83 protein-coding genes, 4 tRNA genes and 1 pseudogene are annotated in these 83,504 nt (G+C 33.8%); 59 read left to right on the forward strand and 29 right to left on the reverse strand.

What is annotated here, in order from left to right:
* Window positions 1–86: 86 nt before the first annotated feature.
* The 13 genes and pseudogenes from MK119_RS15010 to MK119_RS15070 all read left to right on the forward strand — a co-directional run bounded on the left by MK119_RS15010 (window position 87) and on the right by MK119_RS15070 (window position 13,235).
* A tRNA-Gly gene (locus MK119_RS15010) sits at window positions 87–159 on the forward strand.
* Window positions 160–172: 13 nt separating this feature from the next.
* Window positions 173–244 (forward strand) — tRNA-Thr (locus MK119_RS15015).
* Window positions 245–303: 59 nt separating this feature from the next.
* Entirely contained in the window at window positions 304–1,488 is a 1,185-nt protein-coding gene (gene tuf / locus MK119_RS15020; RefSeq protein WP_290680255.1) for an elongation factor Tu, read from the forward strand.
* Between the two features lie 67 nt (window positions 1,489–1,555).
* A tRNA-Trp gene (locus MK119_RS15025) sits at window positions 1,556–1,628 on the forward strand.
* Between the two features lie 16 nt (window positions 1,629–1,644).
* Window positions 1,645–1,848 (forward strand): preprotein translocase subunit SecE, encoded by a 204-nt coding sequence (gene secE / locus MK119_RS15030; protein WP_290680257.1) that lies wholly within the window; start codon window positions 1,645–1,647, stop codon window positions 1,846–1,848.
* A 23-nt stretch (window positions 1,849–1,871) separates the two neighbouring features.
* A complete protein-coding gene (gene nusG / locus MK119_RS15035) occupies window positions 1,872–2,423 on the forward strand; it encodes a transcription termination/antitermination protein NusG (RefSeq protein ID WP_290680259.1) in 552 nt (183 codons plus the stop codon).
* A 74-nt stretch (window positions 2,424–2,497) separates the two neighbouring features.
* Complete coding sequence (rplK, locus tag MK119_RS15040) at window positions 2,498–2,935, forward strand: 50S ribosomal protein L11 (protein ID WP_046746307.1); 438 nt, start codon at window positions 2,498–2,500, stop codon at window positions 2,933–2,935.
* Between the two features lie 13 nt (window positions 2,936–2,948).
* Window positions 2,949–3,638: a 50S ribosomal protein L1 gene (gene rplA / locus MK119_RS15045; RefSeq protein ID WP_290680263.1), complete on the forward strand. Its 690-nt coding sequence runs from the start codon at window positions 2,949–2,951 to the stop codon at window positions 3,636–3,638.
* Between the two features lie 23 nt (window positions 3,639–3,661).
* Entirely contained in the window at window positions 3,662–4,183 is a 522-nt protein-coding gene (gene rplJ, locus MK119_RS15050) for a 50S ribosomal protein L10 (RefSeq protein WP_290680265.1), read from the forward strand.
* A 64-nt stretch (window positions 4,184–4,247) separates the two neighbouring features.
* The gene (gene rplL / locus MK119_RS15055; protein ID WP_290680266.1) at window positions 4,248–4,622 is read left to right on the forward strand and encodes a 50S ribosomal protein L7/L12; all 375 of its coding nucleotides are present in this window, start codon (window positions 4,248–4,250) and stop codon (window positions 4,620–4,622) included.
* 125 nt (window positions 4,623–4,747) lie between these two features.
* Window positions 4,748–8,557: a DNA-directed RNA polymerase subunit beta gene (gene rpoB, locus MK119_RS15060; RefSeq protein ID WP_290680268.1), complete on the forward strand. Its 3,810-nt coding sequence runs from the start codon at window positions 4,748–4,750 to the stop codon at window positions 8,555–8,557.
* A gap of 68 nt (window positions 8,558–8,625) precedes the next feature.
* Window positions 8,626–12,923, forward strand: a pseudogene (gene rpoC, locus MK119_RS15065) (DNA-directed RNA polymerase subunit beta').
* Window positions 12,924–12,926: 3 nt separating this feature from the next.
* On the forward strand, window positions 12,927–13,235 hold the full coding sequence (locus MK119_RS15070; RefSeq protein ID WP_290680270.1) for a DUF3467 domain-containing protein: 309 nt from the start codon (window positions 12,927–12,929) through the stop codon (window positions 13,233–13,235).
* A 222-nt stretch (window positions 13,236–13,457) separates the two neighbouring features.
* On the opposite strand, the gene MK119_RS15075 is transcribed toward MK119_RS15070, so the two are convergent.
* A complete protein-coding gene (locus tag MK119_RS15075; protein ID WP_290680272.1) occupies window positions 13,458–15,044 on the reverse strand; it encodes a peptide chain release factor 3 in 1,587 nt (528 codons plus the stop codon).
* Between the two features lie 284 nt (window positions 15,045–15,328).
* Between MK119_RS15075 and MK119_RS15080 the strand changes: the two genes are divergently transcribed.
* The 11 genes from MK119_RS15080 (at window position 15,329) to MK119_RS15130 (ending at window position 29,835) form a co-directional block, all read left to right on the forward strand.
* Window positions 15,329–15,778: a hypothetical protein gene (locus tag MK119_RS15080; protein ID WP_290680274.1), complete on the forward strand. Its 450-nt coding sequence runs from the start codon at window positions 15,329–15,331 to the stop codon at window positions 15,776–15,778.
* A gap of 112 nt (window positions 15,779–15,890) precedes the next feature.
* Window positions 15,891–23,000: a gliding motility-associated C-terminal domain-containing protein gene (locus MK119_RS15085; RefSeq protein ID WP_290680277.1), complete on the forward strand. Its 7,110-nt coding sequence runs from the start codon at window positions 15,891–15,893 to the stop codon at window positions 22,998–23,000.
* 72 nt (window positions 23,001–23,072) lie between these two features.
* Window positions 23,073–24,008 (forward strand): type IX secretion system membrane protein PorP/SprF, encoded by a 936-nt coding sequence (locus MK119_RS15090; protein ID WP_290680279.1) that lies wholly within the window; start codon window positions 23,073–23,075, stop codon window positions 24,006–24,008.
* Window positions 24,009–24,016: 8 nt separating this feature from the next.
* Window positions 24,017–25,966 (forward strand): OmpA family protein, encoded by a 1,950-nt coding sequence (locus MK119_RS15095; RefSeq protein ID WP_366512823.1) that lies wholly within the window; start codon window positions 24,017–24,019, stop codon window positions 25,964–25,966.
* Between the two features lie 124 nt (window positions 25,967–26,090).
* Window positions 26,091–26,324 (forward strand): hypothetical protein, encoded by a 234-nt coding sequence (locus MK119_RS15100; protein ID WP_290680281.1) that lies wholly within the window; start codon window positions 26,091–26,093, stop codon window positions 26,322–26,324.
* A gap of 466 nt (window positions 26,325–26,790) precedes the next feature.
* On the forward strand, window positions 26,791–27,024 hold the full coding sequence (locus MK119_RS15105) for a DoxX family protein (RefSeq protein WP_290680283.1): 234 nt from the start codon (window positions 26,791–26,793) through the stop codon (window positions 27,022–27,024).
* Between the two features lies 1 nt (window position 27,025).
* Window positions 27,026–27,208: a hypothetical protein gene (locus MK119_RS15110; protein ID WP_290680285.1), complete on the forward strand. Its 183-nt coding sequence runs from the start codon at window positions 27,026–27,028 to the stop codon at window positions 27,206–27,208.
* Between the two features lie 107 nt (window positions 27,209–27,315).
* Entirely contained in the window at window positions 27,316–27,429 is a 114-nt protein-coding gene (locus MK119_RS15115; RefSeq protein ID WP_290680287.1) for a tautomerase family protein, read from the forward strand.
* Window positions 27,430–27,921: 492 nt separating this feature from the next.
* The gene (gene idi, locus MK119_RS15120; protein WP_290680289.1) at window positions 27,922–28,446 is read left to right on the forward strand and encodes an isopentenyl-diphosphate Delta-isomerase; all 525 of its coding nucleotides are present in this window, start codon (window positions 27,922–27,924) and stop codon (window positions 28,444–28,446) included.
* A complete protein-coding gene (locus MK119_RS15125; RefSeq protein ID WP_290680291.1) occupies window positions 28,443–28,853 on the forward strand; it encodes a 6-carboxytetrahydropterin synthase in 411 nt (136 codons plus the stop codon). The genes idi and MK119_RS15125 overlap by 4 nt, the downstream gene beginning before the upstream one ends.
* Before the next feature lie 7 nt (window positions 28,854–28,860).
* A complete protein-coding gene (locus tag MK119_RS15130) occupies window positions 28,861–29,835 on the forward strand; it encodes a type I phosphomannose isomerase catalytic subunit (protein ID WP_290680293.1) in 975 nt (324 codons plus the stop codon).
* A 227-nt stretch (window positions 29,836–30,062) separates the two neighbouring features.
* On the opposite strand, the gene MK119_RS15135 is transcribed toward MK119_RS15130, so the two are convergent.
* The gene (locus MK119_RS15135) at window positions 30,063–30,437 is read right to left on the reverse strand and encodes a hypothetical protein (protein WP_290680295.1); all 375 of its coding nucleotides are present in this window, start codon (window positions 30,435–30,437) and stop codon (window positions 30,063–30,065) included.
* A gap of 457 nt (window positions 30,438–30,894) precedes the next feature.
* Here MK119_RS15135 and MK119_RS15140 point away from each other — a divergent pair, with 457 nt between their 5' ends.
* Window positions 30,895–31,161, forward strand: a complete 267-nt coding sequence (locus tag MK119_RS15140; protein WP_290680297.1) for a hypothetical protein — start codon at window positions 30,895–30,897, stop codon at window positions 31,159–31,161.
* A 57-nt stretch (window positions 31,162–31,218) separates the two neighbouring features.
* A tRNA-Thr gene (locus MK119_RS15145) sits at window positions 31,219–31,292 on the forward strand.
* 74 nt (window positions 31,293–31,366) lie between these two features.
* On the opposite strand, the gene MK119_RS15150 is transcribed toward MK119_RS15145, so the two are convergent.
* Window positions 31,367–33,157, reverse strand: coding sequence for a M56 family metallopeptidase (locus tag MK119_RS15150; protein WP_290680299.1), 1,791 nt, complete (start codon window positions 33,155–33,157; stop codon window positions 31,367–31,369).
* Complete coding sequence (locus tag MK119_RS15155; protein WP_290680301.1) at window positions 33,150–33,524, reverse strand: BlaI/MecI/CopY family transcriptional regulator; 375 nt, start codon at window positions 33,522–33,524, stop codon at window positions 33,150–33,152. Before MK119_RS15155 ends, MK119_RS15150 begins: the two co-directional genes overlap by 8 nt.
* Before the next feature lie 242 nt (window positions 33,525–33,766).
* Here MK119_RS15155 and MK119_RS15160 point away from each other — a divergent pair, with 242 nt between their 5' ends.
* The 5 genes from MK119_RS15160 (at window position 33,767) to MK119_RS15180 (ending at window position 37,856) form a co-directional block, all read left to right on the forward strand.
* The gene (locus tag MK119_RS15160; protein ID WP_290680303.1) at window positions 33,767–35,017 is read left to right on the forward strand and encodes a hypothetical protein; all 1,251 of its coding nucleotides are present in this window, start codon (window positions 33,767–33,769) and stop codon (window positions 35,015–35,017) included.
* 6 nt (window positions 35,018–35,023) lie between these two features.
* Window positions 35,024–36,259: a DEAD/DEAH box helicase gene (locus MK119_RS15165; protein WP_290680305.1), complete on the forward strand. Its 1,236-nt coding sequence runs from the start codon at window positions 35,024–35,026 to the stop codon at window positions 36,257–36,259.
* A 23-nt stretch (window positions 36,260–36,282) separates the two neighbouring features.
* Window positions 36,283–36,573, forward strand: a complete 291-nt coding sequence (locus tag MK119_RS15170; protein WP_290680307.1) for a hypothetical protein — start codon at window positions 36,283–36,285, stop codon at window positions 36,571–36,573.
* Complete coding sequence (locus MK119_RS15175; RefSeq protein WP_290680309.1) at window positions 36,563–37,432, forward strand: phosphodiester glycosidase family protein; 870 nt, start codon at window positions 36,563–36,565, stop codon at window positions 37,430–37,432. Before MK119_RS15170 ends, MK119_RS15175 begins: the two co-directional genes overlap by 11 nt.
* Window positions 37,433–37,502: 70 nt before the next feature.
* Window positions 37,503–37,856 (forward strand): hypothetical protein, encoded by a 354-nt coding sequence (locus MK119_RS15180; protein WP_290680311.1) that lies wholly within the window; start codon window positions 37,503–37,505, stop codon window positions 37,854–37,856.
* A gap of 59 nt (window positions 37,857–37,915) precedes the next feature.
* Here the strand turns inward: MK119_RS15180 and MK119_RS15185 are convergent, their stop codons facing one another.
* The gene (locus MK119_RS15185) at window positions 37,916–38,944 is read right to left on the reverse strand and encodes a hypothetical protein (protein WP_290680313.1); all 1,029 of its coding nucleotides are present in this window, start codon (window positions 38,942–38,944) and stop codon (window positions 37,916–37,918) included.
* 165 nt (window positions 38,945–39,109) lie between these two features.
* On the opposite strand from MK119_RS15185, the gene MK119_RS15190 reads away from it, so the two are divergent.
* The 4 genes from MK119_RS15190 (at window position 39,110) to MK119_RS15205 (ending at window position 41,170) form a co-directional block, all read left to right on the forward strand.
* On the forward strand, window positions 39,110–39,658 hold the full coding sequence (locus MK119_RS15190) for a hypothetical protein (RefSeq protein WP_290680315.1): 549 nt from the start codon (window positions 39,110–39,112) through the stop codon (window positions 39,656–39,658).
* A 92-nt stretch (window positions 39,659–39,750) separates the two neighbouring features.
* On the forward strand, window positions 39,751–40,473 hold the full coding sequence (locus MK119_RS15195; protein ID WP_290680317.1) for a hypothetical protein: 723 nt from the start codon (window positions 39,751–39,753) through the stop codon (window positions 40,471–40,473).
* On the forward strand, window positions 40,461–40,610 hold the full coding sequence (locus MK119_RS15200) for a hypothetical protein (RefSeq protein WP_290680319.1): 150 nt from the start codon (window positions 40,461–40,463) through the stop codon (window positions 40,608–40,610). Before MK119_RS15195 ends, MK119_RS15200 begins: the two co-directional genes overlap by 13 nt.
* Window positions 40,611–40,627: 17 nt before the next feature.
* A complete protein-coding gene (locus MK119_RS15205) occupies window positions 40,628–41,170 on the forward strand; it encodes a hypothetical protein (protein WP_290680321.1) in 543 nt (180 codons plus the stop codon).
* Window positions 41,171–41,254: 84 nt separating this feature from the next.
* Here the strand turns inward: MK119_RS15205 and MK119_RS15210 are convergent, their stop codons facing one another.
* The 10 genes from MK119_RS15210 to MK119_RS15250 form a co-directional block, all read right to left on the reverse strand.
* Window positions 41,255–41,971, reverse strand: coding sequence for a DUF4369 domain-containing protein (locus MK119_RS15210; RefSeq protein ID WP_290680323.1), 717 nt, complete (start codon window positions 41,969–41,971; stop codon window positions 41,255–41,257).
* A gap of 33 nt (window positions 41,972–42,004) precedes the next feature.
* Window positions 42,005–43,219, reverse strand: a complete 1,215-nt coding sequence (locus tag MK119_RS15215; RefSeq protein ID WP_290680409.1) for a DUF819 family protein — start codon at window positions 43,217–43,219, stop codon at window positions 42,005–42,007.
* A 719-nt stretch (window positions 43,220–43,938) separates the two neighbouring features.
* Window positions 43,939–44,136: a hypothetical protein gene (locus MK119_RS15220; protein ID WP_290680325.1), complete on the reverse strand. Its 198-nt coding sequence runs from the start codon at window positions 44,134–44,136 to the stop codon at window positions 43,939–43,941.
* 129 nt (window positions 44,137–44,265) lie between these two features.
* Complete coding sequence (locus MK119_RS15225; RefSeq protein ID WP_290680327.1) at window positions 44,266–44,451, reverse strand: Arc family DNA-binding protein; 186 nt, start codon at window positions 44,449–44,451, stop codon at window positions 44,266–44,268.
* Between the two features lie 5 nt (window positions 44,452–44,456).
* Window positions 44,457–44,975: a DUF1648 domain-containing protein gene (locus tag MK119_RS15230; protein ID WP_290680328.1), complete on the reverse strand. Its 519-nt coding sequence runs from the start codon at window positions 44,973–44,975 to the stop codon at window positions 44,457–44,459.
* Window positions 44,976–45,017: 42 nt separating this feature from the next.
* Window positions 45,018–45,134: a DUF4177 domain-containing protein gene (locus MK119_RS24340; RefSeq protein WP_366512824.1), complete on the reverse strand. Its 117-nt coding sequence runs from the start codon at window positions 45,132–45,134 to the stop codon at window positions 45,018–45,020.
* A gap of 57 nt (window positions 45,135–45,191) precedes the next feature.
* Entirely contained in the window at window positions 45,192–45,356 is a 165-nt protein-coding gene (locus tag MK119_RS15235) for a hypothetical protein (protein WP_290680330.1), read from the reverse strand.
* Window positions 45,357–45,376: 20 nt separating this feature from the next.
* Window positions 45,377–46,237, reverse strand: coding sequence for an SPFH domain-containing protein (locus MK119_RS15240; protein WP_290680332.1), 861 nt, complete (start codon window positions 46,235–46,237; stop codon window positions 45,377–45,379).
* A gap of 277 nt (window positions 46,238–46,514) precedes the next feature.
* Complete coding sequence (locus MK119_RS15245; protein WP_366512825.1) at window positions 46,515–46,988, reverse strand: alpha-ketoglutarate-dependent dioxygenase AlkB; 474 nt, start codon at window positions 46,986–46,988, stop codon at window positions 46,515–46,517.
* A 117-nt stretch (window positions 46,989–47,105) separates the two neighbouring features.
* Entirely contained in the window at window positions 47,106–48,254 is a 1,149-nt protein-coding gene (locus MK119_RS15250) for a hypothetical protein (RefSeq protein ID WP_290680333.1), read from the reverse strand.
* Window positions 48,255–48,341: 87 nt separating this feature from the next.
* Here MK119_RS15250 and MK119_RS15255 point away from each other — a divergent pair, with 87 nt between their 5' ends.
* A complete protein-coding gene (locus MK119_RS15255; protein WP_290680335.1) occupies window positions 48,342–49,016 on the forward strand; it encodes a M15 family metallopeptidase in 675 nt (224 codons plus the stop codon).
* A gap of 529 nt (window positions 49,017–49,545) precedes the next feature.
* The gene (locus MK119_RS15260) at window positions 49,546–49,749 is read left to right on the forward strand and encodes a hypothetical protein (RefSeq protein ID WP_290680337.1); all 204 of its coding nucleotides are present in this window, start codon (window positions 49,546–49,548) and stop codon (window positions 49,747–49,749) included.
* A 67-nt stretch (window positions 49,750–49,816) separates the two neighbouring features.
* Here MK119_RS15260 and MK119_RS15265 read toward each other — a convergent pair whose 3' ends face one another.
* Entirely contained in the window at window positions 49,817–50,704 is an 888-nt protein-coding gene (locus MK119_RS15265; protein ID WP_290680339.1) for an RluA family pseudouridine synthase, read from the reverse strand.
* A gap of 112 nt (window positions 50,705–50,816) precedes the next feature.
* Between MK119_RS15265 and MK119_RS15270 the strand changes: the two genes are divergently transcribed.
* Entirely contained in the window at window positions 50,817–51,068 is a 252-nt protein-coding gene (locus MK119_RS15270; protein ID WP_290680341.1) for a hypothetical protein, read from the forward strand.
* A gap of 269 nt (window positions 51,069–51,337) precedes the next feature.
* The gene (locus MK119_RS15275) at window positions 51,338–51,712 is read left to right on the forward strand and encodes a hypothetical protein (protein WP_290680343.1); all 375 of its coding nucleotides are present in this window, start codon (window positions 51,338–51,340) and stop codon (window positions 51,710–51,712) included.
* Between the two features lie 160 nt (window positions 51,713–51,872).
* Here MK119_RS15275 and MK119_RS15280 read toward each other — a convergent pair whose 3' ends face one another.
* The 3 genes from MK119_RS15280 to MK119_RS15290 all read right to left on the reverse strand — a co-directional run bounded on the left by MK119_RS15280 (window position 51,873) and on the right by MK119_RS15290 (window position 58,136).
* The gene (locus tag MK119_RS15280) at window positions 51,873–53,528 is read right to left on the reverse strand and encodes a serine hydrolase (protein ID WP_290680345.1); all 1,656 of its coding nucleotides are present in this window, start codon (window positions 53,526–53,528) and stop codon (window positions 51,873–51,875) included.
* 120 nt (window positions 53,529–53,648) lie between these two features.
* Window positions 53,649–55,526, reverse strand: a complete 1,878-nt coding sequence (gene htpG, locus MK119_RS15285) for a molecular chaperone HtpG (protein WP_290680347.1) — start codon at window positions 55,524–55,526, stop codon at window positions 53,649–53,651.
* Between the two features lie 174 nt (window positions 55,527–55,700).
* Window positions 55,701–58,136: a prolyl oligopeptidase family serine peptidase gene (locus tag MK119_RS15290; protein ID WP_290680349.1), complete on the reverse strand. Its 2,436-nt coding sequence runs from the start codon at window positions 58,134–58,136 to the stop codon at window positions 55,701–55,703.
* 353 nt (window positions 58,137–58,489) lie between these two features.
* Between MK119_RS15290 and MK119_RS15295 the strand changes: the two genes are divergently transcribed.
* Complete coding sequence (locus tag MK119_RS15295) at window positions 58,490–59,506, forward strand: beta-ketoacyl-ACP synthase III (RefSeq protein WP_290680351.1); 1,017 nt, start codon at window positions 58,490–58,492, stop codon at window positions 59,504–59,506.
* Between the two features lie 393 nt (window positions 59,507–59,899).
* On the opposite strand, the gene MK119_RS15300 is transcribed toward MK119_RS15295, so the two are convergent.
* Entirely contained in the window at window positions 59,900–62,368 is a 2,469-nt protein-coding gene (locus tag MK119_RS15300) for a TonB-dependent receptor (protein ID WP_290680353.1), read from the reverse strand.
* Window positions 62,369–62,574: 206 nt separating this feature from the next.
* On the opposite strand from MK119_RS15300, the gene MK119_RS15305 reads away from it, so the two are divergent.
* Complete coding sequence (locus MK119_RS15305) at window positions 62,575–62,931, forward strand: CoA-binding protein (protein ID WP_290680355.1); 357 nt, start codon at window positions 62,575–62,577, stop codon at window positions 62,929–62,931.
* Here MK119_RS15305 and MK119_RS15310 read toward each other — a convergent pair.
* Entirely contained in the window at window positions 62,902–64,545 is a 1,644-nt protein-coding gene (locus MK119_RS15310) for a sodium:solute symporter (RefSeq protein WP_290680357.1), read from the reverse strand. The genes MK119_RS15305 and MK119_RS15310 overlap by 30 nt on opposite strands.
* Before the next feature lie 493 nt (window positions 64,546–65,038).
* On the opposite strand from MK119_RS15310, the gene MK119_RS15315 reads away from it, so the two are divergent.
* Both MK119_RS15315 and MK119_RS15320 read left to right on the forward strand, forming a co-directional pair.
* Window positions 65,039–65,203, forward strand: a complete 165-nt coding sequence (locus tag MK119_RS15315; protein WP_290680359.1) for a hypothetical protein — start codon at window positions 65,039–65,041, stop codon at window positions 65,201–65,203.
* A gap of 78 nt (window positions 65,204–65,281) precedes the next feature.
* A complete protein-coding gene (locus MK119_RS15320) occupies window positions 65,282–65,620 on the forward strand; it encodes a hypothetical protein (RefSeq protein WP_290680361.1) in 339 nt (112 codons plus the stop codon).
* 61 nt (window positions 65,621–65,681) lie between these two features.
* On the opposite strand, the gene MK119_RS15325 is transcribed toward MK119_RS15320, so the two are convergent.
* A complete protein-coding gene (locus MK119_RS15325) occupies window positions 65,682–66,023 on the reverse strand; it encodes a hypothetical protein (RefSeq protein WP_290680362.1) in 342 nt (113 codons plus the stop codon).
* Window positions 66,024–66,127: 104 nt separating this feature from the next.
* Between MK119_RS15325 and recR the strand changes: the two genes are divergently transcribed.
* The 3 genes from recR to MK119_RS15340 all read left to right on the forward strand — a co-directional run bounded on the left by recR (window position 66,128) and on the right by MK119_RS15340 (window position 69,348).
* Window positions 66,128–66,748 (forward strand): recombination mediator RecR, encoded by a 621-nt coding sequence (recR, locus tag MK119_RS15330; RefSeq protein WP_290680364.1) that lies wholly within the window; start codon window positions 66,128–66,130, stop codon window positions 66,746–66,748.
* A 14-nt stretch (window positions 66,749–66,762) separates the two neighbouring features.
* Window positions 66,763–67,896: a glycosyltransferase family 2 protein gene (locus MK119_RS15335; protein WP_290680367.1), complete on the forward strand. Its 1,134-nt coding sequence runs from the start codon at window positions 66,763–66,765 to the stop codon at window positions 67,894–67,896.
* A 117-nt stretch (window positions 67,897–68,013) separates the two neighbouring features.
* Window positions 68,014–69,348 carry a dihydrolipoamide acetyltransferase family protein gene (locus MK119_RS15340; RefSeq protein WP_290680369.1) on the forward strand — a complete coding sequence of 445 codons (1,335 nt, stop codon included), beginning with the start codon at window positions 68,014–68,016 and terminating at the stop codon, window positions 69,346–69,348.
* 64 nt (window positions 69,349–69,412) lie between these two features.
* Here MK119_RS15340 and MK119_RS15345 read toward each other — a convergent pair whose 3' ends face one another.
* The 3 genes from MK119_RS15345 to MK119_RS15355 all read right to left on the reverse strand — a co-directional run bounded on the left by MK119_RS15345 (window position 69,413) and on the right by MK119_RS15355 (window position 71,334).
* Window positions 69,413–69,991 (reverse strand): hypothetical protein, encoded by a 579-nt coding sequence (locus MK119_RS15345; protein ID WP_290680371.1) that lies wholly within the window; start codon window positions 69,989–69,991, stop codon window positions 69,413–69,415.
* 69 nt (window positions 69,992–70,060) lie between these two features.
* Window positions 70,061–70,648 carry a Crp/Fnr family transcriptional regulator gene (locus tag MK119_RS15350; protein WP_290680373.1) on the reverse strand — a complete coding sequence of 196 codons (588 nt, stop codon included), beginning with the start codon at window positions 70,646–70,648 and terminating at the stop codon, window positions 70,061–70,063.
* Window positions 70,649–70,677: 29 nt separating this feature from the next.
* Window positions 70,678–71,334: a hypothetical protein gene (locus tag MK119_RS15355; protein WP_290680375.1), complete on the reverse strand. Its 657-nt coding sequence runs from the start codon at window positions 71,332–71,334 to the stop codon at window positions 70,678–70,680.
* 90 nt (window positions 71,335–71,424) lie between these two features.
* Here MK119_RS15355 and MK119_RS15360 point away from each other — a divergent pair, with 90 nt between their 5' ends.
* From MK119_RS15360 to MK119_RS24345, 11 genes are all read left to right on the forward strand, one after another.
* Window positions 71,425–72,198 carry a 3'-5' exonuclease gene (locus MK119_RS15360; RefSeq protein ID WP_290680377.1) on the forward strand — a complete coding sequence of 258 codons (774 nt, stop codon included), beginning with the start codon at window positions 71,425–71,427 and terminating at the stop codon, window positions 72,196–72,198.
* Window positions 72,199–72,486: 288 nt separating this feature from the next.
* Window positions 72,487–73,077 carry a hypothetical protein gene (locus tag MK119_RS15365; protein WP_290680379.1) on the forward strand — a complete coding sequence of 197 codons (591 nt, stop codon included), beginning with the start codon at window positions 72,487–72,489 and terminating at the stop codon, window positions 73,075–73,077.
* Window positions 73,078–73,216: 139 nt separating this feature from the next.
* The gene (locus tag MK119_RS15370; protein ID WP_290680381.1) at window positions 73,217–73,828 is read left to right on the forward strand and encodes a fumarylacetoacetate hydrolase family protein; all 612 of its coding nucleotides are present in this window, start codon (window positions 73,217–73,219) and stop codon (window positions 73,826–73,828) included.
* 3 nt (window positions 73,829–73,831) lie between these two features.
* On the forward strand, window positions 73,832–74,173 hold the full coding sequence (locus tag MK119_RS15375; protein WP_290680383.1) for an Hpt domain-containing protein: 342 nt from the start codon (window positions 73,832–73,834) through the stop codon (window positions 74,171–74,173).
* Window positions 74,174–74,176: 3 nt separating this feature from the next.
* Complete coding sequence (locus MK119_RS15380) at window positions 74,177–75,433, forward strand: competence/damage-inducible protein A (protein WP_290680385.1); 1,257 nt, start codon at window positions 74,177–74,179, stop codon at window positions 75,431–75,433.
* A gap of 70 nt (window positions 75,434–75,503) precedes the next feature.
* Window positions 75,504–75,740, forward strand: coding sequence for a 50S ribosomal protein L28 (gene rpmB / locus MK119_RS15385; RefSeq protein ID WP_046745877.1), 237 nt, complete (start codon window positions 75,504–75,506; stop codon window positions 75,738–75,740).
* Between the two features lie 27 nt (window positions 75,741–75,767).
* On the forward strand, window positions 75,768–75,950 hold the full coding sequence (gene rpmG, locus MK119_RS15390; RefSeq protein WP_007094744.1) for a 50S ribosomal protein L33: 183 nt from the start codon (window positions 75,768–75,770) through the stop codon (window positions 75,948–75,950).
* 6 nt (window positions 75,951–75,956) lie between these two features.
* Window positions 75,957–76,106, forward strand: a complete 150-nt coding sequence (locus MK119_RS15395) for a DUF4295 domain-containing protein (RefSeq protein ID WP_290680390.1) — start codon at window positions 75,957–75,959, stop codon at window positions 76,104–76,106.
* Between the two features lie 228 nt (window positions 76,107–76,334).
* On the forward strand, window positions 76,335–77,291 hold the full coding sequence (ftsY, locus tag MK119_RS15400) for a signal recognition particle-docking protein FtsY (RefSeq protein ID WP_290680392.1): 957 nt from the start codon (window positions 76,335–76,337) through the stop codon (window positions 77,289–77,291).
* Between the two features lie 145 nt (window positions 77,292–77,436).
* On the forward strand, window positions 77,437–77,796 hold the full coding sequence (locus tag MK119_RS15405) for a hypothetical protein (RefSeq protein WP_290680393.1): 360 nt from the start codon (window positions 77,437–77,439) through the stop codon (window positions 77,794–77,796).
* A gap of 11 nt (window positions 77,797–77,807) precedes the next feature.
* Window positions 77,808–77,903 (forward strand): DinB family protein, encoded by a 96-nt coding sequence (locus tag MK119_RS24345; RefSeq protein ID WP_366512826.1) that lies wholly within the window; start codon window positions 77,808–77,810, stop codon window positions 77,901–77,903.
* A 105-nt stretch (window positions 77,904–78,008) separates the two neighbouring features.
* Here MK119_RS24345 and MK119_RS15410 read toward each other — a convergent pair whose 3' ends face one another.
* Window positions 78,009–79,349: a fibronectin type III domain-containing protein gene (locus MK119_RS15410; protein ID WP_290680395.1), complete on the reverse strand. Its 1,341-nt coding sequence runs from the start codon at window positions 79,347–79,349 to the stop codon at window positions 78,009–78,011.
* A 132-nt stretch (window positions 79,350–79,481) separates the two neighbouring features.
* Here MK119_RS15410 and MK119_RS15415 point away from each other — a divergent pair, with 132 nt between their 5' ends.
* Window positions 79,482–81,113 carry an amidase family protein gene (locus MK119_RS15415; protein WP_290680397.1) on the forward strand — a complete coding sequence of 544 codons (1,632 nt, stop codon included), beginning with the start codon at window positions 79,482–79,484 and terminating at the stop codon, window positions 81,111–81,113.
* Between the two features lie 59 nt (window positions 81,114–81,172).
* Here the strand turns inward: MK119_RS15415 and MK119_RS15420 are convergent, their stop codons facing one another.
* The gene (locus MK119_RS15420) at window positions 81,173–81,295 is read right to left on the reverse strand and encodes a hypothetical protein (RefSeq protein WP_290680399.1); all 123 of its coding nucleotides are present in this window, start codon (window positions 81,293–81,295) and stop codon (window positions 81,173–81,175) included.
* A 203-nt stretch (window positions 81,296–81,498) separates the two neighbouring features.
* A complete protein-coding gene (locus MK119_RS15425) occupies window positions 81,499–82,074 on the reverse strand; it encodes an alpha/beta hydrolase (RefSeq protein WP_290680401.1) in 576 nt (191 codons plus the stop codon).
* A gap of 327 nt (window positions 82,075–82,401) precedes the next feature.
* Here MK119_RS15425 and MK119_RS15430 point away from each other — a divergent pair, with 327 nt between their 5' ends.
* Complete coding sequence (locus MK119_RS15430; RefSeq protein ID WP_290680403.1) at window positions 82,402–82,614, forward strand: hypothetical protein; 213 nt, start codon at window positions 82,402–82,404, stop codon at window positions 82,612–82,614.
* A gap of 113 nt (window positions 82,615–82,727) precedes the next feature.
* Here the strand turns inward: MK119_RS15430 and MK119_RS15435 are convergent, their stop codons facing one another.
* Window positions 82,728–82,937: a hypothetical protein gene (locus MK119_RS15435; protein ID WP_290680405.1), complete on the reverse strand. Its 210-nt coding sequence runs from the start codon at window positions 82,935–82,937 to the stop codon at window positions 82,728–82,730.
* Between the last annotated feature and the right edge of the window lie 567 nt (window positions 82,938–83,504).

The raw sequence follows: 83,504 nt of genomic DNA on the forward strand, positions 1-83,504 counted from the left end.
TACTCAAGCGGCCAACGAGGACAGACTGTAAATCTGTTGGTTTTTACCTTCGCAGGTTCGAATCCTGCTCTCCCCACTAAATAAAAGCGAGAGTAGCTCAGTTGGTAGAGCGTCAGCCTTCCAAGCTGAATGTCGCCGGTTCGAACCCGGTCTCTCGCTCTATATATTTCTTGCCGATGTAGCTCAGGGGTAGAGTGTTTCCTTGGTAAGGAAGAGGTCACGGGTTCAAATCCCGTCATTGGCTCATAGAATGTATATAAATTGAACACTAATATATAACTAAGATTAAAAAATTATTAAATCATGGCAAAGGAAACTTTTGATCGTTCCAAACCGCACTTAAATATTGGTACTATTGGACACGTAGATCACGGTAAAACTACTTTAACAGCTGCTATTACTAAAGTATTAGCTGATGCTGGTCTTTCTGAAGCAAGAGATTTCGATACTATCGATAATGCTCCTGAAGAAAAAGAAAGAGGTATTACTATTAATACTTCTCACGTAGAATACCAAACTGCAAATCGTCACTATGCACACGTTGACTGTCCAGGTCACGCCGATTACGTAAAGAACATGGTAACTGGAGCTGCTCAAATGGATGGAGCTATCTTAGTAGTTGCTGCTACAGATGGACCAATGCCACAAACTCGTGAGCACATCCTATTAGGACGTCAGGTTGGAGTTCCAAGAATTGTAGTATTCTTGAACAAATGTGATATGGTAGATGATGAGGAATTATTAGAGCTTGTTGATATGGAGGTAAGAGATTTACTTTCTTTCTATAAGTATGATGGTGATAATGGACCAGTTATCCAAGGATCTGCTTTAGGAGCTTTAAATGGTGAGAAGCAATGGGTTGATACAGTATTAGAATTAATGGAAGCTGTTGATAACTGGATTGAGTTACCAAAAAGAGATGTTGATAAGGATTTCTTAATGCCAAATGAAGATCTATTCTCTATTACAGGTCGTCGTACTGTTGCAACAGGTCGTATTGAAACTGGTGTAGCTAACACAGGTGATGAAGTTGATATCATTGGTATGGGTGCTGAGAAGTTAAAGTCAACTATTACAGGAGTTGAGATGTTCCGTAAGATCTTAGATAGAGGAGAAGCGGGAGATAACGTAGGTATCTTATTAAGAGGTATTGATAAAACTGAAATCAAAAGAGGTATGGTAATCTGTAAGCCTGGTTCTGTAACTCCACATAGTAAGTTTAAAGCTGAGGTGTATGTATTGAAGAAAGAGGAAGGTGGGCGTCACACTCCATTCCACAATAACTACCGTCCTCAGTTTTACGTACGTACAACTGACGTAACAGGAACTATTAACTTACCTGAAGGTGTTGAGATGGTAATGCCAGGCGATAACTTGACAATTACTGTTGACTTAATCAACGCAATTGCAATGAACGTTGGATTACGTTTTGCAATCCGTGAAGGTGGTAGAACTGTTGGTGCAGGTCAGGTAACTGAAATCTTATAATTTAAGAAGCAATAATTAATAAATATAGAGGGTGTCCCGTTCTTTTCGGGACGCCTTTTTATAGAATACGGGTTTAGCTCAGTTGGTAGAGCACTGGTCTCCAAAACCAGGTGTCGGGAGTTCGAGCCTCTCAACCCGTGCTAATAAAATCGCAATATGGCTGGTATAGTAAATTACGTAAAAGAATCTTTCGAAGAATTAAGAACAAATGTTACATGGACGCCTTGGGCTGAAGCGCAACGCTTAACAATTGTAGTAGCTGTTTTTTCTATAATTTTCTCATTAGCTATTTGGGGAGTTGATACTGTCTTTGCAAAGGTGTTAGGTTTTGTATATGATCTAGTGTTAGGAAATGTTTAATCACCTCAAAAACAAAGTTAGTTATGGCGGATTCTAATGTAAAGAAGTGGTATGTTGTGAGAGCTGTCAGTGGGCAGGAGAACAAGGTTAAAACGTATATCGAAAGTGAAATCGTTAGACTTGGTTTGGAAGATTATGTTGAGGAAGTTTTAGTTCCAACGGAAAAAGTAATTCAAATCCGTAATGGAAAAAAAATAAATAAAGAAAGAGTGTACTTTCCAGGGTACATAATGGTGAAAGCTAATTTGGCTGGTGAAGTATCTCACGTAATAAAATCAGTTACAAATGTAATAGGTTTTTTAGGAGAAGTAAAAGGAGGAGATCCTGTTCCTTTAAGGCAATCAGAGGTGAATAGAATGTTAGGGAAGGTAGATGAATTAGCAGTGAAAACAGATAATGTTGCTATTCCATTCACGCTAGGAGAAACAGTTAAAGTAATTGATGGCCCTTTCAATGGGTTTAATGGAACAGTTGAGAAGGTCAACGAAGAAAAACGTAAGTTAGAAGTAATGGTTAAAATTTTTGGAAGAAAAACACCATTAGAGTTAAGTTACATGCAAGTAGAGAAAATATAATTGTTACATGTTATATATAAGTAACACTTTTTAGCTTCCAAACAAAAAAGTGTTGCGAAATCAAAAACAAGAAAATGGCAAAAGAATTAAGTAAAGTAGTAAAGCTACAAGTTAGGGGAGGTGCAGCGAATCCGTCGCCACCGGTTGGACCCGCTTTAGGTGCTGCCGGAGTTAATATCATGGAGTTCTGTAAGCAGTTTAATGCTAGAACGCAAGATAAACAAGGTAAGGTAGTTCCAGTTGTTATTTCTGTATACAAAGATAAATCATTTGACTTTGTAGTGAAAACAGCGCCAGCGGCAGTTCAGCTTATGGAAGCGGCAAAGATTAAAAAAGGATCAGGTGAGCCTAACCGAAAGAAAGTAGCAAGCGTTACTTGGGAACAAGTAAAAGCAATTGCTGAAGACAAAATGCAAGATTTGAATGCATTTACAGTTGAGTCAGCTATGAGTATGGTTGCAGGTACTGCAAGATCAATGGGATTAACAGTATCAGGTGATAAACCTTTTTAAATCGTAAGAACAAATGGCACGAGTAACAAAGAAGCATAAAGAGGCTTTGGCTAAAGTAGATAGAAATAAATTATATTCTATTGCAGAGGCATCAAGCTTAGTAAAAGAAATCACAAATGTAAAATTTGACGCGTCTGTTGATATTGCTGTACGATTAGGTGTTGATCCACGTAAAGCAAATCAAATGGTTCGTGGTGTGGTAACATTACCTCACGGAACAGGTAAGGATGTAAAAGTTTTAGCATTAGTAACTCCAGACAAGGAAGCAGAAGCTACAGAAGCAGGAGCTGACTTTGTTGGATTAGATGAGTTCCTTCAAAAAATTAAAGGAGGATGGACAGATGTTGATGTAATCATCACTATGCCAAGTGTAATGGGTAAGTTAGGGCCTTTAGGTAGAATTTTAGGGCCAAGAGGATTAATGCCAAACCCAAAAACTGGTACTGTAACTATGGATGTTGCAAAAGCTGTAAGAGAAGTGAAAGCTGGTAAAATTGACTTCAAAGTTGATAAAACTGGAATCGTTCATGCAGCAATTGGTAAAGCATCATTCTCTCCTGAAAAATTAGAAGGGAACGCAGCTGAATTATTACAAACATTAATCAAATTAAAGCCAACTGCGGCAAAAGGTACATACATTAAAAGTATTTATATGTCTAGTACTATGAGCCCAAGTGTAGCTGTTGATCCAAAAACAGTTTAATTGGTAGTTAAAAAGATTTTATCATGACTAAAGAAGAAAAATCAGTAGTAATAGAAGAATTAACTGCACAGTTAGCTGAAAATACAAATATTTACTTAACAGATATCTCTGGTTTAAATGCTGATGCAACTTCAGCTTTACGTAGAGCTTGTTTTAAAGGTAATATTAAACTTGCAGTAATCAAGAATACATTGCTTGCTAAAGCAATGGAAGCTTCTGATAAAGACTTTGGAGAACTTCCTGAAGTATTAAAAGGAAACACTTCATTGATGTTATCAGAAACGGGAAATGCTCCTGCGAAATTAATCAAAGAGTTCAGAAAAAAGCAAAAAGCTGATAAGCCACTTTTAAAAGGTGCTTTCATTGAATCTGCGGTTTACGTTGGAGACGATCAATTAGATGTATTAGTTGATATCAAATCTAGAGAAGAGCTTATTGGAGAAATTGTTGGATTATTACAGTCTCCTGCTAAGAATGTTGTTTCTGCTCTTCAGTCTGGAGGAGGAAAATTAGCTGGTATCTTAAAAACATTATCTGAAAGATAATTCAAAAAGTACGCACTTAACAAAACAAATATTTAACAAAAACATTATTTTAAAACGATAGAAAATGGCAGATTTAAAAGAATTCGCAGAACAATTAGTTAACTTAACAGTAAAAGAAGTTAACGAATTAGCAGATATATTAAAAGAAGAGTACGGTATTGAGCCTGCTGCAGCTGCTGCTGTAGTTCAAGCTGGACCTACTGCTGACGCCGGTGGAGAAGATGAGAAGACTGAATTTGACGTAATCTTAAAAGCTCCAGGAGGATCTAAATTAGCAGTAGTTAAATTAGTAAAAGAATTAACTGGTTTAGGTCTTAAAGACGCTAAAGGTGTAGTTGATTCAGCACCAGCTCCAATCAAAGAAGGAGTATCTAAAGATGAGGCTGAAGGTCTTAAAGCAGCTTTAGAAGAAGCAGGAGCAGAGGTTGAGCTTAAGTAAGCTTACCAAGCTATAAAAACTTGGTTTAGGTCTTTGGGATAGTCCCCTAAGACCTAAACCCTTTTGTGCATATAAGCGTGAATACGTTTTATTTTATTTTATTTTAATCATAATATTGTCCATTGATGTTCATAAATCAGACTGAAAGATTAAATTTCGCCTCGGCAAAACACACACCGGAATATCCAGATTTCTTAGATATTCAAATCAAATCATTCCAAGATTTCTTCCAATTAGAAACGAAATCTGAAGAGCGTGGCGAAGAAGGATTATACAACACCTTCCAAGAAAACTTTCCAATTACAGACACGCGTAATCAATTCGTATTAGAATTCCTTGATTACTTCGTCGACCCACCACGATACAATATTCAAGAATGTATCGAAAGAGGATTAACGTATAGTGTCCCGTTAAAAGCACGTTTAAAATTATACTGTACAGATCCAGAGCATGAAGACTTTGAAACAATAGTACAAGATGTATATTTAGGTACAATTCCTTACATGACTCCAAGTGGAACTTTCTGTATTAATGGAGCTGAACGTGTAGTAGTTTCACAGTTACACCGTTCGCCAGGAGTCTTTTTTGGACAATCTTTCCATGCAAATGGAACTAAGCTTTATTCTGCCAGAGTAATTCCTTTCAAAGGTTCTTGGATAGAATTTGCAACAGATATCAATAGCGTGATGTACGCATATATTGATAGAAAGAAAAAATTACCTGTAACTACATTATTTAGAGCTATCGGTTTTGAAAGTGATAAAGATATTCTAGAAATATTTGATCTTGCTGAAGAAGTGAAAGTTTCTAAAAGTGGACTTAAAAAAGTTCTTGGACGTAAGTTAGCTGCGCGTGTATTAAACACATGGCATGAAGACTTCGTAGATGAGGATACAGGAGAAGTAGTATCAATCGAGCGTAACGAAATTGTATTAGATCGTGATACTATCTTAGAAAAAGAACACATAGAAGAAATCGTAGAAGCTGGTGTAAAAATGATTCTTTTACACAAAGAAGAAAATCAAGCTGGTGATTATGCGATTATCCATAATACATTACAAAAAGACCCTACAAACTCTGAAAAAGAAGCTGTAGAGCATATTTATCGTCAACTTCGTAATGCAGAACCGCCAGATGAGGAAACTGCACGTGGTATTATTGATAAATTATTCTTCTCTGACCAACGTTACAACCTTGGTGGAGTAGGTCGTTACCGTATGAACAAAAAGTTAGGATTGAATATCGATATGGATAAGCAAGTCTTAACAAAAGAAGATATCATCACCATCATCAAGTACTTAATTGAGTTGATTAACTCGAAAGCAGAAATTGATGATATTGATCACTTATCTAACAGACGTGTTCGTACAGTAGGAGAGCAATTAGCACAACAATTCGGAGTTGGTCTTGCACGTATGGCAAGAACAATCCGTGAGCGTATGAACGTTAGAGATAATGAAGTATTTACACCAATCGATTTGATCAATGCAAAGACTTTATCATCTGTAATTAATTCATTCTTCGGAACGAATCAGTTGTCGCAATTCATGGATCAAACGAATCCATTAGCTGAGATTACACACAAGCGTCGTTTATCGGCTTTAGGACCTGGAGGACTTTCACGAGAAAGAGCAGGTTTCGAGGTTCGTGACGTTCACTATACACATTATGGGCGTTTATGTCCAATTGAAACACCAGAAGGACCAAACATTGGATTAATTTCATCTCTTGGGGTATTTGCGAAAGTAAACTCTATGGGATTCTTAGAAACTCCATATCGTAAGGTTGAAGATGGTAAAGTAGATATTAACAAATTCTCGTACTTAAGTGCTGAGGAAGAAGAAGGAATGAAAATTGCTCAAGCAAACATTCCACTTACAGAAGATGGAACAATTAGTGTAGATAAAGTTATTGCTCGTGAAGAAGGAGATTTCCCAGTGGTTTCTCCATCTGAAATTCAATATACAGACGTTGCACCAAACCAGATTGCTTCTATCTCCGCATCGTTAATTCCATTCTTGGAGCATGATGATGCAAACCGTGCCTTGATGGGATCAAACATGATGCGTCAAGCAGTACCTTTATTACGTCCACAATCTCCAATCGTAGGAACAGGATTAGAACGTCAAGTTGCTTCTGATTCAAGAGTATTAGTAAATGCTGAAGGCGATGGATTGGTAGAATATGTAGATGCTAATAAAATTACAATCAAGTACGATCGTACGGATGAAGAAAGATTGGTGAGTTTTGATGGAGATTCAAAAACATATAACTTAATCAAATTCCGTAAAACAAACCAAAGTACATCTATCAACTTAAAGCCAATTGTAAGAAGAGGTGACAGAGTTAAAAAAGGACAAGTACTTTGTGAAGGATACGCAACACAAAAAGGAGAATTGGCACTTGGACGTAACATGAAAGTTGCCTTCATGCCTTGGAAAGGATATAACTTTGAGGATGCGATTGTGATTTCTGAAAGAGTTGTTCGTGAAGATGTATTTACCTCTATTCACATTGATGAATACTCAATGGATGTAAGAGATACAAAATTAGGAGCTGAAGAATTAACTAACGACATTCCAAATGTTTCTGAAGAGGCTACAAAAGACTTGGATGAAAACGGAATGATTAGAATTGGAGCCGAGGTAAAACCTGGTGATATTCTTATTGGTAAAATTACGCCAAAAGGAGAATCAGATCCTACTCCAGAAGAAAAATTATTACGTGCAATCTTTGGTGATAAAGCAGGTGATGTAAAAGATGCTTCGTTAAAAGCCTCACCATCTTTACATGGAGTTGTAATTAATAAAAAATTATTCTCAAGAGCAATCAAAGACAAGCGTAAGAGAGCTAAAGATAAAGAAGAAATCGCAACTTTAGAATTGGAATATGCTTCTAAATTTGAAGAGTTGAGAGGAATCTTAATCGATAAGTTATTTACAATTGTAAATGGAAAAACTTCGCAAGGAGTTCAAAATGATCTTGGAGAAGAAGTATTGCCAAAAGGAAAGAAGTTCACGCTAAAAATGTTAAATGCTGTTGAAGATTATGCACACTTAACAGGAGGAACTTGGACTACGGATGATGATACAAACAGAGCTGTTGCAGATTTAGTACACAACTATAAAATCAAACTTAATGACCTTCAAGGAGCATTAAGAAGAGATAAATTTACAATCTCAGTTGGAGATGAATTACCAGCGGGAATCTTAAAACTTGCTAAAGTTTACATCGCTAAAAAGCGTAAACTAAAAGTAGGAGATAAGATGGCAGGTCGTCACGGTAACAAAGGTATCGTTGCACGTATCGTCCGTCAAGAAGATATGCCATTCTTAGAAGATGGAACGCCAGTTGATATTGTATTGAATCCATTAGGTGTACCATCTCGTATGAATATCGGTCAGATTTATGAAACGGTATTAGGATGGGCAGGAGAAAAACTAGATCGTAAGTATGCAACGCCAATCTTTGATGGTGCTTCTTTAGAGCAGATCAATGAAATTACTGATGAAGCAGGAATTCCAAGATTTGGACACACATATCTTTATGATGGTGGAACAGGAGAGCGTTTTGATCAGCCAGCTACAGTAGGTATTATCTACATGCTGAAACTTGGTCACATGGTAGATGATAAGATGCACGCACGTTCAATTGGACCATACTCGTTAATTACGCAACAGCCATTAGGTGGTAAAGCACAATTTGGAGGTCAGCGTTTTGGAGAAATGGAAGTTTGGGCACTAGAAGCATATGGAGCATCTAGTACACTTAGAGAAATACTGACTGTAAAATCTGATGATGTTATTGGTAGAGCTAAAACATACGAAGCAATCGTAAAAGGAGAGCCAATGCCAGAACCAGGATTACCAGAATCATTCAATGTATTAATGCATGAATTGAAAGGTCTTGGATTAGACATCAGATTAGAAGAATAAATTAAATTGCCGTGCGGTCTATGATGGCACGGCTAAGAATTACACATAATTCATTATCAACCATTAGTATGGCAAGAAATAAAGATAAGAATACTGTAAAGAGATTTAATAAAATCTCAATAGGGTTAGCCTCTCCAGAGTCTATTTTAGCAGCTTCTAAAGGAGAAGTGCTAAAGCCTGAAACAATTAACTATCGTACACACAAACCAGAGCGTGACGGATTATTCTGTGAGCGTATTTTTGGTCCTGTAAAGGATTACGAATGTGCTTGTGGTAAATACAAGAGAATTCGATACAAAGGAATCGTTTGTGATAGATGTGGTGTTGAAGTAACAGAAAAGAAAGTACGTAGAGACAGAGTTGGTCATATCAACTTAGTAGTGCCAGTAGCACACATTTGGTATTTCCGTTCTTTACCAAACAAAATAGGTTACCTTTTAGGATTACCATCTAAGAAATTAGATATGATTATTTACTACGAACGTTATGTAGTAATTCAACCAGGTGATGCTAAAAATGAAGCTGGAGAACCAGTTCAAAAAATGGATTTCTTAACGGAAGAAGAATACTTAAATATTCTTGAATCTCTCCCACAAGAAAACTTATACTTAGACGATACTGACCCTAATAAGTTTATCGCTAAGATGGGTGCTGAGTGTTTAATTGAGCTATTATCAAGAATTGATTTAGATGAATTATCATTCCAACTAAGACACAAAGCAAATAACGAAACATCTAAACAACGTAAAACGGAAGCGTTAAAGCGTTTACAAGTTGTTGAATCTTTACGTGATGCGAACAAAAATCGTGAAAACCGCCCTGAGTGGATGATCATGAAAGTAATTCCTGTAATTCCGCCAGAATTACGTCCGTTAGTACCGTTAGATGGTGGTCGTTTTGCTACGTCTGACTTAAATGATTTATACCGTAGAGTAATCATCAGAAACAATCGTTTAAAAAGATTAATGGAGATCAAAGCTCCTGAAGTAATCTTACGTAACGAGAAGCGTATGCTTCAAGAATCTGTAGATTCATTATTCGATAACACGCGTAAATCATCAGCAGTAAAAACAGATTCTAACAGACCATTAAAATCATTATCTGATTCTCTAAAAGGTAAGCAAGGGCGTTTCCGTCAAAACTTACTTGGAAAACGTGTGGATTATTCTGCTCGTTCGGTAATTGTTGTAGGTCCAGAATTAAAATTATACGAATGTGGATTGCCAAAGAACATGGCAGCAGAATTATACAAGCCTTTTGTAATTCGTAAGTTAATTGAAAGAGGTATTGTAAAAACTGTAAAATCTGCGAAGAAGATTATTGATAAAAAAGAGCCTGTAGTATGGGATATCTTAGATAATGTAATTAAAGGACATCCTGTATTACTAAATCGTGCTCCTACGCTTCACAGATTAGGTATTCAAGCATTCCAGCCTAAACTTATCGAAGGAAAAGCGATTCAGTTACACCCATTAGCGTGTACTGCCTTTAACGCCGATTTCGATGGTGACCAGATGGCGGTGCATTTACCGTTAGGGCCAGAAGCAATCTTAGAAGCACAATTGTTAATGTTAGCTTCTCAAAACATTCTGAACCCAGCAAATGGTTCGCCAATTACAGTACCTTCTCAGGATATGGTATTAGGTTTATACTATATGACGAAGTTGCGTAAATCGACTCCAGAAAAGAAAATTGTTGGAGAAGGTTTAACATTCTACTCTGCAGAGGAAGTAGTAATGGCTTACAATGAGAAAAAAGTAGAACTAAACGCTTCTATCAAAATTAGAGCAAACGACTTTAATGAAGCAGGAGAGTTAGTTCCGCAAATTATAGAAACAACTGTTGGGCGTGTACTTTTCAACGAAAAAGTGCCACCACAAGCAGGATTTATCAATGAAGTATTAACGAAAAAATCGTTGCGTAGTATCATTGGAGGAATCTTGAAAGTGACAGATATTCCAACAACATCTGCTTTCTTAGATGATATTAAAAGTCTTGGATATGGATTTGCCTTTAGAGGTGGATTATCATTCAGTTTAGGAGATATTATTATTCCAGAAGAAAAGCAATCGTTGATTGACCAAGCTAATGGAAAAGTTGATGGAATTACCATGAACTATAACATGGGATTAATTACCAATAACGAACGTTATAATCAGGTAATTGATATCTGGACAACTACAAACGCAAGCTTGACAGAATTATCGATGAAGCATATTAGTGAAGATCAACAAGGATTTAACTCTGTGTACATGATGCTTGATTCTGGAGCCCGTGGTTCGAAAGAGCAGATTCGTCAGTTAACAGGTATGCGTGGATTAATGGCAAAGCCGAAAAAATCGACTGCAGGTGGTGGAGAAATTATTGAGAACCCGATTCTTTCTAACTTTAAAGAAGGATTATCGATCTTAGAATACTTTATCTCTACGCACGGTGCTCGTAAAGGTTTGGCCGATACCGCATTAAAAACAGCCGATGCAGGATACTTAACCCGTCGTTTAGTAGACGTTTCTCAAGATGTTATTGTTAATATTGACGATTGTGAAACATTAAGAGGTGTTGAAGTAACAGCATTAAAGAAGAATGAAGATGTAGTAGAGCAGTTAAAAGAACGTATCTTAGGTAGAGTTTCTTTACACGATGTATACAATCCATTAACAGAAGAAATTTTAGTAGCTGCAGGACAAGAAATCTCAGAAGAAATTGCGCAAGCATTGAAGATTCACCAGTAGAATCGGTTGAAGTACGTTCGCCATTAACTTGTGAAGCTCCAAAAGGAATTTGTGCTAAATGTTACGGACGTAACCTTTCTACAAACAAAATGGTTCAAATCGGAGAAGCTGTTGGAGTTGTTGCTGCACAGTCAATTGGTGAGCCAGGTACGCAGTTAACGCTTCGTACATTCCACATGGGAGGTGTTGCTTCTAGTATTTCTGATGAAAATACACTAAATGCAAAATTTGCTGGTGTAGCAGAAATTGAAGAATTGAAAACAGTACATGGAGAAAATGCAGAAGGTAAAATGTCTGAAATCGTAATTTCTCGTACTTCTGAAATTAAAGTAATTGATCCTAAAACAGGAATTACCTTAAGTACAAATAATATTCCTTATGGTTCATCTATCTTTGTAAAAGATGGTGATAAAATTGCGAAAAATCAAGCAATCTGTCAATGGGATCCATATAACGGTGTGATCATCTCTGAATTTGCAGGAAAGATTCAGTACGAAAATATCGAGCAAGGTGTTACATACCAAGTAGAGATTGATGAGCAAACTGGATTCCAAGAAAAAGTAATTTCTGAATCAAGAAATAAAAAATTAATTCCAACCCTTCAAATTTTAAATAATAAAGGAGAAGTACAACGTTCATACAACTTACCAGTAGGTTCTCACTTAATGGTAGACGATAATGAAAAGATTAAAGTTGGTAAAATTTTAGTGAAAATACCTCGTAAGTCTGCAAAATCTGGAGATATTACAGGAGGTTTGCCACGTGTAACAGAATTGTTTGAAGCACGTAATCCTTCTAATCCAGCGGTTGTATCTGAGATTGATGGTGTTGTTTCTTTCGGTAAAATAAAAAGAGGTAACCGTGAGATTATTGTAGAGTCTAAATTTGGTGATATTAGAAAGTATTTAGTAAAACTTTCAAACCAAATCTTAGTACAAGAGAACGATTATGTAAGAGCAGGTATGCCACTTTCTGATGGATCTATTACTCCAAACGACATCTTAAATATCAAAGGACCATCTGCAGTACAACAGTACTTAGTAAATGAGGTACAAGAAGTATATCGTTTACAAGGGGTAAAAATTAATGATAAGCACTTTGAGGTAATTGTTCGTCAAATGATGCGTAAAGTAAGAATTGGTGACCCAGGAGATACAATCTTCCTAGAAAACCAATTAATTCACAAGTCTGACTTTATTAGAGAGAACGACAATCTTTACGGTCAAAAAGTAGTAGAAGACGCAGGTGATTCAGAAAACTTTAAGCCAGGACAAATTGTTTCTCCAAGAGAATTGAGAGATGAGAATTCTGTATTAAGAAGAGCTGATAAGCAATTAGTATCTGCAAGAGATGTAGTTCCGGCAACGGCAACTCCAATCTTACAAGGTATTACAAGAGCTTCGTTACAAACGAAATCATTTATCTCAGCAGCATCGTTCCAGGAAACTACAAAAGTACTGAACGAAGCAGCAGTAAGTGGTAAGGTAGACTCATTAGAAGGATTAAAGGAAAATGTAATTGTTGGACATAAAATCCCAGCAGGAACAGGAATGCGTAAGTACGATGATATTATTGTAGGTTCAAAAGAAGAATACAATGAAATCATGGCTGCTAAACATGAAATAAACTTTTAATACATGAACGATAAAGCAAACGAAAAACAAATCAATATTGAGTTGGATGAAGAAACTGCAGAAGGAACCTATTCCAATCTTGCAATCATCAATCACTCAGCGACTGAGTTTGTAGTAGATTTTGTAAATATTATGCCAGGAAGACCAAAGGCAAAAGTAAAATCTAGAATTGTATTGACACCACAACATGCAAAACGATTAATGAAAGCATTAGGTGAAAATATACAACGTTTTGAAAAAGCTCATGGACAAATCAAAGAATTTGAACAAGCTCCAATTCCGATGAATTTCGGACCAACTGGAAAAGCTTAAAAGCAAAAACCTCAATTTTCGAATTGAGGTTTTTTTATTTATTCCAGTATATTTAAAATCTATAGATAGTATTATTAAAATAATATTTAATTATAGCTTCACTAAAGTTTGAATCCATAGTTTCTGTTTAATGAATAAAAAAAAGACATTAATATAATTTGACGTCTTTTCTATATACATTCGTTAAAAGTCTTTTAAATGATTATTTTAATCTTTTACGTATTAGAATTCACTCGTAAAGTGGAATTTAATTTTAGGATATTTTTGCTGAGTCATCTGCAGTGAAAAAGAAGAATCTGCCAAGAAAACAAGTTTATTCTCCTTGTCACGTGCTAAAAATTTCTGTTTTACACGTTTAAAATCTAAAAACTCAGGATCTTTTTCATCATCAATCTCTACCCAGCAAGCTTTGTGAACATTCAAATTTTCATACGAACATTTCGCTCCATATTCATGCTCCAATCTATATTGAATAACTTCATATTGCAGCGCTCCAACAGTTCCAATAACTTTTCTGCCGTTTAAATCTAAGGTAAATAATTGCGCAACTCCTTCATCCATCAACTGATTAATTCCTTTGTATAACTGCTTGGATTTCATTGGGTCAGCATTGTTGATGTATCTAAAATGCTCAGGTGAAAAGCTCGGTACACCTTTATAATTCAGTTTTTCTCCAGCAGTTAAAGTGTCTCCAATTTTGAAATTTCCTGTATCGTGCAATCCCACAATATCGCCAGGGAAAGATTCATCAACAATTTGCTTTTTCTCAGCAAAAAAAGCATTTGGACTTGAAAATTTTAGTTTTTTATCTAATCGTACATGTAAATAAGGTGTATTTCTTTTAAAAACTCCCGAAACAATTTTTATAAATGCAAGTCTATCTCTGTGTTTAGGATCCATATTAGCGTGAATCTTAAATACAAAACCTGAAAACTTATTCTCATCTGGCTCTACCAAACGGATATCAGACATTTTTGGGAGTGGACTTGGAGCAATATCTACAAAGCAATCTAGTAATTCTCGCACTCCAAAATTGTTCAAGGCAGAACCAAAAAAAACAGGTTGTAGCTCACTATTTAAATACGCTTCTCTATCAAAATCAGGGTACACTTCATACACCAATTCAAGCTCATCTCGGAGTGTTTCTGCGGCACTTTCGCCAATATAATTTTCTAATTCTGGATTGTTAACATCTTCAAATTGAATAGCTTCTGAGATGGTTTGCTTGTTTTCTCCTGAAAATAAATTGATATTCTTTTCCCAGATATTGTAAATTCCTTTAAAGTCATATCCCATTCCAATAGGAAAACTCAAAGGCGTAACACGCAAACCGAGTTTTTGCTCTACTTCATCAAGCAAATCAAAAGCATCTTTTCCTTCTCTATCCAACTTATTAATAAAAACAATAATTGGAATCTTGCGCATACGACAAACTTCTACCAATTTTTCTGTTTGTTCCTCTACACCTTTTGCAACATCAATAACAACAATTACACTGTCTACAGCACTTAAGGTACGGAAAGTATCTTCAGCAAAATCCTTGTGTCCAGGAGTATCTAGAATATTTATTTTCTTATTTTTATATATAAAAGCTAATACGGAAGTTGCCACAGAAATTCCTCTTTGGCGTTCAATTTCCATGAAGTCACTCGTAGCGCCTTTTTTGATTTTATTATTCTTTACGGCTCCAGCTTCTTGAATCGCCCCACCAAAGAGAAGTAACTTTTCAGTTAACGTAGTTTTTCCAGCATCTGGATGTGAAATAATACCAAAAGTTCTTCGCTTATTTATTTCTTGTTGTATGCTCATTTGAAGTGTTTAAAATAGGGTTCAAAAATATCATTTTTAAATCAAAAAAGTCCAAAAAATAACTGCATCTTTTGTAATCTTAATAGCTTTTTCTTACTAAAAATGAAGTGTTTGTGTTAAAAAAAATGCGTAAAACGATTGAACGAAAAAACCTTACATTTTAACGAAAATACAAATCCTTTAATACGTACTGCCACGTAAAAGTTATGTCAGTCAATATATTTGTTAAAATATGTTAAGGGAATTTTAAGCGGAATTCCTTTAGCTGCCTTAAACGTACTCGAATGAATAACATTACTATTAATGTGCTGTTGGGATTGCCAGTCTCAACTAGCACTTCTAACATATTATGTATTCCTAAAAAACTTTTCTTCATTTTTGTTTTGTGGTTTTGTATGCTGCAAACACAAGCTTCAAATGCACAAGAAATAACAGTTTTTGATGTACAAAACCTTAAAATAAATAAGGTGATTTTTGATGGAGTTATATTTTTTAAAAAGATAGTTTCTCATTTTACAAAAAACTTAGACAATTCTAAAAGACAATTCACGTCAACTAATACCAAAAAAACAACTTTCTATTACATCAGTAGTGGAAGGCTAACCTTTGATGTTAATATGGTTCCTAAACCTTATATAAATACTTCGATTTCATTAGTTCATAATGATAATGGGTTAGAAAACATAATAAATAAAACTAGAAAACAACCAAAATTTGATAAAACACAAGGTTAATCTTGTTGAGTATAAATACGGTACTAAAAGAAGAGGCAGCAAACTATAGTCCTTTTCTATTAGTTAGCTCAAAGATTAAGCTTGCATATCTACAAAATAAAGTTTCATGATTATGAAAAATATTACTTCTAAAGTATTGATGTTAATATTACCTGCTTTACTAGCAGTATTTAGTGTGAATGCTCAAATTTCAGGAACCACTAGAAATTATGAGGAGCGTTTTGCACAAAATATACGTGGTAATTTTACAATGATAGGTAATACTAATGTAGACTGTGCTTCAGGATGTCCTGGAACTCCAGTTACAAACAATGGTTTGCAAATGGGGTATTATGATGCAGATAGTGATGCTACCACTGTGAATTCTAGTAGGTCTAACCTATCTATCCCAGCAGGAGCTACTGTAGAATTTGCTGGATTGTATTGGGGAGGAGTCAATAGTTCTACATTTGCAGGTGCCACTGCTGCTCCAGCAGGTCTTAGCATGGATGAAGTAAAATTTAGAACGCCTAGTAGTGGTACATATAATACAGTAAACGCTATAGTACGAAACTTAGAAAGTACGCAATTCGCAGGGTGGAATACATTCATGGCTTTCGCAGATGTAACATCTTTGGTGCAAGCGGCAGGCTCTGGAGATTATTATGTGGCAGATATAGCTTTAATAACTGGGAATGCATTTACAGGGCCTCACGGAGGTTGGACTTTAGTGGTAGTGTATAGCTCAGATACTGAAATTGCTAGAAGAGTTAATGTATGGGATGGGTTTCGATTTTTTGGTTTTGGAGCAAATGATGTATTTACAGTTACAGGGTTAGATACGCCTGCTTCGGGAAGTTTTCAAACGCATGTAGGATATTTTGCTATGGATGGAGAACAAGACCAAACAGGAGATTTTGTTGATGTTAATGGAACTGCTCTGTCTAATGCGCTAAATCCATCAGATAATACATTGAATGGTTCTATTTCTGATTTTGGGGTAAGTATGTCAAATAGAGATCCAAACTTCAGTTATAGTTGGGCGCTAGATATTGATGTTTTTGATGCATCAGGAAGTGTTCCTAACGGGGCAACAACTGCAAATGTTAATCTAGGAAGTGCTAATGAAGGTATTTGGGGAGGAGTTTTTGTAATCTCAAATGAAATTTCTCAACCAATTGTGACGAAGACAATAGCACCAGAAGTAATTGGTGTAGGAGGAACTTCTACAGTAGAAATTTCTGTATTTAATCCTTCCGTTGGAGTTGCCTTAACGAATAATTCAATTGCAGATCAACTGCCTGCAGGGATGGTAGTGGCAAGCACGCCAAATGCTTCATCTTCATGTGGAGCAACTATTAATGCTGTTGCAGGAGCATCGTCGGTTTCAATGAGTGGATTTGATTTGGCTCCAGGTGCTTCGTGTACACTCTCGTTTGATGTTACATCAACAACCCTAGGGACCTATGTAAATGTCATACCTTCTGCGGTTGCAGATTTTTCAAATACTCAGGCTGTAGGCTTAGGTAATACAGATAGTGATAATTTGATAGTGATACTAGATAGTGATGGTGATGGAATAGATGACCTTACGGATCAAGATGACGATAATGATGGAATTTTAGATACACAAGAATTATGTGGTACAGATCCTATTGCGGTAAATCTAGATTCTGTGATACGAGTAGAAATAGACTTGGATCAGTTTTCCACAGAAGTAGGTTGGTCGTTATCGCTAAGAGGAACTACTATTGCTAGTCAACCTGCAGGTACGTATACTGCGGGTAATATAACTGTTTCTCAAGATGTAACAGTCACAGAAAATGGAAATTATTTCTTTTCAATAACAGATACGTTCGGAGATGGGATTCAAGGGAATTCATATCGTATTTTCATTGACGGTGTTTTAACAATAAATAGAACTTTTGGTTCGCCTACAGATACAACGACATTTTCACAATCGGATAATGTACTAGTAAATACAATAGTAACAAATCCATTTAGTTGTTTAACAGATGATCCTAGCGGAGACGCAGATAGCGATGGTATACTCAATCACCAAGATGCAGATTTTTGTACTTTAAACTTTATGGGCGTATGTGCAAGCTTAGATACAGATAGTGATGGAATAATAGATTCACTAGATCCAGATAGTGATGGTGATGGTTGTGCAGATGCATTAGAAGCAGGGCATACTGATGGTGATAATGACGGAGTTTTAGGAAACTCACCTGTAACCGTAGATCCAGCTAATGGTAGAGTAACTGGACAAGGCGGTTACACAGGTACAAATACAGCTGTAACAAATGCAGGTAATTCAGCGGCTTGTAACTTCTGTGTATTAGATTCAGCTTCAGTGACATCAGTTTTTTGTAATGATAACGGAACTCCGTTTGATAATTCAGATGATACTTTCACATTTTACATTAGCCCTACAGGAAACTTCCTAGGAACAACTTATAGTGTTTCAGGAGATATCACTAGGTCAGGTATTTCATATGATATCCCAGAACAATTTGGACCATTCCCGATTTCTGGAGGTGATATTGCATTTACTGTTACAGACAGCGCAGATGGGACATGTCAATTACTAGGTGTTACAGTTACACCACCAGCAGTTTGCTCAAGCACGACTTCTGTTGATACAGATGGTGATGGTGCTACAGATAATATTGATATAGATAATGATAATGACGGAATTATAGATGATAAAGAAAATGTATGTACGACTCGTGATATAACTTCAGGAACTTGGTCAGGAACTAATCCTTACACAAACACAGCAGGGACTAACGGAATTTCTTTTGGAAGTACAATTCCTTCTGGTGGAGTAATTACGTATGCTCCAAACGGGACTATGACTACAGATTCTTTTTTCTCCGATGCTATTGTAGAGGGATCCAATTCTTTAGAGTTTTCAGTTACTTGGGATGATTCATCCGAACCAGGAGAAGCAGCCGCAAATGATAGAGTTGCTGGGACAGTAACAATAACATATACGAATCCGGTATACAATCCTATAATTCATATAGATAGATTAGGAGGAAATACACAAGTAACTCCAGGGAATTATGTGTCAAATACTTCATTGTGGACACTTCAAAATGCGAATCTTACGATGGCGAAAATTTCTGGAAACACACAATTAATAGTAAATTCAAAACAATTCTATCGAGATCCTAGTAGAAGTTTAGGACCAGGATCACCTATTGTGCTTTCAGGAAATGCAGACCTTGCAGGCGGACTTGGTACAGCTGCAGGTAGTATCCAAATATACGGAGCAGTAACAACGTTAATATTCCAAGTAACAGGAGAAGGTTTAGATGGAAATGGAACAGATGTATTAGAAATGTCCTTTGATTCTTGTCCTGTTGTTGATACGGATGGTGATACAATACCTGATTATTTAGATACAGATAGTGATAATGATGGATGTCCAGATGCACTTGAAGGAGGAGATAATATTTTAGCTTCTGCTGTAGATGTAAATGATATGCTTGATGGTACAGTTGATCCAGCAACTGGAGTGCCTAATAATGTAAACACAACAACAGGTCAAACTGCAGGGAACTCACAAGATGCTTCTATGACAGATGGGCAATGTGATGATGATGGAGATCGAGTTTTAAATGTAAATGATATATGTAATGGTTTTGATGATGCAGTGGATAGCGATGGAGATTTAGTGCCGGATGGTTGTGATTTAGATGATGACAATGATGGTATATTAAATACTAATGAATTTTCTTCTTGCACTGTGTTTACTTATACTGGTTCAGACCAAGTCGTTACTATACCAGCAAATGCTATTGGGATGCAAGTAAAGGTATGGGGAGCTGGAGGAGGACATGAAATTGTCGGAACTGGTGGATATGCTGGTGTCGGAGGATATACCTATGCAAGGTTTGATAGTTCAGTAGTTATACCTGGAAATCAAATCTCAGTAGTTGTGGGAGCAGGAGGTAATTTCAATGGGAGACCAGACGAGTTTTCCCCCGCTGCAGTTTATGGCTTTGGTTCAATTTCAGGACATGATCAAGGAGGAGGTTTGTCAGGGGTCTTTATTGGAAATACAACCGTACTTGAAACTGATAATTCAAGAGCATTAATTATTGCAGGAGGAGGAGCTGGCTATGAAAATAGTGGAGGATTACCTGATGAAGGGGCACAAGGTAATAACGGAAATAGTCTTTCTTCTGGAGGCGAAGCTACAATGAGAGGTGCAAGTGATGACTTTCCAAGTTCTTCGTGTACACCGTTACCAACTACTGCTCATTTCTCAGGAGGAGGAGGAGGCTATGAAGGAGGAAATAGAACCCAAACTTTGGTAGCTAACTATTCAAGTGTTTATGGTACTTGTGATAATAATCGAGCCGCAGCCAATGGAGGAAGCGGATTTGTAAATCCTTCAGCAATAGTCTCTAGTATCCAATTTACAGCAGATGGTACAATAAATTTGCCTCCTAATGTTTCAGACCCAGATTACATAAGCGGTGTGGGAGTGGCAGGAACAAATTCTTCCAATGCTGGAGGAAATGGTTTGGTTATTATATGTTGGATAATAGATACAGATGGAGATACGATTCCAGATTATCTAGATGTTGATAGTGATAATGATGGATGTTATGATGCAATTGAAGGAGCTGGTAACTTTACTACTTCAGATTTAACATCAAGCAATAACTTAGCTGATAATGATGAAGGTACAGTAAATGCAACAACTGGAGTTCCGACTAATACGGGAAGTCCACAAGCAACAAATGAAAATGTAACAACTGCTACACAAGCAGCAATTACAACAGATCCTCTAACAACTCAAACAATATTTGAAGGAGAGAATGTTATATTCACAGCAGCAGCAAGTTCGCAATCAACAACTACATTTGCTTCTGGAACACCAAATTACACAGTTCTACCAGCCACAGATTCTTCAGTCAACATTATATACCAATGGCAAGAAAGTACGGACAATGGAGCAACTTGGTCAGATATTACAGTTGCAGGAACAAATCCAACTTATTCAGGATTTAATTCAAATACATTAACCTTAACAAATGTACCAAGTTCTTACAATGGATATGATTATCAATTAATCATTACACATAGCGAAAACTCATGTATACTTTTAGATTCACAAGATGCAAATCTAGTTGTGAATCCGTTAGTAGCAATGAGCGTAGGAGATGTAACGGTAGCAGAAGATGCAGGCAGCGCAAGTGTAGCGGTAAATATTGACAATCCATCTAGTGTAGATACAGTAGTGAGTATCACTACGGTAGATAACAGTGCAACCAATCCAGATGATTATACCACGACAACAGTCACAGCGACGATCCCAGCAGGTCAGACTACGGTAGATGTATCAATTCCAATTACTGATGACGTTTTAGATGAAGCAGACGAAAGTTTTACAGTAAACGGAACCGTAACAAGTGGGAACACAAGTAACACTGACCCAAGTGGAATAGTAACAATAACAGATAATGATATTTGTACTTCTGATCCAATGGCCGACTGTGATGGAGACGGAGTAACCAACGGAGACGTATTGAATCCACCAAACGGCGGAACACCAACAGATCCGAACGATCCATGTGATACTAATGTAGATGATATTTCTGTAACTCAATCAGGAGACTGGTTAGCAGCAGACTGTGATGGAGACGGAGTAACCAACGGAGACGAATTGAATCCACCAAACGGCGGAACACCAACAGATCCGAACGATCCATGTGATACTAATGTAGATGATATTTCTGTAACTCAATCAGGAGACTGGTTAGCAGCAGACTGTGATGGAGACGGAGTAACCAACGGAGACGAATTGAATCCACCAAACGGCGGAACACCAACAGATCCGAACGATCCATGTGATACTAATGTAGATGATATTTCAGTAACTCAATCAGGAGACTGGTTAGCAGCAGACTGTGATGGAGACGGAGTAACAAATGGAGATGAGTTAAATCCACCAAACGGCGGAACGCCAACCGATCCAAACGATTCATGTGATTCTAATGTAGACGATATCTCAGTAACACCTTCTGGCGATTACTTAGCAGCAGATTGTGATGGAGATGGAGTAACAAACGCAGACGAATTGAATCCACCAAACGGAGGAACACCAACAGATCCAAATGATCCATGTGACTTAAATGGAGATGATATCTCTGTAGCGCAAAGTACAGAATGGTTAGAAGGTGACTGTGATGGAGACGGAATACCAAATGAAGTAGAGGGAACTCAAGATACTGATGCAGATGGAATTGCTGATTTCTTAGATATCGATAGTGATGATGATGGAATTATTGATACAGTAGAAGCAGGAAACGATCCAACAATGCCAGTTGATACAGATGGAGATATGATTCCTGATTACTTAGATCAAGATAGTGATGACGATGGTATCTTAGATAACGTTGAAGGTCAAACTACAGATGGATATATTCCACCAAGTGGAAACGATGCAGATGGTAACGGACTAGATGATGCTTATGAAGATTCACCAGGATCAGGAGAAGGAATTGATCCAGTAAATACAGATGGAACTGATAATCCAGATTACACTGATACAGATAGTGATAACGACGGAGCACTAGACAGTGTAGAAGGTCATGATTATGATGGAGATGGAGTGCCAGATGTAGTACCATCAGGAGAAGATGTTGATAATGATGGTGTAGATGATGCTTATGACGGTGACTTAGGTGGATATGGAGATCCAAATGGAGCTTCAGTAGATGATCCAACAGATGATTTACCTGATACAGACGGAACAGAAGATCAAGATTATAGAGATACTGATGACGATGGTGACGGACTTCCAACATCTGATGAAAACCCTGATCCAAATGGAGATGGAGATAGCAGTGATGCTACAGATGCAAATGATAATGGTACGCCAGATTACCTTGAGCCAAACAATTCATCAACGTCAGAAGATGACTTGGAAATCTTCAATGCGGTGACGCCAAACGGAGATGGAGATAACGATGTGTTCACAATAAGAAACATTGAATTATTTCCAGACAACCAAGTACGTATCTATAACAGATGGGGAGTTCTAGTGTACGAGACAAAAGGATATGGTCAAAATGGAAACTATTTTACAGGTATATCAAACGGTCGAGTAACAATTCAGAAAAACAAACTATTACCAGTAGGAACATATTATTACGTTGTTGATTATGTAGCCAACGGTGTTAATAAGAGTAGAGCCGGTTATTTATACATACAACGATAAACAATACAAGCGTACATACTATTTCGGTAGTATGTACGCTATAACTAATAAACAAAAACATACCATACTATAATGAGAAATAAAATCATCATCATCATAGTCTTATTGAGCACTGTATTTTCAATAGAAAGTTACGGACAGCAGGACGCTCAGTATACGCAGTACATGTACAATACCATTAGTGTCAATCCAGCGTATGCCGGATCTAGAGGTGTCTTAAGTATTGCGGGATTACATCGTTCACAATGGGTAGGTTTAGAAGGTGCGCCACGAACGCAAACCTTAAACTTACATACGCCAATAGGAAGAAAAGGAAAAGTAGGACTCGGAGTCTCTATTGTAAATGATCAAATAGGACCAACTGATGAAACCTATTTTGACATCGATTTCTCATATACAATCAACACATCAGAAAACGGAAAACTTTCTTTCGGTGTAAAAGCAGGAGGACATTTATTAGATGTATGTTTTGATTGTTTAAATCAGTACAACCCGAATGATTTATTACTACAGAGTAATATTGATAATAAATTCTCTCCAAATGTCGGAGCTGGAATTTACTACAGAAACTCTGAAAAATGGTATGTTGGGCTATCAGCACCAAACTTATTAGAAACAAAACACTTTGACGAATCGTCATTATCAACCGCTAAAGAACGTATCAACTTTTACTTAATTGGTGGATATGTATTTGATATGAGTGATAGTGTAAAATTCAAGCCAGCAGTACTATTCAAAGCAGTATCTGGTGCGCCTTTACAGGCAGATTTGTCAGCGAACTTTCTAATCAATGAAAAAGTAACACTAGGAGCTGCTTACAGATGGAGTGCCGCTTTTAGTGGATTGGTTGGATTACAACTATCAGATAGTTTTATGGTCGGTTTTGCCTATGATCGTGAAACTACTGAATTAGGAAATACACAATTTAATGATGGTTCGTACGAAGTCTTCTTACGCTTTGAACTGTTTAATAACCGTGATAAAATTATCTCACCAAGATTCTTCTAAAACTAACTATGATGACACGAACAAAATATCTCATATATACTGTAATATCTTTATTCGTACTTGTTGGTTATGCACAAGAACGAAAACTAAACAAAGCAGACAAAAATTATGACAGCTACGCTTTCATCAATGCAATAGAAATCTATGAAGAAGTTGCAGAAGAGGGTCACAAATCAAAAGAACTTTTTGAAAAACTCGGGAATGCATATTATTTCAATGCCGATTTAGCAAATGCAGCAAAATGGTATGGCGAATTATTTAATCTTGGAGAAGAAGTAGCACCAGAATACTATTTCCGCTATGCGCAAGCCTTAAAAGCTGAAAAGCGCTATGCAGAATCGGATAAAAAAATGCAAGAATTTAATAAGCTTACAGGAAGCGATATTCGTGGAACAAAGTTTATGAATACACGTAACTATTTAGATCAGATAGCAGAACAATCAGGACGTTTTCGTATTACAAACTTAGGAGTAAACTCTCCATATTCTGACTTTGCACCATCGTTCTATTTAGAAAATAACTTAGTATTCTCTTCAGCAAGAGATACAGGTGTTGCAAAACGTTACAAACACAAATGGAATGCACGTCCATTCTTAGATTTATATGGTGCAGAAGTTGCTGATAATGGAAGTTTGTCAAACGTTGACAAATTCTCAAGTAAACTCAATACAAAATATCACGAGTCTACTACAGTATTTACCAAAGACGGAAACACCATGTATTTTACACGTAACAACTATTACAAAGGAAAATACAAAAAGGACAGAAAAGGAATTAACAAACTAAAAATATTCAGAGCAACGCGTGAAGGTGATCGTTGGACAAACATTGAAGAATTACCATTCAACAGTGATTTATTCTCAGTAGCACATCCCGCACTAAGCGTAGACGAGAAAAAACTCTACTTTGCTTCAGACATGCCAGGTTCGGTAGGACAATCAGATTTATATGTGGTAGACATTAATGACGATGGTACATTTGGAGAGCCAAAAAACTTAGGAAAAGGCATCAACACTGAAGCTCGTGAAAACTTCCCGTTTGTAAGTCAAGACAATGAATTATACTTTTCATCAGACGGTCATGTAGGACTTGGTGGATTGGATATTTTTGTAATGCGTTTGGATGATGAAGATCAAGTAATATACAATGTAGGAGAACCTGTAAACAGCCCAGTTGACGATTTCTCTTTCATCATTAACACAAAAACTAAAAAAGGATACTTTGCCTCTAATCGTGATGGAGGACAAGGTGATGATGATATCTATTCATTCCTTGAAATAAAACCAATTCAATGGACCTGTGAGCAAGAAATTGCAGGAGTTGTGAAAGATAGTAAAACAAACGAAATTCTAGCAGGTTCACAAGTAATACTATTTGATAAAAACAATAAAGAATTAGAAAATACCTATAGTAATGAAGAAGGGAAGTTCCGATTCAAACAATTGCTAGAATGTGACGAAGTATACTTTGTAAGAGCTTCTAAGAAAGATTACACTTCTGGGGAAGTATTATTACCAAAACAAGAAGAAGCTAGCTTACGATCAACAGTAGTATTATTAGAAAAAGAAGAAATTCCGTTTGAAGTTGGAGACGATTTAGCAAAAATCCTAAACATTCCAATTATCTATTTTGATTTTGATAAATCGAATATTCGTCCTGATGCTGCTGCAGAATTAGAAAAAGTAGTAGTTGTAATGAAAAAATATCCAACACTTAAAATAGATGTGCGCTCGCATACCGATAGTCGTGGTACGGATTCGTACAACATGGCATTATCGCAACGAAGAAATAAATCAACGCGTGCGTACATAGCTTCTAGAGGAATTGACGAAAGTCGCCTTACAGGACAAGGATATGGAGAAACACGTCATGTAAACAAATGTAGTAATGGTGTAAAATGTAGCGAAGAGGAACACCAACTCAACAGACGAAGTGAATTTATAGTTGTGGAAAGATAAACTAACATACACAGTCATTCTTTAAAAGCATTCTAGCATAACGTTAGAGTGCTTTTTTTATGAATTCTGATTTTAATGGAGAAAGAAGTAGTTTCGATTGATACAAAATTAAAAAGCAGTTAAAATGATACATCCGTTGCGACAACATATTGAAGAAATCATCCCACTTACGGATGAAGAATTTGATCGTATATTGAGTCATTTTGAAACCGTAAAAAAACGCAAACACCAATATATTGTCCAAGAAGGAGAATATGTAAACAAAGAATACTGGATCATTAAAGGTTGCTTAAAAAGTTATTTTACAGCAGACAATGGAAAAGAACATATTCTTCAATTCGGAATGGAAAATTGTTAGATTACAGATTATGAAGCCTTTGTCAAACAAACCAAATCTAAAACCTCAATTGATTGCATAGAAGATAGCGAACTTTTATATATCACTCATGAAAACAGAGAAAAGCTAACTGCAGAAATGCACAAAATGGAACGTTTTTGGGCCAAAAAAAAGCAAGATTATTCGCATTGCACTTCAAAGCAGAGTCTTATCACTCCTTAAAAATTCTACCAAAGAACAATGTGGACTATTGCTAGAACAATATCCAAAACTCTTTCAACGAGTTCCTAAAAAAATGATTGCAGCGTATTTAGGTGTTTCCAGAGAAACTTTAAGTAGGTTAGATTTAATCATTCAAAACTTTGTTTCATATCAAAAAGCATCACATAAAAGTGATCTACATCACTTCAAAATAGTGATATAGCTCCTGAGAAACCAAATACTGGTAACTAAACTTTGTAGCATACTAATTTTAAAACAATGAAATATGAATGCACAAAAAAAAGAACAGTATCACAACATAGGATTGTTACTACTACGAATTACTATTGGAACACTCATTATATTCCACGGAATCGCAAACATGAGTTCCGATTATGCCTTTATCAAACAAGTATTGCAAGGATATCACATTCCAAGCTTTGTAGCCTATGGTGTTTTTTGTTGGGGAAATTATTGCTCCTATTTTGATCATCATAGGAGAAAAAGTCAGAGGCAATGATTTGATTATAGCTTTTAACTTTCTCGTAGCAATATTACTCGCGCACAGTTCAGGCATTTTTGCGCTCAATCAATATAGTGGCTGGGCAATAGAACTTCAGTTATTATACCTTTTTGGAGCAACAACACTGTTTTTTACAGGACCAGGAAACTATGCGCTGTCAACAGACTCAAAGTGGGATTAAACACATAACAATAAAAAAAACAAAATCATGCCATACGTAAATATCAAAATCACAGACGAACAAGTTACAAAACAGGAAAATTTCAGTTAACACAAGGAGTTACAAAATTGTTAGTAGATGTATTGACCAAAGATCCAAAAACTACACATATAACCATCGATGAAGTTTCACTTGAAAATTGGGGATATAATGGTGAACAAACATCTATAAATGAAAAATAGCAATGGTGTAAAATGTATAGAAGAAGAAAATCAATTCAAAAAATGAAGTGAGTTTATAATCACAGAAAATTGCAAAAGAGCGTATTTGTAAAGTTAAAAATATAAATACGCTCTTTTTTTTAATTTAATTTCCTGTATCACAAAGATCACTGTAGCAAATGCCTAAGCACGATTTAGCGATAGTTAAAGGTATCTTTTAACCGCCTGTTAGTTCATGAGACTTAAAATTTGAAACAGCTCATTTGTTTATTCGTGATGAATTCAAATGTTGTTTTTTCATAATAAAAGTTTTATAAATTAATTACGATAAACCTAGATCAAAACAATATTTTTTAAATCGTGCAAAGTGTAGTATTTCTTTAAAAAAAGTATAAGAAAAAAAATCATTTTGCTGTAAATTATGAGCTTTATGTTAATTTTAACTAAAAAATAGCAACGAAGTATCATATTCACAGAAAGCTATTTTGTAAATTTGTGATTGGACAAAAAAATATGGTAAAAGAAAACGTAATTCTAGTAAACGAAAATGATGAGCAAATTGGTTTGATGGAAAAAATCGAAGCGCACGAAAAAGCATTGCTACATAGAGCTTTCTCAGTATTCATTCTCAACAATAAAGGCGAGTTAATGTTGCAACAACGCGCCTTACATAAATATCATTCTCCTGGACTATGGACAAATACATGTTGTAGTCACCAACGTGAAGGTGAAAGTAACATTGCTGCAGGTAAACGAAGATTACAAGAAGAAATGGGATTTGTTACGGAACTTGCGGAAGCAGTTTCGTTCATATACAAAGCCGCTTTTGACAACGGATTAACCGAACATGAATACGATCATGTAATGATAGGAACTTACAATGAAGAACCTATCATCAATCCTGATGAAGTTGCCTCTTGGAAATGGATGGATGTGCAAGCAGTAAAAGATGATATTGCGGTAAACCCAGATACATATACAGCTTGGTTTAAAATCATATTTGAAAAATTTTACGAACACATAAAAGTTGATATATGAAAGTTACCGTAAGTAGAAGAGCACACTTTAACGCAGCACACCGATTGTATCGACCAGATTGGGACGATGTTAAAAACAACGAAGTCTTTGGTAAATGTAACAATCCAAACTATCACGGTCACAATTACGAATTAATTGTCAGTGTAAAAGGTCCGATAGATCCTGAAACGGGGTATGTGATGGATGTCAAAATTTTAAAAGACCTCATTCGCTCGGAAGTTGAAGATGCCTTTGATCATAAAAATCTGAACTTAGATGTTCCTGAGTTTAAAAACTTAAATCCTACAGCAGAAAATATTGTAGTGGTTATTTGGAATAAACTAAGAAAGCATATCAGTACTACATTAGAGTTAGAAGTAGTATTATATGAAACACCTAGAAATTTTGTAAAGTACACCGGAGAATAATAATAACATGATTTTACATCCTTTAAAATTCGAACCAATCTATAAAGAACGTATTTGGGGAGGCGACAAATTACGAACGCAACTCAACAAAAATGTTTCTGGGGAAGCCATTGGAGAAAGTTGGGAATTATCGGATGTAAAAGGAGAACCATCTATAGTAGCAGAAGGCGCTTTAAAAGGAAAAACACTTCAGGAATTAAGTGAAACATATAAATCAGCATTATTAGGAAAAAAAGTATACGATGCTTTCGGAACAAAATTTCCACTTCTCATCAAATATATAGATGCTAAAAGTGACTTATCTATTCAAGTACACCCAAACGATCAACTAGCAAAAGAACGTCACAATTCATTTGGAAAAACGGAAATGTGGTATGTAATGCAAGCTGACGAAGGCGCAAAATTAATGGTAGGTTTCAATCAAGAAGTGACCAAAGAACAATATCAAAAGCATTTAGATAACAATACGCTTACAGAAATTCTCAACTTTGAAGAAGTAAAAAAAGGCGATGTGTATTTTTTGCCTACAGGCAGAATTCATGCCATTGGTGGCGGAATTGTCTTAGCGGAAATTCAACAAACTTCAGATATTACCTATCGTATTTATGATTGGAATAGAGTAGATGCACAAGGAAACTCACGTGAATTGCACACAGCACTTGCCTTAGATGCTATTGATTACACATTACACGAAGAATATAAAACGGCATACAAAGAAGCGAACAACGAAGTAACTACTGTTGTAGATTGTCCCTACTTTACAACGAATCTCATTCCGTTTTCGGGTGAATTAGTTCTAAATCATGATGACAAGGATTCTTTTGTAATATACATGTGTGTAAAAGGAAACGTAACCTTTGAAACCAACATGTTCAAAGAAACGCTCAAATTCGGAGAAACATTACTACTGCCAGCAACGCTTAAGAATGTAAAAATAAGTACTGATGAAGCTTCTGAACTTTTAGAAGTATATGTGAAATAAACAATTTCAGATCGCCAAAAAAATAAATGATTTTAGAAAAAGTTACTTTCTTAGTTTATGATTCGTCATTACGAGGAAGTATGACGAAGTAATTTACTATAACCATTCACAAAACAGCATTTAAACCTGCAGATTGCTACAAAATCTAACAATCTACAAATCTGATCAATCTAACAAAGTCTAAACAAAAAAATCCCAAGCGATAAACAACTTGGGAATCTTATAATTCACGAAACTTTGCGTATAGGTCTTTCTAACAGTGGAAAGCCAAACAAAGCATTACAAATGACTTCTTCGGTCTTTGATTTCTTCTTTGGTTTGGTCACTATAATACGCACCATCAACTTTTTTGTGTCTTGTTGGATCAGTTGAGCCTGAATTGTCAAAGAGTCGTTTAAACGCGCGCTTTTGGTCATTTTAAACGCATAATCGACAATAGCAGGAACGTCGTGAATATAAAATTCTCTAATCGGATAGGTGGCTACTTTCTGAATCTTATCAAAAAGAATATGTGGATGTAAAAATCCATTGTGGTTTGTTACTTTCTTCGTAACTAAAAACTGAATATTTGTCTGTATTTTATTTTTTGCTAATGTGTTCATAATGTAAAATTTTAATGGTGTAACAAGAGTGGTATTGGTTCAATAGGCGTATAGGATGTATTAAAACCAAATAAGGGTTTCATAAATTGAATTGTCATTTCGATCATCTGGGTTACATTTTTTGCGAATTTCATACTAAAAGATTTTAAAAATTAAACAGTTTAAAAATATAAAAGGTGCTTTGTCAAAAGCACCTTTATAAGTTTATAATATAGATATTGAATTGTTAACTAGTACTTATGTCGATGCTTATCATAGATACGTTTTGAATTCGATACAGGAATATAAATCATAACGCACTTGGTCTGTGCATTGCGATTCATAAATTGGCGATATAAGTATACTAAAGCATTCATTGGTATAAAACTAGAAAATTAAAATTAAACCTACTAACATTTGTGATGTTTATAACAAATTATATACCATTTTAGTTTAAATTTGCAAAAAAATATACAACATGTCGAATAAAAGAGATTTAAAAAAGGACTTAAACTACGTTTTTGGAGATATCATTGACGCAGCTTTAATATGGCAAATGGCCAATCCAGATGCAGATGTAACAAAGAGTGAAGAAATCATTGATGAATCTATCAAAAGTTTTGACGAATTGATAGCGGAAGCAAACAAAAGAGGTGTTGAAAATGCAAAAGCACACTTCAAAGGAATTAGACAATCATTAGAGGCAAAAGCAACAGAATTGGTGACAAAAATTAATAGTCTTTAAAAAAATAAAAAAAAGGTTTGCAAAAAATAAAAAGCTTTTTATATTTGCAACCGCTTTGCCGATGTAGCTCAGCTGGCTAGAGCAGCTGATTTGTAATCAGCAGGTCGTGGGTTCGAGTCCCTCCATCGGCTCAAAGTAAAAAAGCTCCTTTCAAAAGGAGCTTTTTTTGTACCCAAAATCAAAATGTATTTGAGTGTATATGTTATTAGTTTTCAGCTATAAAAACAGCTTTATAAACTCCATTTGAAACCTTACTAATTTCAAATCTATTCAAATTTTTACGTTTTTTACCAAATAGTTCTTGAGCACGTACATCATATATTTTTTCAAAACCTTGAAATACTTCTGCAAGATTTGTTAGATAATTTTTAAATGTATCGTTATCATCAAACGTTAGACTTACCAAATACGAGATTGATTCTTCATCAATATGCTTTTTTATAAACTGATATACTTCTTCCTTATAATTTATTCCTGAACTACTTAAATTGAGCTGTAGGTATTCAATACCATTCAATGTTGCCACGTTACCTGTTATAGTTGCTTTATTCAAATCAACTTTTGGATACACAGAATCATCGCGAGAAGGATCTGCCCAATGAAATGGCGGAACTAAAAACGGTTGAATCATTTGTTTTCCAGAAGCGGTTTCTCCATAATAAATTACTTTTCTTCGATCCAATCTTCTTAGTTCAGTATGAAATTCTCTCACTTTCTTCATTTTCTGATTCCCATCTATTTTTAACCGTACTGGAAAATGTCGACCAGATAATGCTTTTTTAGGTATGGATGCAACTTCATTATTTTTAGAAGCTGTACTGTCCATGTTTGAATGTATGAACATATATTGATCTATCAATTCTTGTTTAAGTGCAGGCGCTATCTCACTAATTCCAGAAAGTTTTCCATCAATAGATACTTTGTCATCCGAAATAACAAATGTTGTTGTTGGAAATAAAGTACGCTTATCAATTATGTGTATAGGATTATCTTTATTGTTTAAATATTCTTTAAAAAGAACATCTTCTTGAAGGGATGCTTGTGTGTTAGTTTTTGAATTGCATTGTATCAATACTAAGCTAAATAGGATAGCGCAAGTGATAGTCAGTGCAGCTTTTAATTTCCCTGTAAGTCCTGATTTTTTATGTTTCATCATAATTATTCTCTTTTTTATAAATGATAAATTAAAATTGTTTACCAACCCGTGTGAGTTGTTGCTAACTAATTGTCTCAATAGTAAGGTCTGGTAATCAACTAAGGAATAACCTGCTTTAATTATTTTTTTATCTGCTATATATTCATGTATTGCTTTTAAAGAGTTAATAAGTATCCAAATCAATGGATTAAACCATAGAAATGCTGCTATAAATTGTATAAATAGTAAATCAAATGAATGTTTCTGTTCAATATGTGTTTTTTCATGCACAATAATCTGATCAAGTTCTAACGTATCTGTAATGCCTTCATAAACAAAAGCATGTTTTAAAAATGAAAATGGCGCAATAGGATAGGAAACCTTTACTACTTTTATCCCATTAATTTCTACTTGAGGATACTTCAAAATCATTTTCTGAAGCTTTCTAAAGTTCCAAAACAGTTTCGATAAACAGAATAAAACTCCAATGATATATATGCTCCATACAAACTTCAAAAAAATATATGTCCAATCAATAGTCGTTGATTCATGAACTTCAGAAGTTGTATCATGCGTAGAAATTGAAGTTTTAGAAGCTTTGTATTCCCATGTTTCCGCAGTTTCATAATAAGACGCTCTAAAGTTGCCAAACTCTTCAATAGAGTTGTCTATAACTGTAATATTCCCTTGGCTAAAATCAAAACTCATCAAAGGCAACAGTAGTGAAAAAACAACGATTCCAATAAGGAAAAACCGATTAAGGTTAAAGAACGTCTCTTTTTTCAACACAGCAATATAGAAAACATAAAATACGGCTAATATGACGCTAGATTCCAGTAAGTATATTATGAATTTACTCATCTTTCTTAGCTTTAAGTTCAGCTAACATTCTCATGGCTTCATCCAATTCCTTTTCATCCAGTTTTTTGCTTTCTGCAAAAAAGTTGACGACTTGAGAAAGTGAATTATTATAATAATCGGTCACTAATCGCTTCATTTGGCCTTTACTATATTCTTTTTTACTAATCAATGGATAGTATTGGTGCGAATTTCCATAAGCTTTATAACCTACGATCTCCTTTTGAACTAACACTCTAACAATCGTTGATACCGAATTGTAAAGAGGTTTAGGATCAGGATATTGTTCAATAATATCTTTGATAAAACCTTTTTTAATATCCCAGAGAATTTTCATTATTTTCTCTTCTACCTTAGTTAAAGTGACCATTACTATATGAGTTTTATTAATTAGCAGTACAAGTATACAACTTAAAATTAAGTTATAAAACTTATTTTTAAGTTAATTAACTTAATTATAAGTTAATCTATTTATTTTTAAGTTGAATTGAAGTTAGATTTACTTTAATAACAAAGCTTTGTACAAATAATAAACGCCTAAATTTTGTTATTTGAGGATATTCCAATAGATTTAGGAATAAATGACACTAACACGTCTCCTAAATTCAAAAGATGAAAAGAATCGCAATCGTTTTATTAGTTATTGTTTCCTACACACAAACAGTTACTGCCCAATTTAATTTAACTCCCGCACAACAATACTTCTTGAATGAATTACGAGATGCTTATGGCGGGCAACTGATGTTTGCAAATAATTACCAGAAAACCTCACAATTGTATAATGAACTAGCAAGATATTCAGGAATGAGTTTTCCAGTAGTGTTTAATCAAACATTTCGTTGGGGAGAAGCTCATTATGGAGGGTTAATCATCTTAGACTATTCTACAATTCACAAAAATAGAAATGTACTTGCTTTTGTATTTGCTCATGAGTGGGCACATCAAGCATTAGGTCATCAACCAAATTTATATAGACCCAACGGAAATAGATGGCGTGTGCGAATATCTAAAACTCAAGATGAAGATGAAGCAGATTATTATGCAGGACAATTTCTAGCTGCTTTAGGATATGATGTAGAAACAGTTGTAAATTATCTGAATGGAATTCCAAATTTACACAGTACAACACATTCTTCACCTCAAAAAAGAGCTCAAACAGTATTGAATGGTTATCATAGTGTACAAAGATCAACAAGTCAATTTGAAACATATAGATCATCAATTCCTACAGCTGGTAGTATCTCTAAACAAAAGCTACAATACAGAGATGTGTTTGTAGAAGATTTTAACAATAATGCAAATAATTGGAAAATAGGGAGAGATTATAAAAAATACAAACTCTCATCAGATGGAGAACCAAGTATACTCAATGTAACGTATGCAATATCAAATGGAAGATATGTCATTAAAAGTAATGGTGATTATGGACAAGGAGGAATTGGTTCGAAACAATTAAAATTTAATGCCAGAGAAGATTTTGAAATTTCTACAGTATTCTATTTATATTCAGGAGGGTTTGAATTACGATGGGATTCTTGTAATGGAGAACCAGATGAAGATGGTTCTTATGAACAATTTTCTAACTACGTTAGCATTGGTTCTGATGGAGAATATGAAATTGGACATCATAATAGAAATGTAGAGTTTGGAGGAATAGGAAAAGAAGGAAAATTTACATTTGGAACAAGAAATAGAGTATACTTGCAAATTATTTATGAAAATGGAGTCTGCGAGTACTATATCAACAAAAAACTGGTAGCAAAAATGAAAGCTGATGTTTGTGGAAATGGCGCAAGCTTATCCGTAGATTCCAAAGCAGATGTAGAAATTGATAATATAATGATACTACCAAAAAATAACTAAATACGTATGACCTTTAAAGAACTAAAATTAAACAAACCCATTGTCCGAGCATTATTTGAAAAAGGATATGAAGATCCAACTTTAGTTCAAGAACGTGCCATTCCAGTAATTTTAGAAAAGCAAGATATTATTGTTTCTGCTCAAACTGGAACAGGAAAAACAGCAGCGTATGCGTTGCCCATCTTACAATTGTTGTTTGACAAGCAGGATGCACCAAAAAAAGGAAAAAAAATACGTGCTTTAGTAGTATGTCCCACACGTGAATTGGCAATTCAAATTGAAGAAAACTTTAAAGCCTATAGTACCTACACAAACTTACGTACAGGAGTTGTTTTTGGAGGCGCTTCTATGGAACCTCAAAAAGATATGCTCAAAAAAGGCGTGGATATTTTAGTAGCTACGCCAGGACGATTGCTAGATTTACACAAGCAAGATCGTATCAATCTTGATTATGTAGAAACTTTGGTATTAGATGAAGCTGACTTAATGTTAGACATGGGATTCATAGATGATGTAAAAAAAATAGAGCGTTTGTGTCCTGATAAAAAGCAAATTTTATTGTTTTCAGCAACGATGCCCTACAAAGTAGAACACTTAGCAAACTCTATTTTAAGAGCACCAGAATATATTGAAGTAGCGCCAACATCTTCTGCAGCCAAAGGTGTGAATCAAGTGTTGTATTATGTGCCGAAACCAAAAAAAATAGAACTCTGTTTACACCTACTTCGAAACAATATCAAAGGAAGTGTTATCATATTTAGACGAACAAAATACGGCGTGGATAAGCTTGAAAAAACATTGCTTCGTAACAACTATAAAGTAGCAAGCATTCATGGAGATAAATCGCAAAGTCTACGACAACAAGCCTTAAACGATTTCAAAAATGGTGATGCTAATATCTTCATAGCAACCGATGTAGCTTCCAGAGGAATTGACATTAAAAATGTAGATACTGTCATCAATTTTGACATTCCAAATGTATCAGAAACCTATGTGCATAGAGTAGGAAGAACGGCAAGAGCTGGTGCGTCAGGAATGGCATTGTCTTTTTGTTCAGCAGATGAGAAAAACTATATTAAGGACATTCAACAATTGATTAATACAGCTATTCATGTAGAAGAAGAACATCCGTATCCACTCGATCCAAAAGCAAAACCACAAGTTCATAAAAAGAAAGGAAGTAAATATAAAAAAGGAAGAAAGTCTGAAGCTTCTAAAAAGAAGAAGAAACGCTGGTACTAAACGGTTGTAGATTTTAAGAACAAATGAACTTCATTAAAAAATATTGTATTTATCTTTCAGTTATCTTCTTTATTTCATGCTCTTTTGAGACTTCAGAACTTAAAAAAGGAATGTGGAAATATTGTGGAGGATATTATATTGGTGATTTTTTCAATACAACAAATATGTCTTTTATAAATGACACAATATATATCAACAGTATACCAAAAGCACTTATAATTGGAAAAGAAGAAAGCTTTTTGGGAGCTACTGTTCGAAAGGTAGTTATTAGGTCTTTAGCATCCAATGAAGAAGGAACATACTGTGGAAAATAAATATGTCACTTCGAGTTTTTTTCATAATGAAATAAAGAAAAAATCTATTGAGAGAAACGCTGAAAAGTATAGCCTCATTCTTTTTTATATCTTTTCAACGAATTATAATCTTAATCTACACTTGAAAATGCGATATCAAATTCTTCTTATAATTACAATAAGTTTTATTTCTTGTGAAAAAGAAGTTTCAGAAAAGAACTATGATACGGCCAGAATTCTTTCTTACGAAGTCAATCCAAAAAAGTCGAATTTACAATTCTGTTGGAAAAATGAACAGGGACAAATCTATGGAAATGCTAAAAATTTAAAAGCTCAACTACAAACAAAGGGACAAGAATTAATTTTCGCAATGAATGGTGGTATGTACAAAAAAGATCAATCGCCACAAGGTTTGTATGTTGAAAACGGGAGTATTATTACACCCATAGATGATAAGAAAGTAGGATACGGAAACTTTTACCTACAACCAAACGGTATTTTTTATATAACCAAAGATAATGTAGCTGCCATTTGCGTTACAGATGCTTTAAATGTTGCTAAGAGAAATATAAAATATGCCACTCAATCTGGACCAATGTTAGTGATTGATGGAAGACTGCATGCAAAACTTAACCAAGGTTCTAAAAACCTGAATATTCGTAATGGAGTAGGTGTATTACCGAATGGAAATTTGCTATTTGCCATGAGCAAGGAGAAAATTAACTTTTATGACTTTGCCACCTTTTTTAAGCAAAATGGATGCAAAAATGCTTTATATCTTGATGGATTTGTTTCAAAAACCTATCTGCCTGAAAAAAACTATGAACAACTAGATGGGAATTTTGGAGTGATGATAGTAATTGTTACATCTGAAGAGTGATTTTTTTAAAAGTTTCAAATATATCGTATCTTATAGTCAGAAAATATAATTGCAACTTAATCATTTACAGATGAAAAAATATGTATATCTTTTAGCTATGCTTTTTGCATTTCAATCGTATGCTCAAAAAGACAAAACAGTTTTTGAATTGAATCCTTCTCAAAGCATGTTAATGACTGGGAAAGGAATTGGGCAAGATGGTGCCATCAATCCGTATAAAGATGGAAATAGTATTGCTATGATAAAAAATCTTGGTGAAAATGAATTTTCAATTCGTGTACAACGTGATGGGAAAATTATAAAGCAAACAACACTCGCAGCAGGAAAAGCAACGAAAATAGCCTTAGCCAAGGGAAGTGAATTGTACTTTGATACAGAGCAAAAAGCAACTGTAAAGTTAGAATTCATGGATGGTTTGAATTAAAGAACTATATGTTGATATAAAAGAAAAGAGATGGAACTTTCCATCTCTTTTTTTATAGCTTACTTTTTGTCGTCAAAATGTTCCTTTAAGAAGTTTTCAATTTTACCAACTTCTATTTTTTCTAAATCTTGGGCTTCTTTCTTTAAGACTCCTTCCATTTCAGTACCCAAAGCATCGACAGCTTTAAAAGGAGTTCCATCAAAATAACGAGGTTTTGTTCCTGGTCCCGTAGGACTTCCATGATCAGCCTGAATAGATTTTCTCCAGCGTTCGGCATGTGTACGCCATTCTTCAGTATCTACTAAAGCGGGTTGCGTAAACCAAACATTCCAAGTCAAAGTATTTCCTTTCTTTAGCATATTTCCAGAAGCTGTATTAAAAGCAAACATGACCATTTCATTAAAGTCATCCACTATTTTATTCCCTGTTTTTTTAATGCCGCCAATTTCTACATCAATATGACCCACATTCCAAGCTTCTTCTTCATGCCTTGCAAATGGCGGGCTTTTAAAACGAGGTGTTTCTCCTTGGCTTACAGGAAATATTGGCTGATTTGGGTCTTGAAACTTATGTGTTTGTACTTTAATTGCTTTTGCCTTTGAAGTTGGGAAATCCAACCCTAAATCATTAAAAAGATCCCAAAGTTTCTTTACCCATTCTTTTTGTAATGAACTTGGACTAAACCAGATAGTACCTTCTACGGTCATATCAGCATAAAACGTTTTAGTGGTTTCATCAACCCAGCCACGTTGTCCAGTTACGGTAACCTCTACATTCATACAACCAAACGTTGGTGAACATGCTCCTTGCTGCGGACAAATAATAGAATATACACGTCCTTCATTGGTATAGCCAAGTCTGGAAATATAAGGTGAAAACATTTGAAAACATCGAGAAGCTTCATTTCCCAGAACGGTTTGCCAACTAAACTCTGGCCACTTGACACCTTGTTGTCGTTGTAATTTATCAATATTGTCCATATTGTCTAACATTGGTAAAGAAGACAAATCTGGATTAGGATAAGCAAATGCAGGATTCGACTGCGCAAATCCGCCAATCCATCCTGGAGGAATTTGGGTAGTACTCATGGTAATTAGTTTTTTTTGAATTTATAGATTCCTAAAGTACTTCTTTCAACTAGTAAGAAATAGCGTATAAGTACGGGGTTTACATAATTATTTTATACGTGTTTTTGATTCTTGATGAAAATTGGAATTTGTAAATTTATCCAAATAAGATCTCAAAAATATATTATGAAAATACTGTTAAAGCTATTATTTGTTATTTGTTTGGTAAGTTGCGTAAGTACAAAAAATGACATTGTGGTAAACCCAAGTTTGACCAAAAACTTAAAGATTGCAAAAAGTGATTTACAAATCATTACGCCAGATATAGAACTTAGTGAAAAGAAAAACAGTAAGTTTCTAAAACATCCTGCAAAAAGAGAAGAATTACGAAAATTAGTATTACAAACAATACAGTCAAAATTCCCTGATGCACCGTATGTTGAGGTGCCGTTTTTATATAAAGGTTCGTATACGATAAACAGTGTATTAGAAACAGAACTTAACTACAAAACAAAAAAAGCGCCAGCAGAAATTTTAACAACAGGTAAACGATATAGCATTTTAATAAGCACAAATTGTTATTTTGGAGATGTAGAAAGAGGTGTTATCAATCTCGTTTTGATCGATAATCAAAAGAAAACTCGCAAAACATTGGAGCATTATCGATATAAACACAGTCCACTAGAAACAGAGAAATTCAAGCGTAAAATTTTAAAAGTTTTAGATCAATTATAATCAAAAATTCATAGCAATTTGCATGATTTACTACACAGAATAAACTTTTATTTCAAATTTATCGTTAGATAGTAAGAACCAACCTTTCTGATATGAAGTGTAAAAGTGTAAAAGTTGTAGTATATACGATCGTATTACTTTTTTCGATCCAAACATTTGGGCAAGATCTACGTCCTGAAATCAAAAAAATAGCAAAATCAATGGCTAGTGGAGCGCAGTTGGAAGGGCGTTATATCGGAATAGGAGGAATGCCGTCGAACCAATATTCAAAGTATAAAAAGCTTAAAAAATTAGCCACAGAAAAAGAACTTTTAACATTGCTTCAACACGAAAGTAGTATTGTAAAAGGATATAGTGCATGGGCTTTGGTTGATAGAAAATATACTGATTTAGAATCAATCTTTAGTACATTTCTCAATACGTTAGAGACTGTACAAAGCCAAAGTGGTTGTGTTGTTTCGGAAGATTTGCTCGCTTGGGAATTGTATTCGAAAGTGCTTTATCCTTCAGGTAAAAAAATGCTAACTAATAAAGACAAGAAATATTATATAGAACAACTTCAAAAACTAGATCATATCATACTCAGAAAGAGAGCGTATTCTTCTTTATTGCGACTTGCGCTTAAAAATAATCAAGCGAATCCTGAGAATTATGACATTATAAAAACGCTTGCTTTAGAAGATAATCATGTAGAAGCATTGACTGAATTAGCTAAGTACAAAAATGAACAGGATATTGATGCTATTTTAGAAAGAGGAACAGATGCTTTTTATGCAATATCTTATTTTCCGAACCCGAAGTTTTGGAATTTTTAACACAATATAAAGCTACTGAGAACTCTTTGGAGTATTTTAGGGCAATCGCAGCATTTCAAAATGATGAAGCACTACAAACACTAACAAGCATCTATGAAGCATTGTTAAATGAAAAAGGAAAAGGTATTAAAATTTAGCCGAAGCTGTAATTGAGTTGTATTGTCCGAAATACAAAAAACTAACACTGCAAATCTTCGCAGATACTAGATTGATCAATTTTGACCATGCAAAAAAGCTATTAAAAATTGCGCCTAAAGAATCATTAACTTACTTTATAGATGGATTGTTAACTGACGGAGGGAATCATTTTTTAGAGGATTATCTTTCATATTCAAGCAAAGGTTCGGTCTTACCTTTACTTCTAAAAAATATAAAAAGATATCAACCAGAAAGAATACCTGAAATATGTGTTTACAATGTAACAAAAGCAGAATTTGTTCATTTAGTTATATTCATAGAAATTATTATTGAAGATCAAATTGTAGCAGCAAAACAACCCTTACTAAAAAGATTGAAAAAGAAAGCCTATCCTTTTGAGACGTTTCATTTAACAGAGGCATTACTTTCTTTTGAAGATAAATCGATGCACAAAGAAATTAAGGAAATACTATTAGCTTCTCGAGAAAGTTGGGATCGAGGAAATTGGTCAGCATCTTTTGATGAACTCTTTGAAAAGTATGGGATTTCCATTGAATGATGCATACATAAAAAAAACTCAACCTTTTAGAGTTGAGATTTTATATAAATTATTTTGAGTATAATCTGGATTCAACCATATAAATTACTTACTTTCTTCAGTTTTACGTTTCTCTACTAATTCCTTCAATTTTTTTCCATATTTAGAAGCCGCAATTTTTGGTGTTAATCGCTTGTAAATAGTATCTAAAAAGCGAGAATTGGCATCATAGGTTTCTGTTGTTGTAACGTATGGTGAAATTTCCTTATCACCATTCGTAATCGCATAATTCAGAATGTATTGCATACGACTTTTAGCATAACGTGCAATTTTATCATTGATTTCCGCCACGGTTTTCGTGTCTTCTTCTTTTTGCGCGTCCATTCCGTCGCGTAACAACATCAATTCTCTAGTGTTGTATTTGGTCATATATTCTTTAAAAGTCACCAAATCTTTATGATTTTTTGAACCGGTAACTCTTGCATCTTTTACAAATCTACGCAAGGTAGTATTGAATGTCATTTCACCTGGTTCTGCAAAAAACTCTACACGATCATTTAAGTCATTAAAATCTTTTTTGTTCAAATAGAAATACAATACTTCTGGTTCATCAATGGTCGTAGTAAAGCTAAAATTAGCATCACCATTTACCACAAGAGAATCTAACGTTACCAAGGTGGTATCTTGTATTTTTTGCAGAAATAACGTTCCTTCCTTTAAACCATCTATATTTCCAGAAATGGTTAAGTTTCCTTTTTTATCATTTCCACAAGCAATAAGCCCTAAAGTAACTAAGGCAAGCATACATTTTTTGAACATCATATTGAATTTTAACGAGCGCAAATATCTACAATTTTAGGCAACTTTAGAAGCCATTTCCATCAAAATTGTACACAAAATGGCACCGTAGGTTCCAACAACATATCCAAACACAGCTAATAATACACCAACCGATGTTAACGATGAATGAAAAGCAGAAGCTACAATAGGCGCAGAAGCTGCTCCACCAACGTTAGCCTGACTTCCTACAGCCAAGAAGAAATATGGTGCGCGAATCAATTTTGCAACCAAAATCAACAATCCTGCATGAATTGACATCCAAACCAATCCGACAGCAATTAAACCTGGATTTTTCCAAACTTCAGTCAAGTTCATTTTCATTCCGATAGAAGCGACTAGAATGTAAATAAAAATACTTCCAATTTTACTAGCACCAGCACCTTCATAATTTTTTGCCTTTGTATACGATAGCATGATTCCAAAAGCAGTTGCAATGGTAATCATCCAGAAGAAAGAAGAACCTAAGAATGACAGTGCTCCGTCATCATTTTTTACTATATCAAATTGATTTAAATAGTCAGTAATCATGCCTGCACCAAAGTGTGCTAATGAGACTCCACCAAATGCTAAGGCAAGAATAATCATCAATTCGGATAATGTTGGGTTTCTCTTTATTTTATTTGTAAACGAAGAAACTCGTTCTTTTAAATTTTCTATAGCAGAATTATCAGCTTTCAGTTTTGCATCTATTTTTTTTGATTTCCCAATTCCTAAAAGTAAAATCGCCATCCATAAATTGGCTACAACAATATCAACCAATACCATGGCGCCATATTTATCTTGACTATATTCAAAAATTTCTAACATGGCAGCTTGGTTGGCTCCACCACCAATCCAACTTCCCGCTAAGGTTGACAAACCACGCCAAACAGCATCTGGACCTACACCTCCAACTGTTTCTGGAGAAACAATAGAGATTAATAAAATAGCTAATGGCCCTCCAATAATAATTCCGATAGTTCCAGTAAAGAACATAATCAAGGCTTTTGGACCTAAGTTAAAAACACCTTTTAAGTCTATACTCAAAGTCATCAAAATCAATGCGGCTGGTAACAAGAAGCGACTAGCAATAAGATATGCATCAGAATAATGATCAGAAATGATTCCGAAAGAACTTAAAATAGCAGGTAATAAATAGCAAATTAGTAAGGCAGGAACGTATTTATAAAACTTTTTCCACTTTACATTTTTGCTTGCCTCGGTATAAAAAACAAAACCTAGTAATAACATTAAAATACCAAATACAATTTTGTCACTTGTAAAAAATGGTTTTGCATAAACGATTGTTGCCTTTATTTTTTGTTTGTCTTTTGGAATTGAAATAGCTTGATTTCCATCATAAAATGTAGCTTCTGTGACTAGAAAAATAAACTCTGAAAACCCTGCTTTTGGATTGCTTTGAAGATCAAATAAAGCTAATGGTTTTTCCGTACTAATTTTTTCAAATCCGCGATAAGAAATCACGGCTTCAGAATTTTTTATGTCAAATCTGAAATCACCACTCTTAAGAAAGTCTTTGTTGATGTTTTTAATATTTTCAATACTTGCGAGACTTGCAAAGGAATCAATGACTTTTATTTTAAGATCAAACCCTGTAAAAGCAAGAGAATCAATGGTAATTTTTGTATTGAAATTTTGTTGCGTAGTTTCTGCACTTCCTACTGTAAGTTGTTGCGAAAAAAGTGTAAATGAACTAAAAAGTAGAATGAAAGCAATGGCTTTTTTGAACATAATTGGATGGTTTATGCTGCAAAATACCAAAAAAAAGAAATTATAGATATAAAATGATGAATTTTAAATCATTCATTATATATAAAAACGTCAGATTGAGTAAAATTCTATTTAAAATTACTCGATCTGACGTTTGTGTCTAAGCCATCTAAAAGTCAACTGAACTCAATGTTGAAAGAGTTCAGAGGTCTAAAAAAGTAAACCTAGCAAAGTCAAAACTATCCTTTCAACCACGCATTACGCAATTGTACTTCTTTACTATTTTTAGGTAAATCTTTTACGGTAATTCCAGTACTTTTTGTTGTTGGTTGTGTAATATTTCCAGACAATGTTTTTGCTTTCTCATCACGCTTTACAGTCATTTTAATTGGATCGCCAACGTTCCAAGCCGCTGAAACATCCAGTAAATCATACACATTTTTAAGATTGTATTTTACGCCATTAATTTCATCAATAACATCTCAGTTTTGGAATCCTAAATCGGTCATAAAAGAATTTAAAAGCTCTCTTCAGCAAGAATAAAAAAAATAAACACGCTGAAAAAATTATTCAGGTGTTTGCTGTGAAGTATCATCTTTTTTTTTAGGAACTCTTTTAGCATTCTTCAAACTTTGCATCAGCATCCATTCTATTTGTCCATTGGTACTGCGAAATTCGTCAGCAGCCCATTTTTCAATAGCTTTCAACATCTCTTCATTGATTCGTAATGCAAAGGCTTTCTTTTTTGCCATAATACTTATTTTGACTTTGGATCTTTTTGATTTTTTAACATAAATACAATTAAAACAATAGGCATCACAACGGAATATGCAATAATTATATACATAAGCGCTGACTCTAGAAAAAAGTCGTTTCCAAATGCTTTTTGTATGCTAGAATAGCATACATACGCAAGCAAAAGTAAGGTTAAAATATTGACAAAACGCAATAGACGATTACTGATTTGATAGTTGTGTTCGGCGTTTTCTTCTGTAATCTTTACCATATAGTTGTGAATGTGTGGAAACTTAGTTAAGACATGTAATCCAATTGTAATGATTGTTGTAATTCCTAATAAAAACCATATTGTATTTTTATGACCAGTTCCGTCAACATTTCCTTTTATGTCAACATGTGTAGGCACTATTTCAGGTAGAGAATTATAGGAAATAATTACATAAATCCACAAAGCAATAAGCAATGCTATTGTACTAGCTTCTAAAATAGTATCAATAGGAGCTAAGGGCACTTTTATTCTGGGTCTATTTGCATACATAATTATCTATTTTTTACGTTCAAAAATAAGTTGTACAAAACCTTAAGTGGCTGTATGTAAAACCCAGCCTTGCTTTGCGTGATTGTCTAGAATTTCTTCTTTTATAGTATTTCTATTTGTTAATCCTAATTTGGTTATTACTACTCTATATTCTTTCATTAATACGAAATTAATGGTTTTACTTTATAATTGATATTTAAATACTTTTGAGGAAGTTTAGTTTTCCTCTGTATCTTCGTCAAAAGCAACGAAGCTTAAAATGATATCAATACTGGTTCCAGAGATGGAACCAATAAGTGTACCCGTTGCCACATCGCCCATCACGGTACCAAAAGTGGTACCTATACTTGTTCCAAAAGCGGCGCCAACTGCAATGGACATGACTTGTTTATCATTCATAATTATTGATGTAAAGTTCCTGTATTTACTACAGGAGCAGCTTCTTTATCACCACATAAAATCACTAATAAATTACTAACCATAGCTGCTTTTTTCTCTTCATCAAGCATGAGTAATTCTTTTTTATTCAATTCATGAATTGCCATTTCTACCATGCTTACGGCACCTTCTACAATTTTATGTCTCGCCGCAATAATAGCGGTTGCTTGTTGTCTCTTTAACATGGCACTTGCAATTTCTTGTGCATAGGCTAAATATCCAATACGCGCTTCCAATACTTCAATTCCAGCAATAGACAAGCGTTCTTCTAGTTCTTTTTCTAATGCTTCACTTACTTCATTTACACTAGAACGTAAGGTTATATCTTCATCATGTCCTTCATCGGCAAAATTATCATACGGATACATACTTGCTAATTTACGAACAGCGGCATCTGTTTGTACGCGTACAAAATGCTCATAATTATCTACATCAAAAGCAGCTTTATACGTATTGTGTACTTTCCATACCAAAATTGTGCTAATCATAATTGGATTACCAAGCTTGTCGTTTACTTTCAAACGCTCACTATCAAAGTTACTAGCACGTAACGAAATTTTTTTCTTAGTATAAAATGGATTTACCCAATAAAAACCGTTTTGTTTTACGGTGCCTACATATTTTCCAAATAGTAAAAGAACACGAGAATTGTTTGGGTTAACCATAAGGAAACCAAATGCTAAGAATAAAGCAATCACTATTCCTGGAATAAAAAGAGGGTTTTCTAAGATAATCATGGCTGCGATGCTTCCGAATAATAGGACAAAAAATATAAATAACATCAAGTATCCATTAGCAGGAACAATAATTTTTTCTTCTTTCATGTTGAGATGTTTTAGATTGATATTAAAATGATATCATAAATATATGAAATTAAATTGCTATTTTCCAAATAGTTAACAGGAAATCTTTTTTGAATACAATCTTTTCTTTTCAATTATCTTAAAAATTTTGAAAGGACAATAAAGTTTGGCACGCCGTTTGAGTACATAAAAGTGTAACAAAGCAATGACATTTAGCAAAGCTGGTTACTTTCTAAAAATAGCTTGTTACATTTTTGGTTGGTTAGTTAAAGAAAAGAGCATCCTTCGGGATGCTTTTTCATGTTATAATACGAAATGTAATATTGATGCGACCTTGAATTTCTTTAGCAGTTTTTGGAATTTGATGCAACCATTTGTGCTGTGTTTCACCTTTCATAACAAGTAAACTTCCATGTTCTAGCAATAGTTTGTGTTTTAAAGTTTTATCGGTGCGATGTTTTAAATGGAAAAAACGCGCCTGCCCAAAACTCAAAGAAGCTATGATAGGATTGGTTCCTAATTCTTTTTCATTATCCGCATGCCAGCCATTACTATCTTTCCCATCTCTGTAATAATTGAGCAACATTGTAGTGAAATTGGTTTCACAAGTTTGATCTACTTTTTGTTTTAAATCAGTTAAAGTCGGCGTCAACACGTGTGGCGTCATTTCAATATTAGAATAGCTATATGTTTTTTGATTGGTTCCGTAAAGCGCTGTCAATCGCGGTTGCGCATATACTTTCCCAAAGACCTTAATGTCGTCTTGTTGCAAGGAGTTTCGTCTAGTAAGATTTCAAAAATATGTGTAGCTTCCTTACCATTTATAAAATTTGGGTAATACGTAACATCTGCTTCAGGTAAATGCAGTGGAAAGCCTTGTATATGTTGTTTACTCTGCACTTTTGAAAATATTTTGAAACGCTTCGGAGTTTGTGAATTCTTTGTATTCTTCTTGAAGATCAAATACAAAATCTTCTTTGCTTATGGAGAAGCGTTCTTTCATTTCAGCTATTACACTCAGTGCTTCATTCTCTTTATCTCGTAACAACATGTTATAGAGTTTATAGTAATAGCCTCCAAAAAAATTAGGATTTTCTGTTATCACACGATCAAAAAATGGTCCTGCTTTTTCAAATTCTGACTGAAGATTAAACAAAATACCTCTGTACTGATCAAAGATAGTATCTTCTCCTACATACTTTTTTAAATTATCAATGGCTGTATTGAGTTTGTCTAAATCGCCATGAATGAGGCTCTCGTGAAAATTCAAATATGTATCTAAACGCTTATCATTAGGTTTGTGAGCTTTCATATCTGAAATAACTTGTATTAATTTTTCATCATCATCACAATTTGAAGCTGCAATTAATAAAAATTGATAATGAAAAGGACTCCTTTCAGCATTTGGAATAGCGACAAGCGAGTTGTATGCTTCTTCATATAGCCCCAAAAACAATTGATTTTTTATGGATTGGTATATGTCCATATTCGCAATATTACTTTGTCGTAAGTTTATAGTTTTATTATATAGATCAAAAGCCATTTCAGAAAACAAAATTCCTGAATAAAAATCATACATATTATCGATTACAATCTTATCTTTTTTGATGTCGAGTGTAAAATCAATAAAATTTATAAAATCAGGACGATACAATCTAAATACGATATGCGGAATACCATCTTCTTTATAAAAATTAGTATACTTAAAATCGTTAGGATATAGCAGTTGAGAACTTATGGAACTACCTATTTTTAAATAAGGTTGTAAAAATTCTATTCCTTTTCGCTTCTTGAAACTTTGTGCTAGTTCACGTTTTGAAAAACCGAAAAGTGAAGCAATATCAACACTATTATCAAACACTTCAGGATTTTTGGTATGGATGGATTTTTCCAATTTTTTTGCAAAATCAATATAATCATCATCAGATAATTGATTATAAAACGCTGTAATTTCGACTGTTTTTTGAGATGCTTTGTATTTTTTTCCAAAATAAACTGTGGCAACAAGTACAATTCCTACTGCAATTATAGTTATCATATTTCGCCAAAAACGCTTTGAGCTTTGTTTGCCAGAATTATTCATGTATTTTTAGTGTCTATGTTAGTAATCGGTTGAAGTCTTATTATGTTAAAGTCATTAAATATACTATTAATTCTTGTAAGTGCATTAGCAATACGTTCGTTATCACAATTACCAGAAGGTTTTGTGTATGTAACCGATTATATTCCTAATATTACATTAGAATTGCGTTATTTCTGTTCTGATAATTTTGTCGGAACACATATTGACGGTTATGAAGCAGATAAGTGTATATTATCATTGCCAGCAACCTTGGCTTTGCAAAAAGTACAGACTGAACTCAAAAAGAAAAACTTAGGAATTAAGGTTTTTGATGCTTACCGACCGCAGCGTGCCGTAGATCATTTTCGCCGTTGGGCAAGAGACTTAAGCGATACTTTGATGAAGCAAGAATATTATCCAAATGTGGCTAAAAAAGATTTATTTCGATTGGAATATATTGCTACAAAGTCGCGTCATAGTAGTGGAAGCACGGTTGATATTACTTTGATCGATTTAGAGACTAAAAAGGAATTAGATATGGGAAGTACCTACGATTTCTTTGGAAAAATATCTTGGGTAGCCTATCAGGATCTGACAAAAGAACAACTACACAATAGAAAACTATTACAGCAAGCAATGTTGCAAAATGGTTTTAGAAACTATCCACAAGAATGGTGGCACTTTACACTTCGAGGTGAACCATACAAAAATCAATACTTTGATTTTCCAATATGGTAATAGAATTTTTTGTAATTTGATCTACACTATTGTTCAGTTAAAAAACGAAAATTATGTAAGACAAGCTTGAAGAATTCGAGATTACAAACGCAGAAACAATTACTGGAGGAGCAGGAGCAACGAAATATATTATTTTACTCTAAAGTACGGTATTCCAATAGTCAACTACAAACAAGTTTTTATAGATTTAAGCATTAACAATTAAAATTCACAAGATGAAATCAAAAACAATTAGCAAATCTAAAACTAGTAAAGGAAACCATTTCTAAGTTTGATGCTACTACTATTCTGGGTAGAGGTACTCAAAGTAACAACCAACAAACAGGTTGTCAAACAAATTGTACAGCAACGACGAGTAAAACTATGCTTTGGAACTAATTTTTGAAAATTGTAAAATCGTATGCTGTTAATAATATTTTAGGAGCATACATAACGTATTTAGGAAGCGAACTTTTGAAAGTTCGCTTTTTTTATGTCTTGTGTTAAATTTTGTATCTTATTGATTATTAGATAAAAAAAACTTAAAACGATGATTCAAAAGCTAAAAAGATTTGAAATTAAAAATGCAACGAGAATTCTAGGAGGAGAAGAACAAGAACCTGTTGATCCAACAGTACAACATCAGATTGACTTGCAAAATAGAATACATGAAATGATGCGAGAAACTAGGATCAATAGGGTAAAAAGCGCAGATAAAATTCATAATAAAATAACGCAGTATATTTCATCATAAATACTAGAGATCAAAAGAAAATAAACTCCAATTTATTTCTTTTGCATGTCTAACAAGTCTAAAAAGTTTATCCTTTAAATTTCAAAAACCGTTTCTCTTCACGAGCAAGTAAACTTTTGTATTTATTTGGTGGATTGATAGAAAAGGATAGGCTTTCTTTCGTTTTTGGATGTATAAATTGAATGGAAGTCGCGCACAAAAACAATCCTTTTTTATAATTCTCTTCCTTTTTTCCGTACAATTGATCACCTATAATTGGGTGACCAATACTCGCTAAATGAACTCGTAATTGATGTGTTCTTCCTGTAGTTGGAAACAATTGTACAAGTGATAAATACTCGTTTTGTAGGGAAGGAACCGCTTGTAGCGTTTTGTAACTCGTACATGCTTCTTTGTTGGCTACTGCTGAGGTAATTTCGCCTTCATTGTTTGTTTTTCCAATGACAATTGCTTGGTATGTTTTTGCAATTTTTTGTTGTTCAAATTGGTGGTATAAATTTCTTTGAGCACTCTTGGTTTTGGCTATAATAAGAAGTCCACTAGTAGGATTGTCTAAACGATGTAGAGGTTTTGGATAATGAAGAGCATCTATTGTTTTTGATGCTTTAAGATTATGGGGCAAAGCATTTTCTATAGTTTTAAAATAGTTTCCGTTAGTAGGAAATCCAGCTGGTTTATTTATGATTGCAATATCGTTATCTTCAAAAATAACAGGAATAGAAAGTTTAAACACTTTTTTGAGACTTGTTTCTTCGGCGTAAATTTTAATAATATCGCTTTCTGAAACATACATTGCAGTAGTTGCAGTTTTTTCATTAATGGTTACCAAATTTTTTTTGATACTCTTTTTAAGTGAACTTTTTGTCATATCGCAATTAAAACTAGAAACATCATATTCCTGAATACGTACAGTAGTATTGAGTTTAGGGACGATATGTGTTTCGAGAAGTTTCAAAGAAAAATTTTTACAAAAGTAAGCATTGCTTATCAGTATAACTTCTTTATTTAATGCTAGATATAAATTTTTGTAAAATATGTATTATATTTATTGCTTATAAATAACAAACATGGAACTAAAAAAGTATTTATTACCTTTTATTTGTGTGCTGATTATATCTGTAACAGCTTGTACCTCAGATGATGTAATAGAAGAAGCTACGCCAAGACAATCTGAATCGCAAGGCAATGCTGCACCAGTAGCAACAAGTATTCGTGTGGTGAAAGATTCTACGAATGTTGTTAGAGTAGATAATATTACTAGTACAAGAATTAAATATACTGAGTATACTTCTACACCTAGAACACGACGAAAAAATTAATTTTTCGTAAACGGACTTCAAAAAGTGTAACAACTTCTTATGAAAGAGGTTACTATTTTAGGCACTAAATTTTATAATTCTAATTGTTTTATTTTAATAACAAGCTAACCGCCTTCTTTTTAAATAGTGTAAATCTTACAAGAAATGATTTCCTTGAGGATTTCCATAATTTTTTGCGTTTACGTGTTTGTACATTTGATTCAAATCAATAATACATCATGAAAAAAATCAACTAATATATTGGTCTGTCATGCATACTCACTTTATTCATGACGGCTTGTTCTTCAGATGATTTCACAATTGAAGAAATGACGCTAAGTAAATCAGAACAAGATGCTATCGTAAAAATAGTGCAAACTAATGTCTCTATTGCTAAAAATGCACAAATTACTATTGATTCTGTAAAACTAAAAAAGATAGATGATACACACTATTTATCCTCTTATCATGGCGACGAAATTACGACTACATCACTAAAAGTTGAGAATGGTGTAGATTTAAAATATGCAGGTATTTCATGTACTTCAAAAAGTTGTTATACAAGTGATGGATGCATACCACATAAGGATGAGAAAAAATGTACCAAATGTACATGGAGTGCAGATTGTACAAAGACAGTAACTTCGGATGCCTTGACAAATTAAAAAATTGCATTCTCCTTTTTTCCTTATTGAACTCATATAAGTTTTTATCGGGTTAAAGAATTTCACATGAGTTTTCATAAAAAAACACGAATCTAGTATATTGGATTCGTGTTTTTACTTGATACTCTTTTGAGTAATGTACGTATTTGATACGTGTTTATTATTTAATCTTTTTTCCAACAGTTTTTCTACCACCTTGCTCTAAAGTCAAGCTAATAGGCAATTTGGTGTTTTCATCAATTTGAAATGTAACCGAGGCGACTACTACTTTTAAAAAGAAATGATCTTCAGATTCAGCAAACAATTCTGCTCTTGATTGATTTGTAGGTTGGCCATAAATCTTATTACCTTCTACAATAATTTCGATGTTAAAATTAGGCGCTAATTCATATGTGCCTGCATATTTTTTAAGAACTTCAGCAGAAAGTTGAACTTCTTTTTTAGCTGTTGGTTTTTTTTCATCACTCCAAGCACCTTTTACTTCAACCATATTATTTTTAAAAACAGCTTGCTTTTTTGCATCATCAAAAAATATTATTTCAGCAAAACTATCGTCATAGAAAAAACGATTTTCAGAAAGAGGATAAATTTTAACTTTAGTATTACTGTCATTACGTTGACTATAAAGTTGATTTCCTTCCAATGTGATGAATCGAATAACGCCATCTTCAAACTTATAAGCGCCAACAAATTGCGTTAGTTTATCTTTGCTAACTTTGATAGCATCAGATCTTTTCGGATACGATTGACCAACAGCAATTGCAGCGATTCTGTAAGCAATATTTTTTGGTGAATTACAATCGCAATTAGTTAAAATGATGACATATACATTTTCGCTTGGGACATAGATTCCTTGTGATGTATATCCAAAAATTCGTCCACCATGCTCAATTACTGACACATCTTTGATCCTGTTTGTAAACCAACCATATCCATAATTGATTGCATTTCCATTATCTATTTTGTAATTTGTAAATGCTTTTTCAGTACTTTCTTTTGAAATTAATTTGTGATTGCGAATGGCTTTATTCCATGTATATAAATCATCTACTGTAGACATTAATGAACCAGCTGCATACGGAATATGCATACTAATATATTTTCCATTGACATAGGCATCATCTCGTTTTTGGTATCCATAGGCTCTGTTTTTAATCAATTTGGATTTGCTACCATAGTAAGAAGTATTCATGCCTAATTTGTCAAAAATTCTCTTTTGTATAAATTCTTCATATGATTTTCCGGTGATATTTTCAATAATTGATCCCAGTAAAACATATCCTGAATTGTTATAGCGAAACTTTTCATTTGGTTTAAAATCCATTGGCTCATTTTTAAACGTATTTATCAATTCTTCTACAGAAAAATCTTTACTAGAAAAATCGCTCAAGGATGGAATAGAAGTATAACTTTTGATTCCAGACGTATGCGTCAATAAGTGATGGATCTTAATTTTGGCATCTTGAGTTGGATACTCAGGTAAATATTTCGTTATTTCATCATCCAGCGAAAGCTTTCCTTCTTCTAATAACATTAAAATTCCAACTGCAGTAAACTGTTTTGTAATTGAGCCTATTTCAAATACGTTTTCAGGAATCATATCTATGTCAAGTTCCATATTAGCTTTTCCATAGGCTTTTCGAAATATAATTTTGTCATCTTTTGCAATTAAAATAGTTGCACCAGAACCATCTGCTTTGTATTGATCATTCATTAATTGATCAATTTCTGTAGTTATATTTTGAGCATAATGCATGGACGGAATCGCCATTAAAAAAACTAAAAAGAATACTTTAAGAATACATATTTTTTTCATTTGTAGTGTATTTAATTATTTTTTGATTGATTGAATAATTGTATGACGATCAAATCCAAAAATGGTTACAAAAAAAGCCTCTTCAATGGAAGAGGCTCTAGGATACTGATTTAATATAACTTATTTAATCATTTCGTAGCTACGTTTGATGAATTGTGTCAATTCTTCTCCCGTTAATAAATTTTGAGACAAGCGTGCTAAATCCAATGATTGTTTGATTAAACGTTCTTGTTTCTTTCTAGTTTTTGTGTTTAGAATTTGCCCAATCAATTCGTGGTTTGTATTCACAACTAAATTATACATCTCTGGGAAATGTCCAAACATACCGCCGCCAGTTTGCTGCATTTCTTTCATACGACGCATAAACTCTGGTTGTGTAATCATAAATGGAGACGCGTTAGAATCCATAGCTTCTAATTGAACAGTATATTTATCAGAAGGCACAACTTCTGTTAATGTAGTTTTTAAGCTCTCTTTTTCCTCGTCAGAAAGTTTAGAAATTTGCTCTTCGTCTTTTTTAATTAAGTTGTCAATTTGATCAGCATCTACACGTGCAAATGAAATTTTTTCTTTTGACGTTTCTAATTTCTGGATTAAGTGTGAAACAATTGGAGAATCTAATAACAACACTTCATATCCTTTGTCTTTAGCTGCTTGAATATAACTGTGTTGTTGATCTTTGTTAGATGCATACAAAATGATTGTTTTATCATCTTTGTCTGTTTGTACATCTTTAATTTTTTCGTGTAGTTCTTCGTAAGTATAATATGTTCCGTCTACAGTTGGATACAATGCGAATTTGTCAGCTTTTTCAAAGAATTTCTCTTCTGAAAGCATTCCGTACTCAATTACAATCTTAATATCATCCCATTTTGCTTCAAAATCTTCTCTACTATTTTTGAATAATGAGTTTAACTTATCTGCTACTTTACGTGTTATGTATGAAGAAATTTTCTTTACATTTCCATCTGCTTGTAAGTACGAACGTGATACGTTTAATGGAATATCTGGAGAGTCAATAACACCTTTCAGCATTGTCAAAAACTCAGGCACAATTCCTTCTACATTATCTGTGACAAATACTTGGTTTTGGTACAATTGAATACGATCTTTTTGCATATTCATATCGTTTCCAAGCTTCGGGAAATATAAAATTCCTGTTAAGTTAAACGGATAATCTACATTTAAGTGAATGTTGAATAATGGCTCTTCAAATTGCGCAGGATACAACTCACGGTAGAAATTTTTATAATCGTCTTCTTCTAGTTCAGAAGGTTGTTTTGTCCAAGCTGGATTTGGATTATTGATGATATTATCAACCGTTGCTTTTTCTGCTTCAGCACCTTCTTCTGCATCTTCTGGAAGTGGTAAAGTTTCTTCTTTAGTTCCAAATTTGATTGGAATTGGCATGAACTTATTGTACTTCACTAACAATTCGCTAATTCTTGAATCTTCTAAGAATTCTATAGAATCTTCTGCGATGTGTAAAATAATTTCGGTTCCTCTTTCCGTTTTATCGTGTTCTTCTAAGGTAAACTGTGGCGATCCATCACATGTCCAATGTGCAGCTTTGGCTTCACCATGACTTTTAGAAATGATTTCTACTTTTTCAGCAACCATAAATGCTGAGTAAAAACCAAGTCCGAAGTGTCCAATGATTCCTGAATCTTTTGCAGAATCTTTATATTTTTCTAAAAACTCTTCTGCTCCAGAAAAAGCGACTTCATTGATATACTTTTGAATTTCATCTGCAGACATTCCGATTCCCTGATCGATAATATGCAGTTTTTTACCTTCTTTATCTACCTTAACTTCAATAACTGGATTTCCATACTCTACACTTACTTCTCCAATATTAGTTAAGTGTTTTAATTTTAAGGTTGCATCAGTTGCATTAGAAATAAGTTCTCTTAAAAAGATTTCATGATCACTGTAAAGGAACTTCTTTATTAAAGGGAAAATATTTTCTACAGATACATTAATATTTCCTGTTGCCATTTTTATATCGTATTAGTTTGTTATTATTTATTAGTTTTTTTACGATTACTGACTTTTCAAAAAAAATACCATTTTTGCTCAAGTGACAAGATGACATAATTTCTGTCAAATTGTGCAAAAAAGAAAACTCCACTTTTCGGTGGAGTTTCTTGAAATAAATATATTTTTGGATGACTATTTACGTTTTGCTTTGCTTTCATCATTCTTCTTTACATGCATTTCTAACAAACGATCTTGTTCCCACAATAAGTGCATGATGGATTCTCTTGATCGGTATCCGTGACTTTCTTTCGGTAGCATTACCAAGCGTACTGGTGCACCCATACCTTTTAAAGCATTAAAGTAGCGCTCACTTTGCAGTGGATACGTCCCTGAATTATTGTCTGCTTCACCATGAATTAGTAATAAAGGTGTTTTCATTTTATCTGCGTGCATAAAAGGAGACATGTTGTAATACACTTCAGGAGCTTCCCAATAACTACGTTCTTCACTTTGAAATCCATAAGGAGTTAAGGTTCTATTGTAGGCGCCACTTCTTGCAATTCCAGCGGCAAATAAATCAGAATGCGTTAATAAGTTAGCTGTCATAAATGCTCCGTACGAATGTCCACCTACGGCAACTCTACTTCTGTCAATATAACCTAATTTGTCAACTGCATCAATTGCTGCTTTTCCGTTAGCAACCAATTGTTTTATGAATGTATCGTTTGGTTCTTCGTCTCCTTCACCAACAATAGGGAAAGATGCATCATCTAACACAACATAACCTCTGGTTACCCAATAAATTGGAGAACCATAATATACATACGTAAATTCGTCCGCATTTACTGTAACCTGAGCTGCACTTTTTTTGTCCTTGTATTCTCTTGGGTATGCCCAAAGAATCATTGGATATTTTTTTCCTTCTTCATAATTAGTTGGAAGGTATAAAGTACCTGAAAGATCCAAACCGTCTTCTCGCTTATACGTAATCACTTCTTTTGTGACGTTTTTGATACTTTCGTACGGATTTTTGAAATTGGTCAAAGCAATAGCTGGTTTGTTCTTTTTTAAGTTCTGAATATAATAGTTAGGATATTCATTTTGTGATTCTAACATGATTAAGAAAGTGCCTTTCTTTAAATCTACAGCACTCATTATATTTAATGTTTTTCCTGTATAATCAGACTCATAAATACGCTTCTTTTTTAAGTTTTTTGTGTTGAATTTATCCACAAAAGGTTTTCTACCATCTTTACTGTAACCATCTCCAATTAAGTATAAATTATTTTTTTCCATACTTAATACATTGCGACCAAATTCATTTTTAGAAGTAATAAAAGATCCAGGATCACTATAGCGATCTTGATAACTTCTGTCTGAAATTATTTTTGGTGCGATTTTATTTTTTGAAGGATTGAAAAGATAGGTTTTTGTATTTCGTGTGTTCCACCAATAATCGTATGCTACTGCTGTAGCACTATTTCCCCATGTAATACCATACATACGGCCAACTGTTTTTAACAGAGATGTCGGCGTACCTGTAAATGGTGCTTTTAGTTGAAAAACTTCATCTCTATGAGAAACTTTTTTAGCAGGGTCACCATCATCTAAAGCTTCTGCCCAATAAATAGTTGCAGGTTGATCTGAACGCCAAGCAATATTTCTACGTCCAGTTCTGGTTGCCATGAATCCTTTTGGTAAATCTTCAATAAGTGGAACTTTTAATGCGTCGTATATTTTATTTCCATTCATATCATAAATGATTGTAGTGAATGGGAATTGAGAATAGGTAACTAAATATGAAAAAGGTTTTTCAATAGTAGTTAGCATAATATATTTTCCATTTGGTGATAAAGACATGCTTCTATACATGTTTTTTTCTTGCCAAAGTGTGTTTGTTCCGTCCAAATTAACTTTGTGCAATTCAGAAGTTGCTAATTGTTCAAAGTTAAATTCGTCATTTTTATTTTTCAATAAATCTTGATACGTTCTGTTTTGTGCTTTTACGCCTTGTTGACTTACTGAAATTGTCGGTCCTGTAGGCACTGAATTTACTGTATTTATAAGATCTTTTCTATTTTTAGGAACTTTTTTTACAAGCAAACCGTTGCTATCATTCAACCAGATATAAGGTCCTGGAATATTTGCATTTAAGTTGGCATCGGTCAATTTTTTTGCTGTTTTGGTTTCAAAGTTTATTACCCACAATTCAACACCCGTTTCTACAGTATTAGTAAGCGCTAATTTTTTTTCATCAGGAGACCATCCAAAGTTTGAAAAAAGACCTTTAGTTGGCAATCCAGCTACAGTTTCTTCTTCATTGTTTCTGCCAATTCTAATCTTTAATTTGTTATAATATGTTTGTCGACTTCCGATATTAGTTTTTGGATTTATACGTAAGCCGCCAAGTCGTAATTCTTTTTCAGAAAGTTCAGCAATGCTTTTATAGTTGCTTCTGTAAGCAAAATAAAACTTTTCTCCTTTGTTATCCATTCGAACTCTTGGAGCTGGTTCTGCATTTGCAAGTTCCAATATTTCCTGTGGAGGTTCTTGATACCCAATATTTTCTTGAGCATATATTCCTAAAAAAGGAAGAAAAAATAATATTCGTAAAAAAGTGTTTTTCATGGTTTTTCCCTGTATTTATCGTTGATGAGGCATAAAGCTATCTAAAAAAAATCGAAATATTTAAAAAAAACTAAGTTTTATTGTAAGGATTCAAAAATATTCTCGATTTACTTTTTAGTGATTGAGGATAGAGATTGTTAGAGAAAAAGAATAATTCCTTAATCAATTGTTTATTTATTGGTTAGGTTGTTTTAAAGCACATTTATGTTTCATAGATGTGTTTTTTTGTTACTCAAGATTTTAATTATAAAGTAAAGATGTAATTATTAATGCTTAATTTTGTAGCTTGAACTTTTAAGAATTCGTAATTTTACAAGACGTTTTCACTCTAAAAAATAAAAAGTCGATAATTTATGTATACATCTAGAATTATAGGATTAGGACATTATGTTCCAGATAATGTGGTTACCAACGAAGATTTATCCAAAGTAATGGATACGAATGATGCATGGATACAGGAACGTACAGGAATTAAAGAAAGAAGATTTGCCGTAAAAGGTTCAGAAGATACAACTTCGGGCATGGGAATTAAAGCCGCTAAGATTGCTATTGAACGTGCAGGTATTGATAAAGACGATATTGATTTTATCATTTTTGCCACCTTAAGCCCAGATTATTATTTTCCAGGACCAGGCGTTATGGTACAAAAAGAATTAGACATTAAAACTGTCGGAGCACTTGATGTACGTAACCAATGTTCAGGATTTGTATATGCAATTTCAGTTGCAGACCAATTTATTAAAACCGGAATGTATAAAAATATTCTAGTAATTGGTTCTGAGTTACATTCACATGGTTTGGATATGACAACACGAGGAAGAGGTGTTTCTGTCATTTTTGGAGATGGAGCAGGAGCTGCAATTTTGACAAGAAGTGAAGATAATAGCCGAGGAATTTTATCAACACATTTACATTCACAAGGAGAACATGCAGAAGAATTGGCATTGATTGCTCCAGGAATGGGGAAACGTTGGGTGAATGATATCATTAAGGATTTTGGGAATGGTGAAGAAGATACATCGTATTTTCCTTATATGAATGGACAATTTGTATTCAAAAATGCAGTAGTTCGTTTTAGTGAAGTTATCATGGAAGGCTTGCTACAAAACGGATTGAAAAAAGAAGACATTGACATGTTGATTCCGCACCAAGCCAACTTGCGTATTGCACAATTCATCCAAAAGAAATTTGGTTTGGGCGACGATCAAGTGTATAACAATATTATGCACTACGGAAATACAACAGCAGCATCTATTCCTATTGCATTGACAGAAGCATGGGAAGAAGGAAAAATAAAAGAAGGAGATACGGTAGTATTGGCAGCTTTCGGAAGTGGTTTCACTTGGGGAAGTGTCATTATTAAATGGTAAGATACATAGAAGATAAAAAATAAAATCCCAAGTGCTAGCGCGCTTGGGATTTTTCTTAGATAGAATATCTAGTATACGTTGTGTAATATTAATGGGTGTTTTTAGAGTGCTAAATTCGAATAATTAACCTAATAACAATACGGTATACTTTACTTATTGTGCAAAATTGGTCGTTTTTTTTCAAATTTAATTACTCTTAGGCTGAATTTTAACAATTTTTTTGTCAAAATGTGCTACTTTGCGGACTAAGAGTGTGTTAGGTCGTCTAAAAATAGAAAACCTCAGCTGTGCACAACTAAGGTTTTCGTCTATTAATAACATTCAATTAACACTAACCATCAATAATAATTGAAGCTATTAATTTGTTGTATGTCGTAAATTAAATGTAGTCTCTTATAGGAATCCGCCACTTCCAGATTTTTCATCATTATCACGTCTCTTTCGAGATTTAGCTCTGTATTTTCCACCTCCAAAACGGTATGAAAGACTTACGTTTACAGTGTTACTTTCCCATCTAAATCCTCCAGTTTGGCGGAATGGTCTTTCACCATCAAAACCAAATTCCTGAGTGTTAAAGATGTCATTGTAATTTACACTTAATGTACCGTTTCCTTGAGCGAATGCATAACGAGCACCAATATTAACGAAGTACATTGGTTCCATTTTAAATTGAATTCCTTGAACACTTCCTCTGTAGAAACCAAATGCAGATAAGTTTAATTTTTTAGTAACTTTAAAGTTGTTGAACATTCTAAAGTTCCAAGCTTCATTGTCTACTTGAACAGTTTGACGTACAATATTATCAATTGTAGCTACATCTGTTGGTGCATTTAATGATTCTGTAATTCCTTTTTGTGTTTGCGCAAAGAAATCAAAGCTTGTGTTAAAACTCCACCAGCTTGTTGGACGGAAGTTACTTGAGATTTCAACCCCATATGCAGAAGTGTTATCAAAGTTATCATGCGTTAAAATCAAACGGTTGATGTCTGTACGATCTACAAAAACAGCTCTGTTGATTTCGTTTTCAATAATTCTATAAAATACACCTCCAGTAATTGTTCCTTTATTTCCTAATCTTCTAGTATAGTTTACTTCCATAGAGTTTGTAAACTGTGGTTCTAAGTTGATATTTCCAAAAGAAGAGATCAAAGGTGTGCTCCATTCTCTAATTGGGTTTACTTGATCAATTCCAGGACGATCTATACGACGGCTATAGCTCAATTGGTACGAATTTTTATCAGATGGAGAATACGTTAAAAACGCTGATGGATATACCTGTGTATAATCATTTTGAAAAATGATATTATCAGTATCTGTTGTTTCAATTTCTTGAGAAAAAGCATTAGCGTCTACTTGAACCGTTTCTGCTCTTAAACCAACTTGGTATGACCACTTTTCAAATTGTCTTCCATACGTTGCATACAAAGAGTAAATATCTCTGCTGTAGTCAAAATCAGTACTTGGTGTTCTTCGTAAGTTTCCTAATTCATTAAATGTAAACCCTGACGATTGGTAATCAATACCTGAGTTGAACAAACGTGCTTCAGCACCAAGTTCTAACTTCGCTTTGTTTTTCAATGGACGTACATAATCTAAGTTAATGGTAGTACGATCTCTATCTGTTTCTGTTTCATCAATATAATTAGGGAATGTACCAGCTCCTTGAAATTGGAAGTCAATATTATCATCTGCATCGTATACATTGTAGTCTACTTCTAATTCAATATTGTGGCCTTCATCATCGATGTCATACTTATAGTTGAAATTGTATTGAGATGCTAAGTTGTCATTTTTTGCTGTGAAATCTTGAAAGTTATTAAATGCAGGATTGTCATAGAAAAATACATCAGTAATACCGTCTGTTCTACTATCCGTGATATTTTGATTCGTAAAGAAAGAAACGGTGTTTTTTTCATTCAAATATACATCAAGACCAACTTTAACCAAGTGTGTTTTACGATTGTCTAAAAAGCTAAATAATTGTTCTGAGTTTTCATCACTTCTGAAAATATTTCCATTATTAGCATTTTTAGAAATGTTATTAGAATAATTTCCAAAAACATTGAATTTCCCGTTACGATAGTTCATATCAAGAGAACTATTAAACTTTGCTTCACGCTCACGTGTCAATCCAAGGTTTATATTTCCGTTGAATCCAATATTTACATTCTTACGCAATACAATATTGATAATTCCACTCATTCCTTCTGGATTGTATTTGGCAGAAGGGTTTGTGATTAATTCAATCTTTTTGATAGAATTAGAAGGTAATTGCTTTAATAATTGTGCTGTAGGAATGTTTGAAAGCTTTCCGTCAACCATAACACGTACGTTCTGATTTCCACGTAAACTAATAGCTCCAGTTTGCTGATCTACATTTACAGAAGGTAAGTTGTTCATAATATCAGAAGCCGTTGGTCCACTAGTAACCAAATCTTTTCCAACAGTAATTACTTTTCTATCAACTTTCTGTTCAATCGTAGTTCGTTCAGCAACAACTTCAACTTCATTAAGAGCAGTAGCGCTTTCTGCAATAGAAACCGTACCTAAATTAATAACTCTATTGTCTCTAGAAATTGTCGCTTCTTTTGAAATAGTTTCGTAACCTATAAATTGAACGTCTATTACAATTGCTCCAACAGAGACTTTTTGAATTTTAAAATTTCCGTTGTCATCAGAAATAGCACCAGTAATTACTTTGCTGTCTGCTTTTGATTTAATGACAATCGTTGCATAAGGGATAGCTTCTTTTGTAGCAGCATCTATTACTTTTCCTTGAACAGTTCCGATTTTGGGGGCTGGGTTTTGAGCATGCAAAGTAACGCATAGCATTAGCATGCATAGTGAGAATAGTTTTTTCATCTAATTAGTTCGTTTTTTATTTTTTTGATGATGTTCTAGATTTCTAGAATCATGCATAATTGACGAAGGAATTACTATTATGTTACGGGTCATAACATATTTTAACATATTTTAACAGATAAAATTGTTGCACACTAAAAATTACTAAATTTGTAGTCTCAATACCAGTGAGCAATACCTAAATCGTAAACTAAATACTTAACCTATTGAAAACACTTGTGTTAGGCGCTTCTATGAAGTCGCACCGCTTTTCGCATAAAGCTGTAGACAGACTTGTAAACTATAACCACGAAGTCGTAGCCTTTGGACTCAAAGAAGGAGAAATTAACGGCGTAAACATCGATACAGAATTAGTGCAATATGGAGATATTCATACAGTTACCTTGTATTTGAATCCTTCTGTACAACCTGATTATTACGAGTATATACTTTCGTTACAACCAGAACGTGTAATTTTTAATCCTGGTACGGAAAATTCAGAATTTTGTGCTACGTTAAAAGAAAAAGATATCAAATGCGAAGTGGCATGCACTTTAGTCATGTTGGCGTCTAATAATTACTAAACCAATGAAAGTCAATAATCCATTAATTGGTAATAGTTCGTATCCAAACTGATAAAAGGTTTTTTTAGATAGTATCGTAGCTTCCGCTAGGTTGGTAACATCTTCCGTAAAATATGTGTAGAATGTTCCAAAATAGTTGGCCAAGAAATACGTCAATGAAATGGAAAGTAATGCTACTAACCATACATATTTGTCTTTTACATTATATTTGGTGAAAATTCCAAAAGCAAATAGTCCTAAAAGCGGTCCATACGTGTAGCCAGCAATGATCAATAAGTTGTCAATAACACTTTTATCACTGAGACTATTAAAAATAATTACAACGATAATTAATACAATAGACATTAATATATGTACAACCTGACGTATGAGTTTTTGTTCATTTATAGAAACTTCTTTTTCAAGTTTAATATGAGTGTCTTTCCTTTTAGCGTTAATGATAGTTGGAATAGCCGTAACAATAGGCTTTGTGAAAGCAATAATTTTTTGACTAAACTTATTTTTTGTTCCTTTTTCTTTTTCAATATCTAAAAAGTCTACAGAAAACGAAGTCGTTAATGAAGTCAATGCAGAATCTGCACTTGAATACGCAGCGGCAATCAATCCTAATAAAAAGACGATAGCCAACGAAAGTCCCAGTCCACCATTAATAGCAATTTCAGGAAATAATAAATCTGTTTTTACTTTTCCATCCATCAGTGGGGTATCAATACTATGTTTAGCTGCATACATATATACCAATGCTCCTAATAACAAGAATACAAAGTTTACAACAATTAAAACCACACTAAAACTTACCATGTTTTTTTGTGCATCACCTAATGTTTTACAAGTCAGATTTTTTTGCATCATATCTTGATCGAGCCCAGTCATACATACGGCAATGAACAATCCGCCAAGGAATGATTTAATAAAATAATTCTTTGCTATAGGATCATCAGTAAACCAAATTTGATTGTATTGCTGCAAGGCATCGGAGCTTAAAAATTCTCCAAAACTCAAATCCAAATCAGCCAAAATCAAATAAATTGCTACACCAACTGCAATCAACATAAACAGTGTTTGTAAAGTATCTGTCCAAACAATCGTTTTAATTCCGCCACGAAACGTATACAACCAAATCAAAACAATGGATAGAGTTACCGTAACCGAAAAATCAATTTCGTAGGCGTCAAACACATAACGTTGCAATACAATAGCAACTAAATACAATCGGAATGATGCTCCTAAGATTCTAGAAATCAAAAAGAAAAAAGCGCCCGTTTTATAACTTATAACTCCAAAACGATCCTCTAAATACTGATAAATAGAGGTGACATTCAAGCGATAATAAATAGGCATTAACACATAAGCAATAATAAAATAACCGACCAAATAACCAAACACGACTTGCATGTAACTAAAGTCAGAATCGTTTACCCAACCTGGTACAGAAATAAAGGTAACTCCCGAAAGAGAAGCGCCAATCATACCAAAAGCTACGACATACCAAGGTGATTTTCGAGATGCTCTAAAAAAAGTTTCGTTACTGTCGTCTTTTCCTGTAAGAAAAGAGATTAAAATAAAAACGCCAAAATATCCGGCAATTAGAAGTAAAATGTGAATCGGTTGCATTACGTATGTTTTCTGTATTGCAAAATACAAACTTCCTAATTATAAAATGTACATTCGTGAAATATTTAAACTATTAATTAAGAAGAAGTATACAGTCATAGTGTATAATGTTATTGTAGTGTTGCTAATTTTTGCAACATTGGAATTTTATTTTGGATACAAATTATCACCCCCCGAAAGTTTAGGTGATCGAATGAAAATTGCCTCTCAAAACCACTATATGAAAAATGGAAGGCAAATAATTCAGTATGAATCTGAAATGGCTAAGTATGATTAAGCATTATTCTACAAACTAAAGCCTGGTACATTCCAATTTTAAAATAGAGAATTTGATGTAACTTTTAAAGTAAATTCTTTAGGAGTAAGAGATGATGAAGCTTCTTTGAATAATCCATAAATAGTAGTCTTAGGAGATTCTCATGCTATGGGATGGGGAGTTAAACAAGAGGAAGCATTCGTTGAGTTACTGGAAAAAAGTACATGCAAAAAGGTATTGAATACTCCAATATCAACGTATGGAACTGCAAGAGAATTTAAACTATTACAACAAGTAAATACTAGCTTACAATACATAATTGTACAATATTGTGATAATGATTATGAAGAAAACCAATTGTACCATCAAAATGCAAACACATTAAAAATTTCTTCAAAATAAGTATATGATGAGGTAAGCGAAGATCATAGAGAAAGAGGAAACTATTACATCTTTAAACATGTACTAAAGTTTCCAAAGTTGATCCTTAGTGCTAATTCAGAATCAGAAATAAAAGAATCGCCAAAAGATGAAGTTACCGTTTTTCTGAATGTTATTAAGCAGGCAAAAATTCTAAATGACAAAATAAAGATAATAGTAGTCAACATAAACGGTCGAAAAACAACGAATCATTTTAAAAAAAAATCTTACAAAACGTTGCAAAATGAAGAATGGAAAGAACTGGCAGCATTTGTTATTCCGTTAGATGTATCTTCAGGTTTGACCAAAGAAAAATACCATGTATTAGACGATCACATGAATGCAAAAGGACATGCTTTTGTAGCAAGTAAATTGAAAGAACTAATAAACAACTTCTAAGACTTTTTTGCTTTTCGCTCTTTTCTGTTGGCTTTGAATAATCGTGATTTCATTTCCTCAGTCAATATTTCTTCCATGGCAAGGTTTTTAATGCCATTTCTTTTATCAAACAATTCAAATGCTTTTGAGTTTGTATATCATATTTTACAGTGGCTATAACTTCATATTTTGAAAACTGTAATCTTTCCTGAATTTTTAAAATATCCTTTTTGGAGGGTTCCTTAATTACCTTTTCTGAGTCTCCTTGTTTTCCATCCAATGTCATGCATCTAACATAACGATCTCCAAGTTTAGCATTTTTAGGGAATTTTGGAGTATTTTGCGTCTGTACAAAGCTAGTAGAAGCTACTAGAATTAGCAGACTAAAAAATAGAATACCTTTTGAGAAAGAGAATAACTTCATTTCAGATTGATTTTATGAGGATACTATCAAATACAGACATAAAATATCAAGTAATTCATAATTCTGAGTTCTCAATTTTGAATTAAAAAAGTTAAATTTGCCAAATGGAATTCTCCTCAAAACTCTTAGAAAACGCTGTCAATGAAATATCACAATTGCCAGGAATAGGGAAACGTACTGCTTTGCGATTGGTATTGCATTTACTACGACAACCTGAAAGTCAAACATTTCATTTAGTGAATGCATTGCAAGACTTGCGTACAGAAATCAAGCATTGTAATAGCTGTCATAACATTTCCGATACAGAAATTTGTGATATTTGTGCGAATCCAAATCGTCAACAAGAAATTATTTGCGTGGTGGAAGACATTCGCGATGTAATGGCGATTGAAAGTACAGGGCAATTCAAAGGCTTATATCATGTTTTGGGAGGGAAAATTTCTCCGTTAGATGGCATTGGACCGCATAATTTGACAATTGCGAGTTTGGTAGAAAAAGTCAAAGAAGGAAAAGTCAGAGAAATCATATTTGCACTAAGCTCAACGATGGAAGGAGATACGACAAACTTTTATATTTACAAACAAATTGAAAGTTACGAGATCAAAACATCTACGATTGCGCGAGGAATTTCAGTAGGTGACGAGTTGGAATATGCAGATGAGGTGACTCTTGGAAGAAGTATCATTAATCGAGTTCCGTTTGAAAACTCACTAAAAAGTTCCTAAACTTTCGCAACTCAATGAAACTTTCGGTCATCATTCTTAATTATAATGTACGCTACTTTTTGGAAGCTTGTATCAGAAGTGTGCAAGCTGCAATCACAAACCTTGATGCGGAAATTATTGTGGTAGACAACAATTCGCCAGACGATAGTTGTGATATGATGCGAAACACTTTTCCAGAAATTCAACTCATTGCCAATAAAGAAAATGTAGGGTTTGCCAAAGCAAACAACCAAGCAGTCAAAGTAGCCAAAGGGGAATATGTTTGTATCTTAAATCCAGATACAATTGTCGCAGAAGATACGTTTACGCAACTATTGCAATTTGCAGATGCTACAGAAAACTTAGGAAGTGTAGGTTGCAAACTCATCGATGGAAGTGGAACGTTTTTACCTGAAAGCAAACGTAATATTCCAACACCAATGGTTTCGGTCAAAAAAATCTTAGGGAATAAAAATTCAGGATACTATTCGGAGGTACACAAAAATGAAATAGGAAAAGTAGACATTCTTGTTGGTGCGTTTATGTTGATGAAAAGAGATGTGTATACTGTTGTTGGAGGATTTGACGAAGATTATTTTATGTATGGGGAAGACATTGATCTTTCATACAAAATCAAAAAAGCAGGTTTTCAAAACTATTACTGTGGAAAAACAACGGTAATTCATTACAAAGGTGAAAGCACATTAAAAGATAAAACCTATGCAAAACGTTTTTATGGAGCAATGCAATTATTCTATAAAAAGCATTTCAAAAGAAATTTAGTCTATGATTTTGCTGTGACGCTTGGCGCGAAATTGATTCCGTTAGTATCAAAACCAGAAAAGCAAGTACCTAAAAATATCAAAAAACATATAATTGTCAGTAATTCGGCAGAATGTTTCAAGCAAATCAGCGAAGTTTGTGCTGCTAAAAATTGTGTGCAAGTTGAAAACTTAGATCACTTTTTTCGTCAAATAGAAGATAAAAATCATACAGAAATCATTTTAGATACTAATTTTGTGGATTTAAAAAGTAGTATTCAAATCTTTGAAAAACAGCTTGGGTATTACAAAATATTACCAAAAAGCAGTACTTTTATAGTCGGTAGCGATTCCTCAAAAAATAGAGGAGAAATACAACTACTAGGCGAGTCAAAGCATTGTTATTGAGCGAGTCGAAACATTGTTAGTGGACTTGTTGAAGTAAAATAAAAATAATTCAATAAAAAACGATATTATTTAGTATTTTCGCAAAATAAATTAAAATAACATCTTTAGATTAAGGATATGGCAAAATTTGAACTAAAACTTCCACAAATGGGAGAAAGTGTTGCAGAAGCAACAATTATATCATGGCTCAAAGAAGTTGGCGACACCATTGAAGCCGACGAAGCAGTGTTAGAAATCGCAACAGATAAGGTAGATTCTGAATTGCCTAGTGAAGTAGATGGTGTTTTAGTTGAAATTTTACACAATGTGGATGACGTTGTAAAAGTAGGGCAAACAGTTGCAATTATTGAAACTGAAGGAGAAGGAAGTGTAGAAGCAACGCCAGCACCAGCAACAAAAACAGAAACCGCAGCAGAAGTACCTGCCGCAGCAGAAGAAGTTGCCAAAACAGTGGCTGTAGCTCAAGAAACAGTAAACAATGATTTTTCAACTTCCGAAAAATTCTATTCACCGTTAGTTAAAAACATAGCGAAAGAAGAAGGAATTTCAGTAGAAGAATTAGACGGAATTGCAGGAACAGGAAAAGATGGTAGAGTTACCAAAAACGATATTCTTGCATACATCAAAAATAAAGGAACAGCAACGCCGCAACCTACGGCAGCACCAAAAGCTGCTGTGCAAGAGGCAGCAAAACCTGTAGCTGTTGCAAAATCAACACCTGCTACACCAGTTACTGTAAACGGAAGCGACGAAATCGTAGAAATGACGCGTATGGGAAAACTTATTGCGCATCATATGGTAGCTTCTGTACAAACTTCAGCTCACGTGCAAAGTTTCGTGGAAGTAGATGTAACAAACATTTGGAACTGGCGTAAAAAAGTAAAATCATCATTTGAAAAACGTGAAGGTGAAAAATTAACATTTACACCAATCTTCATGGAAGCTGTTGCCAAAGCATTGAAAGATTTCCCAATGATGAATATTTCTGTAAATGGTGATACTATCATCAAAAAGAAAAACATCAACTTAGGAATGGCGGCTGCCTTACCAGATGGAAACTTAATTGTTCCAGTAATTAAAAATGCAGATCAATTGAATTTGGTTGGAATGGCAAAAGCGGTGAACGATTTAGCAGGAAGAGCTAGAGCAAACAAATTAAAGCCAGACGAAATTCAAGGAGGAACCTATACTGTAACCAATGTAGGAACCTTTGGAAGTATTATGGGAACTCCTATTATCAATCAACCACAAGTTGGTATTTTAGCTTTAGGAGCAATTCGTAAAGTTCCTGCGGTGATTGAAACGCCTGAAGGAGACTTCATCGGAATCCGTTACAAAATGTTCTTATCACATTCATATGATCACAGAGTTGTAAATGGAGCACTTGGAGGACAATTTGTAAAACAAGTTGCTGATTACCTAGAAGCTTGGGATAGCAATAGAGATTTTTAAAAAACAAGATTTACATAATTAAAAAGAGCCTTCATTTGAAGGCTCTTTTGCTTTCTTGAATATTTTACTTTAGAAACAGCTGTTTTACTTTTTTGATATTTGTGTCCCAAATGCGTATTCCTTTGGGTGACATCAATATAAGGTGAACAAACGCTAATACAATTGCTCCTGGAATCATATTAACCGATACCATTCTAAAGAATTCTTGAGCAGAAGTTGTAGTGCTAACTTCATGTATTAGTACTCCAAACTCAGAGACTTGTATTTTTGTTGCAATTATTAATACTTCAGAAGCAAAGTGGAAGCTATTTGCAAAAATGTGTAGTATATATTCCCATTTAGGCAATCCTCCAATAGATTTCCTACTATCACTTTCAGCATACGCATCAATTGCTAAAACTAAAGAATCAATACATACAAAAGTAATAGCGCACCAAAAACTAATTGCATCATTATTAACAAATAAAAGCCACACTATTAGCGGAAATAAAAATGCCCTAATAGTATGTATTTTGTGTTCAAACTTGCTGTCTTCTCTCCCATATAATTCATACTTATATATATGAAGGTAAAATCCGTCGTAAGTTGCTAAAATCATAAAAATGAGTAAGCATAAAGTAGCTAAGTAGTATAATATTTCCATTTTCTGAGATGTTTAATTTCTTCACAAAAGTCAGAGAATGAAAAATAGAATCAATTGACATATGTCACATTATTGCAACTGTGAGATTTGTGATCTGACTCTACTCAGGGTTTCTCTTGAAACTCCAATATAAGACGCTATGTGTTGTATAGATACTCTTTGTATAACTTTAGGTTGAGAGGTAAGAAGGTGAAGATATTTTTCCTTTGCAGTTTCAAAACTTAATGCTTTAATTCGTTCAGTTAAGCGAGCACATTCTACTTCAGTTAATAATCGACTAAGTTCTACCCATTCACTATTCGATTCGTATAAACTTAGAAGGCTTTCATGTGATAAAGAAATAATAGTAGCATCTTCAAGTGCCTGAATGTATTCTGTTGACGCTTTTTTATTGACAAAACTTTCGTGAGATGTTGTCATGGAGTTTTCCATACAAAAACAAGTATTTACTTCGTTTCCGTCTTTCAAATAAAAAGTTCTAAAAAGGCCTTTTCTTATATATGCAATATGCTTAGCTATAGTTCCTTCAGTTACTAAGTAATCACCTTTTTTTATATGTTTCAGTGTAAAATGACCCAAAGCCAAGTTAAAAACCTCTTCATTCATTTGAATAAGATTTGTAATGTGTGATTTTATATCTTGAAATTCAGTACTCATGAAGACCTATAATGATAAAAATTTGGAAGCTATTTTTGATTAGTTTTCAACATCTCAATAAAAGAAATCAGATTCAAGCTTTCGTAGAGTTCACCTTTAACGATTGCAATAGGAATAGAAGAAATCATTACATCTTGTCGTTTCATCTTTGAAATAGTGTTCCAGAAAAACTGCTTGTGACGCTCACTTTCAGAAATATCAAATGCTTTATATCGAATTCGATTTGCTTTCAGCATGCCAATAAGTTTTTCACACTTGGTACATTCGTCTTTCGTGAAAATGATGGTTTCTCCTTTGTCCATCAATTTTTCAAGTGATTCCCAGTTTTTTACTTTCACCATATTGACATTTACATCTTGGAGTTTATCTTCAAAAGAATGAAAATAGGTATACTCTGGAGTAGCATTTTTAAGAGGAATCAACGTTGTTAAGAGTACTTTTTTCTGCGCAGGAACTTTCCTAATTACAGGACGATAACTGCTTCTTCGGAAGCCTTTTCCATCAATCTTAAAAAAAACTTCTTTATCCGTCTCTGTATGATTAATGGCATAAAATGTAATTTTTTTTTTGCCTTTTTCTTCTACAATTTCAATCGTTTTTGTTTGTGCATTCGCTGAAAAAATCCAACAAAAACATAAAAAAAGTGTTGTTAAAATTGACTTCCACATGCCAGTCTTACTATTCATTGTTAATAATACATTAAAATCAATTATTATACCACAAAATAATTTTATTTGCCCTCTAATAATGGTAAATTTACTCTTTTAAATAAAATAATGGAATTAAAACTAAAAAATCCAATTTGCTTCTTCGATTTAGAAACCACTGGCGTAGAAGTTGCAAAAGATAGAATTGTAGAAATCTCAATACTAAAAGTATATCCTAACGGAACAAAGGAGAGCAAAACTTGGTTGGTAAACCCTGAAATGCCAATTCCTGCACATGTATCCGAAATTCATGGAATCACTGATGAAAAGGTCGCCAATGAGCCGACATTTAAACAAATTTCGAAAGAAATTTACAATATGATCAAGGATAGTGATTTGGCAGGATATAACTCGGATCGATTTGATATTCCATTATTGGCAGAAGAATTATTGCGTGCAGAAATTGACTTTGACATGAAGAATAAGGTTTCTGTAGATGTGCAAACTATTTTTCACAAAATGGAAAAACGTACACTCTCTGCGGCATACAAATTTTATTGTGGAAAAGAATTGGAAGGCGCACATGGTGCAGAAGCAGATACAAATGCTACCTATGAAGTATTGAAATCACAATTAGATCGTTACGACGAATTAGAAAATGATATTAAAAAGTTAAGCGAATTTACGACACGTAAAAAAACAGCAGATTTTGCCGGATTTATTATTTTTGATAAAGATGATGAAGAGATTTTTTCTTTTGGAAAACACAAAGGAAAGAAAGTAGAAAAAGTGTTGGAAGAAGAACCTGGGTATTTTGGTTGGATTCTGAACGCAAACTTTCCCTTGTATACAAAAAAAGTGTTGACAGCAATTAAATTAAGAAAACTGAATACAAAATTTTGAAAAAGTAAAAATGATATTGAGAAAGGCTACCATACTACTCATAACATTTTTTTACATCAGTTTTGCTAACGTATAAAAAATAAATCGGGAAAAGTTCTTAACCAACAAACAAAATAACCGATTGCGTGTGCACATTTAATCATTCCATCTGAAAAGTGTGGAACAACAACAGATATTCAGGGAAATTTTGAATTTACAGTACCTGAAGATTGGGTTGGGAAAATTTTAAAGATTACTTGTGTAGGTTTTGAAGATAAAAAAATAGTACTCATACAAGAAAAAGGATTGATGATTCACATAAAACCATCCCTTGAATTTTTGAGTGCAGTACATATATCACATAAAGAAAAAGAAAAATTGGTACGCGTCAATTCTTTTCGAGGAAAGCGTAGTATTGGTTTGGGAAACTTTAGCGGAGGCGTATATCCTTCCATGTTTGCAAGGTATTATCCGTTCAATGCAAGTTTAGGAAATGAAAACTATCTAAAAGAAGTTTCTATATTTTTCTTTAAAGAAGGAAGACATGATGCAAAATTTCGATTGCGTATTGTGCCATCAACCATAGATAAATTTCCCAAAAATGATATGCTTGATCCTATCATAGGGGAAGTCAGTTATAAGCAGTCAAAAATAAAAATAGAAATGCCAGCCAAAGGTGTTGAAGTGCCTAAAGAAGGTTTTTCTGTAGTTGTAGAGCATTTATTTATTGAAGAAAATATGGTTGAAGAAACGGTGCATTTGCAACTAAATGATTCTATTAAAATAATGGATGTAAAACAAAAACGGTATGCTCCAATATTTAAAGGCATTGTAGAAAAAGTAGATGAATCTTTTTCGTATTACATGTCGGTTAACGGATGGAAAAAGTACGAATGCTAAAAATGCTAAGTTCTGATTTTAAACAAAATCAAGTAGTTGTGCCAGTATTCAAGTTAAAATTGACGAATTGAAAAACTAATTATATGAAGTTGTAATCATAAAATCGACAACTTTCATAAATAAATATAATAATAGACAGATGAAAATTATTTGCATTGGAAGAAATTACACAGAGCACATTGCAGAACTTGAAAATGAGAAACCAGTAGATCCTGTTATTTTCATGAAATCAGATACTTCTATTCTGTTAAAAAAACAACCGTTCTTTATTCCCGATTTTTCTAAAGAAATTCATCATGAGGTGGAAGTTTTGGTAAAAATTAATAAATTGGGAAAATATATTGATCAGAAATTTGCGCATAAATATTACAATGAAATTAGTGTAGGGGTTGATTTCACTGCGCGCGACCTGCAATCGAAACTAAAAGCCAAAGGCTTACCTTGGGAAAAAGCCAAAGCCTTTGATGGTTCGGCAGTTGTAGGGAAATGGATTTCGAAAGATCAATTTGAAGATATCAACAATCTTAATTTTAAACTGGAAAAAAACAATGAAGTTGTACAACAAGGGAATACCAAACAAATGCTTTGGAAAATTGATGAACTAATTGCCTATGTTTCTCAATACTTTACCTTAAAAATAGGAGATATCATATTTACAGGAACGCCAGCAGGAGTAGGGAAAGTTAATGCTGACGAACGCCTGACGGGATATCTTGAAGGACAACAATTGTTTTCAATATTAGTAAAATAAAAAATGGGTTATAATTTAGAAAAAATAAACGCAATTTCTGATGGCGACCAAGACTTTATAGAAGCAGTAGTAGTAGCTTTTATTGAAGAAATTCCCGGAGACCTTGTCACTTTTGAACAAGAAGTGAAGTCAGGCAATTATGAAGGCGTATATCAAGTAAGTCATAAGATAAAACCAAACCTAGAACTTTTAGGGATGCAAGAATCTTTTGATATCAATCTAAAAATATTGAATTGGTCAAAGGCAAGAACAAATATAGAAGATATTGTAACAGCTTTTGATGATGTGCAAATTAGAATAAATAACAACATCGAAGAACTTAAGAAGGAATTCAATTTAGGCTAATATATGATTGCAGAAATAATCACGATTGGAGACGAAATTCTTATTGGGCAAATTGTAGATACTAATTCTGTATTTATCTCAAAAGCATTGAATGAAATTGGAGTTTCTGTACACCAAATAACGTCTATTCAAGATGATAAAGTACATATTCTAGAAGCTTTAGAAGCAGCAAAACAAAAAGCAGATGTCGTACTAATAACTGGAGGATTAGGACCTACAAAAGACGATATCACCAAACATACACTATGTGAATATTTTGATGATCAATTGATTCAAAATAATGAAGTACTTGCACATGTAGAAGAATTATTTAGAAAGTTTGCTACTACGTCTCCTATTTCAAATATGAACCGTATGCAAGCGTTGGTGCCTTCAAAAGCACAAATATTGCACAATGAATTTGGTACTGCGCCAGGTATGTGGTTGGAAAAAGACAATACTGTATTTGTATCCATGCCTGGAGTTCCATATGAAATGCGTGGATTAATGACCAATCATATTATTCCAAAACTGCAAGAAGAATTTGAACGTCCTTTTATATATCATAAAACCATTCTTACCTATGGAATGGGCGAGAGCAGTATTGCAATGAAAATTGAAGATTGGGAAAATAACCTTCCTGATTTTATAAAACTAGCATATTTACCCAATGTAGGAAAAGTTCGTTTACGTCTAACTGGAAAAGGAAATGATAAAAAAGAAATTACGGAAGCTGTCGATTCGTATGCCGAAAAACTTTATCCAATTATTGGTGATATTATAAATGGTGTCGAAGGAGAAAGTTCTATTATAACACAAATTGGCGATTTATTAAAAGATAAAGGACACACGTTGGCCGCGGCCGAAAGTTGTACAGGAGGACGTATTGCAGCACAAATTACAGCAGAATCAGGTGTTTCAGCATTTTTTAAAGGAAGTGCTGTAACTTATGCGTTACAATCGAAAGTAGATATTTTAGGCGTTCCAAAAGAATTGATAGACAAACATTCTGTAGTAAGTGCGGAAGTTGTGGAAGCAATGGCAAAAGGAGCAGCAGAGGTGTATCATGCAGACTATGCAATGGCAACTACAGGAAACGCAGGGCCGAGTAAAGGAAACTCAGATGTTGAGGTTGGAACTGTTTTTATTGGAATTGCAACACCAAATGGAATTATTTCTCAAGGATTTAACTTTGGACAGCCTCGCGAAAAGGTAGTAAACAAAGCCGTTGCCAAAGCTTTTCAGATGTTACTTGAAGAAATTTTAAAAAACAGTAAGTAAATGTTTGCTGAGAAAATAAAAAAATGTAAATTTGCACCTCGTTTTTGAATAACTTAAAAGTTTAGTACAGATGTCAAGAGTTTGTGAATTAACAGGTAAGAAAGCTATGGTAGGGAACAATGTATCCCACGCAATGAATAAGACGAAACGCAAATTTAATGCGAATCTTACAAAAAAGCGCTTTTACATTCCTGAAGAAGATAAGTGGGTTACTTTAAAAGTATCTACATCAGCATTGAAAACAATTAATAAAAAAGGAATCTCAGCTGTGCTAAAAGAAGCAAGAGCGAAAGGTTTTATCAAGTAATTCAGTCATATATAAATACCAATAGCAATGGCGAAGAAAGGAAATAGAGTTCAAGTGATACTAGAGTGTACAGAGCATAAAGCTTCTGGACAACCAGGAACTTCTCGTTATATCACTACGAAAAATAAGAAAAACACTCCAGACAGATTAGAGATTAAAAAGTTTAATCCTATCTTAAAGAGAATGACTGTTCACAAAGAAATAAAATAATAAGTCATGGCAAAGAAAGCAGTAGCATCCTTACAAACAGGATCAAAAAGATTAACAAAAGCTATCAAAATGGTAAAGTCTCCAAAAACTGGAGCTTATACATTTGTTGAGTCAATCATGTCTCCAGATAAGGTAAACGATTGGTTAAAAAAATAAGTATACATTCTATACGATCATAAAAGCTACTTTCGAAAGAGAGTAGCTTTTTGTTTTTATACGTCAACACAATATGACACTTTAACAGGTTTGTAACTTGGGCAAGATAATTGACAGGAAATAGGTATAAAAACCAATGCAAAATATACACGAATTTTAAGTATCTTGTTTTGCATTTTATACAATCAATTTTGATTGTGTGTAGAATTAAAAATAGTACTACAGATTATGAGTTTTTTTAAAAGAATATTTTCATCAGAAAAAAAAGAAACACTCGATAAAGGATTAGAAAAATCGAAATCAAGTTTTCTTTCTAAATTAACCAAAGCAGTTGCAGGAAAAAGCAAAGTTGATGATGAAGTCTTGGATAATTTAGAAGAGGTTTTAGTTAGCAGTGATGTTGGCGTAAATACTACTTTGAAAGTTATTGATAGAATAGAAGCAAGAGTTGCTAAGGATAAATACTTAGGAACTGACGAACTTAATAAAATTCTTCGCGAAGAAATAGCAGGATTGCTATCTGAAACCAATTCAGGTGAAGAAACAGAATATACAATCCCTAAAAATACCAAACCTTATGTATTAATGGTTGTTGGTGTAAATGGTGTTGGAAAAACAACAACCATTGGTAAGTTAGCACATCAATTCAATAAACAAGGATTAAAAGTTGTCTTGGGTGCTGCGGATACCTTTAGAGCTGCTGCAATTGATCAATTACAAGTTTGGGCTGATAGAGTAGGCGTACCGATTGTAAAACAAAATATGGGAAGTGATCCAGCTTCTGTAGCATTTGACACTTTAAAATCTGGAGTAGCGCAAGATGCAGATGTCATCATTATTGATACTGCTGGACGTTTGCACAACAAAATTAATCTAATGAAAGAGTTGACTAAGGTTAAAAAAGTAATGCAAAAAGTTGTAGGAGACGCTCCACATGATGTTTTATTAGTGTTAGATGGTTCTACAGGTCAAAATGCATTTGAGCAAGCAAAACAGTTTACAGCAGCCACAGAAGTAACTTCATTAGCTGTCACAAAACTAGACGGAACTGCCAAAGGTGGAGTTGTGATTGGTATCTCAGATCAATTCCAAATTCCAGTAAAATATATTGGAGTTGGAGAAGGTATCGAAGATTTACAAGTATTCAATAAATACGAATTCGTAGATTCATTTTTTAAGAAATAGAAGTCGTATTAGGCATGTTATAGATGCTTCATTTCGACTTAATTCAGAATGACTTATCGATTGATAAAACCTACTATGCTATGGTAGGTTAATGTTTCAATTGTTAAGTCATTTTGTATATTTGAGTGTAATCATTACTTGAAAAATGGTCGAAGATATTAAAAATCTAACACAATATAATCTTTGGGCAAACAAACGAATTGCCAATTGGTTGTTATCCAATGAAGCATCTAAGTTAGATGAAACTTGTGCCTCAAGTTTTTCAACGATTGAATTGATAGTTAATCATATATGGGATGCAGAAATATTTTACTTATCGACGCTAACTCAGACTTCTTTTGATAAAAAATGTGATAGCACAGCAATATCAAGTCAAGCAATAAAAGGACTTCTTGAACATTTGAAAAAAAATGTTGATTATGCTTCAAAACTTGGAGTTGGAGAATTGAATGCATTGTGTAGTATTGAAATAAATCGCTTTCAGGAACTTATCAACTACAATTAATTTAACATTGCATGAACCATAGTACGTATCACAGAGGACAAATTGTAACGATGGGACATCAATTGGGATTCACAAAAGCGCCCTTCACAGACTTGTTTTTTTTCTGAATAAACTGCAAAAAATTACCTAACACAAAATGTAAACTTACGACATAAAAAAAGCTGCATATTCAATATATGCAACTTTTTTAGTATGTATCTTTTTCTTCTTTCTTATAGTTTTGTCAAACGAATAACTACTTCTGTTAATGGAACGTTTGTACACATGGCGCTTCCTGTGTCTTCTACAAATCGAATATCAATTGTAGTATCATCTACCATATTATATGCAGTTGGTGTTGCAGTTCCTTGCCCTAGCAATACATTAGCGCCACCACAATTAAAGTTGGTATCTTGATCGTTAGTTACGGTTACCGTACCATCACAATTCAATGTGAAATTAAATGTCATAGTGGGTTGTGTTCCTGTCATATCTAGGTTTGCTAAATACTTAACAGTAATGCTTCTTTCTGTATCAGAAACATTTACAATTTCAACCGTTGCAGGATCACCAAAAATAGGTTCATCTGTATTTCCAATCTCTTGATATGTATACATTCCTGTATATCCAAGTTGTGGAGTTGTTACATTTCCAAAATTAAACCATTGACTTTGAGTTGGTGAACTACATACAGTTCGTACGGCAAAAGTGTATGTAGTGTTTGGACACAATCCGTTTGCTGTAAAGTTAGAATTGTTTACGGTAGTGATAGTTCCGTTATCAGGAATAAATCCGGCGGCTTCACCATAACTTACTTCCCAAGTTGTTTGTGCGTTAGAATCCCAATCTACAGTAACTGAATTTTGTGTGGTAGTGTCATACGCTAAGTTAATCGGAGGTAAACATGTTGCAAATCGGAACGGTCCAGAAAATGCACTAGAACTTCCTATTTGATCTCCATCTGTAACCGCATTACAATTTGCTCTTACATAAAATTCATATTCGCTATTAGGTTGTAAATCATTAACAATGTGTTGTGTGCTATTTCCTGTAGCAAACAAATCAGCTTCTTCTAAATTGAATCCTACTAAACCATACTTAATTTCCCAAGCAATTTCGTTTCCACCAGGCATCCAAGTTAACGTAGCTCCTGTTTGTGTAACATTAGCTACACCTAAACTCGTTGGTGCAGGACACGAAGTACGAAACTCAACTGGTCCAAACCACTCATTGTTTGTTAGGTCACAATCAGACTTCACATAAAACTCGTAAGAAGTTTGTGGTGATAATCCTGTAATATTAATGCTTGTTGTTGGTGTGTCAATAATAGTTCCTGCGTCTGGATCAAATCCCAGAGTTCCCCAAGAAGCAGTCCATGTAACACCAGTTACTGGTAAACATTCTCCAGCTTCGTTGACGCTACCACACCAATTAAGTCTGGCTGAATTATCGGTTATATCTGATGCAAAAGAAGCCGCAACAGTTTGGCAAGGTTGTATTATCTCTGGAATTTGTACGTCATCTGAGCATGAGAAGACAAATCCAATTAGTAGAAGTAAAACTACTTTTCTCATAAAATTTTTTTTTCGTGTACGACAAATATATAAAAACAATAAAGAGTTTGACATTAAGAAGCTAAAAAAACAAGAATTCCAAATAGTTAAACTTTTAGATTGTATCTTTATATCCTTAAATAACGCATCAAAATGAAGAAAATTATATTATTGCTGACGCTATTTTCATCCATTGCTTGTCATACACAAAAAAATGTGCAAAATGAAAGTGATATTTCAGATATCAGTGAAAAAGAATTTAGAGAATTTAAGATCTTAGATTCTAAAAATATAGAAAATCAGGATGTTTGGAAAACTATTTCAAAACAAATGGAAGATTTTACTGATGCAGAATACGAACGATTAAAACCATATATTCTTGAAAAAAATATTTTAGAATTGCACAAAAGTCGTGTGCAAGGTGTGTTTACATACGAGAAGTTGGTGAAATTCTATTTATACAGAATTAAAAAATACGATCGTGATAATGATTTGTCTTTAAATTCCGTAATTAGCCTGAATCCCAACGCAATTGCAGAAGCCAAAAAATGTGATCAAGAGTTTTTCAATAAAAGGTTGAAACCACTCATTTTTGGAATGCCTATTTTATTGAAAGACAATATTAACACTGAAGACATGCCAACAACGGCAGGAGCAATTGCGCTAAAAAATAATAAAACAGGTGATGCTTTTATCACCAAAAGATTAAAACAAGAAGGAGCCATTATTTTAGGGAAAGCTAACTTAAGTGAATGGGCATACTTTTTCTGTGGTGATTGCCCAAGTGGTTACAGTGCTATTGGTGGACAAACCTTAAATCCTTACGGAAGAAAAATATTTGATACAGGCGGATCAAGTTCAGGAAGTGGTGTTTCAATTGCAGCAAATTTTGCAGTAGCTGCCGTAGGAACAGAGACTGCAGGATCTATACTTTCACCATCAAGTCAAAACTCTTTGGTAGGGTTAAAGCCTACAATTGGTTTATTGAGTCGTTCTGGAATTGTACCAATTTCAAGTACGTTAGATACACCAGGGCCCTTGACAAAAAATGTAATAGATAATGCAATTTTATTAGCAGCGTTGTACGGTCATGATAAATCGGATGCAAAAAGTGTAGTATTGAAATATTTTGGGAATCATTTCTATACCAATATTAAAAATGGCAACGTTTCTTTGCAAGGAAAACGCTTTGGAGTCTACAAGAGTTTATTAGAAGATACTTTATATGTAGCTGCGGTTGACCTACTTAAAAAACAAGGCGTTACTATCGTTGAGATTGAAGAAGAAGAAGTTGGGTTGCCAAAATTCATTAATTTATTGAATTTGGATATGAAAAAAGATTTGCCGGCATATTTTGCTAATTATGGGAGCAAAGCACTTCCATTCAAATCGGTACAGGATGTGATTGATTTCAATAAAAAAGATTCTGTAAATGCGATGCCATACGGTCAAAAATTATTCTACGGAATTGTCAGTGATAATGCTTCCAAAGAAGAATTTGCAGACATGAAAAAAGTATTGCATGAAAACGGAAAAACCTTTTTCAATAATCCAATGGAGAAACATAAATTGGATGGTGTTTTATCTATTAACAATTATCACGCAGCTTTTGCAGCAGTTGCCGAGTATCCTGCATTAACAGTGCCAATGGGATATACGAGTAAAGGAGAACCAAAAGGACTGACATTTATTGGGAAACCATTTATGGAGAAAGAATTACTAGAGTTTGCATACGCATACGAGCAAGCTTCTAATAAACGAAAAGCACCAAAAAATTATAATTAATTAGAAAAATGGACGCTCACATAGAGCAGAGCCAAAATGAAGTGTCCATTTTTTACTTCTTATCCATTTTCAGGAACTGAAGTTCCTTTTTTCTTATGCTTTCCACCTGTAACAGCATTTATTTTGTTATTAGTTAATTGTTTGCTTGTTAACACACTTAGATTTGAAATTTGTTTTTTCATTTGTGAACTTTTTTAAATTAATATGATCAAAAATCAACCTAAAAAATCTAGTTGAAAAAAGGAATGCAAACCGTGATTATTGAATTGAAGGATCAATAAAGTATTAAAATTATTTTAATACTTCTTAAGTTTGAGAATCTCTTCATTTATGACAGTACTTACTTCATCAGCAAGATCAACAATCATAAAATGACCTCCATTTTTTATAGTATATGTTTTTCTCCTTTTTTAGGAATTATTTTATCTTTTGTTCCATGAACAGTAATAATATCTGAGGCACTTTTCGCTTTTATCCAATTTGTGATAGCATACATTCCCCATCGTAAAAACTGGATGTTTGTATCCTTGATGATGGATTTTAGTAATTTTTTTCGTTTTGTTCCAAATAAAAAAGCAGCAATATGAATATTAGGCTTTAGTAAGAAATTTGGAATCCAACGCGAAAGATACAATCGTCTAACGAGTGAAAATAATCTAGGAAGTTCGCTGGTTTTAGTAGCAGAAGAAATGACAATTGTTTTTTGAGGCTTTAAAAGTGGGTGCATTTCAGAAGCAATCATTCCGCCAAAACTGACGCCTACAATTACAATATTAGATTCTGTATTTAATTGATATTCATTGATCAGTCGTTGCGCATATGATGCAATAGTTTCCTTTGGCAAAGGCTCTATCCAATCAATAGCAGTAAAGTCATAATTTAATTTTAAAAAATTAAAAACACGCTTGTCAGCACCCAATCCGCTAATCCCAAAAACATGTATGTTTTGTTGTTGTTTCAAGACTGTATTTTTTATCTGTAGTAAGTTGAATACGAAGTAACAAAATAAAGCTGAGCTTCTTTTTATATTCGTTTGAAAATAATATAATTTTAATTTTTTAAAATAAATATATCTCGTTAAGTACATGTAAATGCTGGTACCTTGTTGATATTTAGAAGATTGTAAAAGGTGAAAATATTTTTTTGGCATGCAAATTGGTAACTATTTCAGCATTAACCATTTAAATAATTATCATTATGAAATCAAAACCATTCTTTTTAGGACTTTTAGTTATGTTGTTTTTTTAGTGTATCGGTAAGTGCGCAAAATCAAGGACATACCGCTGATGTGCGACAATATAAAACTGATAAAGGAGGAAAAGTAGCTGTTAAAAAAACAAAAGAAAGATTAAGTAAACTCTGTTCAACGTATAAGATTACACGTAAAGAATTGTACAAAGGCGGTACTTGGAAAATACATTTTACAACAAGTTGTGGATACAGAGGAGAAGTGCATTTCTATCATGATGGAAATTACAAGACAACCATTTATCATAAATAGAAGTATAAAAACCAAAAATTTAAAAAGCACACTCTACATTGAGCGGAGCCAAAATGTAGTGTGCTTTTTTTGTGCTAAAAAAACTAGTATTATAAATTAGTTGGCGGACAAAACTAAGAATGGCAACCGCCAAATCGAGAATCGCACCAACGACGCACAGTATCACTACATGAATTTGCAGGTATTGTAATTGGCGGAGGAGGAGCTTGTGTATAAGTTTTGCAAGACATACCGCCCGATGCAGCTTCTCCACCTTTGATGCTTTCTCGCAAATTACTGATCGTCTTTTTTGTTAAACTTAATGGTTTAATTTTTTTCTTCATGACTTCATTTTTTATGTTTTCTACTTAAGTTTTGATTTTAATACTATTAATAGCAATATGCTGATGGACATGCTGTTGTTAGAATTGTTGTAGTGCACATCCTTGCAAATGTTTCTGGCGGCATAGTTGGTTCGCAATCTAATTACGTTTTTAATTCGCAATAGCGCCATGTTGTTTCAGGTTCGCCTCCATAAATAGAAAACTAGAAATAGATTTTTTGTTGAGTTGTAATGATTTTAGATTTTTTTTCATCATAATTGTGTTTAAAATTGATGAAGTAAAGCAACTCTTTTTCTCTTAAAACATAAAACAAAGGTATTGATGCATCATGAATTGTCATTTTTTTTAATCGAACCAAAGCTGAATTGATACGCAACTCAGTAATGTATGCCGAGTACGATTTCTTTTTATATTTGTTAATTAACCCGAGTTTCCAAAAAAAAACGGAGCAAATTAAGTTTTGGTTTTTTTGAAATAGCAAGCCAAAAAAATCACGCAAGATGCACCAAGACAAAGTTATATTGATATACTGTACTATAGATGATATTTTAAAACAAATGTAACATC

The sequence above is a fragment of the Kordia sp. genome (assembly GCF_022447245.1).
Lineage (GTDB): Bacteria > Bacteroidota > Bacteroidia > Flavobacteriales > Flavobacteriaceae > Kordia.

Bases quoted from the DNA above. Each gene is read 5' to 3' on its own strand.
- MK119_RS15235 (WP_290680330.1), bottom strand. From the start codon at position 45,356: ATGTCCATTGCAGTTGGCGCCGCTTTTGGAACAAGTATAGGTACCACT.
- MK119_RS15190 (WP_290680315.1), top strand. From the start codon at position 39,110: ATGAAAATACTGTTAAAGCTATTATTTGTTATTTGTTTGGTAAGTTGC.
- MK119_RS15410 (WP_290680395.1), bottom strand. From the start codon at position 79,349: ATGAGAAAAGTAGTTTTACTTCTACTAATTGGATTTGTCTTCTCATGC.
- MK119_RS15395 (WP_290680390.1), top strand. From the start codon at position 75,957: ATGGCAAAGAAAGCAGTAGCATCCTTACAAACAGGATCAAAAAGATTA.
- MK119_RS15420 (WP_290680399.1), bottom strand. From the start codon at position 81,295: ATGAAAAAACAAATTTCAAATCTAAGTGTGTTAACAAGCAAACAATTA.
- MK119_RS15240 (WP_290680332.1), bottom strand. From the start codon at position 46,237: ATGAAAGAAGAAAAAATTATTGTTCCTGCTAATGGATACTTGATGTTA.
- htpG (WP_290680347.1), bottom strand. From the start codon at position 55,526: ATGGCAACAGGAAATATTAATGTATCTGTAGAAAATATTTTCCCTTTA.
- MK119_RS15365 (WP_290680379.1), top strand. From the start codon at position 72,487: ATGATTCACATAAAACCATCCCTTGAATTTTTGAGTGCAGTACATATA.
- rpmG (WP_007094744.1), top strand. From the start codon at position 75,768: ATGGCGAAGAAAGGAAATAGAGTTCAAGTGATACTAGAGTGTACAGAG.
- MK119_RS15250 (WP_290680333.1), bottom strand. From the start codon at position 48,254: ATGATAACTATAATTGCAGTAGGAATTGTACTTGTTGCCACAGTTTAT.
- MK119_RS15155 (WP_290680301.1), bottom strand. From the start codon at position 33,524: ATGGTCACTTTAACTAAGGTAGAAGAGAAAATAATGAAAATTCTCTGG.
- MK119_RS15375 (WP_290680383.1), top strand. From the start codon at position 73,832: ATGGGTTATAATTTAGAAAAAATAAACGCAATTTCTGATGGCGACCAA.
- MK119_RS15260 (WP_290680337.1), top strand. From the start codon at position 49,546: ATGATTCAAAAGCTAAAAAGATTTGAAATTAAAAATGCAACGAGAATT.
- MK119_RS15070 (WP_290680270.1), top strand. From the start codon at position 12,927: ATGAACGATAAAGCAAACGAAAAACAAATCAATATTGAGTTGGATGAA.
- MK119_RS15340 (WP_290680369.1), top strand. From the start codon at position 68,014: ATGGCAAAATTTGAACTAAAACTTCCACAAATGGGAGAAAGTGTTGCA.
- MK119_RS15140 (WP_290680297.1), top strand. From the start codon at position 30,895: ATGTCGAATAAAAGAGATTTAAAAAAGGACTTAAACTACGTTTTTGGA.
- rpoB (WP_290680268.1), top strand. From the start codon at position 4,748: ATGTTCATAAATCAGACTGAAAGATTAAATTTCGCCTCGGCAAAACAC.
- MK119_RS15165 (WP_290680305.1), top strand. From the start codon at position 35,024: ATGACCTTTAAAGAACTAAAATTAAACAAACCCATTGTCCGAGCATTA.
- MK119_RS15360 (WP_290680377.1), top strand. From the start codon at position 71,425: ATGGAATTAAAACTAAAAAATCCAATTTGCTTCTTCGATTTAGAAACC.
- MK119_RS15325 (WP_290680362.1), bottom strand. From the start codon at position 66,023: ATGAAGTTATTCTCTTTCTCAAAAGGTATTCTATTTTTTAGTCTGCTA.
- MK119_RS15405 (WP_290680393.1), top strand. From the start codon at position 77,437: ATGGTCGAAGATATTAAAAATCTAACACAATATAATCTTTGGGCAAAC.
- MK119_RS15095 (WP_366512823.1), top strand. From the start codon at position 24,017: ATGATGACACGAACAAAATATCTCATATATACTGTAATATCTTTATTC.
- MK119_RS15150 (WP_290680299.1), bottom strand. From the start codon at position 33,157: ATGAGTAAATTCATAATATACTTACTGGAATCTAGCGTCATATTAGCC.
- ftsY (WP_290680392.1), top strand. From the start codon at position 76,335: ATGAGTTTTTTTAAAAGAATATTTTCATCAGAAAAAAAAGAAACACTC.
- MK119_RS15160 (WP_290680303.1), top strand. From the start codon at position 33,767: ATGAAAAGAATCGCAATCGTTTTATTAGTTATTGTTTCCTACACACAA.
- MK119_RS15310 (WP_290680357.1), bottom strand. From the start codon at position 64,545: ATGCAACCGATTCACATTTTACTTCTAATTGCCGGATATTTTGGCGTT.
- MK119_RS15130 (WP_290680293.1), top strand. From the start codon at position 28,861: ATGATTTTACATCCTTTAAAATTCGAACCAATCTATAAAGAACGTATT.
- MK119_RS15300 (WP_290680353.1), bottom strand. From the start codon at position 62,368: ATGAAAAAACTATTCTCACTATGCATGCTAATGCTATGCGTTACTTTG.
- MK119_RS15280 (WP_290680345.1), bottom strand. From the start codon at position 53,528: ATGAAAAAAATATGTATTCTTAAAGTATTCTTTTTAGTTTTTTTAATG.
- MK119_RS15225 (WP_290680327.1), bottom strand. From the start codon at position 44,451: ATGGCAAAAAAGAAAGCCTTTGCATTACGAATCAATGAAGAGATGTTG.
- secE (WP_290680257.1), top strand. From the start codon at position 1,645: ATGGCTGGTATAGTAAATTACGTAAAAGAATCTTTCGAAGAATTAAGA.
- MK119_RS24340 (WP_366512824.1), bottom strand. From the start codon at position 45,134: ATGAAAGAATATAGAGTAGTAATAACCAAATTAGGATTAACAAATAGA.
- MK119_RS15255 (WP_290680335.1), top strand. From the start codon at position 48,342: ATGTTAAAGTCATTAAATATACTATTAATTCTTGTAAGTGCATTAGCA.
- MK119_RS15380 (WP_290680385.1), top strand. From the start codon at position 74,177: ATGATTGCAGAAATAATCACGATTGGAGACGAAATTCTTATTGGGCAA.
- MK119_RS15350 (WP_290680373.1), bottom strand. From the start codon at position 70,648: ATGAGTACTGAATTTCAAGATATAAAATCACACATTACAAATCTTATT.
- recR (WP_290680364.1), top strand. From the start codon at position 66,128: ATGGAATTCTCCTCAAAACTCTTAGAAAACGCTGTCAATGAAATATCA.
- MK119_RS15210 (WP_290680323.1), bottom strand. From the start codon at position 41,971: ATGATGTTCAAAAAATGTATGCTTGCCTTAGTTACTTTAGGGCTTATT.
- MK119_RS15275 (WP_290680343.1), top strand. From the start codon at position 51,338: ATGACGGCTTGTTCTTCAGATGATTTCACAATTGAAGAAATGACGCTA.
- MK119_RS15370 (WP_290680381.1), top strand. From the start codon at position 73,217: ATGAAAATTATTTGCATTGGAAGAAATTACACAGAGCACATTGCAGAA.
- idi (WP_290680289.1), top strand. From the start codon at position 27,922: ATGGTAAAAGAAAACGTAATTCTAGTAAACGAAAATGATGAGCAAATT.
- MK119_RS15135 (WP_290680295.1), bottom strand. From the start codon at position 30,437: ATGAACACATTAGCAAAAAATAAAATACAGACAAATATTCAGTTTTTA.
- MK119_RS24345 (WP_366512826.1), top strand. From the start codon at position 77,808: ATGAACCATAGTACGTATCACAGAGGACAAATTGTAACGATGGGACAT.
- MK119_RS15290 (WP_290680349.1), bottom strand. From the start codon at position 58,136: ATGAAAAACACTTTTTTACGAATATTATTTTTTCTTCCTTTTTTAGGA.
- MK119_RS15185 (WP_290680313.1), bottom strand. From the start codon at position 38,944: ATGAGTACTACCCAAATTCCTCCAGGATGGATTGGCGGATTTGCGCAG.
- MK119_RS15215 (WP_290680409.1), bottom strand. From the start codon at position 43,219: ATGTTATTACTAGGTTTTGTTTTTTATACCGAGGCAAGCAAAAATGTA.
- rpmB (WP_046745877.1), top strand. From the start codon at position 75,504: ATGTCAAGAGTTTGTGAATTAACAGGTAAGAAAGCTATGGTAGGGAAC.
- MK119_RS15105 (WP_290680283.1), top strand. From the start codon at position 26,791: ATGAATGCACAAAAAAAAGAACAGTATCACAACATAGGATTGTTACTA.
- MK119_RS15080 (WP_290680274.1), top strand. From the start codon at position 15,329: ATGAATAACATTACTATTAATGTGCTGTTGGGATTGCCAGTCTCAACT.
- MK119_RS15100 (WP_290680281.1), top strand. From the start codon at position 26,091: ATGATACATCCGTTGCGACAACATATTGAAGAAATCATCCCACTTACG.
- MK119_RS15270 (WP_290680341.1), top strand. From the start codon at position 50,817: ATGGAACTAAAAAAGTATTTATTACCTTTTATTTGTGTGCTGATTATA.
- MK119_RS15295 (WP_290680351.1), top strand. From the start codon at position 58,490: ATGTATACATCTAGAATTATAGGATTAGGACATTATGTTCCAGATAAT.
- MK119_RS15435 (WP_290680405.1), bottom strand. From the start codon at position 82,937: ATGAAGAAAAAAATTAAACCATTAAGTTTAACAAAAAAGACGATCAGT.
- nusG (WP_290680259.1), top strand. From the start codon at position 1,872: ATGGCGGATTCTAATGTAAAGAAGTGGTATGTTGTGAGAGCTGTCAGT.
- MK119_RS15180 (WP_290680311.1), top strand. From the start codon at position 37,503: ATGAAAAAATATGTATATCTTTTAGCTATGCTTTTTGCATTTCAATCG.
- MK119_RS15355 (WP_290680375.1), bottom strand. From the start codon at position 71,334: ATGAATAGTAAGACTGGCATGTGGAAGTCAATTTTAACAACACTTTTT.
- MK119_RS15125 (WP_290680291.1), top strand. From the start codon at position 28,443: ATGAAAGTTACCGTAAGTAGAAGAGCACACTTTAACGCAGCACACCGA.
- rplK (WP_046746307.1), top strand. From the start codon at position 2,498: ATGGCAAAAGAATTAAGTAAAGTAGTAAAGCTACAAGTTAGGGGAGGT.
- MK119_RS15230 (WP_290680328.1), bottom strand. From the start codon at position 44,975: ATGTATGCAAATAGACCCAGAATAAAAGTGCCCTTAGCTCCTATTGAT.
- MK119_RS15085 (WP_290680277.1), top strand. From the start codon at position 15,891: ATGAAAAATATTACTTCTAAAGTATTGATGTTAATATTACCTGCTTTA.
- MK119_RS15170 (WP_290680307.1), top strand. From the start codon at position 36,283: ATGAACTTCATTAAAAAATATTGTATTTATCTTTCAGTTATCTTCTTT.
- MK119_RS15195 (WP_290680317.1), top strand. From the start codon at position 39,751: ATGAAGTGTAAAAGTGTAAAAGTTGTAGTATATACGATCGTATTACTT.
- MK119_RS15415 (WP_290680397.1), top strand. From the start codon at position 79,482: ATGAAGAAAATTATATTATTGCTGACGCTATTTTCATCCATTGCTTGT.
- MK119_RS15345 (WP_290680371.1), bottom strand. From the start codon at position 69,991: ATGGAAATATTATACTACTTAGCTACTTTATGCTTACTCATTTTTATG.
- MK119_RS15075 (WP_290680272.1), bottom strand. From the start codon at position 15,044: ATGAGCATACAACAAGAAATAAATAAGCGAAGAACTTTTGGTATTATT.
- MK119_RS15335 (WP_290680367.1), top strand. From the start codon at position 66,763: ATGAAACTTTCGGTCATCATTCTTAATTATAATGTACGCTACTTTTTG.
- rplL (WP_290680266.1), top strand. From the start codon at position 4,248: ATGGCAGATTTAAAAGAATTCGCAGAACAATTAGTTAACTTAACAGTA.
- rplA (WP_290680263.1), top strand. From the start codon at position 2,949: ATGGCACGAGTAACAAAGAAGCATAAAGAGGCTTTGGCTAAAGTAGAT.
- rplJ (WP_290680265.1), top strand. From the start codon at position 3,662: ATGACTAAAGAAGAAAAATCAGTAGTAATAGAAGAATTAACTGCACAG.
- MK119_RS15090 (WP_290680279.1), top strand. From the start codon at position 23,073: ATGAGAAATAAAATCATCATCATCATAGTCTTATTGAGCACTGTATTT.
- tuf (WP_290680255.1), top strand. From the start codon at position 304: ATGGCAAAGGAAACTTTTGATCGTTCCAAACCGCACTTAAATATTGGT.